At 49.1% G+C, this 114,882-nt stretch carries 117 protein-coding genes, 1 tRNA gene and 1 pseudogene (2 of these 119 only partly in view); 75 read left to right on the top strand and 44 right to left on the bottom strand.

What is annotated here, in order from left to right; all coding sequences use genetic code 11:
• The 4 genes from rpoB to K7B67_RS18530 form a co-directional block, all read left to right on the top strand.
• Positions 1-1,948 carry the end of a DNA-directed RNA polymerase subunit beta gene (rpoB, locus tag K7B67_RS18545; RefSeq protein WP_252177353.1) on the top strand. 2,129 nt of this gene lie to the left of the window's left edge, so only the last 1,948 of its 4,077 coding nucleotides appear in the window; the start codon falls outside the window, past its left edge; its stop codon occupies positions 1,946-1,948.
• A gap of 64 nt (positions 1,949-2,012) precedes the next feature.
• Positions 2,013-6,224: a DNA-directed RNA polymerase subunit beta' gene (gene rpoC / locus K7B67_RS18540; protein WP_252177352.1), complete on the top strand. Its 4,212-nt coding sequence runs from the start codon at positions 2,013-2,015 to the stop codon at positions 6,222-6,224.
• A 133-nt stretch (positions 6,225-6,357) separates the two neighbouring features.
• Positions 6,358-6,579: a UPF0175 family protein gene (locus K7B67_RS18535; RefSeq protein ID WP_252177351.1), complete on the top strand. Its 222-nt coding sequence runs from the start codon at positions 6,358-6,360 to the stop codon at positions 6,577-6,579.
• 176 nt (positions 6,580-6,755) lie between these two features.
• Positions 6,756-8,057 (top strand): serpin family protein, encoded by a 1,302-nt coding sequence (locus K7B67_RS18530; protein WP_252177350.1) that lies wholly within the window; start codon positions 6,756-6,758, stop codon positions 8,055-8,057.
• A 12-nt stretch (positions 8,058-8,069) separates the two neighbouring features.
• Here the strand turns inward: K7B67_RS18530 and K7B67_RS18525 are convergent, their stop codons facing one another.
• The 3 genes from K7B67_RS18525 to K7B67_RS18515 all read right to left on the bottom strand — a co-directional run bounded on the left by K7B67_RS18525 (position 8,070) and on the right by K7B67_RS18515 (position 11,796).
• Complete coding sequence (locus K7B67_RS18525) at positions 8,070-9,437, bottom strand: Fic family protein (protein WP_252177349.1); 1,368 nt, start codon at positions 9,435-9,437, stop codon at positions 8,070-8,072.
• A 266-nt stretch (positions 9,438-9,703) separates the two neighbouring features.
• Positions 9,704-10,396, bottom strand: a complete 693-nt coding sequence (locus K7B67_RS18520) for a retron system putative HNH endonuclease (RefSeq protein WP_252177348.1) — start codon at positions 10,394-10,396, stop codon at positions 9,704-9,706.
• Positions 10,393-11,796 (bottom strand): AAA family ATPase, encoded by a 1,404-nt coding sequence (locus K7B67_RS18515; protein ID WP_252177347.1) that lies wholly within the window; start codon positions 11,794-11,796, stop codon positions 10,393-10,395. The genes K7B67_RS18520 and K7B67_RS18515 overlap by 4 nt, the downstream gene beginning before the upstream one ends.
• A 199-nt stretch (positions 11,797-11,995) precedes the next feature.
• On the opposite strand from K7B67_RS18515, the gene nhaA reads away from it, so the two are divergent.
• Positions 11,996-13,399, top strand: coding sequence for a Na+/H+ antiporter NhaA (nhaA, locus tag K7B67_RS18510; protein ID WP_252177346.1), 1,404 nt, complete (start codon positions 11,996-11,998; stop codon positions 13,397-13,399).
• Positions 13,400-13,471: 72 nt separating this feature from the next.
• On the opposite strand, the gene K7B67_RS18505 is transcribed toward nhaA, so the two are convergent.
• Complete coding sequence (locus K7B67_RS18505) at positions 13,472-13,873, bottom strand: helix-turn-helix domain-containing protein (protein WP_252177345.1); 402 nt, start codon at positions 13,871-13,873, stop codon at positions 13,472-13,474.
• Positions 13,874-14,094: 221 nt separating this feature from the next.
• Between K7B67_RS18505 and K7B67_RS18500 the strand changes: the two genes are divergently transcribed.
• Positions 14,095-14,280: a hypothetical protein gene (locus K7B67_RS18500; RefSeq protein ID WP_252177344.1), complete on the top strand. Its 186-nt coding sequence runs from the start codon at positions 14,095-14,097 to the stop codon at positions 14,278-14,280.
• Between the two features lie 345 nt (positions 14,281-14,625).
• Positions 14,626-15,804 (top strand): transposase, encoded by a 1,179-nt coding sequence (locus K7B67_RS18495; protein ID WP_252177343.1) that lies wholly within the window; start codon positions 14,626-14,628, stop codon positions 15,802-15,804.
• A 36-nt stretch (positions 15,805-15,840) separates the two neighbouring features.
• Here the strand turns inward: K7B67_RS18495 and K7B67_RS18490 are convergent, their stop codons facing one another.
• A complete protein-coding gene (locus K7B67_RS18490) occupies positions 15,841-16,197 on the bottom strand; it encodes a NirD/YgiW/YdeI family stress tolerance protein (protein ID WP_252177342.1) in 357 nt (118 codons plus the stop codon).
• 203 nt (positions 16,198-16,400) lie between these two features.
• Here K7B67_RS18490 and K7B67_RS18485 point away from each other — a divergent pair, with 203 nt between their 5' ends.
• Entirely contained in the window at positions 16,401-16,997 is a 597-nt protein-coding gene (locus K7B67_RS18485; RefSeq protein WP_252177341.1) for a hypothetical protein, read from the top strand.
• 29 nt (positions 16,998-17,026) lie between these two features.
• Here the strand turns inward: K7B67_RS18485 and K7B67_RS18480 are convergent, their stop codons facing one another.
• The 3 genes from K7B67_RS18480 to glpX are packed head-to-tail and all read right to left on the bottom strand — an operon-like array spanning position 17,027 to position 18,729.
• Positions 17,027-17,398: a hypothetical protein gene (locus tag K7B67_RS18480; RefSeq protein WP_252177340.1), complete on the bottom strand. Its 372-nt coding sequence runs from the start codon at positions 17,396-17,398 to the stop codon at positions 17,027-17,029.
• Positions 17,399-17,458: 60 nt separating this feature from the next.
• The gene (locus tag K7B67_RS18475; RefSeq protein ID WP_252177339.1) at positions 17,459-17,722 is read right to left on the bottom strand and encodes a YihD family protein; all 264 of its coding nucleotides are present in this window, start codon (positions 17,720-17,722) and stop codon (positions 17,459-17,461) included.
• Complete coding sequence (gene glpX, locus K7B67_RS18470; RefSeq protein WP_252177338.1) at positions 17,719-18,729, bottom strand: class II fructose-bisphosphatase; 1,011 nt, start codon at positions 18,727-18,729, stop codon at positions 17,719-17,721. Before glpX ends, K7B67_RS18475 begins: the two co-directional genes overlap by 4 nt.
• A gap of 309 nt (positions 18,730-19,038) precedes the next feature.
• On the opposite strand from glpX, the gene rpsL reads away from it, so the two are divergent.
• From rpsL to K7B67_RS18440, 6 genes are all read left to right on the top strand, one after another.
• Positions 19,039-19,413, top strand: coding sequence for a 30S ribosomal protein S12 (gene rpsL, locus K7B67_RS18465; RefSeq protein WP_034841716.1), 375 nt, complete (start codon positions 19,039-19,041; stop codon positions 19,411-19,413).
• 137 nt (positions 19,414-19,550) lie between these two features.
• Positions 19,551-20,021, top strand: a complete 471-nt coding sequence (gene rpsG / locus K7B67_RS18460) for a 30S ribosomal protein S7 (RefSeq protein ID WP_252177337.1) — start codon at positions 19,551-19,553, stop codon at positions 20,019-20,021.
• A gap of 18 nt (positions 20,022-20,039) precedes the next feature.
• Positions 20,040-22,142, top strand: coding sequence for an elongation factor G (fusA, locus tag K7B67_RS18455; RefSeq protein ID WP_252177336.1), 2,103 nt, complete (start codon positions 20,040-20,042; stop codon positions 22,140-22,142).
• A 101-nt stretch (positions 22,143-22,243) separates the two neighbouring features.
• The gene (tuf, locus tag K7B67_RS18450; protein ID WP_252177335.1) at positions 22,244-23,437 is read left to right on the top strand and encodes an elongation factor Tu; all 1,194 of its coding nucleotides are present in this window, start codon (positions 22,244-22,246) and stop codon (positions 23,435-23,437) included.
• 358 nt (positions 23,438-23,795) lie between these two features.
• Complete coding sequence (locus K7B67_RS18445; RefSeq protein ID WP_252177334.1) at positions 23,796-24,086, top strand: helix-turn-helix transcriptional regulator; 291 nt, start codon at positions 23,796-23,798, stop codon at positions 24,084-24,086.
• 384 nt (positions 24,087-24,470) lie between these two features.
• Complete coding sequence (locus tag K7B67_RS18440) at positions 24,471-25,004, top strand: hypothetical protein (RefSeq protein ID WP_252177333.1); 534 nt, start codon at positions 24,471-24,473, stop codon at positions 25,002-25,004.
• A 109-nt stretch (positions 25,005-25,113) separates the two neighbouring features.
• Here K7B67_RS18440 and K7B67_RS18435 read toward each other — a convergent pair whose 3' ends face one another.
• Positions 25,114-25,503 carry a DUF2306 domain-containing protein gene (locus K7B67_RS18435; RefSeq protein WP_252177332.1) on the bottom strand — a complete coding sequence of 130 codons (390 nt, stop codon included), beginning with the start codon at positions 25,501-25,503 and terminating at the stop codon, positions 25,114-25,116.
• A gap of 360 nt (positions 25,504-25,863) precedes the next feature.
• On the opposite strand from K7B67_RS18435, the gene rpsJ reads away from it, so the two are divergent.
• The 29 genes from rpsJ to K7B67_RS18290 all read left to right on the top strand — a co-directional run bounded on the left by rpsJ (position 25,864) and on the right by K7B67_RS18290 (position 41,335).
• Positions 25,864-26,178 carry a 30S ribosomal protein S10 gene (rpsJ, locus tag K7B67_RS18430; RefSeq protein ID WP_034841731.1) on the top strand — a complete coding sequence of 105 codons (315 nt, stop codon included), beginning with the start codon at positions 25,864-25,866 and terminating at the stop codon, positions 26,176-26,178.
• Between the two features lie 101 nt (positions 26,179-26,279).
• Positions 26,280-26,918 carry a 50S ribosomal protein L3 gene (gene rplC / locus K7B67_RS18425; RefSeq protein ID WP_252177331.1) on the top strand — a complete coding sequence of 213 codons (639 nt, stop codon included), beginning with the start codon at positions 26,280-26,282 and terminating at the stop codon, positions 26,916-26,918.
• A 12-nt stretch (positions 26,919-26,930) separates the two neighbouring features.
• Positions 26,931-27,533 carry a 50S ribosomal protein L4 gene (gene rplD, locus K7B67_RS18420; RefSeq protein ID WP_252177330.1) on the top strand — a complete coding sequence of 201 codons (603 nt, stop codon included), beginning with the start codon at positions 26,931-26,933 and terminating at the stop codon, positions 27,531-27,533.
• Positions 27,530-27,826 carry a 50S ribosomal protein L23 gene (gene rplW / locus K7B67_RS18415; protein WP_252177329.1) on the top strand — a complete coding sequence of 99 codons (297 nt, stop codon included), beginning with the start codon at positions 27,530-27,532 and terminating at the stop codon, positions 27,824-27,826. The genes rplD and rplW overlap by 4 nt, the downstream gene beginning before the upstream one ends.
• A gap of 11 nt (positions 27,827-27,837) precedes the next feature.
• Entirely contained in the window at positions 27,838-28,665 is an 828-nt protein-coding gene (gene rplB, locus K7B67_RS18410; RefSeq protein WP_252177328.1) for a 50S ribosomal protein L2, read from the top strand.
• Positions 28,666-28,686: 21 nt separating this feature from the next.
• Entirely contained in the window at positions 28,687-28,965 is a 279-nt protein-coding gene (gene rpsS, locus K7B67_RS18405) for a 30S ribosomal protein S19 (RefSeq protein ID WP_252177327.1), read from the top strand.
• A gap of 11 nt (positions 28,966-28,976) precedes the next feature.
• Positions 28,977-29,312, top strand: a complete 336-nt coding sequence (rplV, locus tag K7B67_RS18400; protein WP_252177326.1) for a 50S ribosomal protein L22 — start codon at positions 28,977-28,979, stop codon at positions 29,310-29,312.
• 11 nt (positions 29,313-29,323) lie between these two features.
• Positions 29,324-30,025, top strand: coding sequence for a 30S ribosomal protein S3 (rpsC, locus tag K7B67_RS18395; RefSeq protein ID WP_252177325.1), 702 nt, complete (start codon positions 29,324-29,326; stop codon positions 30,023-30,025).
• An 11-nt stretch (positions 30,026-30,036) separates the two neighbouring features.
• Positions 30,037-30,450, top strand: a complete 414-nt coding sequence (rplP, locus tag K7B67_RS18390) for a 50S ribosomal protein L16 (RefSeq protein ID WP_034841748.1) — start codon at positions 30,037-30,039, stop codon at positions 30,448-30,450.
• Positions 30,450-30,641, top strand: a complete 192-nt coding sequence (gene rpmC, locus K7B67_RS18385) for a 50S ribosomal protein L29 (protein WP_252177324.1) — start codon at positions 30,450-30,452, stop codon at positions 30,639-30,641. Before rplP ends, rpmC begins: the two co-directional genes overlap by 1 nt.
• Positions 30,642-30,643: 2 nt before the next feature.
• Positions 30,644-30,907 carry a 30S ribosomal protein S17 gene (gene rpsQ, locus K7B67_RS18380; RefSeq protein ID WP_252177323.1) on the top strand — a complete coding sequence of 88 codons (264 nt, stop codon included), beginning with the start codon at positions 30,644-30,646 and terminating at the stop codon, positions 30,905-30,907.
• 104 nt (positions 30,908-31,011) lie between these two features.
• Entirely contained in the window at positions 31,012-31,380 is a 369-nt protein-coding gene (rplN, locus tag K7B67_RS18375) for a 50S ribosomal protein L14 (protein WP_062268071.1), read from the top strand.
• Between the two features lie 11 nt (positions 31,381-31,391).
• The gene (rplX, locus tag K7B67_RS18370; protein ID WP_252177322.1) at positions 31,392-31,709 is read left to right on the top strand and encodes a 50S ribosomal protein L24; all 318 of its coding nucleotides are present in this window, start codon (positions 31,392-31,394) and stop codon (positions 31,707-31,709) included.
• An 11-nt stretch (positions 31,710-31,720) separates the two neighbouring features.
• Positions 31,721-32,260 (top strand): 50S ribosomal protein L5, encoded by a 540-nt coding sequence (gene rplE, locus K7B67_RS18365; protein ID WP_252177321.1) that lies wholly within the window; start codon positions 31,721-31,723, stop codon positions 32,258-32,260.
• Between the two features lie 15 nt (positions 32,261-32,275).
• Positions 32,276-32,581 carry a 30S ribosomal protein S14 gene (gene rpsN / locus K7B67_RS18360; RefSeq protein WP_252177320.1) on the top strand — a complete coding sequence of 102 codons (306 nt, stop codon included), beginning with the start codon at positions 32,276-32,278 and terminating at the stop codon, positions 32,579-32,581.
• 29 nt (positions 32,582-32,610) lie between these two features.
• Positions 32,611-33,003 (top strand): 30S ribosomal protein S8, encoded by a 393-nt coding sequence (gene rpsH / locus K7B67_RS18355; protein WP_252177319.1) that lies wholly within the window; start codon positions 32,611-32,613, stop codon positions 33,001-33,003.
• Positions 33,004-33,015: 12 nt separating this feature from the next.
• Positions 33,016-33,549, top strand: a complete 534-nt coding sequence (gene rplF, locus K7B67_RS18350; RefSeq protein ID WP_252177318.1) for a 50S ribosomal protein L6 — start codon at positions 33,016-33,018, stop codon at positions 33,547-33,549.
• A 12-nt stretch (positions 33,550-33,561) separates the two neighbouring features.
• Positions 33,562-33,912, top strand: coding sequence for a 50S ribosomal protein L18 (rplR, locus tag K7B67_RS18345; protein ID WP_252177317.1), 351 nt, complete (start codon positions 33,562-33,564; stop codon positions 33,910-33,912).
• An 11-nt stretch (positions 33,913-33,923) separates the two neighbouring features.
• Positions 33,924-34,436 (top strand): 30S ribosomal protein S5, encoded by a 513-nt coding sequence (rpsE, locus tag K7B67_RS18340; protein WP_252177316.1) that lies wholly within the window; start codon positions 33,924-33,926, stop codon positions 34,434-34,436.
• 3 nt (positions 34,437-34,439) lie between these two features.
• The gene (rpmD, locus tag K7B67_RS18335; protein ID WP_252177315.1) at positions 34,440-34,622 is read left to right on the top strand and encodes a 50S ribosomal protein L30; all 183 of its coding nucleotides are present in this window, start codon (positions 34,440-34,442) and stop codon (positions 34,620-34,622) included.
• 1 nt (position 34,623) lies between these two features.
• Entirely contained in the window at positions 34,624-35,058 is a 435-nt protein-coding gene (gene rplO, locus K7B67_RS18330; protein WP_252177314.1) for a 50S ribosomal protein L15, read from the top strand.
• Entirely contained in the window at positions 35,059-36,384 is a 1,326-nt protein-coding gene (secY, locus tag K7B67_RS18325; protein WP_252177313.1) for a preprotein translocase subunit SecY, read from the top strand.
• Positions 36,385-36,437: 53 nt separating this feature from the next.
• The gene (gene rpmJ / locus K7B67_RS18320) at positions 36,438-36,551 is read left to right on the top strand and encodes a 50S ribosomal protein L36 (RefSeq protein WP_079253874.1); all 114 of its coding nucleotides are present in this window, start codon (positions 36,438-36,440) and stop codon (positions 36,549-36,551) included.
• A 383-nt stretch (positions 36,552-36,934) separates the two neighbouring features.
• Complete coding sequence (rpsM, locus tag K7B67_RS18315; RefSeq protein ID WP_252177312.1) at positions 36,935-37,291, top strand: 30S ribosomal protein S13; 357 nt, start codon at positions 36,935-36,937, stop codon at positions 37,289-37,291.
• A gap of 52 nt (positions 37,292-37,343) precedes the next feature.
• A complete protein-coding gene (gene rpsK, locus K7B67_RS18310) occupies positions 37,344-37,733 on the top strand; it encodes a 30S ribosomal protein S11 (RefSeq protein ID WP_034841784.1) in 390 nt (129 codons plus the stop codon).
• A gap of 16 nt (positions 37,734-37,749) precedes the next feature.
• Positions 37,750-38,370 carry a 30S ribosomal protein S4 gene (rpsD, locus tag K7B67_RS18305; protein ID WP_252177311.1) on the top strand — a complete coding sequence of 207 codons (621 nt, stop codon included), beginning with the start codon at positions 37,750-37,752 and terminating at the stop codon, positions 38,368-38,370.
• Between the two features lie 31 nt (positions 38,371-38,401).
• Positions 38,402-39,403 carry a DNA-directed RNA polymerase subunit alpha gene (gene rpoA, locus K7B67_RS18300; protein WP_252177310.1) on the top strand — a complete coding sequence of 334 codons (1,002 nt, stop codon included), beginning with the start codon at positions 38,402-38,404 and terminating at the stop codon, positions 39,401-39,403.
• A gap of 73 nt (positions 39,404-39,476) precedes the next feature.
• Positions 39,477-39,863: a 50S ribosomal protein L17 gene (rplQ, locus tag K7B67_RS18295; RefSeq protein WP_252177309.1), complete on the top strand. Its 387-nt coding sequence runs from the start codon at positions 39,477-39,479 to the stop codon at positions 39,861-39,863.
• Between the two features lie 173 nt (positions 39,864-40,036).
• A complete protein-coding gene (locus K7B67_RS18290) occupies positions 40,037-41,335 on the top strand; it encodes an aromatic amino acid transport family protein (RefSeq protein ID WP_252177308.1) in 1,299 nt (432 codons plus the stop codon).
• 328 nt (positions 41,336-41,663) lie between these two features.
• On the opposite strand, the gene K7B67_RS18285 is transcribed toward K7B67_RS18290, so the two are convergent.
• The 4 genes from K7B67_RS18285 to galT all read right to left on the bottom strand — a co-directional run bounded on the left by K7B67_RS18285 (position 41,664) and on the right by galT (position 47,427).
• Positions 41,664-42,107: a polymer-forming cytoskeletal protein gene (locus K7B67_RS18285; RefSeq protein ID WP_252177307.1), complete on the bottom strand. Its 444-nt coding sequence runs from the start codon at positions 42,105-42,107 to the stop codon at positions 41,664-41,666.
• Positions 42,108-42,285: 178 nt separating this feature from the next.
• Positions 42,286-45,108: an excinuclease ABC subunit UvrA gene (gene uvrA / locus K7B67_RS18280; protein ID WP_252177306.1), complete on the bottom strand. Its 2,823-nt coding sequence runs from the start codon at positions 45,106-45,108 to the stop codon at positions 42,286-42,288.
• Between the two features lie 118 nt (positions 45,109-45,226).
• Entirely contained in the window at positions 45,227-46,378 is a 1,152-nt protein-coding gene (galK, locus tag K7B67_RS18275; RefSeq protein ID WP_252177305.1) for a galactokinase, read from the bottom strand.
• A 14-nt stretch (positions 46,379-46,392) separates the two neighbouring features.
• Positions 46,393-47,427, bottom strand: a complete 1,035-nt coding sequence (gene galT / locus K7B67_RS18270) for a galactose-1-phosphate uridylyltransferase (protein ID WP_252177304.1) — start codon at positions 47,425-47,427, stop codon at positions 46,393-46,395.
• A 230-nt stretch (positions 47,428-47,657) separates the two neighbouring features.
• On the opposite strand from galT, the gene K7B67_RS18265 reads away from it, so the two are divergent.
• From K7B67_RS18265 to K7B67_RS18255, 3 genes are all read left to right on the top strand, one after another.
• Positions 47,658-48,410, top strand: a complete 753-nt coding sequence (locus tag K7B67_RS18265; RefSeq protein WP_252177303.1) for a riboflavin synthase subunit alpha — start codon at positions 47,658-47,660, stop codon at positions 48,408-48,410.
• Positions 48,411-48,504: 94 nt separating this feature from the next.
• Positions 48,505-48,789 carry a type II toxin-antitoxin system Phd/YefM family antitoxin gene (locus K7B67_RS18260; RefSeq protein ID WP_252177302.1) on the top strand — a complete coding sequence of 95 codons (285 nt, stop codon included), beginning with the start codon at positions 48,505-48,507 and terminating at the stop codon, positions 48,787-48,789.
• Positions 48,786-49,355, top strand: a complete 570-nt coding sequence (locus K7B67_RS18255; RefSeq protein WP_252177301.1) for a hypothetical protein — start codon at positions 48,786-48,788, stop codon at positions 49,353-49,355. Before K7B67_RS18260 ends, K7B67_RS18255 begins: the two co-directional genes overlap by 4 nt.
• An 88-nt stretch (positions 49,356-49,443) precedes the next feature.
• Here K7B67_RS18255 and K7B67_RS18250 read toward each other — a convergent pair whose 3' ends face one another.
• Entirely contained in the window at positions 49,444-50,382 is a 939-nt protein-coding gene (locus K7B67_RS18250; protein ID WP_252177300.1) for a hypothetical protein, read from the bottom strand.
• Between the two features lie 204 nt (positions 50,383-50,586).
• On the opposite strand from K7B67_RS18250, the gene K7B67_RS18245 reads away from it, so the two are divergent.
• The 4 genes from K7B67_RS18245 to K7B67_RS18230 all read left to right on the top strand — a co-directional run bounded on the left by K7B67_RS18245 (position 50,587) and on the right by K7B67_RS18230 (position 54,509).
• Positions 50,587-51,927 (top strand): MFS transporter, encoded by a 1,341-nt coding sequence (locus K7B67_RS18245; RefSeq protein WP_252177299.1) that lies wholly within the window; start codon positions 50,587-50,589, stop codon positions 51,925-51,927.
• A gap of 88 nt (positions 51,928-52,015) precedes the next feature.
• Positions 52,016-52,627: a single-stranded DNA-binding protein gene (gene ssb, locus K7B67_RS18240; RefSeq protein ID WP_276576708.1), complete on the top strand. Its 612-nt coding sequence runs from the start codon at positions 52,016-52,018 to the stop codon at positions 52,625-52,627.
• A 675-nt stretch (positions 52,628-53,302) separates the two neighbouring features.
• On the top strand, positions 53,303-53,887 hold the full coding sequence (locus K7B67_RS18235; RefSeq protein ID WP_252177298.1) for a 5-formyltetrahydrofolate cyclo-ligase: 585 nt from the start codon (positions 53,303-53,305) through the stop codon (positions 53,885-53,887).
• Between the two features lie 4 nt (positions 53,888-53,891).
• A complete protein-coding gene (locus K7B67_RS18230; protein ID WP_252177297.1) occupies positions 53,892-54,509 on the top strand; it encodes a LysE/ArgO family amino acid transporter in 618 nt (205 codons plus the stop codon).
• A 6-nt stretch (positions 54,510-54,515) separates the two neighbouring features.
• On the opposite strand, the gene K7B67_RS18225 is transcribed toward K7B67_RS18230, so the two are convergent.
• The gene (locus K7B67_RS18225; RefSeq protein WP_252177296.1) at positions 54,516-55,907 is read right to left on the bottom strand and encodes a hypothetical protein; all 1,392 of its coding nucleotides are present in this window, start codon (positions 55,905-55,907) and stop codon (positions 54,516-54,518) included.
• Between the two features lie 64 nt (positions 55,908-55,971).
• Between K7B67_RS18225 and K7B67_RS18220 the strand changes: the two genes are divergently transcribed.
• The gene (locus tag K7B67_RS18220) at positions 55,972-57,042 is read left to right on the top strand and encodes a hypothetical protein (protein WP_252177295.1); all 1,071 of its coding nucleotides are present in this window, start codon (positions 55,972-55,974) and stop codon (positions 57,040-57,042) included.
• A 374-nt stretch (positions 57,043-57,416) separates the two neighbouring features.
• Positions 57,417-57,614: a hypothetical protein gene (locus tag K7B67_RS18215; RefSeq protein WP_252177294.1), complete on the top strand. Its 198-nt coding sequence runs from the start codon at positions 57,417-57,419 to the stop codon at positions 57,612-57,614.
• Between the two features lie 1,137 nt (positions 57,615-58,751).
• Here K7B67_RS18215 and K7B67_RS18210 read toward each other — a convergent pair.
• From K7B67_RS18210 to rhuM, 6 genes are all read right to left on the bottom strand, one after another.
• Positions 58,752-61,514 (bottom strand): hypothetical protein, encoded by a 2,763-nt coding sequence (locus K7B67_RS18210; protein ID WP_252177293.1) that lies wholly within the window; start codon positions 61,512-61,514, stop codon positions 58,752-58,754.
• Between the two features lie 96 nt (positions 61,515-61,610).
• On the bottom strand, positions 61,611-64,673 hold the full coding sequence (locus K7B67_RS18205) for a hypothetical protein (RefSeq protein WP_252177292.1): 3,063 nt from the start codon (positions 64,671-64,673) through the stop codon (positions 61,611-61,613).
• 133 nt (positions 64,674-64,806) lie between these two features.
• The gene (locus tag K7B67_RS18200) at positions 64,807-68,469 is read right to left on the bottom strand and encodes a hypothetical protein (protein ID WP_252177291.1); all 3,663 of its coding nucleotides are present in this window, start codon (positions 68,467-68,469) and stop codon (positions 64,807-64,809) included.
• Between the two features lie 146 nt (positions 68,470-68,615).
• A complete protein-coding gene (gene rep / locus K7B67_RS18195) occupies positions 68,616-70,628 on the bottom strand; it encodes a DNA helicase Rep (RefSeq protein ID WP_252177290.1) in 2,013 nt (670 codons plus the stop codon).
• A 342-nt stretch (positions 70,629-70,970) separates the two neighbouring features.
• Positions 70,971-71,462 (bottom strand): hypothetical protein, encoded by a 492-nt coding sequence (locus K7B67_RS18190; RefSeq protein ID WP_252177289.1) that lies wholly within the window; start codon positions 71,460-71,462, stop codon positions 70,971-70,973.
• 291 nt (positions 71,463-71,753) lie between these two features.
• Entirely contained in the window at positions 71,754-72,749 is a 996-nt protein-coding gene (rhuM, locus tag K7B67_RS18185; protein WP_252177288.1) for a RhuM family protein, read from the bottom strand.
• Between the two features lie 316 nt (positions 72,750-73,065).
• Between rhuM and K7B67_RS18180 the strand changes: the two genes are divergently transcribed.
• Complete coding sequence (locus K7B67_RS18180) at positions 73,066-73,836, top strand: DUF1028 domain-containing protein (RefSeq protein WP_346658237.1); 771 nt, start codon at positions 73,066-73,068, stop codon at positions 73,834-73,836.
• 122 nt (positions 73,837-73,958) lie between these two features.
• Here the strand turns inward: K7B67_RS18180 and K7B67_RS18175 are convergent, their stop codons facing one another.
• The 6 genes from K7B67_RS18175 to phnR form a co-directional block, all read right to left on the bottom strand.
• Positions 73,959-75,722 carry a putative 2-aminoethylphosphonate ABC transporter permease subunit gene (locus tag K7B67_RS18175; RefSeq protein ID WP_252177286.1) on the bottom strand — a complete coding sequence of 588 codons (1,764 nt, stop codon included), beginning with the start codon at positions 75,720-75,722 and terminating at the stop codon, positions 73,959-73,961.
• The gene (locus K7B67_RS18170) at positions 75,703-76,761 is read right to left on the bottom strand and encodes a putative 2-aminoethylphosphonate ABC transporter ATP-binding protein (RefSeq protein ID WP_252177285.1); all 1,059 of its coding nucleotides are present in this window, start codon (positions 76,759-76,761) and stop codon (positions 75,703-75,705) included. Before K7B67_RS18170 ends, K7B67_RS18175 begins: the two co-directional genes overlap by 20 nt.
• A 95-nt stretch (positions 76,762-76,856) precedes the next feature.
• Positions 76,857-77,879: a putative 2-aminoethylphosphonate ABC transporter substrate-binding protein gene (locus K7B67_RS18165; protein ID WP_252177284.1), complete on the bottom strand. Its 1,023-nt coding sequence runs from the start codon at positions 77,877-77,879 to the stop codon at positions 76,857-76,859.
• Positions 77,880-78,056: 177 nt separating this feature from the next.
• Positions 78,057-79,190, bottom strand: coding sequence for a TIGR03364 family FAD-dependent oxidoreductase (locus K7B67_RS18160; protein WP_252177283.1), 1,134 nt, complete (start codon positions 79,188-79,190; stop codon positions 78,057-78,059).
• 16 nt (positions 79,191-79,206) lie between these two features.
• A complete protein-coding gene (locus K7B67_RS18155; protein WP_252177282.1) occupies positions 79,207-79,875 on the bottom strand; it encodes a phosphonatase-like hydrolase in 669 nt (222 codons plus the stop codon).
• Between the two features lie 43 nt (positions 79,876-79,918).
• Positions 79,919-80,659: a phosphonate utilization transcriptional regulator PhnR gene (phnR, locus tag K7B67_RS18150; RefSeq protein ID WP_252177281.1), complete on the bottom strand. Its 741-nt coding sequence runs from the start codon at positions 80,657-80,659 to the stop codon at positions 79,919-79,921.
• Between the two features lie 282 nt (positions 80,660-80,941).
• On the opposite strand from phnR, the gene phnW reads away from it, so the two are divergent.
• Complete coding sequence (gene phnW, locus K7B67_RS18145) at positions 80,942-82,045, top strand: 2-aminoethylphosphonate--pyruvate transaminase (RefSeq protein WP_252177280.1); 1,104 nt, start codon at positions 80,942-80,944, stop codon at positions 82,043-82,045.
• A gap of 96 nt (positions 82,046-82,141) precedes the next feature.
• Positions 82,142-82,588: pseudogene (locus K7B67_RS18140) on the top strand (redoxin domain-containing protein); the annotation flags it as partial.
• Here K7B67_RS18140 and K7B67_RS18135 read toward each other — a convergent pair.
• Both K7B67_RS18135 and K7B67_RS18130 read right to left on the bottom strand, forming a co-directional pair.
• Complete coding sequence (locus K7B67_RS18135; RefSeq protein ID WP_252177279.1) at positions 82,576-83,613, bottom strand: transposase; 1,038 nt, start codon at positions 83,611-83,613, stop codon at positions 82,576-82,578. The pseudogene K7B67_RS18140 and the gene K7B67_RS18135 sit on opposite strands and share 13 nt — an antisense overlap.
• Positions 83,614-83,741: 128 nt before the next feature.
• Positions 83,742-85,253 (bottom strand): YifB family Mg chelatase-like AAA ATPase, encoded by a 1,512-nt coding sequence (locus tag K7B67_RS18130; protein ID WP_252177278.1) that lies wholly within the window; start codon positions 85,251-85,253, stop codon positions 83,742-83,744.
• 525 nt (positions 85,254-85,778) lie between these two features.
• Here K7B67_RS18130 and K7B67_RS18125 point away from each other — a divergent pair.
• Complete coding sequence (locus tag K7B67_RS18125) at positions 85,779-86,153, top strand: ASCH domain-containing protein (RefSeq protein ID WP_252177277.1); 375 nt, start codon at positions 85,779-85,781, stop codon at positions 86,151-86,153.
• Between the two features lie 109 nt (positions 86,154-86,262).
• Here K7B67_RS18125 and K7B67_RS18120 read toward each other — a convergent pair whose 3' ends face one another.
• The 3 genes from K7B67_RS18120 to K7B67_RS18110 all read right to left on the bottom strand — a co-directional run bounded on the left by K7B67_RS18120 (position 86,263) and on the right by K7B67_RS18110 (position 88,066).
• On the bottom strand, positions 86,263-87,117 hold the full coding sequence (locus tag K7B67_RS18120; protein WP_252177276.1) for a hypothetical protein: 855 nt from the start codon (positions 87,115-87,117) through the stop codon (positions 86,263-86,265).
• Complete coding sequence (locus K7B67_RS18115; protein ID WP_252177275.1) at positions 87,114-87,515, bottom strand: hypothetical protein; 402 nt, start codon at positions 87,513-87,515, stop codon at positions 87,114-87,116. The genes K7B67_RS18120 and K7B67_RS18115 overlap by 4 nt, the downstream gene beginning before the upstream one ends.
• 287 nt (positions 87,516-87,802) lie before the next feature.
• The gene (locus tag K7B67_RS18110) at positions 87,803-88,066 is read right to left on the bottom strand and encodes an accessory factor UbiK family protein (RefSeq protein WP_252177274.1); all 264 of its coding nucleotides are present in this window, start codon (positions 88,064-88,066) and stop codon (positions 87,803-87,805) included.
• Positions 88,067-88,408: 342 nt separating this feature from the next.
• Here K7B67_RS18110 and glnK point away from each other — a divergent pair, with 342 nt between their 5' ends.
• From glnK to K7B67_RS18080, 6 genes are all read left to right on the top strand, one after another.
• Positions 88,409-88,747 carry a P-II family nitrogen regulator gene (gene glnK, locus K7B67_RS18105; protein ID WP_252177273.1) on the top strand — a complete coding sequence of 113 codons (339 nt, stop codon included), beginning with the start codon at positions 88,409-88,411 and terminating at the stop codon, positions 88,745-88,747.
• A 121-nt stretch (positions 88,748-88,868) separates the two neighbouring features.
• A complete protein-coding gene (locus K7B67_RS18100; protein WP_252177272.1) occupies positions 88,869-90,119 on the top strand; it encodes an ammonium transporter in 1,251 nt (416 codons plus the stop codon).
• A 287-nt stretch (positions 90,120-90,406) separates the two neighbouring features.
• Positions 90,407-90,751, top strand: a complete 345-nt coding sequence (locus K7B67_RS18095; RefSeq protein ID WP_346658278.1) for a type I restriction-modification system subunit M N-terminal domain-containing protein — start codon at positions 90,407-90,409, stop codon at positions 90,749-90,751.
• On the top strand, positions 90,727-90,906 hold the full coding sequence (locus tag K7B67_RS18090) for a hypothetical protein (protein WP_252177271.1): 180 nt from the start codon (positions 90,727-90,729) through the stop codon (positions 90,904-90,906). The genes K7B67_RS18095 and K7B67_RS18090 overlap by 25 nt, the downstream gene beginning before the upstream one ends.
• A 306-nt stretch (positions 90,907-91,212) precedes the next feature.
• On the top strand, positions 91,213-92,328 hold the full coding sequence (locus tag K7B67_RS18085; protein WP_252177270.1) for an AAA family ATPase: 1,116 nt from the start codon (positions 91,213-91,215) through the stop codon (positions 92,326-92,328).
• A gap of 79 nt (positions 92,329-92,407) precedes the next feature.
• Positions 92,408-94,549, top strand: coding sequence for a S8 family peptidase (locus K7B67_RS18080; protein WP_252177269.1), 2,142 nt, complete (start codon positions 92,408-92,410; stop codon positions 94,547-94,549).
• A 101-nt stretch (positions 94,550-94,650) separates the two neighbouring features.
• On the opposite strand, the gene K7B67_RS18075 is transcribed toward K7B67_RS18080, so the two are convergent.
• Positions 94,651-95,973: a transposase gene (locus K7B67_RS18075; protein WP_252177268.1), complete on the bottom strand. Its 1,323-nt coding sequence runs from the start codon at positions 95,971-95,973 to the stop codon at positions 94,651-94,653.
• Positions 95,974-96,196: 223 nt separating this feature from the next.
• Between K7B67_RS18075 and K7B67_RS18070 the strand changes: the two genes are divergently transcribed.
• Together K7B67_RS18070 and cas6f are read left to right on the top strand one after the other, a co-directional pair.
• A complete protein-coding gene (locus K7B67_RS18070; protein ID WP_252177267.1) occupies positions 96,197-97,036 on the top strand; it encodes a type I-F CRISPR-associated protein Cas7f/Csy3 in 840 nt (279 codons plus the stop codon).
• A complete protein-coding gene (cas6f, locus tag K7B67_RS18065; RefSeq protein WP_252177266.1) occupies positions 97,033-97,644 on the top strand; it encodes a type I-F CRISPR-associated endoribonuclease Cas6/Csy4 in 612 nt (203 codons plus the stop codon). The genes K7B67_RS18070 and cas6f overlap by 4 nt, the downstream gene beginning before the upstream one ends.
• Positions 97,645-97,974: 330 nt before the next feature.
• Here the strand turns inward: cas6f and K7B67_RS18060 are convergent, their stop codons facing one another.
• The 3 genes from K7B67_RS18060 to K7B67_RS18050 form a co-directional block, all read right to left on the bottom strand.
• A complete protein-coding gene (locus K7B67_RS18060; RefSeq protein ID WP_252177265.1) occupies positions 97,975-98,151 on the bottom strand; it encodes a type II toxin-antitoxin system RelE/ParE family toxin in 177 nt (58 codons plus the stop codon).
• Positions 98,144-98,365, bottom strand: coding sequence for a ParD-like family protein (locus K7B67_RS18055; protein ID WP_252177264.1), 222 nt, complete (start codon positions 98,363-98,365; stop codon positions 98,144-98,146). The genes K7B67_RS18060 and K7B67_RS18055 overlap by 8 nt, the downstream gene beginning before the upstream one ends.
• Before the next feature lie 239 nt (positions 98,366-98,604).
• Positions 98,605-100,629: a hypothetical protein gene (locus K7B67_RS18050; RefSeq protein WP_252177263.1), complete on the bottom strand. Its 2,025-nt coding sequence runs from the start codon at positions 100,627-100,629 to the stop codon at positions 98,605-98,607.
• Between the two features lie 395 nt (positions 100,630-101,024).
• Here K7B67_RS18050 and K7B67_RS18045 point away from each other — a divergent pair, with 395 nt between their 5' ends.
• A complete protein-coding gene (locus K7B67_RS18045) occupies positions 101,025-101,270 on the top strand; it encodes a hypothetical protein (protein WP_252177262.1) in 246 nt (81 codons plus the stop codon).
• 83 nt (positions 101,271-101,353) lie between these two features.
• Here K7B67_RS18045 and K7B67_RS18040 read toward each other — a convergent pair whose 3' ends face one another.
• The 3 genes from K7B67_RS18040 to K7B67_RS18030 all read right to left on the bottom strand — a co-directional run bounded on the left by K7B67_RS18040 (position 101,354) and on the right by K7B67_RS18030 (position 102,884).
• The gene (locus K7B67_RS18040; protein WP_252177261.1) at positions 101,354-101,680 is read right to left on the bottom strand and encodes a hypothetical protein; all 327 of its coding nucleotides are present in this window, start codon (positions 101,678-101,680) and stop codon (positions 101,354-101,356) included.
• Between the two features lie 76 nt (positions 101,681-101,756).
• Positions 101,757-102,242 (bottom strand): hypothetical protein, encoded by a 486-nt coding sequence (locus K7B67_RS18035; protein WP_252177260.1) that lies wholly within the window; start codon positions 102,240-102,242, stop codon positions 101,757-101,759.
• A gap of 117 nt (positions 102,243-102,359) precedes the next feature.
• Positions 102,360-102,884, bottom strand: a complete 525-nt coding sequence (locus tag K7B67_RS18030; RefSeq protein WP_252177259.1) for a DUF2878 domain-containing protein — start codon at positions 102,882-102,884, stop codon at positions 102,360-102,362.
• A gap of 399 nt (positions 102,885-103,283) precedes the next feature.
• Here K7B67_RS18030 and K7B67_RS18025 point away from each other — a divergent pair, with 399 nt between their 5' ends.
• Genes K7B67_RS18025 through K7B67_RS18010 form a run of 4 tightly spaced genes read left to right on the top strand, consistent with a single transcriptional unit; the run spans position 103,284 to position 105,670 of the window.
• The gene (locus K7B67_RS18025; protein ID WP_252177258.1) at positions 103,284-103,526 is read left to right on the top strand and encodes a hypothetical protein; all 243 of its coding nucleotides are present in this window, start codon (positions 103,284-103,286) and stop codon (positions 103,524-103,526) included.
• Positions 103,527-103,535: 9 nt separating this feature from the next.
• The gene (locus K7B67_RS18020) at positions 103,536-104,021 is read left to right on the top strand and encodes a hypothetical protein (RefSeq protein WP_252177257.1); all 486 of its coding nucleotides are present in this window, start codon (positions 103,536-103,538) and stop codon (positions 104,019-104,021) included.
• 37 nt (positions 104,022-104,058) lie between these two features.
• Positions 104,059-104,721 (top strand): LysE family translocator, encoded by a 663-nt coding sequence (locus K7B67_RS18015; RefSeq protein ID WP_252177256.1) that lies wholly within the window; start codon positions 104,059-104,061, stop codon positions 104,719-104,721.
• Positions 104,722-104,731: 10 nt separating this feature from the next.
• Positions 104,732-105,670 carry a universal stress protein gene (locus K7B67_RS18010; protein ID WP_252177255.1) on the top strand — a complete coding sequence of 313 codons (939 nt, stop codon included), beginning with the start codon at positions 104,732-104,734 and terminating at the stop codon, positions 105,668-105,670.
• 27 nt (positions 105,671-105,697) lie between these two features.
• On the opposite strand, the gene K7B67_RS18005 is transcribed toward K7B67_RS18010, so the two are convergent.
• Positions 105,698-106,147 (bottom strand): c-type cytochrome, encoded by a 450-nt coding sequence (locus K7B67_RS18005; protein ID WP_252177254.1) that lies wholly within the window; start codon positions 106,145-106,147, stop codon positions 105,698-105,700.
• 337 nt (positions 106,148-106,484) lie between these two features.
• Between K7B67_RS18005 and K7B67_RS18000 the strand changes: the two genes are divergently transcribed.
• Positions 106,485-106,559: transfer RNA gene (locus K7B67_RS18000), tRNA-Arg, on the top strand.
• Between the two features lie 45 nt (positions 106,560-106,604).
• Here K7B67_RS18000 and K7B67_RS17995 read toward each other — a convergent pair.
• Complete coding sequence (locus K7B67_RS17995; protein WP_252177253.1) at positions 106,605-106,895, bottom strand: HigA family addiction module antitoxin; 291 nt, start codon at positions 106,893-106,895, stop codon at positions 106,605-106,607.
• Between the two features lie 248 nt (positions 106,896-107,143).
• Here K7B67_RS17995 and K7B67_RS17990 point away from each other — a divergent pair, with 248 nt between their 5' ends.
• Genes K7B67_RS17990 through K7B67_RS17980 form a run of 3 tightly spaced genes read left to right on the top strand, consistent with a single transcriptional unit; the run spans position 107,144 to position 108,150 of the window.
• Positions 107,144-107,383: a glutaredoxin gene (locus K7B67_RS17990; RefSeq protein WP_252177252.1), complete on the top strand. Its 240-nt coding sequence runs from the start codon at positions 107,144-107,146 to the stop codon at positions 107,381-107,383.
• Between the two features lie 36 nt (positions 107,384-107,419).
• Positions 107,420-107,590: a hypothetical protein gene (locus K7B67_RS17985; protein WP_252177251.1), complete on the top strand. Its 171-nt coding sequence runs from the start codon at positions 107,420-107,422 to the stop codon at positions 107,588-107,590.
• Complete coding sequence (locus tag K7B67_RS17980; protein ID WP_252177250.1) at positions 107,587-108,150, top strand: hypothetical protein; 564 nt, start codon at positions 107,587-107,589, stop codon at positions 108,148-108,150. The genes K7B67_RS17985 and K7B67_RS17980 overlap by 4 nt, the downstream gene beginning before the upstream one ends.
• 326 nt (positions 108,151-108,476) lie before the next feature.
• On the opposite strand, the gene iscB is transcribed toward K7B67_RS17980, so the two are convergent.
• Together iscB and K7B67_RS17970 are read right to left on the bottom strand one after the other, a co-directional pair.
• The gene (gene iscB, locus K7B67_RS17975) at positions 108,477-109,817 is read right to left on the bottom strand and encodes an RNA-guided endonuclease IscB (RefSeq protein WP_252177249.1); all 1,341 of its coding nucleotides are present in this window, start codon (positions 109,815-109,817) and stop codon (positions 108,477-108,479) included.
• 245 nt (positions 109,818-110,062) lie between these two features.
• Positions 110,063-111,265, bottom strand: coding sequence for a hypothetical protein (locus K7B67_RS17970; RefSeq protein WP_252177248.1), 1,203 nt, complete (start codon positions 111,263-111,265; stop codon positions 110,063-110,065).
• Between the two features lie 207 nt (positions 111,266-111,472).
• Between K7B67_RS17970 and pssA the strand changes: the two genes are divergently transcribed.
• Positions 111,473-112,300, top strand: coding sequence for a CDP-diacylglycerol--serine O-phosphatidyltransferase (gene pssA, locus K7B67_RS17965; RefSeq protein ID WP_252177247.1), 828 nt, complete (start codon positions 111,473-111,475; stop codon positions 112,298-112,300).
• A 25-nt stretch (positions 112,301-112,325) separates the two neighbouring features.
• Here the strand turns inward: pssA and betA are convergent, their stop codons facing one another.
• Positions 112,326-113,996: a choline dehydrogenase gene (betA, locus tag K7B67_RS17960; protein WP_252177246.1), complete on the bottom strand. Its 1,671-nt coding sequence runs from the start codon at positions 113,994-113,996 to the stop codon at positions 112,326-112,328.
• Between the two features lie 276 nt (positions 113,997-114,272).
• On the opposite strand from betA, the gene msrP reads away from it, so the two are divergent.
• Positions 114,273-114,882, top strand: partial view of a protein-methionine-sulfoxide reductase catalytic subunit MsrP gene (gene msrP, locus K7B67_RS17955; RefSeq protein WP_252177245.1) — the 5' portion only. Its footprint extends 434 nt past the window's final position; only the first 610 of its 1,044 coding nucleotides appear in the window; it begins with the start codon at positions 114,273-114,275; its stop codon lies off the right edge, out of view.

Raw genomic sequence — 114,882 nt, 5'->3', positions numbered from 1 at the left:
GCGTAACGTAGCGTCTGACTCCGGTGTTTGTGTTGTTGCTCAGCGTGGTGGTGTAATTGATACCGTTGATGCCGCCAAGATTGTTGTTCGTGTCAATAACGACGAACTGCAACCTGGTGAAGCCGGGGTCGATATCTACAACCTGACCAAGTACACCCGCTCTAACCAGAACACCTGTATCAACCAGCGTTCCCTGGTTCGCGCCGGTGAGATCATTGCCCGTGGCGATATCCTGGCTGACGGCCCGTCCGTAGATATGGGTGAACTGGCCCTGGGTCAGAACATGCGCGTAGCGTTCATGCCCTGGAACGGTTACAACTTTGAGGACTCCATCCTCATCTCCGAACGCGTTGTACAGGAAGACCGCTTCACCACGATTCACATTCAGGAACTGACCTGTGTGGCTCGTGACACCAAGCTGGGGCCAGAAGAAATCACTTCTGACATTCCTAACGTCGGTGAGTCGGCACTGAACAAACTGGATGAAGCCGGTATTGTTCATGTCGGTGCTGAAGTCGGTGCTGGCGACATTCTGGTGGGTAAGGTCACCCCGAAAGGTGAAACCCAGCTGACTCCGGAAGAAAAACTGCTGCGTGCGATCTTTGGTGAGAAGGCGTCCGACGTTAAGGATACTTCGCTGCGGGTACCGACTTCTGTCAAGGGTACCGTCATCGACGTACAGGTATTCACCCGCGACGGCGTCGAAAAAGACAGCCGTGCCCAGAGCATCGAAAAGGCGGCTCTGGACGAATACCGTAAGGACTTGAACGAAGAGTTCCGTATCGTTGAGGAAGATACCTTCGACCGTCTGCGCGTAGCTCTGCGTGGTCAGCCTGTTGACCGTGGTCCTGGCCTGAGCAAGGGCAACACCATCACTGACGAGTTCCTCAATGGTCTGGAACACGAACAGTGGTTCCGTCTGTCCATGTCTGACGAAGCTCTGAACGAACAGCTGGACCTGGCTAAAGAACAGCTGAAAGAACGTCGTGCACAGCTCGACGAGCGCTTCGAAGACAAGAAGAAAAAGCTGCAGACCGGTGACGACATGGCGCCTGGCGTCCTGAAAATCGTCAAGGTTTACCTGGCGATCAAACGTCGTATCCAGCCCGGTGACAAGATGGCGGGTCGTCACGGTAACAAAGGTGTTATCTCCATCATTATGCCTGTCGAAGACATGCCCTACGATGAAGAAGGTAACCCCGTTGACATCGTACTGAACCCCCTGGGTGTACCGTCCCGGATGAACGTCGGTCAGGTGCTGGAAACTCACCTGGGTGCTGCGGCACGGGGTCTGGGTCACAAGATCAACCGTATGATCGAGTCCCAGAAAAAAGTCGCTGAAATCCGTGGATTCCTGGATCAGGTCTACAACGGAGTCGGTGGCGGACGTGTTGAGGAACTGGACAAGTTCACTGACGAAGAAGTCATGGAACTGGCCCACAACCTGCGCGGCGGTGTACCTATGGCGACTTCGGTATTCGATGGCGCCAAAGAATCTGAAGTGAAGGAGCTGCTGCGTCTGGCAGACCTGAGCGACACTGGTCAGGTAAGACTGCACGATGGCCGTACTGGCGATGCCTTCGACCGTCCTGTGACTGTGGGCTACATGTACATGCTGAAGCTCAACCACTTGGTTGATGATAAAATGCACGCGCGTTCCACAGGCTCTTACTCTCTGGTTACCCAGCAGCCGCTGGGTGGTAAGGCCCAGTTCGGTGGTCAGCGTTTCGGTGAGATGGAGGTATGGGCACTGGAAGCTTATGGTGCTGCCTACACCCTGCAGGAAATGCTGACGGTTAAGTCTGATGATGTAACCGGCCGTACCAAGATGTATAAGAACATTGTCGATGGTGATCATCGAATGGAAGCCGGGATGCCCGAATCCTTCAACGTACTGTTGAAAGAGATTCGCTCTCTGGGTATCGACATTGAGCTGGACACCGAATAACGAATACGTGAAATCCAATGGTCGGGTATAACCCGGCCAGCGGATGGATCGAGGAGATGCGATCTTGAAAGACTTATTGAATCTACTCAAGACTCAGGGCCAGACCGAAGAGTTTGACTCGATTCGTATCGGTCTGGCTTCCCCAGAAATGGTACGTTCCTGGTCTTACGGTGAAGTTAAAAAGCCGGAAACAATCAACTACCGTACGTTCAAGCCTGAGCGTGACGGCCTTTTCTGTGCCAAGATCTTTGGCCCGGTGAAGGACTACGAGTGCCTGTGCGGTAAGTACAAGCGTCTCAAGCACCGCGGTGTTATCTGTGAAAAATGTGGCGTAGAAGTCGCCCTGGCGAAAGTTCGTCGTGACCGCATGGGTCACATTGAGCTGGCCAGCCCGGTTGCTCACATCTGGTTCCTGAAATCCCTGCCATCCCGTATCGGTCTGTTACTGGACATGACCCTGCGTGATATCGAGCGGGTACTGTACTTTGAGTCTTACGTCGTCATTGATCCGGGTATGACGACCCTGGACAAAAACCAGCTGCTCAACGATGAGCAGTACTACGAAGCCCTGGAAGAGTTTGGTGACGACTTTGATGCCCGTATGGGTGCTGAAGCCATCAAGGCTCTGCTGGCAGACATCGAGCTGGGTGAAGAAGTGGACATGCTGCGTGAAGAAATTCCGCAGACCAATTCTGAAACCAAGCTGAAAAAACTAAGCAAGCGTCTGAAACTGCTGGAAGCATTCCACAAGTCAGGGAACAACCCTGAGTGGATGATTCTGACTGTTCTGCCGGTTCTGCCGCCCGACCTGCGTCCCCTGGTACCGCTGGACGGTGGTCGTTTTGCGACCTCTGACCTGAATGACCTGTACCGTCGTGTCATCAACCGTAACAACCGTCTGAAGCGTCTGCTTGACCTGAACGCTCCAGACATCATTGTTCGCAATGAAAAGCGTATGCTGCAAGAATCGGTAGACGCACTGCTGGATAACGGTCGTCGCGGTCGTGCTATCACCGGTTCCAACAAACGTCCTCTGAAATCCCTGGCCGACATGATCAAGGGTAAACAGGGTCGTTTCCGTCAGAACCTGCTGGGTAAGCGTGTTGACTACTCTGGCCGTTCTGTTATTACCGTAGGTCCTACCCTGCGTCTGCATCAGTGCGGTCTGCCCAAGAAAATGGCTCTGGAACTGTTCAAGCCATTTATCTTCGGCAAGCTGGAAGCCAAAGGTCTGGCGACCACCATCAAAGCTGCCAAGAAAATGGTAGAACGTGAGACCCCTGAGGTTTGGGACGTTCTGGCTGATGTTATCCGTGAGCACCCGGTGATGCTGAACCGTGCACCGACCCTGCACCGTCTTGGTATCCAGGCGTTTGAACCGGTTCTGATCGAAGGTAAGGCGATTCAACTGCACCCACTAGTGTGTGCGGCTTATAACGCTGACTTCGACGGTGACCAGATGGCGGTACACGTACCTCTGACCCTGGAAGCCCAGCTCGAAGCCCGTGCTCTGATGATGTCCACCAACAACATCCTGGCACCGGCCAGTGGCGAACCTATTATCGTACCTTCCCAGGACGTGGTACTGGGTCTGTACTACATCACCCGTGACCGTATTAACGCCAAGGGTGAAGGCATGGCTTTTGTTGACGTCAACGAAGCCCTGCGTGCCTATCGTACCGGTCATGCTGACCTTCATGCCCGCATCAAGGTACGTGTTGCTGAAAAATACAAAGACGACGATGGCGTAGAACACAGCAATGCGTTCCTCGCCGATACCACCATTGGTCGTATCCTGCTTTGGGAAATCGTGCCGGAAGGCCTGCCTTTCGAACTGGTCAACCAGACCATGAAGAAAAAGGCGATCTCCCGTCTGCTGAATACCTGCTACCGCAACGTGGGTCTGAAAGAAACCGTTGTCTTTGCTGACCAGATGCTGTACATGGGCTTCCATTACGCGACCATCTCCGGTTCTTCCATCGGTGTTAACGACTTCGTTATTCCGGGCGACAAGAGCCGTATTATTGATGACGCTAACGAAGAAGTGCGTGAAATTGAAAACCAGTTTGCTTCCGGTCTGGTGACCCAGGGTGAGAAGTACAACAAGGTGATCGATATCTGGTCTCGTGCTAACGAGCTGCTGGCCAAGCGCATGATGGACAACCTGAAGTCCGACACCGTGACCAACCGTCAGGGTAAAGAGGAAGAGCAGGAATCCTTCAACAGCGTTTACATGATGGCCGACTCCGGTGCCCGTGGTAGTGCCGCACAGATTCGTCAGCTGGCCGGTATGCGTGGTCTGATGGCCAAGCCAGACGGCTCCATCATCGAAACGCCTATTACTGCGAACTTCCGTGAAGGTCTGAACGTACTGCAGTACTTCATTTCCACTCACGGTGCTCGTAAAGGTCTGGCGGATACCGCTTTGAAAACAGCGAACTCCGGTTACCTGACCCGTCGTCTGGTAGACGTTGCCCAGGACCTGGTGGTGACTGAAGACGACTGTGGCACAGTACGTGGCCTGCAGATGACCCCGCACATTGAAGGGGGTGAAGTGGTTGAACCTCTGGGTGAGCGTATCCTGGGTCGTGTGGTGGCTGAAGACGTACTCAAACCGGGTGCCGAGAATGAAATTGCGGTACCTGCCGGTACCCTGATCGACGAAGCCTGGGTTAAGCGTCTGGAAATCTTGAACGTTGACGAAGTCAAGGTTCGTTCTCCGATCACCTGTGAAACCCGCTACGGTATTTGTGCCAAGTGTTACGGTCGTGACCTGGGTCGCGGACACCTGGTTAACAAAGGTGAAGCCGTGGGGGTTATTGCTGCTCAGTCTATCGGTGAGCCCGGTACCCAGCTGACCATGCGTACCTTCCACATCGGTGGTGCTGCCTCCCGTGCTTCTGCACAGGACAATATCTCCGTTAAGAACAAGGGTACTGCCCGTCTGCTGAACCTGAAACACGTTGAACGTAAAGACGGCTCTTTGGTAGCGGTCAGTCGTTCCGGCCAGTTGGCTATTGCTGACGAATTCGGTCGTGAGCGTGAGCGTTACAAGCTGCCCTACGGTGCGGTGCTGTCGGTTAAGGACGGTGTTGACGTAGAAGCCGGTCAGATCGTGGCCAAGTGGGATCCCCACACTCACCCCATCGTGACCGAACTGTCGGGCACGGTTAAGTTCCTGGGTATGGAAGAAGGCATTACCGTCAAGACTCAGACCGATGAGCTGACGGGTCTGTCCAACATCGAAGTTCTTGATCCGAAGGATCGTCCTTCTGCTGGTAAGGATATTCGTCCTGCGATCCAGCTGCTGGATGCCAACGGCAAGGAACTGAAGCTGCCTAATACCGACGTAGCGGCCCAGTACTTCCTGCCTGCCAACGCGCTGGTGAACCTGGCCGACGGCACTACCGTAGAAATCGGTGACGTCGTTGCCCGTATTCCGCAGCAGTCCGGCGGTAACAAGGACATCACCGGTGGTCTGCCACGGGTGGCTGACCTGTTTGAAGCCCGTAAGCCTAAAGAGCATTCTATTCTTGCGGAAATCACCGGTACCATCGGCTTCGGTAAAGAGACCAAGGGCAAGAAGCGTCTGGTTATCACCCCGAACGATGGCAGCGATCCATATGAAGAGCTGATTCCGAAGTGGCGTCACCTGAACGTGTTCGAAGGTGAACAGGTTACCAAGGGTGAAGTTATTTCTGACGGTCCTACTAACCCCCACGACATTCTGCGTCTGCTGGGTGTCGGTGAGCTGGCCCGTTACATCGTTAACGAAATCCAGGACGTATACCGTCTGCAGGGCGTTAAGATTAACGACAAGCACATCGAAACCATCTTGCGTCAGATGCTGCGTAAGGTGGAAGTGACCGACACCGGTGATTCTTCACTGATCCGTGGTGACCAGTTGGAACTGACTACGGTTCTGGAAGAGAACGAGAAGCTCAGCGATCAGGATCAGATCCTTGCCAAGTACGATCGCGTACTGCTGGGTATCACCAAGGCTTCCCTGGCTACTGAGTCCTTTATCTCTGCGGCTTCCTTCCAGGAAACCACAAGAGTACTGACCGAAGCAGCCGTGACCGGTAAGCGTGATTACCTGCGTGGTCTGAAGGAGAACGTGGTTGTAGGTCGCCTGATTCCTGCGGGTACCGGTCTGACTTATCACGAAGAACGTCGTAAGGGTCGTGAAGAGCCAGAGTTTGAAGTACCGAGCAAGGTATCTGCTTCTGAAGTTGAAGCGGCTCTGTCTGAAGCTCTTAATTTCGGCGAGGTGTAACGATAGGCTGATGCCTGTTTTTATACAGTGAGCTAAATGAGAAAGGCTGCCTTCGGGTGGCCTTTTTTACTTTTTCACCTTTGCGCTATCTTTTGTAGACACAAAATGACTGCACGCAAAGAGGATTTCTTTCATGGTTAGCATTCCTTCCACTAAGAAGCTCTTGGAGCAGGAGATTGATCTCAATCTGGCTATCCACCTGTTCCAGAACCGATTGATCACTCTGGCAAAAGCAGCACGTATTGCCAACAAACCACTCACGGAATTCATACAGGTGCTGGGAAGTATGGGTATTGATGTTGTTGATTATGATCCTGATGAACTTAACCGCGACTTGGACTCTCTGAGTTCATAGTTATGTCTGGACACACTTAAAACCCAACATTTAGTTTTTTCAGGCGCTAACCTGCAAACCATTCTATATTGAGTTCCTGATTGGAGATTCGGCTGACCATTCTGCAGGATAGCGGTTCATAAGATAGGGAGGATATTCCGAGACAAAGCCAAAGATTAAGACAGCAAGGTGCACACATGGCTTCACCAGTTAAGGCTTTTGATATGGGTAGGCAGTACAGGTTCGTTGTAGTGTTATTCTGTCTGCTCTGTTTCCTATTCGTACCCTCACAACTTCGGGCAGTGAACTGTACAAAATGCGGTCGAGAGTGCAGTTTAAATCCCTGTGCGCAGGCAGATGAATCACAGGGGACTCTGAGCCTTGCCATAGATATATTCAGGCGTGCCGCACAGGCAACTCCTGAAAATTTTGTCCTGTCCCCTGATGGGCTTTTTCAGACACTGTCACTGTTACTGATGGGGGCTACTGATGAAACCCGGGAATTGCTTCAAAAGTGTCTGAGAGAGGATTATTCTGAGCCAACCGGTGCCACAGCACCAGGCGCGACAGCCTGTGGACAAGACCAATACTGTATTGCCAATTGTCTGCTTCTCTCCAATATGCATACTCTTCAGGAAACCTATAAACAGAGGCTTGAACAAATAAACGCCGATATTCGCGATAACGTCAACTTCTCCGACCGTGCATCATTACAAAGCCTTGCCAAGGAACTCAATCATCTATTTTGCCAATTAACCCATGGATTGGTTCGAGAGTTTTGCAAGGACGACGATTGGCATTCCGGTACAGTCATGGCACTTATAAATTCTGTTTACTTCAAAGGACTCTGGGAAAAGCCTTTCAGGAAACGAATTGGAGGAGGCGTATTTACTTTACCCGATAATCAAAAAGTTGTTTTAGACGGGTTTATGGATGGAGTAATTAATGGTTCCCAACAGGCTGAATACAATGGTTGGATTGCAGTTAGCGTCCCCTACCAGGGAGATCATGAAATGATTCTGATTCTACCCCCCCAAGGGATAATGCCCCACGAGGTATCGCCAGAAATAATAATGGCACTGTTTTCATCGTTAGGGTCCGAGGAGCTACCTGTATTCAGCCCAACAGCGCCTATTGGAGTCCCGACTTTTAGCGTTGATTCGGACACGAACTTGATAAACGTATTAGCCCAAACAACTTTACAGCCTCTTTTTACAGGCGCACTCAGCTTAGGGTCGATGCTTTCCAATCCAGTACCTCTTTTTATTGATGTGTTTAATCAACACAGCGTCATAGAAGTTGATGAACAAGGAACCGAGGCCGCAGCTGTAACAAACGTCGGTTTTCTTACGTCAACGGGTGGTCCGAAGCCTGTTGATTTTACACGACCATTTATTTATATATTGCGCAATAAAGAAACAGGAAGAATCCCCTTCATTGGACAGGTACTTGATCCCCGGAGCTCAGGGGCAGGTGCTTCAGGATCGGGTGGCCATTAAATCAACGGTGCGCTATTTTCCTGCCTGCCAGGTATAGAATTGGCTTTCTGATATTCCAAGGCCAATAATGGCTCCGGCATGGAGATTATCGAGGTCGGTCATTGTCATAGCCGTAAATTTTTCAACCTCTCTAATGGCATTGTTCAGGCAGAATTGTTCGATAAGTTGAGCCGCCTCTTCACGGTGTAAATTATCACGGATAACCTGCCCCATGACCTGTTTTCTCAATTGTCGGTGCTGGATTCGGAAGGCATCGATCCCTCCCAGGGACTCTTTGACAACGTCGTATTGATTGCAGGAGCGAAGATAAGCCCAGGCAAATAGATCCAGCATAGGGTTGACGTCATTTAACTCATAAATTGCCAGCAGTGCCGGAATATAGTCATCGCGGGGAACATCGGTAAAGCTTAAAGGACATAAATTCTGTTTGATAAAAGGGATATTGCAAGTCAGGCGAGAGGTTCGTTTATTGACATCTTCAAATGCCTGCAAGTACGAAAGGTGTACCAGAAGAAAGAAGCTCTGTTCGAATGGGTCTTCTATTTTATTGGCTTTGACCAGTATCAGTTCCAACATTTCTCTCAGGATATGGGGGTTTTCCAAAGGTAGGTAACTTGATTTTCCTATCTCGACCGTAACGGTTCGGATGTTACCGCAGCTCTGTGGATTTGCCAGTAAGTCCTGGGATAGGAGGTTGTGCAGGTTGAACAGGGTAAAACAGTCGAGTTTGATCAGTTCTGCATTTTCTATGAGAAACAGAATCGCTTCTTTGTGATTCATAATCATCGTGGTTTCTTCATCAATTTTTCCATCTGCCATAATGCCTTTTTCTATCAGCTTCTGAGTGTCAAGTCTGGAGTAGGTGTTTCCCTCAAGTCGACTTGAGTTATAAGACAGATCGATCAGAAGTCTTTGAGATATCTGACGGGCGTAGGTGCCAGCGGCTAACTGTTGATCAAAGCGTTTACCTTCCAGAAGCAGTTGTCTGCGAATGTCATAAGGGACATAACGTGTTTCGTTAGGGACATAATTTTCGATAAACTCCCTGTTATAGGACACTTTCGCGCGGGCATGGAGCGGTTTTTCCAGTAAATAAAGGACATTCTGGCTATCCGGACTGAAAATCAGGCTCGATTTGTCCTTAATTTGTCCCTTGTCATCGGTTTCAGAAAGGTGAGTCGGGTAGTATTTTGTTGCTCTTCTGTTTCCTTCTTTGACAATAACTCCGTCAGCGCAAAGGCTGTTCAGACGCCTCTGTAATGTCTTGTTATTTATAGAAAAAGCAAGTAGATCTGAGATCTCTCCCCGGGCTAGCCCGCTTGAATTTAGCTCAATAATTTTAATGATTTCATTAAGCTGCTGGTCATTATTTAATGCCATCACTGTCCCTTAGAAGTGTCTCTTAAAACCATATTGGGACAATTATAGGACAAATAAAGGACAAATAAAGGACAAATAAAGGACATTCTGAGGCGCTTAAAGGACAAACTGGGTTTGGACTGCAATTATGACTCTGGATGTGGGAAGTGGATAGAGCAAAACGTGCTAAACCACCACCAATCTCAAAACCGGGATCATTCACCATCTGGGCAAAGATCACTGCCAGAGCCGCAGCCAGAGGCCGACGCGCCCACCACAAATGCAGTTTACGCTAAATCCTGGAAAAACTGGCATCTTGTCGTATGAAAGGCAAACAGCTTGTTGGTCGCTATTTCATTGAGCTCAAGATGAAGAAAGCACTTCAGGGCACAGTCGTCATCAGCAAGATCACTGATGATTTCCAAACCCTCCCTGATCATATCGCCACGATCACGCTGCAAGCGCAGGCAATTCAGATTGAGTACCTCAATGGTATGATCTGCACGGGCTGCTTCTGTTTCGTTCAGGTCTGGATGGGGTACTACCCGACCATCAAGCTCATAGAAAAAGTACCTCTGACAATCCTGCTCAGTCGGTTTGATGAATAATGAAGCATCATACTGGTTATTGCGCTTGAGTTCAGAATGTCCACAGCTGACTGGGTTGAGGTCTTCATTACTTTGTTCGGCTTCGTTGCCTGTTTTGAAGCAAGAGAGCATGAGATTATGAAACTCAAAGGTCAGTAGCGGGTTGCCCGACTTCGATTCTATATGCTCGATGTGATAGCCAAGAGCTTCTTCCCGGTTATCCAACTCTACTTCGCAGTACGCACAGAGATGCCTTTGAGCAGGTAGCAATGCATCGTAAATTTCCGCCTTGCCCCGAAATCGTTGCCAGGCTGTGCGAGGGTCATCAACGGCTTGTTGCTGTCGTCTTTGAAGCTGTCTTGGAACCGCCAGAGGATGAGTTAACTGCTTCACCCTTCCCCCTTGCTCTGTTGTTGTTTGGCAGCATTGACCGATTTCCAGCGATTGATTGCCATATTCGCAAGGCGTAGCTGGCTGTGGTTAGGGCCATAATGCGCTTCGAGCTCTTTGCGCTGTACCTGAATAGCTTCGCTGTTAATATCGCCCCGGTTGATGCGCTCAAGGTAGGTTTTCAACTTTTCTGACATGGCATCTTTCGGGCGTGAAGGCACATGCATCAGGTCTTCAAGGATTATTTTGCTTTCTTCACCACGAGTATTGATAGCCGGTTGAACGACTTTGCCTTCGCTGATGATTCGAATACTCTCTTTAGCGACAGTACTCAATACCTGTGGACTGTGAGTGGTAACAATGAACTGAATGTTTGGGAAGGCACGGGTTAGCCCTTCAATCACTGTTTGCTGCCATTTCGGGTGCAGGTGCATATCAACTTCATCGATCAATACGATACCTTTGCTGAGCTTTGCTGCGTCCTTACCAAAATGTGAGTTCAGATGGCTACACCTGTAAGCAATGTCTGCCACCATTGCCAGCATGTTCTTGATACCGTCACTGAGTTGATCGACCTTAAGAATGCCTTTGTCTTTGTGGCGCAGTACCAGAGATTTGTCGTGTTGTTGACTGTATGCAACATTGTGCCAACCGGTTTCTTTAAGGACTTCATTGGTTGCACGCTGAATGACTTCAATAGGGTTTTGCAGATGTTCTTCTGCATCAACATTCGTTGCCCCAGCCTGAATTTTTTCGATTTGCGATTCCAGCATTTTCAAAAATTTGGATGAGTACCAGTCTTCAAACTGTTTATAGCTGGATGCAGGGTCCAGGCAGTCACGATAGGCAAAGGTGTTGATCTGCTCATCGGTTTGCTCTCTTTTGGTTTTGTTTTTTTCTGCCTTGCTAGCGGTTAGTCTCTTCTCATTCCAAAGGCGTCCTGTGCCGTAGTATCCAAAAACTGGCAGGTTCTGATTATGGTTTGAGCTTCGGATCAGTTCCTGAAGCTCTTTACCATCTCGTTTCAGCTGCTTTGTACCAGGGTCATCTTTGGTCTGAGAGCGTCTTGCTTCGCTGTCCCGAAGGCGCAACCATTTTGCTTTGCCCCTACCGTAACTCCCCGTCACTTCTACAACACTGGGGAGGTTTCTATGCATCCCGGTTTCATCTGCCTTTGAGAGCATAACGTCATCAATTGTTATGGTATTCGCTGGGTCTGCATAAGCTGTTTTTGCCAGATCAAAGCTGCTTACATAGGGCCATAGAGCAATACGTATCGCATCCAGCAATGTTGTTTTACCCTGCCCGTTTTCTGCAACCAGCATAGTTACCTGTGGATGCAGGTTTACATCTAGTTCTTGGTAGCAACGAAAATTGATCAGTTTGATACGTTCTAACTTCATAGCCTCTGCTCCGGTAGCATGGACCGGGATAGTAAATCTTTCAAATCATAGTTAACGCTATTTACAGCAAAATCTGGCTCTGTAGTAAAGAGGTTGTGTTTACCCCGAACAACCAAAAGACTCACCGAACATTCACAAGACATCAACAACCGCATGATGTAGTCTACGATGTCAAGCTTGACACTCTCAAGGAGTCGCTGTGGCGGGAAACAATTTCAAAAAGTTTATTGGTCGAAAAGGCAAGGTTTATAACGCTCGCTGGGAAGAGGCGTTTGACCGTATCCTCACGCCTTTTGAAGAATTTATCCATCGGCAGACGACCAGCGGTGTCCTGTTGATGATCTGTGCTGTCATCGCACTGGTGGTGGCCAACAGTCAGTTTTACCCTGTTTATGAGCATATTCTGAAAACCTATGCCGGCATTTCCATCGGTGACGGCGGTCTGAAGATGTCTATTCACCATTGGGTTAATGATGGCCTGATGGCTTTTTTCTTTTTCCATGTGGGTCTTGAACTCAAACGTGAATTCCTTGTCGGTGAGCTTTCCGACCTTAAACATGCGGTATTGCCGATCATGGCTGCCATAGGTGGTATGGTGGTGCCTGCGCTGATCTATGCCAGCATCAACCCGACGGGGGGCGCGGCAGACGGCTGGGGCATTCCGATGGCGACGGATATTGCCTTTGCTGTCGGTACCTGTGCGCTTCTGGGTGGTCGTGTTCCCAAGAGTCTGATTACCTTCTTGGTGGCTTTAGCCATTGTCGATGACCTGGGAGCGATTGCGATCATTGCCGTTTTCTACACCAACGAAATCAATCAGATCGCTTTGCTATGGGCTGCTGGATTTACTGTATTTTTATGGGTTCTGAATGCTTCTGGTATTCGTAATCCACTGCCTTATTTGTTGGTCGGTGCCGGCCTCTGGCTGCAGTTATACGAGGCCGGTATTCATGCGACACTGGCCGGTGTTATTACCGCCTTTGCGATACCGGCAAAACCCAAATACGATCCTGTGGCATTCAGCGACCAGATAAAAAATCTGATCCGGCGGTTTGATGGCAGTTACCGCCCCGGTGAGGATGTTCTGCGTAATGAAAGAATGCGTGCTTACGTTCGTGCCCTGGGAAATGGTACCCGTCTGGCAGAGGCGCCATTGCAGAGAATCGAAACCGGCCTGCACCTGCCCGTTACCTATATCGTCATTCCCATTTTTGCCCTGGCTAACGCCGGTATTCCCTTCAATGTCTTCTCCGGGGATACCGAGATCTTCAACAATATCACGCTGGGTGTCACGCTGGGTCTGGTGTTAGGCAAGCTGATTGGTATTGCAGGGGCTACCTGGGCAGGCTGGAAGCTGGGATGGGGTGAGCTGCCTCATGGCTGTAACTTCCTGCATATTATCGGCGTTGGTTTCCTGGGCGGTATTGGCTTCACCATGTCGATCTTTATATCAGAACTGGCCTTTGCTGGCAGTCCCAATGATCTGGTGCTGGCCAAAGCAGGGGTTCTGGTGGCCTCTTTGATAGCGGGTATTGCAGGCTTTATCTGTTTGACTAAGGCTTCGCCCAAGGTTGTAGAAGGGAGCGATCCCGGGCAGGCTTAAAGCCGGATTCTTTGTCCGTTCCCATGCTTTTAGGTTCTGTAGGCCCCTGCGTGGGAACGAGACAATTCTCGATCAGGCTCCCAGCATGGCGACAATCTGTTTGGGTTCTCTGGCGAGCAAGTTCAACAATACACGAGCAGGGCCGTTCGGTTTGCGGTCGCCCCGTTCCCAGTGGCGAAGGGTGGGCAGTTTTACACCGACGGCCTGGGCAAACTCTTCCTGAGTCATGTCTAGTTGCTGGCGAATGCCTTTGATGTCCAGAGGGGTCACCTCATGGACTATTGCCCCTGTATTCTCACCTTTTGTGTAGGCTAAGGCCTCTTCAAGGCCCTGGATAATGCTTTTCGCTACGCTTTTCATTTTTTCCATCCTCATTTCTAACAGAGAGACCAATTGTTTCATGGCATTACGGTCTGCCTTCGACAGGTTTTCCTGTTGGCTTTTCCCGTAAACCGTGAGCAGGAAAAGAGGCATTGATTTGTTCTTGTAGAAGTGGATAACCCGTACTCCTCAATTCTTCCATTGGATTGGTTCGAGCAAAGCATAGTGGCTTGTGAGAAAGGTACAAACCGGTGTTTTTTTCGCACCAAAATAACAACATCAGGACAGCCCTTCATGTGCCAGCGTATGCGCGACAGGTAGGCGCACAGTTCCATGGTCTATGCTGTCCTTTCAAGAAATGAAAGGTGAAATCAATGAATAAAAATCAGCGTGATAGTTTGTCTAAGATGTGGTTTGATCTGGTCAAGGTGCCGCTGGCTTTGTGTATGCTGGGTCCTGTGGTATCAGAAAGTGACCTGTTCTGGGAAATAGAACTATTCGGTGCCGCACTGGTTGTTTTCTTTATTTATGCTGGTTTGGTAACAGGAGAAAAGTTATGACACCTGGCGATATGTATCTACTAATGACTGTTTTTGTGGTCATTATTGCCATACCTGTGATCCTTTGGATCAAGCATGAGAACAAGAAACATTAGTTCGGGCAAAGCATAGTGGCTTGTGAGAAAGCTGCAAACGCGTGTTATTTCCGCACTAAAAAATAACTGCTTGCTGAGAGGTTGGCTACTGGAGGGGATTGGATTAAGGGCTGCCAAAGAAACCCCGGCAACCCTTTTTCAAAACAAGAACCTGTTTAGCAAAATCGTCGTAAACCCTCGCCCAATCGGGCGGGGATATAAGGCGGGAGTCCGTAAGGACTCCTGAAAAACTTTCAGGTAAAATATCCATATGCTTAAAGCCACTAAAGTACGCATCTACCCAACACCAGAACAGGAGGATTTTTTAAACTTCCAGTTTGGTGCTGTGCGCTTGGTGTGGAATAAGGCGTTGGCTATCAAAACTCATTACTACAAAGTGCGCGAGCAAAACCTTCGCCCTAAAAAAGATTTGAAACCATTGCTGGTCAACGCCAAGAAAAGCCGCAAATACTCATGGTTGGCAGAAGCTGATTCGATTTCTTTGCAGCAGTCCGTTATCAATCTGGACAAGGCATTTAAGAACTTTTTTAATGAGAAACTGGACGCACGATTTCCTCGTTTCAAGTCGAAGCATGGAAAGCAGAGCAGCTACCACTGCACGTCTGTTTCTGTGGGTGAAAACTGGGTAAAGATTCCCAAGTGCAAGCCTATCAAGGCAAGGATTCATAGGGAGATCGTCGGTAAAATAAAGTCTATTACTATCACCAAAACGCCAACAGGTAAGTTTTATGCCTCGATATTGGTTGAAAATGGCAAATCTGAGCCGAAGTCAATAACGAACCTGAAAAGCGATGACATAGTGGGTGTTGATGTTGGCCTGACTGACATTGCGATTACCAGTGACGGAGTAAAAACCGGAAATCCCCGATTCATAAAAAACGCCCAACGGAACTTAAAGCGAAAGCAGAAAAAGCTATCCCGATGCAAGAAAGGCTCTAAAGGCAGAGCCAAAGCCCGATTACACGTAGCGAAGGCGCATGAGCGTGTAGTCTTCGCCCGTAATGATTTTCAGCACAAACTTTCCAGACAGCTCATTGACGAAAACCAAGCGGTGATTGTGGAAACGCTGAAAATAAAAAACATGCTCAAGAACCATTGTCTTGCCCGATCCATTGCTGATGCAGGCTGGCATTCCCTCATAACTAAGCTCGAATACAAGGCAAAGCAGGAAGGTAAACATCTGGTGAAAATCGACCAGTGGTTTGCTTCCTCTAAAACCTGTTCTTGCTGCGGTCACAAGCAAGAGGAAATGCCGCTGAATATCCGTCGCTGGGACTGCCCTAACTGTGGGATGACTGGCATTGATCGGGATATAAACGCTGCTCGAAATATCAAGCAGCAAGGCATTTTGAAATTAAAGGCGGAAGGGCTGTCCGTCTCTGCTGATGGAGGCAAGCGTAAATCCGGCACATTGCCGGTCGCTGCCTGAGAAATCAGAAGCCTCGACCGTTAGGGCGGGGAGCAGTCACATCACAGACATTCTTTCAACTTCAATTTCGGTGGTTTCAAAAGCACCACCTTCAACTTCACCAAAGATTTTAACCTTGGTCTTTTCATTGATTGCTACTTTAGGCATTTCTTTAGCATCAATCTCAACCTGAATGCTGTCTTTGCCGTCTGAGAAGGTGTAGGTCTCATTGTCGATTTTGTTGGTCAGGTAGCCGGTCAGTTCTACCCGGGTGTCATCCGTTGGATTTTCGATGATGGAAGCAACATCGTTGATCGTCGGTGTGCTGCTAGGACCTGTGTACTCAGCAAATGCGTTACCAGCAGTCAGTGCGATGGTTGAAGCAGCGAGGATGGCAGTCAGTGTCTTTTTCATGGTTTAAGTCTCCGGTTTGTCTTTCGTTTTAAGTGTGTCTTTAAAAGATGGGCATAGAATAACCCGGAGTGGGTAACCGGAAGATGAGTGAAGCATTAAACTTTTTTCATTAAAGAAATTTTGCCAAGTATTCACAGGGAACTAAAACAAAAAACAAATATCTAAAGCAGTCATGAGCAAAAATATAATGGGAGCGCTTTGATATGGAAATTAGATACCCTGTTGAAGAGTATAAATGCGCAGCATGTCGTGATACAGAAAAGTGTAATGATAGCTTAACTCTATCATGCGGACATGCTTTTGGCAGAAAATGCAAGCGGGAATGGATGGAAGCCACTAACCAAAAAGCCTGCCTTCTATGTGCAAAATCATTTACTGATAATGACATAGCAGAGATAAAAAGAATCCCATTGCGGGAGCGCATGGTGACTATTTCGAAAAAGACGATTAGATGCTTTTGCCGGGCTATTTCGACGCTTGCTCCCTCCGTTGCTACTCCGGTTGCTGTCGGTTACGCTGTCGGGGCCGCTGCTTTCGGGGCTGCTTTCGGGTCTACTGGTGTCGTGGGGCCTGCCGTACCTATCGCCAGAGCCTGGGCTGCGTTTGTTATCTCGGTCGTCTGGGCTGCCAAGGGGGGTGAAAGGGTTGTTAATGTTGCTTCCGGTATTGCCACCGGTGTTGCTGCTGGTTTTGCTACCAGTGCTACTGTAGGGACTGCCGGGGCTTTCGGTGCAGCTACCGTGGTGCCTATTGGAAAGGCTGCCAAGGTTGTTGATAATTATGTTGCAAGAAATTTTTAAACTTTTTTATTAAAGAAAACACTGCGGTTTCAGGGCCCTAGTTTCCAGGTAGTGATCGGAAGTTGATAGTGCTCCAGAAACTGCTGCAAGCGTTCCCAGTATTGATAGTCCGACGGTTTTCTCAGAATCAACACAATCCCCGCCTGTTTTTTGGTCAGCATCCCATAGTCAAGAGACTGGCCGATGGCTTCGTGCCATTTGTTGGCGAAATCCATTTCAATGGCATGGCTTTCAGTGATGCAATCAACACGTCTACCGTCGTCCAGTCTGGCTTCCACTTCTCCGCCTCTGCCTTCGCACCAGACCTTTTGATACCAGAGTTCGGGTTCCGACGCCCAGGTTGGTTGCATGAGCAGATAGGATAAAAGCATCGCAAGGAGGCGAGGCAGTGTTGGTAACATGGGCTCAATCCTTTGAGTTGATGTTTCAACGCTACCTCTCACAACCGCTCAGTGCAACGCTTACTTGATGCCTCGGGCCCTGAGCATCGCCTCTTTAAAATCAGGAACGACATCCTTGGCAATGCCGGGAATCATGGCGTCTTTTGCTTCACCCTTCATTTTAAGGTGATAAATCAGAGTGTCGTCGCTCAGCGTGGCAAGGCCGCCCTGATGTCCCGCTTCATCAGCCAGCTTTTGCAGGATTTCCACCAGATTCAAATGGGCTTCCTTATTCCACTCAGGGCCCAGGAGTTCAAACAGTTCGTTGATTTTATGACAGCTCATAAGATGGTGCCTTTAATGTCGTCGTCTTTACGATCCAGATAGTGGATAGACTTGATGCGGCGGATCGTACGGGATTTACCCCGAATCACCAGTGTCTCCGTTTCGGCAATATTGCCCTTGCGGGAAATACCTTCCAGCAGATCGCCCTTGGTAATACCCGTGGCCGAGAACACCACATTATCAGAGCTGGCCATATCATCCAGACGCAGCAGGGTGCCGGGTTCAATGCCCATTTCTTCACAGCGGCTGCGCTCAATATCGCCAGCAGCCTTGTTTTCAGGGGTATTGCCCTTGGCTTCATCGCGGGTCATCAGGCGGCCCTGCATATCGCCACCCAGTGCCCGAATGACCGCCGCTGATACCACGCCTTCAGGGGCTCCGCCGATGCAGTACATCATGTCGACTTCGCTGTCGGGCATACAGGTCAGAATCGAAGCGGCTACGTCACCATCGGGAATGGCAAACACTTTCACGCCCATTTTTTGCATCATCTCAATGGCACTGTCGTGACGAGGTTTGGCCAGCGTGATCACGGTCAGGTTTTCAATGGGCTTGTGCAGCGCTTTGGCAACATTATGGATGTTTTCTTTAAGGCCCAGGTTCAGGTCGATGGCGTTTTTTGCACCGGGACCGACAACCAGCTTTTCCATATACATGTCGGGGGCTTTCAGGAACGAACCTTTTTCTCCGGCAGCCAGAACGGCCACGGCATTATTCTGTCCCATGGCGGTCATGCGGGTACCTTCTATCGGGTCAACCGCAATATCAATGCTCTCGCCCTGGCCTTTGCCCACTTTTTCTCCGATGAAGAGCATGGGCGCTTCGTCGATTTCGCCTTCGCCAATAACAATCTCGCCATCCATCTCAACCTTGTTGAGCATGGCTCTCATGGCTTCAACCGCTGCGCCGTCCGCGGCATTCTTGTCGCCTCTGCCAAGCCATTTATAGCCAGCCAGGGCGGCCGCTTCGGTCACACGTGAGAATTCAATCGCCAGTTCGCGTTTCATGATAATCCTGAGCTGATCTAGGGTATGGGCGGGACTTTAGCACAAGTTGGTGGCCCGCAGTGAATCATAAAAGGCAAGATTTGACCGCTCGTGAACTGCCCTTTTGTCTGAATTGCGTTATCCACAGTCTTGACGCCATTTCCTGCATTCCGTAAAATTTCGCCGCTTTATATTGCCCCGAGCTCTATTTGCAAGGGGCGGGTAGATGCCGGTTTTCGCGCCGGCTTTTGCTGCTGAAGCAAAGAATCTTCTGTGCATTCCTCTGACGCAGTGGATTCTTACTCACTTAGAAACGACTGGAGTTCGCCAATGGCAACAATTAACCAGCTGGTTCGCAAGCCTCGTAAGCGTAAGGTCAAAAAGACCGACGTTCCTGCGCTGCAGGCCTGCCCACAGCGTCGCGGTGTATGCACCCGTGTTTACACCACTACCCCCAAGAAGCCAAACTCTGCGCTGCGTAAAGTATGTCGTGTGCGTTTGACCAATGGCTTCGAAGTGACTTCCTACATCGGTGGTGAAGGTCACAACCTGCAAGAGCACAGTGTTGTTCTGATCCGTGGCGGTCGGGTAAAAGACTTGCCAGGTGTTCGTTACCACACCGTTCGCGGTAGCCTGGATACCCAGGGTGTTAACGACCGTAAGCAGGGCCGTTCCAAATACGGTACTAAAAAGCCTAAGTCTTGAACTAGTAGCTTGAAACTAGTGTCTAGAGACTAGACTTGAGAACGCTCAGTAGAGCAAGCATTTAAACAGTAGGTTGATAAGAGTAAGGTCAGGAGTTTTTTCCTGAGCTACCTGAAGGCCGAAAAGAGGGCTTATCAATGCCAAGAAGACGCGTAGTCGCCAAGCGCGAAGTACTGCCAGATCCAAAGTTTCATAACAAGACGCTGGCAAAATTCATTAACCATGTGATGGTTTCCGGTAAGAAATCTGTTGCCGAGAAAATCGTCTATGGCGCACTGGACAAAGTTCAGGAGCGTACCAGCAAGGACCCTCTGGAGCAGTTTGAAAAAGCGCTCGAGTCCATCGCTCCTGTGGTAGAAGTAAAATCCCGCCGTGTTGGTGGTGCTACCTACCAGGTACCCGTAGAAGTTCGTCCAAGCCGTCGTACCGCCCTGGCGATGCGCTGGCTGGTAGATGCTGCGCGTAAGCGTGGTGAAAAATCCATGGATCTGCGCCTGGCCGGCGAGCTGATGGATGCTGCCGAGAACAAGGGTGCTGCTGTCAAGAAGCGTGAAGACGTGCATCGCATGGCTGAAGCTAACAAAGCGTTCTCTCACTACCGTTTCTAAGTATCAGAGGATTGAGTCGTGGCCCGTAAAACCCCTATTGACCGCTATCGCAATATTGGTATTTGTGCCCATGTTGACGCGGGTAAGACAACGACCACTGAGCGTGTACTGTTCTACACCGGTCTGAGCCACAAAATTGGTGAGGTGCACGACGGTGCAGCCACCATGGACTGGATGGAGCAGGAGCAGGAGCGTGGTATTACCATCACTTCTGCGGCTACTACCTGCTTCTGGCGTGGTATGGATGCTCAGTTTGATGAGCATCGTGTCAACATCATCGACACCCCCGGACACGTTGACTTCACCATTGAAGTTGAGCGTTCCCTGCGGGTGCTGGACGGCGCTGTTGTTGTTCTGTGTGGTTCCTCCGGTGTTCAGCCACAGACTGAAACCGTATGGCGTCAGGCTGACAAATATGAAGTACCTCGTATGGTCTTCGTCAACAAGATGGACCGTACCGGTGCTAACTACCAGATGGTGGTGGACCAGCTGCGTGACCGTCTGAACGCCAATGCCGTTCCCATGCAGATGACCATTGGCTCTGAAGACGAGTTCAAGGGTGTTGTCGATCTGGTTAAGATGAAGGCGATCATCTGGAACGAAGCGGACCAGGGCATGACCTTCGCTTACGAAGACATTCCTGCTGAGATGGCTGATGTTTGTGCAGAAATGCACGAGTACATGGTCGAAGCCGCTGCCGAGGCGACTGAAGAGCTGATGGAGAAGTACCTGGAAGAAGGTGAACTCTCCGAGGAAGAAATCAAGGCCGGTATCCGTGCTCGCACCCTGGCTAACGAAATTATTCCGGTATTCGGCGGTTCTGCATTCAAGAACAAAGGCGTACAGGCCGTTCTGGATGCGGTTATCGAATACATGCCTTCTCCGAAAGAAGTTAAGGCCATCGAAGGTATCCTGGACGACGGTAAAGACACGGTTGAAACCCGTGAAGCAGACGACAATGCTCCGTTTTCTGCACTGGCGTTCAAAATTGCTACCGACCCATTCGTGGGCACCCTGACCTTCGTTCGTAGCTACTCCGGTACCCTGAATTCCGGCGACACCGTTTACAACCCTGTTAAGGGCAAGCGTGAGCGTGTGGGTCGTATGGTTCAGATGCACTCTAACAACCGTGAAGAGCTCAAAGAGTGTCTGGCGGGTGATATCGTTGCTCTGATCGGTATGAAAGACGTGACCACCGGTGACACCCTGTGCGCCATGAACAGCGTGATTACCCTGGAGCGTATGGAATTCCCCGAGCCTGTTATCTCTGTTGCGGTTGAGCCGAAAACCAAGGCTGACCAGGAGAAAATGGGTATCGCGCTGGGTAAGCTGGCTCAGGAAGATCCTTCTTTCCGTGTTCACACCGACGAAGAAAGTGGCCAGACCATTATCTCCGGTATGGGTGAGCTGCACCTGGACATCATCGTTGACCGTATGCGTCGCGAGTTCAAGGTTGAAGCGAACATTGGTAAGCCTCAGGTCGCTTACCGTGAGAAGCTGAAGGCAACCGTTGACGCTAACCACAAGTTTGCCAAGCAGTCTGGTGGTCGCGGTCAGTACGGTCACGTTGTGATCGAATTCTCTCCGGCTGAAGACGGTGAAGAAGGTCTTCAGTTCGTCAACGAGATTGTTGGTGGTGTTATTCCCAAGGAATACATCCCGGCTGTTCAGAAGGGTCTGGAAGAACAAATGCAGAACGGTGTTATCGCCGGCTACCCTCTGCTGGGTCTGAAAGCTCGTCTGTATGATGGTTCTTACCACGATGTTGACTCCAACGAAATGGCGTTTAAAATCGCTGCTTCTCAATGCCTGAAGAAATACGCGCCACAGGCCAGCCCCGTTCTGATGGAGCCCATGATGAAAGTTGAGGTGGTCACACCAGAAGACTACATGGGTGACGTTATGGGTGACCTGAACCGTCGTCGCGGTATCGTTCAGGGCATGGAAGATACACCTTCCGGTAAGGTTATTAACGCTCAGGTGCCACTGGGTGAAATGTTCGGCTACGCCACAGATCTGCGTTCAGCAACTCAGGGGCGTGCAACATACTCGATGGAATTCAGCGAGTATGCCGAAGCTCCCGCCAGCATTGCTGAAGCGGTCATTAAAAATCAGGGTTAATAGTGCAGCTGCGGTGTTCTAACAGGCGTAAAGGGCTGTTAGAATGCTGCGTCGAGAATCACTACCCCGAACCATTGATATCTATCTAAGGGTCAAGAGAAATGGCTAAGGAAAAATTTGAACGTTCGAAGCCGCACGTAAACGTCGGCACCATCGGTCACGTTGACCACGGTAAGACTACTCTGACTGCTGCACTGACTCGCGTATGTGCAGAAGTATGGGGCGGTGAAGCGAAAGACTTCTCCCAGATCGATAACGCTCCTGAAGAGCGTGAGCGTGGTATTACCATCTCTACTGCTCACGTAGAGTACGACTCCCCGAGCCGTCACTACGCGCACGTAGACTGCCCAGGACACGCCGACTACGTTAAGAACATGATCACCGGTGCTGCCCAGATGGACGGCGCTATCCTGGTATGTTCCGCTGCTGACGGCCCCATGCCTCAGACTCGTGAGCACATCCTGCTGTCTCGTCAGGTTGGCGTACCGTACATCGTGGTATTCCTGAACAAAGCTGACATGGTAGACGACGAAGAGCTGCTGGAACTGGTTGAAATGGAAGTTCGTGAACTGCTGGATACTTACGAGTTCCCAGGTGACGACACTCCAATCATCACCGGTTCTGCCCTGATGGCTCTGGAAGGTAAAGACGACAACGAAATGGGTACTTCCGCTGTTAAGAAGCTGGTTGAAACCCTGGATGAGTACATCCCTGAGCCAGAGCGTGCTATCGATCAGCCGTTCCTGATGCCTATCGAGGATGTATTCTCCATCGCTGGTCGTGGTACCGTAGTAACCGGTCGTGTTGAGCGTGGTATCATCACCGTTGGTGAAGAAGTGGAAATCATTGGTATCAAAGAGACTACCAAGACCACTGTTACCGGTGTTGAGATGTTCCGTAAACTGCTGGACGAAGGTCGTGCAGGTGAGAACATTGGTGCCCTGCTGCGTGGTACCAAGCGTGAAGACGTTGAGCGTGGTCAGTGCCTGATCAAGCCAGGAACCGTGACTCCTCACACCAAGTTCGAAGCAGAAGTTTACATTCTGTCCAAGGACGAAGGTGGTCGTCATACTCCATTCTTCAAGGGCTACCGTCCTCAGTTCTACTTCCGTACCACTGACGTGACCGGTGCTGTAGAACTGCCAGAAGGCGTTGAAATGGTAATGCCTGGTGACAACATCAACTTCGTAGCTACCCTGATCGCTCCAGTAGCGATGGAAGACGGCCTGCGCTTCGCTATCCGTGAAGGTGGTCGTACTGTAGGTGCTGGTGTTGTTGCTAAGATCATCGAGTGATATTGAGTCGCTGGTAATCTAGACCACCCTATAAAAACCCCGGATTTCTCCGGGGTTTTTTTGTGCCTTCAAGCCGCTGGCTTCCCTGGTGGATGGATGACAACCATCTCAACGAAATTTCATTGATCTTCTTGATCAGGTTGAAGTCCACGGTCCAAACCTTGGTGAACCTCATACCAAACCAATGGGGCGTGGGTTATATGAACTAAGGGCTAATGGATCTGAAGGAATAGGCAGGGGTCTTTTTTGCAGTGTGAAAGGAACCATGTTGTTATTTTGCATGTATTTCAGAAAAAAACTCAAAAAACATCTAAAAAAGACTTAGATCTTGGATATAAGCGAATGAAGGAGGTGCAGCATGGCAAACTTAAGTTATAAGGCATTTCGCAAGAAGGCGCTTGAGCGTGAAGATGTTCAAGCTGCGATGGAAGAAAAAGCAGAGTTCTTTGCACTCCGCCGTGAACTGATTCGAATGCGGCAGGAAGCTGGAATGACCCAGGAAGACATTGCCCGGGCAATAGGTATACAGAAAACCAGTATCTGCCGACTTGAAAGTGCCAACAGCAAAACGCTCCCCAGCCTGGGCATGCTGAAAAAATATGCGGAAGCTACCGGACACAAGCTCAGCATCACTTTTTCTCCCGCGTGACACTCCCTGTCTTGCCTGCAAGGTGGAGAGTGCCTCCCGACTCTGTTTCACGAGCCTCCCAGGTGATTACCATGCGACTGCCTCTCGCTATCCGTGAAGGTGGCCGTACTGTAGGTGCTGGTGTTATTGCCAAGATCATCGAGTGATATTGAATCGCTGGTAATTTAGATCACCCTATAAAAACCCCGGACTTGTCCGGGGGTTTTTGTATCGTGCGCCTGAGTTTCAGCCTGATTCCATATTGCACCTGTCAAATGTTAGTAAAGCTAACTTTTATGTAATTGAGTAGATTGATATCGATCAATATTATTCGGTACTAAGTTCATCGACGAAGGAACTATCGCAGAAAAACCACAAATAAATCTACACACATGGAGGTGTAATATGATTCATCAAGGATTGCCTGAAACTGCTGCAGTGGGCCAATTTCCATCATCTCAATTCGCTCCTTCAGAACAAGGTGGAGCAAGTCTTTCTGGTAAAGGAGTGGCCATCGCTGAATACTCCAACGAAGGCTCCCATATACCTCAAGAGTACAACAGTTATGAGTCTCGGCCACTGAAAGCCCGGAAGGCCAGTCGTGCCCTTGCCACATTGTCAGCGATCGCAATGGGCGTTGCATCAGCGTTCTACGTTATACCGACTGGCATTTCCGTTGGGGCTTTGGCTGCGGGTTCCGTTGGTGCGATGATTGGATCGATAGCGGGAGCGCAAGGCTTTCTTGCTGGTGCCGTTGCTGGTGCTACTGTTGGGTCTTTCATGGGATTAGGCGTGACGGCCTACTATACCCCCTACTTGATGGCAAAGACTTACAATGCGATTCTGGCGGCAACGAATGACAATGGCTTTGAGCGGTCAAAGCTTGCTGACAGGATTGTGTCTTATTATGAGGGAGCGGCTCCAACATCAAAGGCATAAACCTGACGCGATCTAAACCATAAGCAAAAAATCACTGCGACCACCGCAGTGATTTTTTTGTGTGTCGAGTATGGTAGTTATTCTCGGTCAGGCTCTCAGGCTAGCAGTGTCATCCAAACAGCACTTGGTTCATTATCCTTCCTGGTAGCAGGGTGAAAAGTCCTGTAAGGATAAGGGCGAGGCCATATAAAGCGATCATTATCTGCTTATGACGTTCGATATTACCAGCTCGCACATAGTAAATAGCAAGACCAGCAGAAAAAATTGTCCAGAGGCTTAAAAGGTGGATAGGACTATAGCGCCCCCATAATTCGATTTTGTGGATAAAAAAGGATGAAAAGGAAACCAGTAGCATCAGTCCAACCCAAATACGGCCAAGGGTTTTGTGGGTGCTCCCTCCTTTTTTCATATAAAGCTGAACAGTACCAATAATAATTGCAATTATTGCTGCAATAGCGTGGACTGGAATGGGTTGTGGTTCATTCAGTAAGGCATCCATGTTTTTTCCATCAGATCCATTGGCGTCACTCTACTTTATTTTGATGTTATTACTATGGTCTATGATTTTACGTCTTTTGTTTTAGTTAGAACTGTCGTACATTTTTTAACCTGATTACAAAGGCTAAACGGGCAATCTGCTCAACACTCCTTAGCAGTTTTCCTTATCACATTACTGGCTTTATTGCTGTATCATACCGCCCTCACTACGCGTGCGGTGGCTGAAACAAGTGTCGTAAATATTTTACATCCGGCGCTTGTGTTGACTTTAAGTTTTGTGCTTAGTAGAATTCCGCGTCCTTTTGTCCTGGTGGCATTGTTCACCGGACTTAGTTCTTTATTGATAGATGGTTACAACAAGATGAGTCAAGCTCAGCAGATTCGCATTCGTTTGAAGGCTTTTGATCATCGTCTGATTGACCAGTCCACGCAGGAAATCGTTGATACTGCGAAGCGTACTGGTGCTCAGGTGCGTGGTCCAATCCCTCTGCCAACCCGAAAAGAACGTTTTACAGTTCTGATCTCTCCGCACGTCAACAAAGACGCGCGTGACCAGTATGAGATCCGTACCCATAAGCGTCTTCTCGACATTATCGAGCCCACCGAAAAGACCGTTGACGCACTGATGAAGCTGGACCTGGCAGCTGGCGTTGAAGTGCAAATCAGTCTCGGTTAATAGCGGCACGGGCAGCCATTCAGTGTGCACAAAACTTTTGTGTAACGCTCTGGAATGAGCGGCCATAGTGGGTGAAAGCCCCGTACACGAGAGAGGTTGAAATGACTATTGGATTAGTCGGTAAGAAGTGCGGTATGACCCGTATCTTCACAGAAGACGGTGCTTCTGTACCAGTCACTGTGATTGAGGTTGATCCTAACCGCATCACTCAGGTTAAAAGCCTGGATGTTGACGGTTACAACGCAGTTCAGGTGACTACTGGTGCTAAAAAAAGCAGCCGTGTTCGCAAGCCAGAGGCTGGCCACTTTGCGAAAGCAAAGGTAGAAGCCGGTCGTGGTCTTTGGGAGTTCCGTGTTGACGATTCTGCTTCTTACGAGCTGGGTCAGTTGATCGGAGTTGACCTGTTCGAGCAGGGTCAGAAAGTAGACGTAACTGGTCAGTCCAAAGGTAAGGGCTTCCAGGGTGGCGTAAAGCGTTGGAACTTCCATATGCAGGACGCTACACACGGTAACTCTCTGTCTCACCGTGCTCCTGGTTCCATCGGTCAGTGTCAGACCCCGGGTCGTGTCTTCAAGGGTAAGAAGATGGCTGGACATATGGGTGCTGAGAAAGTGACTGTTCAGTCCCTGGAAATCGTTCGCGTTGACGCTGAACGTAACCTGCTGCTGGTAAAGGGTGCGGTACCGGGTGCTACCGGTGCTGACGTTATCGTTAAAGCTGCGGTTAAAGCGCGCGCCTGAGGGGATTAGACGATGGAATTGAATGTAACAGGTGCTGGTACGGTTCAAGTCTCTGACGTGACCTTCGGTACTGAATTCAACGAAAGCCTGGTACACCAGACTGTAGTTGCTTTCATGGCCGGTGCCCGTCAAGGTACCCGTGCTCAGAAAACCCGCAGCGAAGTAAGCGGCGGTGGACGCAAGCCCTGGCGTCAAAAAGGTACTGGTCGTGCACGCGCTGGTACCATCCGTAGCCCACTGTGGCGCGGGGGCGGCAAATCGTTTGCTGCCAAACCACAGGATCATGCTCAAAAGCTGAACAAGAAAATGTATCGTGGTGCTCTGCGTTCTATCTTGTCTGAGCTGGTTCGTCAGGAACGTCTGGTGGTAGTTGAAAGCCTCGGTGCTGAAACACCAAAGACCAAACTGATGGTAGCCAGGCTGAAAGAGCTGAATGTTGAGCGCGGTCTGATTGTTTCTGATGAAGTCGATCAGAACCTGTATCTGGCGACCCGCAACATTCCCCATGTGGACACACGTGACGTACAAGGCGTTGACCCTGTCAGCCTGATCGCTCATGAGAAAGTCGTGATGACTGTTGCAGCCATCAAGAAATTCGAGGAGATGCTGGGATGAACCAGGAACGTATTTATAAAGTTCTGCTTGGTCCACACATTTCCGAGAAGGCGACAGTGGTGGCTGAAGAGCATGGCCAGTACGTCTTCAAGGTAGTCAAGGACGCAACCAAGCCTGAAATCAAAAAAGCGGTAGAGCAACTGTTCGACGTCAACGTTGAATCTGTTCGTACAGCCGTTGTTAAAGGTAAGACCAAACGTACCCGTTTCGGTATGGGCAAACGCTCAGACTGGAAAAAAGCGTACGTCAGTCTGGCGCAGGGTCAAGAGATTGACTTTGCCGACGCGGAATAAGGAGTTACAGGATGGCCGTAATCAAGTGCAAGCCGACTTCTCCGGGTCGTCGCTTTGTCGTCAAGGTAGTAAACCCTGACCTCCACAAGGGTCGCCCTCACGCGCCTCTGGTGGAAAAGAAAAGCAAGTCTGGTGGTCGTAACAACGCTGGTCGTATCACTACCCGTCATCGTGGTGGTGGTCACAAACAGCACTACCGTATCGTAGACTTCCGTCGCAACAAGGATGGCATCCCAGCTATCGTTGAGCGTCTGGAATACGATCCGAATCGTACCGCTCACATCGCCCTGCTGAAGTACATGGACGGTGAGCGTCGTTACATTATCGCACCTAAGGGTGTAAAAGCCGGTGACGAGCTGTACTCTGGTGTTGATGCTCCTATCAAGCCAGGCAACACACTGCCTCTGCGTAATATTCCGCAGGGTTCTGTAGTTCACTGTGTTGAGCTCAAGCCAGGTAAAGGTGCGCAGATGATGCGCAGTGCCGGTACTTCTGCTCAGGTCGTAGCCCGTGATGGTGCTTACGTAACCCTGCGTCTGCGTTCCGGTGAAATGCGTAAAGTTCTGGCTGACTGTCGTGCAACTCTGGGCGAAGCCTCTAACAGCGAGCACAACCTGCGCTCCCTGGGTAAGGCCGGTGCCAAGCGTTGGAGAGGCGTGCGTCCAACCGTTCGTGGTGTTGCCATGAACCCGGTTGATCACCCACACGGTGGTGGTGAAGGTCGTACTTCCGGTGGTCGTCACCCAGTGACACCATGGGGTGTTCCGACCAAGGGTCGTAAGACTCGTTCCAACAAGCGTACGGATAAAATGATCGTACGTCGTCGCAGCGCGAAGTAAGCCTAGAGAGAGGATACGACAGTGCCACGTTCTTTGAAAAAAGGCCCATTTATCGACCTTCACCTGCTGAAGAAAGTCGAAGATGCGGTTGAAAGCGGCAACAAGCGTCCGATCAAGACCTGGTCACGCCGCTCAATGATCCTGCCAAACATGGTAGGTCTGACCATCGCCGTTCATAACGGTCGCCAGCATGTGCCTGTTTTCGTCAGCGAAGACATGGTAGGCCTCAAGCTGGGTGAATTTGCTGCTACCCGCACCTACCGCGGTCATGCTGCAGATAAGAAGGCCAAGAAGCGCTAAGAGGGTAAGAAATGAAAGAAGTAGCTGCTATACATAAAGGCGCTCGCATTTCTGCCCAGAAAGCGCGCCTGGTTGCTGACCAGATCCGAGGCAAAGCTGTTGGTGAAGCCCTGGACCTGCTGGCATTCAGCCCTAAAAAGGCTGCAGAGCTGGTCAAGAAAGTGTTGGAATCTGCGATTGCCAACGCAGAGCACAACGACGGCATGGATATTGATGAGCTGAAAGTGTCTGCTATCTTCGTTGACGAAGGTATGACCATGAAGCGCATTCGTCCACGTGCCAAGGGCCGTGCTGATCGCATTCTGAAGCGGTCTTGCCATATCACGGTTAAGGTTGCAGAGGTCTAAGGAGCGATCACATGGGTCAGAAAGTACATCCAAATGGGATCCGACTGGGCATCGTAAAGCCCCACAGATCTGTATGGTTTGCTGAAGGTCAGCAATACGCTGACAAGCTGATTACCGATCTGGAAGTTCGTGATTTCCTGCAGAAGAAGCTGAAAAATGCTTCCGTAAGCCGCATCGACATCCAGCGTCCGGCTCAAAGCGCCCGCGTTACCATCTTCACTGCCCGTCCAGGCATTGTGATCGGTAAGAAAGGCGAAGACGTTGAGAAGCTGCGTCAGGCTGTTACCAAGATGATGGGCGTACCTGTTCACATCAACATTGAAGAAGTTCGCAAGCCCGAACTGGACGCAATGCTGGTTGCACAGTCCATCGCTGGTCAGCTGGAGCGTCGTGTTATGTTCCGTCGTGCCATGAAGCGTTCTGTACAGAATGCTATGCGTCTGGGCGCGAAGGGCATCAAAGTGCAAATCAGTGGTCGTCTTGGCGGCGCTGAAATTGCCCGTACCGAATGGTACCGTGAGGGTCGCGTACCTCTGCACACCCTGCGTGCAGACATCGATTACGCAACTTATGAAGCTCTGACTACCTACGGTATCCTGGGCGTTAAAGTATGGATCTTCAAAGGCGAAGTGATTGGCGGAATGGCAGCTGAAGCAGAAAAGCAGCCTAAAGAGCCAGCCAAACGTCCTAAGAAGAGACAGGCTAAGAAGTAAGGAGCGCGGTAATGTTACAGCCAAAGCGTACGAAATTTCGTAAGCAGCAAAAGGGTCGCAACCGCGGCCTGGCACACCGCGGCTCCACTGTTAGCTTCGGTGAATACGCATTGAAAGCAACAGGCCGTGGGCGCATAACTGCTCGTCAGATCGAAGCAGCTCGTCGTGCCATGACCCGTCACATCAAGCGTGGTGGTAAAATCTGGATTCGCGTCTTCCCTGACAAGCCGATCTCCAAAAAACCTCTCGAGGTTCGTATGGGTAAAGGTAAGGGTAGTGTTGAGTACTGGGTAGCACAGATCCAGCCGGGTCGTGTCCTGTACGAAATGGAAGGTGTATCCGAAGAGCTGGCTCGCGAGGCATTTGCCCTGGCTGCCGCCAAGCTGCCAGTGGAAACGGCCTTCGTTAAGCGGAGCGTGATGTGATGAAAGCTGCTGAATTGCGTGAAAAAACGGTTGAACAGCTCAACGAAGAGCTGGTCACACTGCTGCGGGACCAGTTTAACTACCGCATGCAGAAAGCGACGGGCCAGCTGAGCCAGACTCATCTGCTGAAGCAGACCCGACGCGACATCGCCCGTATTAAGACGGCGTTGAATGAGAAGGCAGGTATTTAACAATGGCTGAAGACAAGAAAGTCCGTACTCTGACCGGTAAGGTTGTGAGTGACAAGATGGACAAGACCGTCACTGTTCTTATTGAGCGCCGTGTTAAACATCCGCTCTACGGTAAGATCGTTAAGCGGTCCACCAAGTTGCACGCTCACGACGAAAACAATGACTGCCGTATGGGCGACATTGTCACAATCAAGGAAACACGTCCTGTGTCTAAGTCCAAGACATTTGAACTGGTTTCCATTGATGAGCGTGCTACTCAAATATAAGGCCACGGTGCCCCGGGTCTGAGTAGAGGTGGCTGGCCTTGCGGTCAGCCTGTTGTACAACGACTGACGGGTACCCGTCTGCAGTTTGGGCTTGGAGAATAAGCATGATCCAGACAGAATCTCAACTCGAAGTAGCCGATAACTCCGGCGCTCGTCGAGTACAGTGTATCAAGGTGTTGGGTGGGTCCCATCGCCGCTACGCCCACATTGGCGACATCATCAAAGTGACCGTCAAGGAAGCGATTCCTCGCGGTAAGGTCAAAAAAGGCCAGGTGATGAACGCCGTTGTTGTGCGTACCAAAAAAGGCGTTCGTCGTCCAGACGGTTCCGTAATCCGCTTCGATGGCAATGCTGCCGTTCTGCTGAACGCAAGCAATCAGCCAATCGGCACCCGTATCTTTGGGCCAGTGACTCGTGAACTGCGTGGTGAGCAGTTTATGAAGATCATTTCCCTGGCACCAGAAGTACTGTAAGGGAGCAGGAAATGAAAAAGATCCGTCGTGACGACGAAGTTATCGTCATTGCTGGCAAGGACAAAGGTAAGCGCGGCAAAGTGCAAACCGTTCGTGCCGATGGCAAGTTGATCGTTTCTGGCATCAATATGATCAAGAAACATCAGAAGCCTAACCCAATGCTGGGCGCCCCTGGTGGCATCGTTGAGAAAGAAGCACCTATTCAGGCTTCCAACGTTGCAATCCTGAACACAGAAACCGACAAGGCTGATCGTGTTGGCATTGCTATCTCTGAAGATGGCAAGAAACAGCGCGTGTTCAAGTCTACCGGTCAACCGGTTGACGCGTAAGGGGTGGCATAATGGCAAACTTCAAGACTAAATATCGTGAAGAGATTCTGCCCAAGCTCAAAGAAGAGCTGGGTGTGAGCAACATTCACGAAGTTCCCCGCATCACCAAAATCACCCTGAACATGGGTGTGGGTGGAGCGGTCGGTGACAAGAAAGTCATCGAAAACGCTGTTGCTGACATGGAAAAAATCGCCGGTCAGAAAGCAGTTGTTACCAAGGCACGTAAATCCGTTGCAGGCTTCAAGGTTCGTGAAGGCTGGCCAATCGGTGTCAAAGTGACCCTGCGTGACGAACGTATGTACGAATTCCTGGAGCGTCTGGTTGACATCGCTCTGCCTCGTGTTCGTGACTTCCGTGGCATCAGCCCGAAGTCGTTTGACGGCCGTGGCAACTACAGCATGGGTGTCAAAGAGCAGATCATTTTCCCGGAAATCGATTATGATAAAGTCGACGCTCTGCGTGGTCTGGATATTACCCTGACTACCACAGCGAAGACTGACGACGAAGGCCGTGCACTGCTGAAAGCCTTCAACTTCCCATTCCGTAACTGATTAAGGTACGAGCCCATGGCAAAAGTATCCATGAAGCAGCGGGAGTTGAAGCGTCAGCGCACCGTTGCCAAATTTGCAGAGAAGCGCGCTGCGCTGAAGGCGATCATCGTCAGCCCTCACAGCTCCGACGACGAGAAGTGGGACGCTCAGATAGCACTGCAGAAGCAGCCACGTGATGCCAGTTCATCTCGTCTGCGTAACCGCTGTCGTGTAACAGGTCGCCCTCACGGCTACCTGCGTAAATTCGGCCTGAGCCGCATCAAGCTGCGTGAAGCAGCCATGCGTGGTGATGTTCCGGGTCTGGTTAAGGCCAGCTGGTAAGCGCGATTGATCTTCTGGAGAGATAGATAATGAGTATGCAGGACCCGTTAGCAGATATGCTAACTCGTATCCGTAATGCCCAAATGGCAGAACATGCATCTGTCGAAATGCCATCTTCCAAGGTAAAGGCTGCTGTAGCCAAAGTCCTGAAGGAAGAAGGCTATATTACCGATGCGCGTGTTGAAGGCGAAGTTCAGAAAACTCTGGTCATCGACCTGAAATACTATGAAGGCAAGCCTGTTATCGAAAACCTGAAGCGCGCTAGCCGCCCGGGTCTTCGTTCCTACGCAGGCAAAGAAGGCCTGCCTAAAGTGAAAGGCGGTCTCGGTATTGCCATCGTTTCTACCAACAAAGGTGTAATGACCGATCGTGCTGCCCGTGCAGCCGGTGTTGGTGGCGAAATTCTTTGCACCGTATTCTAAGGGAGGGGTGAAATGTCTCGAGTAGCAAAAAGCCCTGTAGAAATCCCTGCCGGTGTTGAGATCAAGTTGAAGGGTCAACACATTTCTGTCAAGGGTGGCAAGGGTCAACTGGAGCTGAACATTCACTCCAACGTTGAAGTAAAGCAGGAAGAAAACGTCCTGACTTTCGAAGCCCGTGACGGTGCCAAGCACTCCCGTGCGCTGGCTGGTACGACCCGTGCGCTGGTAAACAACATGGTGACCGGTGTCACTGCGGGTTTCGAAAAGAAACTGCAGCTGGTAGGTGTCGGTTATCGTGCACAGGCCAAGGGCAAGAGCCTGAATCTGAACCTTGGTTTCTCTCATCCGGTCGACTACAGTCTGCCGGAAGGCGTGACTGCGGAAACCCCAAGCCAGACTGAGATCCTGATCAAGGGTATCGACAAGCAGCTGGTTGGACAGGTTGCAGCGGAAATCCGCGAATTCCGTCGCCCAGAGCCATACAAAGGCAAGGGTGTCCGCTACGCTGACGAACACGTTCGTCGCAAAGAAGCCAAGAAAAAGTAAGGTAAGGTGATCATGATTGATAAAAATTCTGCTCGCCTGCGTCGTGCCCGCCGTGCACGGATGAAGATGCGTGAACTGGGCGCTAACCGTCTGAGCGTTCATCGCACACCGCGTCATATCTATGCGCAGGTGGTTGCCCCTGAGGGTGACAAGGTGCTGGCCTCTGCCTCCACCGTCGAGAAGGAGCTGCGTGGCGAAGCTACCGGTAATGTTGAAGCTGCTAAGAAAGTGGGTGCCCTGGTTGCAGAGCGCGCTAAAGCAGCAGGCGTTGCCAAGGTCGCTTTCGACCGCTCCGGTTACAAATATCACGGTCGTGTTAAGGCTCTCGCCGATGCAGCCCGTGAAGCCGGTCTGGAATTCTGAGGGTAGGCATCATGGCGAAAGATGAGCGTAAACCGCAAAACAATGACGAAGGCCTGATCGAAAAGCTGGTACAGGTTAACCGTGTAGCCAAAGTGGTGAAAGGTGGCCGTATCTTCGGTTTCACAGCCCTGACAGTTGTTGGTGATGGTAAAGGTAAAGTAGGCTTCGGTCGTGGCAAGGCGCGTGAAGTGCCGGTCGCTATCCAGAAGGCTATGGAAGCTGCCCGTCGCAACATGATCCAGGTTGACCTGAACGGTGACACCCTGCAGTACCCTGTTAAAGCCCGTCACGGTGCTTCCAAGGTTTACATGCAGCCTGCTTCTGCGGGTACCGGTGTTATTGCCGGTGGTGCTATGCGTGCTGTTCTGGAAGTAGCCGGTGTACACAACGTACTGGCCAAGTGCTACGGTTCCACCAACCCTGTGAACGTTGTTAACGCAACCTTCAAGGGTCTGCGCGACATGCGTTCTCCTGATGACATTGCTGCCAAGCGTGGCAAGTCTGTTGAAGACATTCTGGGGTAAGTCATGGCTGAGAAGATCAAAGTGACGCTCGTAAAGAGCACTAACGGTCGCCTCGAAAGCCACAAGGCTTGCGTCCGTGGCCTGGGTCTGCGTCGCATCAACCACACGGTTGAAGTGGAAGATACTCCTTCCGTTCGCGGCATGATCAACAAGGTATCTTACCTCGTTAAGGTCGAAGGAGAATAACATGCGTCTGAATACTCTGAGTCCTGCTGAAGGCAGTCGTAAAGAGCGTAAGCGCGTTGGCCGTGGTATCGGTTCCGGTCTGGGTAAGACCGGTGGCCGTGGCCACAAAGGTCAGAAGTCACGTTCCGGTGGTTCAGTAAGACCAGGCTTTGAAGGCGGTCAGCAGCCACTGCAACGTCGTCTGCCGAAGTATGGTTTTACTTCTCGCAAGGGGCGCTTCACCGCTGAAATCCGTCTGCACGAGCTGGCCAAGGTTGAATCCGATGTGATCGACCTGGCTGCCCTGAAAGCGGCAGACCTTATCAACGGTAGCATCCTGCGTGCGAAAGTGATACTGTCCGGCGAACTGAATAAGGCCGTAACACTGAAAGGTGTGGCAGCTACCAAGGGCGCTCGCGCCGCGATCGAAGCTGCTGGTGGTAAGATCGAGGACTAAATGGCTAAGACACTACCTGTTGGGAATCAAAGCGGTTTGGGCGAGTTAATTTCTCGCCTCAAATTCGTATTTCTGGCGATCCTGGTATATCGGATCGGTGCTCATATTCCTGTGCCTGGCATCAACCCTGATGCCCTGGCCCGGATGTTTCAACAAAATGAAGGGACCATTCTCGGCCTGTTCAACATGTTCTCCGGTGGTGCACTGGAACGCATGTCGGTACTGGCGCTGGGAATCATGCCCTACATATCGGCGTCCATCATCATTCAGTTGATGACCGTGGTCAGCCCCCAGTTGGAACAACTCAAGAAGGAAGGTGAATCGGGTCGACGCAAGATCAGTCAGTATACCCGCTACCTGACAGTGATGTTGGCGTTCGTTCAGGGTACTGGCATGACCGTAGGTCTTGCCAACCAGGGCGTCGCATTCAATCCTGATATCAGCTTCTATGTAGTGGCTGTGGTCACCTTCGTAACCGGTGCCGTCTTTATGATGTGGCTGGGTGAGCAGGTGACTGAACGCGGGATTGGTAACGGCATCTCTATCCTGATTTTTGCAGGTATTGTCGCTGGTCTGCCTAGCGCAATTGGGCGGTCTTTCGAGTCCGCCCGTCAGGGTGACATCAATATCCTGGCATTGCTCGCAATTGCCCTGTTGGCTATTGCCATTATCGCGTTCGTTGTGTTCATTGAACGAGGCCAACGCCGTATAACTGTCAATTACGCCAAGCGACAGCAAGGTCGTAAAGTATTTGCGGCACAGAGCAGTCATTTGCCTCTGAAAGTAAACATGGCTGGTGTTATTCCTGCTATCTTTGCTTCCAGCCTTCTGCTGTTCCCTGCCTCCATTGCCCAATGGTTTGGTCAGGGTGAAGGATGGGAATGGCTTCAGGATATCGCACTGGCGCTGGGTCCGGGTCAGCCGCTGAACATAGTTCTGTTCTCGGCAGGGATCATCTTTTTCTGCTTCTTCTACACTGCACTGGTTTTCAATCCGAAAGATGTTGCAGACAACCTGAAGAAGTCAGGGGCATTCATTCCGGGTATTCGTCCTGGTGAACAGTCTGCCCGTTACATTGATGGTGTCCTGACTCGTTTGACCATGTTTGGCGCTATCTATATGACAGCAGTATGTCTGCTGCCACAGTTCCTGGTAGTTTCGGCTAACGTGCCTTTCTACCTCGGTGGTACCAGTCTGCTGATCGTAGTAGTGGTCGTCATGGATACCATGGCTCAGGTGCAGTCTCACCTGATGTCACATCAGTACGAGTCACTGCTGAAGAAATCCAATCTTAAGGGCTACGGTGGTGGTGGCCTGATCCGCTAACACCGGTTCAGCAACGAGTGCCGTTGGCTCTGAAATGGTGGAGTGAATGAATAATGAAAGTACGTGCATCGGTTAAGAAAATCTGCCGTAACTGCAAGATTATCAAGCGCAAGGGCACTGTTCGTGTCATCTGCGTTGAGCCACGTCACAAACAGCGTCAAGGCTGATTGTGTCATGAGGTCTTTCGGGTTTGCCCCGAACCACTTTGGTGGTACCTCACAAGGCTACAGATAAATACAACCGCTTATGGTGATCATGAGCGGTTGTATTTTGTCGTAGGTAGGATTAAAATTTCCGCCTTTCGACCTGTTAGTTGTGCAAGCATCTAACAACGGACTGGATGGTTATGTTTCATCGCATCCAGACAGTATCTTCAGGTGCTGGTCCGGTCCGCGTTATCTGCCTTTAGATAGCGAAGTAGATAAACATCGCACGACCGGCTGCATAGCTGGTTGAATAAGTCTACAGGCGAAAATAACCGTGAACTCAAAATGTCCCTGTCTGTCCAGGCAAGGATGAACTCACGGAGAAAACAAACGGAGACGATTGAATGGCCCGTATTGCTGGCGTCAACATTCCGGATAACAAACATGCTGTTATCTCGTTGACCTACATATTCGGCATCGGCAAGACCACAGCCAAAAAGCTGTGCGAAACCACTGGTGTCAAGCCAGAAGCCAAAGTCGCTGATCTGAGCGAAGATCAACTGGAGTCCCTGCGTGGCGAAATTGCCAAGCTGGACGTTGAAGGTGATCTGCGTCGTGAGATCAGCATGAACATCAAACGCCTCATGGACCTGGGTTGCTACCGTGGTATTCGCCACCGTCGCAGTCTGCCGGTTCGTGGTCAGCGTTCCAAGACGAATGCTCGCACCCGTAAGGGTCCTCGCAAGCCTATTCGTAAGTAAGTATCAATTAAGAATGGTTATACCGTTCTTATGAAACAGGATTTATTCTGATATGGCAAAGCCAGGTACTCGTTCACGTAAAAAGGTTAAAAAGCAGGTTGTTGACGGTGTCGCTCACATCCACGCTTCTTTTAACAACACCATCGTGACCATTACCGATCGTCAGGGCAATGCTCTGGCCTGGGCCACAGCCGGCGGTTCCGGTTTCCGTGGTTCTCGTAAGAGCACGCCGTTTGCAGCCCAGGTTGCTGCTGAGCGTGCAGGTCAGGCGGCCGCTGAATACGGTCTGAAGAATCTGGATGTCTGCGTGAAAGGACCTGGTCCTGGCCGCGAATCCGCTGTACGCGCACTGAATGCTTGTGGTTACAAGATCACTAACATCACTGATGTTACCCCGATCCCCCACAACGGTTGTCGTCCGCCTAAAAAGCGTCGTGTATAAGCAGGAGTCGGTATAAATGGCTAGATATATTGGTCCAAAGTGCAAACTGTCTCGTCGTGAAGGCACTGATCTCTTTCTGAAGAGTGGTGTTCGTGCACTCGAGTCAAAGTGCAAGGCAGAAATTGCTCCAGGTCAGCACGGTCAGCGTCGTGGCCGTCTTTCTGACTACGGTGTACAGCTTCGTGAAAAGCAGAAAGTTCGTCGTATCTACGGCGTACTGGAGAAGCAGTTCCGTAACTACTACAAGGCCGCTGATCGCAAGAAAGGCGCAACCGGTGCAAACCTCTTGCAACTGCTTGAGGCTCGCCTTGATAATGTAGTTTACCGCATGGGATTCGGTTCCACCCGTGCCGAAGCACGTCAGCTGGTAAGCCACAAAGCCATCCTGGTGAATGGAAAGACTGTCAACATTCCTTCCTACCAGGTTCAGCCTGGCGACGTTGTCGCCATCCGCGAAAAGGCTAAAAACCAGCTGCGTATCAATGCAGCCCTTGAACTGGCCGCTCAACGTGGGTTCTCTACCTGGGTTGAAGTTGACGCCAGCAAAAAGGAAGGTACCTTCAAGGTGCTGCCCGAGCGGAGTGACCTGTCAGCCGACATCAACGAAAACTTGATCGTCGAGCTGTACTCCAAGTAAGGGATAGACAGTTAGGTGGGGTGTAACATCCATGCAGAATTCGGTTACTGAATTTCTTACTCCTAGACACATTGATGTCGAGGAAATTAGCCTGACGCGCGCTAAGGTAACTCTGGAACCGCTTGAGCGTGGTTTTGGACATACCTTGGGCAATGCTCTGCGTCGTATCCTTCTTTCTTCCATGCCCGGCTGTGCCGTGACAGAAGTTGAGATCGATGGTGTGCAGCATGAATACAGCGCGATTGAAGGTGTTCAGGAAGATGTTATTGACATCCTGCTGAACCTCAAAGGTCTTGCCATTCGCATGACCGGCCGTGACGAAGCAACACTGAGCCTGACCAAAAAAGGTTCTGGCCCTGTGACTGCTGCGGATATCCAGTTAGATCACGATGTTGAAATCGTTAACCCCGATCATGTGATCGCCAATCTTAATGAGAAAGGCGAGCTGAATATGCAGCTGAGAATAGCGCGTGGCCGTGGTTATGAGTCTGCTGACAGCCGTCATCAGGATGAAGACGAGACCCGTGCTATTGGCCGTCTGCAACTGGATGCCACCTATAGCCCTGTTTACCGCGTCTCCTATGTCGTTGAAAGTGCCCGTGTTGAGCAGCGTACTGACCTGGACAAGCTGGTTCTTGATTTGGAAACCGACGGTACCCTGGATCCGGATGAAGCCATCCGTCGTGCTGCAACTATTCTGCAGCAGCAGCTGGCTGTATTCGTTGATCTGGAAGGTGAGCCTGAACCAGAGCCCGTTAAGGAAGAGGATGAAGTTGATCCTATCCTGCTGCGCCCTGTGGATGATCTCGAACTGACCGTACGTAGTGCGAACTGCCTGAAGGCAGAAAACATCTACTACATCGGTGACCTGATCCAGCGCACCGAGGTTGAACTGCTCAAGACCCCGAACCTGGGTAAGAAGTCCCTGACCGAGATCAAGGACGTTCTGGCCTCCCGTGGTCTGAGCCTGGGTATGCGTCTCGACAACTGGCCACCGGCCAGCCTGAAGGGCGACGACAAGATTTCTGCTTAAGCAGCCATTAGCATTTGCACTCGCTCCAAAAGAGTGAGTGCAAGGCAAATGGTAGAATGAGGAAGTTTGTGCCATGCGTCATCGTAAGAGTGGCCGCAAGCTCAACCGGAACAGTTCACATCGCAAGGCGATGTTCAAGAACATGACTGCTTCCCTGGTAGAGCACGAAGTAATTAAAACAACACTGCCGAAGGCTAAAGAGCTGCGCCGTGTTGCTGAACCGCTGATCACCCTGGCTAAGGAAGACAGCGTAGCCAACCGTCGTCTGGCGTTTGATCGTCTCCGTAACAAAGAGACTGTTGGCAAGCTGTTCTCCGAACTGGGCCCACGCTTCAAAGAGCGTCCAGGCGGTTACATCCGTATCCTGAAGTGCGGATTCCGTAAAGGTGACAATGCGCCTATGGCTATCGTTGAGCTGCTGGATCGTCCAGTTGCTGAAGCGGAAGCTGTTGAAGAGTAAGTTTTACTCCTTCAAAAAAAACCGGACCTTGTGTCCGGTTTTTTTTTGGAAGTTTTAAGTGTGATCAGACATTGCTGGCCCAAATCGATTCAGCTGGTAATGACAGTGGAACCCGAATCACCTTTTCACTGTCTATAATGCACAGGTGTTGTTGTTCTGCTGTTCGAGGGTCTATGTCAAATCAAGGCGTCGAAGTCAAAGTTTCCATCGAAAAATACACCAAATCAGAATGGACGGCCAGGGATACAGGCTGGATGTTCAGTCACGTAGGTACAGGTATTGGTGCGGGGTTGCTTTACCTTCCCATTGCAGCCGGTAGTGGTGGTATATGGCCTCTGCTCTTTATGGCTCTGGTCAGTGGCCCCATGATATTTCTCACCCACAGAGGATTAACCCGCTTCTGTCTGTCTTCCCGGAAACCTGACAGTGATATCGGCACTATTGTTAGAGAGAGCTTCGGCGATAAAGTCGGTCACTGGTTAATGTTGATCTGTTTTTTGTCGATGTTTCCTGTCTTGTTGCTTTATACCATTGGCATTGCAAACGTTGCCGAGAGCTTTTTGATCAATCAGCTTGAATGGTCCGACGAGATCAACAGACCTTTGCTCGTGCTTGTTCTGGTCATTGGCATGATCTCATTGTTTTGTGGCTCAGAACAAAAGCTTTTGAAGCTTATCAGTCGTCTGGTTTTTCCTCTGGCAGTCGTACTTTTGTGCGTGGGTTTGTATTTGATACCGCAATGGCGACTGGACTTTCTCCGGCAGGAAGTGCCGATTACAGATATCGTCAAAACCTTTCTTCTGACTTTGCCTGCGCTGGTATTTTCCTTCTATCATGCACCGGTTTGTTCATCCTTCGCTCAATCATACCGGCGTCAAATGCCTGAGCTTCACCAGTGCATCGCCAAGACTGACCGGATTCATTTCAAAAGCTCTCTGCTTCTACTGCTTATAACACTGTTTTTCGTACTTTCGTGTATATTGGCTTTGACGCCGGAGCAGATAGAGCTTGCCAAGGCACAAAACCTTCCGACTCTTTCCATTCTGGCTAATCAACCCGGTAACCGTTTTTTTTCGAGTCTGGCACCTGTTATTGCCTTTGTGGCAATTTTAACGTCTTTCTTTGGTTTTTTTCTTGGCACCATTGAAGTCATGAATGGCTTTATTGGCGTAGGTCTGGAAAAGTTCAGGCCCGGTCAATTAACAACCCCTTCTGCCAGACCCAGACGCTTGAGTCTTTTTCTGGTGGCCCTGGGGTGCTGGGTTGCCGGTATAAGTGACTGGAGTATCCTGATGATTATGGATGCCGTAGTGGCTCCCATGATGGCGGTTATCCTGTTTTTTGTTCCGGTTATAGGGCTTTACCGGTCTGAAAGGCTCAAGCAATACCGAAAGCTCAGGAACGATGCATTTGTGGTAATTATTGGTGTGGTCGTAGTGGCAGGATTTCTGTTTTCACGGGTAATAAAATAAAAAGCCAGGTCCCCTCAAACCTGGCTTTTTATTAGTTGGCTACATCAAGTGTTATGCTTTTTGTGCTTGATTCCCTGTATCATTTTTTATTGTGAAGTTGTTCTTATTGTGCATTTGCCCTCGCTCCTGTGGTTTCTACTATACGTAGTAACGCTTACTGATTAATTGATCTATATCAATATTTTTGTGATCAGGTAGGTGTTTTTGCATAAAAGTCTGCGTTGTCTTCGTTTGTTTTCGATGATGTTCGTTTGTTGTCTTCAGGGGTTCGGATTTCAGTAAAAGAGGGAGTACATTCAAAAAGAGTAAACCCTTTCCTCCAAGAGGATCAGGTGGATTCGAGCTGCCTGACCTCGGCTTCATTTTCTTCTTCAGAAGTATTGAGCAAAAGTTCACCGTCTTTGTGCATGCGTTCTATCTTGCCATTGATGGCAGCCCCAGCCACCATTTCCATGACATCGTAGTAGACATTGCCTTCTATCTGGGCCTTGTCCGATAGCTCCAGTTTATCAGTGGCATAAACGTCGCCAGTCACACAACCATTGATGACTACATGGGCAGCGTGAATATTACCGTCTACACGGCTACCGGCAATCAGTTGCAGTTTGCCATCATTGGAGCTGACATTACCTATGATTTTGCCTTCAACATGAACAGTGCCACGGAAACGAATATCTCCTTCAACTTCAGTGCCGGTAGCAATCAGGGTGATGGTGTCATCGTTTCTGGTGCTGCCGACCAGGCTGTTTTCTAAGCCGTTCTTGCCCCACATAGTGAACTCCTTAAAGTGCTTAAGCCGAGATGCCTGTCATGAAAGAAAATCAAGGCAAAATGTTAAAAAGAGAATCATGCTTTATCGGTACTATAGCTTCAATCGATAAACGTTAATACTGAGGTTTGAGCATGGGTAATGGCTCTGTTTGTATCACAGAGCCGGGTCATTAATCAGGTTACACCAGCATTGGCCTCAGAAATCGACCGGTATGAGACACTTTGCTGTCGGCCACCACTTCAGGTGTACCCTCGGCAATGATTTGACCGCCTCCATCACCGCCCTCAGGTCCCAGGTCAACGATCCAGTCTGCTGTTTTGATCACATCCAGGTTGTGCTCAATCACAACCACGGTATTACCGCGATCCCTAAGCCTGTGCAGCACTGCCAAAAGCTGTTCAATATCGTGAAAGTGTAGACCTGTTGTTGGCTCATCAAGAATGTAAAGAGTCTTGCCGGTATCCCGCTTGGAAAGTTCCTTGGCCAGCTTCACCCGTTGTGCCTCACCTCCGGAGAGTGTGGTAGCGTTTTGCCCCAGGTGGATATACGACAGACCAACATCCATCAGGGTTTGCAGCTTCCGTTTAACGGCAGGAATCGGTTCAAAATATTCCAGGGCCTCCTCGACGGTCATCTCCAGAACTTCATGAATATTCTTGCCTTTGTATTTAACGTCCAGAGTCTCACGATTGTAGCGCTTGCCCTTACAGACGTCACAGGGCACGTAAATATCCGGCAGGAAATGCATCTCGACCTTGATGACCCCATCCCCCTGACAGGCTTCACAGCGCCCCCCCTTCACGTTAAAACTGAAACGACCGGGTTTGTAACCACGGGAGCGGGCTTCCTGGGTTCCGGCAAACAGTTCACGAATGGCGGTGAAAATGCCCGTGTAGGTGGCAGGGTTGGACCTTGGAGTACGACCAATAGGACTCTGGTCAATATCGATGCATTTATCGAAGTGATCCAGACCGCTGATCTTCTTGTGCTTTGCGGCGGTTAAAGTGGTTGCACCGTTCAGGGCCTGGGCAGCGACAGGGTATAGAGTGCTGTTGATGAGGGTAGACTTTCCTGAGCCGGAAACGCCAGTGACACAGGTCATCAACCCCACCGGGATTTCCAGAGTGACATTTTTCAGATTGTTGCCGGTACAGCCGGTGAGTTTAAGCCGCTTCTTTTTATCCACGGGGGTACGCTGCTCAGGTATCGCAATGTTTTTAGTGCCATTCAGGTATTGGCCGGTGACCGACTTTTTATTGTCCATAATCTGGGCAGGCGTACCCTGGGCAATAATTTCACCACCATGAACCCCGGCACCGGGACCGATATCAATCACGTGGTCGGCAGTGCGAATGGCATCTTCGTCATGTTCTACGACAATCACGGTATTACCCAGGTCGCGAAGACGGGTCAGGGTATTCAGGAGTCGTTCATTATCCCGCTGGTGCAAACCAATACTGGGCTCATCCAGAATGTACATGACGCCCACCAGACCTGCGCCAATCTGACTGGCCAGTCGGATGCGCTGGGCTTCACCCCCTGACAGGGTATCCGCACTTCGATCAAGCGTCAGGTAGTTAAGACCCACATTTACCAGAAAGCTCAGACGATCGCAGATCTCTTTCAGGATTTTTTCAGCAATCTCCCCTTTCTGACCGGGCAGACTCAGTTGTTCGAAATAAGCAAGTGCACGCTCTACCGGCAGTTTCACCAGGTTGGGCAGTGTCTCATCTTCGATAAAGACATGTCTTGATTCCTGACGAAGACGCGTGCCTTTACAGCTTGGGCAATGCTGGGTGCTCAGGTATTTGGAAAGCTCTTCGCGCACCGACTGAGACTCTGTCTCACGGAAACGGCGTTCAAAGTTAGGGATAATGCCTTCAAAGCGATGACGCTTTTTGTAAACATCACCTCTGTCGTTCACATAACTGAAATCAATCTGTTCCTCACCAGAGCCATGAAGAATAATAGTCTGTTGCTCAGCCGTGAGATCATCAAAAGCGGTATCAATATCAAAGCCGAAGTGCGCAGCCAGTGACTTCAGCAAGTGAAAGTAATAGACGCTGCGGCGATCCCAGCCACGAATAGCCCCTTCCGCCAGGGTTAATTCCGGGTGCTGAACAATACGGTCTTCATCAAAAAACTGCTTGACCCCCAGACCATCACAGGTGGGACAGGCTCCCGCCGGATTGTTAAACGAGAACATGCGCGGTTCCAGCTCATTGATGCTGTAGCCACAGGACGGGCAGGCAAAGCGAGCAGAATAGACAATGTCCTGCTGCTCACCCTCCATAAAACTGATCGCTGCCAGTCCATCGGTCAGCTCCAGGGCGGTTTCAAAAGATTCTGCCAGACGCAATTGCAGGTCAGCCCTCACCTTGAAGCGGTCAACCACCACTTCAATGGTGTGCTTTTTCTTTTTATCCAGCTCAGGTGGGTTGTCGAGGTCGGTGACAATGCCATCAATGCGGGCACGAATGAACCCCTGAGCTCTCAGTTCACTGAAAACATGGAGGTGTTCGCCTTTGCGATCCCTGACTACCGGTGCCAGCAGCATCAGTTTGGTGCCTTCGGGCAGTGCCAGCACCTGGTCTACCATCTGGCTGACGGTCTGAGCTTCCAGCGGCAAGTGATGTTTTGGACAACGGGGTGTGCCGGTTCTGGCAAACAGCAAACGAAGATAGTCGTATATTTCGGTAATAGTGCCGACTGTCGAGCGAGGGTTATGGCTGGTGGACTTCTGTTCAATGGAGATGGCAGGTGACAAACCTTCAATGTGGTCAACATCCGGCTTTTCCATCATCGAAAGAAACTGTCGTGCATAAGCAGATAATGATTCTACATAGCGGCGCTGACCCTCTGCGTACAGGGTATCAAAGGCCAGGGACGACTTTCCTGATCCGGACAGACCGGTAATGACAATCAGGCTGTCCCGGGGCATATCCAGATTGATATTCTTCAGGTTGTGGGTTCTTGCACCCCGTACAGTGATTGTGTCCAAAGCCAGTCCCTCAATACCATCTGTCAGGCAAAGGAGCAATTATATAGGCTTTGCTCCTCTAAACCCACGTTAATGGCTGTTCATTATAAGAGAAAGCAGGGACAATGGATCAACTACGTCAGGTAATGCTGGATGCGCCCTGGCTGGCTTTGCAGACATAAATATCGGCTTTCAGGCCCGTTTGCTTTTCGTAGTCACTTGCTATTGCCTGTTTGATAGCAGTGACTTTGTCCGCTGGTGTCAGAGAGACTACGCAGCCACCAAAACCGCCACCGGTCATACGAACACCGCCGTCTTCACCGATGACGCCTTTAACCAACTCCACAATAGTATCAATGGCGGGGACGGTAATTTCGAAATCATCTCGCATGGAAGCATGAGATTCAGCCATCAGAACCCCCATTCGTTTCAGGTTCCCTTCAGGCATGACTTTAGCGGCTTCGAGTGTGCGGCTATTTTCTGTAATAACATGACGGGCACGGCAATAAGATACTTCGTCCAGTTCATCCCTGTGAGCCTCAAGCATCTCAACAGAAACATCCCGCAGGGCTTTGACATCAAAATGCCGGGCAACCGCTTCACACTGCTGACGACGGGTGTTGTATTCAGAATCAACCAGTCCACGCTTTTTGTTGGAATTGATAATAACGATGGCTGCGCCTTCGGGTATTTTTACCGAGCGGGTTTCCAGGCTGCGACAATCCAGCAACATGGCATGACCGTCTTCACCGCAGGCTGACACCATCTGGTCCATGATGCCGCAGTTGACGCCGACGTAGTTGTTTTCTGCTTCCTGGCCGATCAGGGCCAGATCCTTCAGACTGACATCCACCCCCGCCAAACGACTGAGGGCCAATCCCGTGCAGACTTCCAGGCAGGCGGAAGACGACAGGCCGGCACCCTGAGGAACGTTACCGATAATGGCGATATTGGCACCACGCAGAGGCTTGCTACGTTCCAGTAGCACAGTGGCTACGCCACGGATATAGTTACTCCAGCTAGCTTCAGTGCTGGACTGAATGGGCAGCTCCAGATCAAATTCTGTGATCTGACCGTCAAAGTTGGCCGTAGTCACTACCAGTTTTTGATCATCACGAGGTGTGGCGGCAATCATTGTCTGGTGATTGATGGCGCATGGCAGTACAAACCCATCATTGTAATCGGTATGTTCGCCAATCAGGTTGACACGACCGGGAGCCTGATAAAAGTGTTCCGGCTTTGCCCCCCATTTGCTTTCAAACAGGTGTGTCAGCTGTTGTTTTATATCCATATCAATACACTTCCTCAGGCTTCCAGGTAGTGGGTTTCAGACAGGCTACGCAGGCGCTCAGCGGCCTGCTCGGCAGTGAGATCACGCTGGGTTTCAGCCAACATTTCAAAGCCCACCATAAATTTACGAACGGTAGCCGAGCGCAGCAAGGGTGGGTAGAAGTGTGCGTGCAGTTGCCAGTGGCGGGTTTCGTCTTCGTGAAGTGGTGCACCGTGCCAGCCCATAGAGTACGGGAAAGAGGTTTGAAAAAGGTTGTCGTATTTCGTAGTCAGCCTTTTCAGAATATCAGCCAGCGTCAGACGTTGTTCTGCATTCAGTTCAGTCATGCGGGAAATGTGTTGCCTGGGCAGCAGAAGGGTTTCAAACGGCCAGGCTGCCCAGTAGGGGACAACGGTAATCCAGTGGTCATTTTCAACCACAGTCCGTTCGCCGGATTCGGATTCCCTGAGGGCGTACTCAACCAGCATATTGGTGTTTTTTTCTGACTGCCATTGACGCTGGTTGTCGTCTTCCTTGCGGATTTCGTCAGGCAGGAAACTGCTGGCCCAGATCTGTCCGTGTGGGTGTGGGTTGGAGCAGCCCATGGCAGCACCTTTATTTTCAAACAGCTGCACCCAGGGGTAGTGTTTACCCAGCTCTTCCGTTTGTTCTATCCAGACATCCACCACATCACGAATTTCCTCCCTGGACAGCTGCGGTAAGGTTTTACTGTGGTCCGGCGAGAAGCAAACGACACGAGCCTCACCACGGGCACCGGAGCTTTTAAACAGGTCGGAGCTGTCGTCTGCATCAGGGGTATCAGTCAGTAGCGCCGGAAAGTCATTTTTGAAGACAAATGGTTTGCTGTAATCCGGGTTCTGGTCGCCTGTGACCCGGGTATTGCCCGGACAAAGATAGCACTCAGGATCGTGTACCTGACGCTCAACGGGCGCTGTTTTTTCCACCTGACCCTGCCACGGGCGCTTGGCCCGGTGCGGTGATACCAGGACCCAGTCGCCTGTAAGAGGATTATAGCGGCGATGAGGGTGGTCAATCGGGTTAAATTTCATCGTTTAAGGTATTTTCTCTGGGTATTAAAACAGGATCGGATCGAAAAACAGGCCGATCCTGTAAGAGTTGACACAAGTTAAGCGAGAAAAGGGTTTCAATATTTTCAGAATATGGCGCTCGTTGCAGTAGCCTGAAAGAATTAAAGCACTTTGAGACAAATTCGCATGATATTTATGCTGCAGGCATTAAAATACTCAACCAATGACACGAGAGTAATGGAGTAAATAGTATGTTTACAGGCATTGTTCAAGGTACGGCTAACATTAGCCGTGTAGATGATCACGATGGTATCCGAACCTTTGGTATTGAGTTTCCGGAAGGTTTTTGCCAGGGGTTGAATATAGGCGCCAGTGTTGCAGTAGACGGCGTTTGTCTGACAGTCACAGAGATTGTCAGCCCAACTCGTGCCACCTTTGATGTCATTCTACAAAGCCTGCGGGTAACGACGTTGGGGCATCATGTCAGTGGTCAGACAGTGAATGTCGAACGCGCAGCAATGGACGGAGCGGAAATTGGGGGACACCCTTTGTCTGGACATGTCGACTTCAGGGCGCAAATTCTTGAAGTAGAAGAGACCGGGGGAAACTGTCGGATGCGGTTTTCCCACAGCAAGGAGTGGGGGCAATACATTTTCCCTAAAGGGTATATAGCGATTAATGGTTGCAGCTTAACCTTATCGGACGTCGACAAGAAGAACGATTATTTTGAGATCTGGCTGATTCCCGAGACCCGAAGAGTCACGACTTTTAACGATAAAAAAGCGGGTGATTGGGTCAACATTGAAATTGAGCGAGGCACACAGGTTGTCGTCGACACCATTAAAGATACCCTCGAAGAGAAGCTGGGTGCTCTTTATCCGGTACTGGAAGCACTTCTGGAAGAAAAGAACATCAACTTAACAGAGTCGCTCACCTCGAGCGTTGCATTGCTTGAAGACAGAGGTGATCTGCAAGATGAGACCGGCATAGTAAAGGCCGGATAATCGGCCTGATGAATTCAGAAGGATGATGAATTGTCTTTTCAAAGTTAGCTTACTACAGTGTATGGTGAATCCGTACATTAGAATTGGACAGTTTATGGAGTGGTTTACGGAGAGCGTCAGCGTCAATCAGTTCAGGGATAACCTGAAAAGCTTTATAGAGAGAGTGGTGGGCAATCGCACTCCGCTTAAAGTCACACGGCGCAATGGTGAAGACTTTGTGGTGATCAGTGCCGACGACTGGGAGCGGGAACAAGAAACTATTTATGTATTGAAGAATAATAGTTTAATGCAGCAAGTTGCTGACTCGCTGGGCACTCACAGTCAAGGTAAAGGCTACCAGCCAGAAAAAGAGGAAGTCAGTGAGATCACTGCTCTTTGAATTCAACCCGCTGGATTTTTTTATTCTGCTATTCTTCAGCCTTTGCGCTTAAGGCTCAAAGTATGAATAAAATAATGGCATTTCCTTTATTTATATTCCTTTTCTCATCCAAAACCCATTCTGATGCTTGTTTGTTTTGCGGCACCGAGCTTCAACAAATGGCAGCTTCAGAAATTCAATGCCTATGCTCAAACTGTTCCCTCGCGATTCAAGATCGAATGCAATATTTAAAAAAATTATGCAATGGCTACATCCTGTGCGGTTTGCCAGTAGATAAAAAAGAGCAATATGACTCCACAATGGCAAGAATTCGTAAAAGTTTGAGCACTCTATTTTCCAAACCCGAGGTCAAACAACTTTTAGAAAACGTTATGGTTGTCGAATTTTTGAGAAATCTTTTACAAATGTCAGTAGGCGAACTCAGAACTTACCTATTTCAACCTGCAACACTTCAGTTATTAGGTGAATCCAAGCTGCGGGAACTTCTGTTACATCCTGCGGTAAGAACATTGTTGTACCTTTCAGGAATAGACACTCTTGAGATGACAGCTTCGTGTACAAGATAGGGTTGCATCCACTGCAACCCGAGAGTGCACTCCTGATAAAAATGACAGCCGTTTGATGGGTGGTTGCGGCAGAGTTGATGCCACCGGACTACTCATGATCAAGCACGTGAACAGGCAGAACTTCACCGGATGCCGATGTTAATCTGACCGGTATAGGCAGTGGCGGCCAGGGAGAGCCCAGCTTCCAGGCGAAGGCGACATTGCTCCGGTTGCCGGATGGGTGGGTTGCGATAAAGTACTCGGCATGCCCGTCGTGGTGCAGGTGGGTGACACCCTGTTTTGGCAGTTTAAAAACCAGTTCGCCATTGGAGTCCATCATAGGAGGATTCATCCCGGCATTTCTTGGATAGTGATAACAGGTTTTAAAGTACCCGTTAGGCTCGAAACCGCTCATCGCTACGTTGAAGTAACTCATATCTTCTTCGACCAGTTTTTTATGCTTGGGGTTGAGAGATACCTGATAGGGGGAGAGAGTCAGAACATTGGCTCTGTAAACCAGTTCAGGAAGCACCACATTAAAGGCTTCTGCCAAATCAAAACCACTGATCTCATGGGGAAATGTCATTCTGTTCCTGCTGAACCAGGCGTGGCATTGGTCGTGAATGTCTTTTAAAACGGTTTTGTTCACGCCTCTGACCTCTGTGATGGGGTCACAGATAGCTATTTCTGTGCTGCCTTTCAGTTGCGAACGGGTGCCTTTAAATTCGAGTATTTTGCTTTTCGGGTCTATCGAAGGGGCAAGCCTGACATCTACGGAGTGATGGTTTTTTAAGGCGGCCTCTTTTTTGTAAGTGATGACGGGTAATTGCAGCGTGTGTTCCTGGTTATCAAGATCCGAACCCACTGAAGACGAGGTTTGGCTGTACCAGAGTGTGCTTCCCACAATAGCCAACACAGCGAAAACGGATATGGCGCGATAAACCCTTTCACTGCTGGCTTGGGATGGCTCGGGATTGATCAGTGTGAAAGCAAGCACCGCCACTATGAAAAGCTTTAAATGAGTGGCGGGTCTGGCAGGATAAGTCATCTTTATCAACCCTCTGTTTTTATCACTATGGTACTTATTTGTTTGAGTCAGTGTCGGGCCAAGCAGGCGGATGCACTATGACTACTCTGGGACAAATAAAGATAGCTGACTGACGGGAAAGTGTAATGACTTTTCACGGCTCCTTACTTCAAGTGCTTTTCCTGATAAAATACGCCGCTTGCCATTTTAGATAAGAAGTCAGGAATGTCTCCGCAGGAACTGAAATCAACGGTCTCATTGTCACTGGTATTTGTATTCAGGATGTTTGGCCTGTTTATGGTACTGCCTGTTCTGGTCCTTTATTCGGAGGACCTGCAGGGAGCCACCCCGGCCCTGGCCGGTTTTGCTATTGGTGCTTATGGGCTAACCCAGGCGGCACTGCAAATTCCCTTTGGCTGGATGTCCGACCGGTTCGGGCGCAAGCCAGTGATCATTGTCGGGATGATGATCTTTATGCTGGGCAGTCTGGTGGCCGCCCAGGCGGACTCTATGTACGGCGTTATTTTTGGCCGGATTCTTCAGGGAGCCGGTGCCGTAGCCGGAGCCATCACGGCACTTTTGGCGGATTTGACCCGTGAGCAATACCGTACCCGGGCCATGGCGGTATTTGGTATCAGTATTGGGTTCTCATTCTGCATTGCCATGTTGCTGGGTCCTCTTTTCGCTAGCTGGTGGGGGCTTGAGGGGCTGTTTGGCAGTAATGCGGTGATGGCGGGGCTGGGTATTCTGATTCTGCTGTTTATGGTGCCAACCCCGGTGGTAACCCGTACCGATCTGAACACCAAAGTCAGGATCAAAGACGTGGGTAATGTTATAAGCAATCCACAAATGCTCAGGTTGATGGCCGGTATCTTTACCCTGCATTTCACCCTGATGGCCCTGTTCGTGTTTCTGCCGCAAATGCTGGAAGATACCCTTGGGATGGCCCGGGAAAAGCACGGCTGGGTTTATATAGTGGCTCTCTCGGTCTCCTTTGTGATGATTGTGCCGGTGATTATTTTCAGTGAGGCCAAACGTCGCTTGAAGCAGTGTTTTGTAGGGGCTGTTACTGTGTTGCTGGCAGCCATTGCCGGAATGTGGCGTGTCGACAGTGTCCTGCTGGGAATATTCCTGTTTTTTGCGGCATTCAATTTTCTGGAAGCTACACTGCCTTCCCTGGTCAGTAAATTATCGTCGGCAGGCACCCGTGGCACCTCCATGGGTGTATACTCAACCAGCCAGTTTCTGGGAGCGGCCCTGGGTGGCAGCCTCGGCGGACTGGCTTTTCAGTACTGGGGTGCGACCGGTGTCATGATGGTTTGTGCAATCCCCACTGCACTCTGGTGGTTATTGTCTGTTACCATGAAACAGCCTCCTTACGTCAGCAGTATGGTGATGGCCCTCGACTCATCCATGAGCCTGGATGCCCGTGCCATTGGCAGGGAGCTGGCCATTATTCCGGGGGTCGAGGAAGTCACTGTCCTGGATAGCGAGAGAACCGCCTATCTGAAAGTGGACAGAAAAATTGTGGATATGACGGCGTTGCGCCAATATGGCGAGTGCTGACATACATAAATGAGAAAGCTTCATCTATACCGTTTTCATTCCTGACCGGAGTGGCAGCGGTGCCTGTTAAAAATTATTGGAGAAACTGATGGCACGAGGTGTTAACAAGGTCATTCTGATCGGCAACCTGGGCAATGATCCGGATGTCCGTTTTACCCCAAATGGCAGCGCGGTAGCCAATCTGAGCCTGGCCACCAGTGAGTCCTGGAAAGATCGTAACACCGGCCAGCCTCAGGAAAAAACCGAATGGCACCGGGTGGTCATTTTCGGCAAACTGGCTGAAGTTGCTCAGCAGTACCTGCGCAAGGGCTCCAAGATTTACATTGAAGGTAAATTGCAGACCCGTAAGTGGCAGGATCAGTCCGGTCAGGATAAGTACACGACAGAAGTTGTTGTTGATGCCTTCAATGGTCAGCTGCAAATGCTGGATAGCCGTCAGGACGGAATGGGTATGCCAGCCGGTGGTGGTGAGTTCCAGCCAAGAGCAGCACAGCAGCCTGCTCCACAGCAGCCTGCTCCACAGCAGCAGTACGGTGCACCCCAGCAGCCAATGCAACAGCAGGCGCCTGCCGCCGCACCACAACCGCCGCATCAGCCGCAACAGCAGCAGCGTCCTGCACCACAACAACAGCCTCAGCAACAGGCTCAGGCTGCGCCAGCAGGCGGCTTTGATGACTTTGATGATGATATTCCGTTCTAGTACGTCACTTCAATGAGTTTGATGTGAACAATCTACGTTCATCCTGAGCGCCCTTCGTCCGCTCAGGGTGAACGGAGTTTGGGGGCCATTGATAGAGGAAACCCATCAATTACATTGAAAGCGTGTACTAGTGCAACCAAGCCTTGATATGCATACAACCCCCTCATTCCCACGCTTCGCGTGGGAATGCATACCTCACCTAACAAACTGGTACATCATTTCAATGAGTTTGATGTGAACAATCCACGTTCATCCTGAGCGGAGTCGAAGGATGTGGACTCAGAACCAACAATAAAGACCGTGCCCGGCACCCTTCGACTCCGCTCAGGGTGAACGGAGTTTGGGTGCCATTAATAATCTGGAGCGTGAGAACGAGGGGTGTACGGATATCAGAGCTTGGCTGCACTAGTGTGCTTGCGTGATGTCAAACATTCTGCAAAAATGGACGCGTAAGCGCTTGGAGCGTTAACTTTTTGGGTCGCCTACCTCCTTGGCTCAAAAGGGCTCTGAGACGCAACGACACTCTATCAAAAAAGGCTGCATTCGCGGCTTTTTTTGCCTTTTTGGCAAGAGAATCCGCGATGACTAAAAGTCGTCGTCCATTTCACTCATTGTTTATTCCCCTCCGACAGTAGACAATGTTCGTCGAACAGAACAAAGTCGGGTGTTTCTCAGATGGATCGAGCCAGCCTGCGCAAGCAGTTACGTCACAATCGTCAATCCCTGTCGGCTGAACAGCAACTTGCTGCTGCAAAGAAACTGTCTTCTGTCGTGTGTGGCAGCGAGGCTTTTCGACAAAGTCAGCATATCGCTCTGTATCTGGCCAGTGATGGTGAAATTGATCCTGGATTTATTGCCGAAGCGATCTGGAGACAGGATAAATTCTGCTACCTTCCGGTTCTGGATCAAGAGCAGCCTGACAGGATGTACTTTCAGATTTACAGACCCGATAGCCGGATGGTAGAAAACCGCTACGGAATTGCTGAGCCGGAACTGGATCTTGAAAAAACCGTTAAGCCGGAGGCCCTGGATCTGGTACTTATGCCGCTCACCGGGTTTGATGAGCAGGGCAATCGCCTTGGTATGGGAGGGGGTTATTACGACCGGACTTTTGCATTTCTGGCAAAAAGCAGTAAACCGATATTGATAGGGCTGGCCCACGAGTGTCAGAAAGTCAGTTCAATTCCGGTGGCGGACTGGGATATTCCCATGAACGGCGTGGCAACAGAAAAACAGTTATACGGCGCGCAGGGTCAGTAAGCCAATGCTGGAAATTTATCTGAATGGATTGTTATTAAGCGGTGCTTTGATCATAGCCATTGGCAGTCAGAATGCTTTTTTGCTGGCTCAGGGCTTACGTCGAGAGTCTCCTATTCTGGTAGCCACTGTCTGTGCGGTTTGTGATGCCTTATTGATAATAGCCGGTGTTATGGGCCTTGGTACGCTTATCCAAAGTAATAACACACTGCTTGAAGTAACCCGATGGGCAGGTGTCGTTTATTTGGCTGGCTTTGGCCTGATGTCACTGCGGCGCAGTTTCAAAACCGAGAGGCTCAAGGCTGAAGGGCAGGGGCAAAAGTCGATTCGGGCGATTGTGCTTTCTACGCTTGCGGTTACCCTGCTGAATCCCCATGTTTATCTTGATACGGTTATTTTATTAGGCAGTATTGGTGCTCAATACGGTGATCAGCGTGGTTATTTTGTATTAGGGGCTGTCACTGCATCACTGGTCTGGTTCTATGGGCTTGGGTTCGGTGCTGTGAAACTGGCTCCCCTGTTATCTCGCCCAATGGCATGGAAAATTATTGATCTGGTGATTTGCCTGATCATGCTCAGCATGGCCTACAGTCTGGTGCAAATGGATCTGACACATACTTTATGACGTGAATCATGGGGCTTTTGGTGGAGCCTTTAACGTTTGTTTTCTGGATGCTATTTGTTTTTTTGAATAGCAGTACACTGAAACTGTTACAACCAATGCAACCACCACCAGGGTGGCGCTCCCTGAGAGAAATGCAAGTCCCCAATCAGGAATTATCCTGGATGATAGAGCAAGGGCCTTCCTGTTCGATAGCGTTGCAGTGGGTTTTGTATGATTGTAATGTTCAAGATTAAGTGAGACTTCTTGCATCTGCACCTGTCGACGATGTTCCCCTATATCAGGATTTGTAAAGGCCAGATAGAGGTTATTACCTGCAAAAACAGGCCGCATAGATTTTGCTGTCGCAGCTGTAAAGGTGGCGTCGAAACGGTTGATATTGACTTGATCGTCATAAGTAAACACTGACAGTTGCCCGGCACGGTTGTAAATGATGGCGTGCAAATAATCTCCTGTTTTCATCAGTCTGATGGTTGCAAATGAGTCTGGTGTTTGGGAGGGCAAGTTAATCTTTTCGTCAATAATAAAAGTACTATCCATCAGTCTATTGCCAGTGGCGAACCGACGAATAGAAAGCATCTCATCCGTAGGGTTGAATAGGGCAACATAGACCTGATCTGTTTGCGCCAGGATGTCTTGCTGGTTGTTGAGGGTGTCAAGATCATCGGCATAAGAGCTGCCAAAAGAGGCCATGAGGCTGAGTTGTCGACTGTCGTACTGTCGAATAAATGAAGGGTAAAGTGCATCAGCACCACTTTTGCTGGTCACATAAAAGTGTTTACCATCTGGGGAGAGTCTTAGAATAACGCCTTGTTGTTTTTCACCGGAGGCACTGTTTTCAGGATGCTCCTTAGTAAGAAAGAGACCTCGCTGGTGGTAACGGCCAATAAATAGACTGTTATCGATAGCTCCGGTTAAATACATGGCACCTTGATGATGAGCGGTACCATTAATTTGAATATTTTCAGGGAATGCATTGTTGTGTACGCTGAATTCTGCCCGATCTATTTGAGTAGCTGTTAACGGAAACGCGAACAGAGTCGTTTTTCCTGAAGGGGTTGTGACAATAATGTCAAGGTGAGAACCTGTTGTTTCATGAACAACCTGCCCCACCAGAGACTGATAGGCATCTAATATACCGTTATAAATGACAGAGTATTTGTATATTACAATGCCGCACCTCCCAAATTCTTTATCCAGTTCAGAGCCTTTATAACGTGCCAGAATAATTGTTTTAGACGGTTTTTTATTATGTGACTCAGGCTGAATGAGAACGTATATCCGCTGATTTTTCGAGTCATATGCCTGAAACAGAGGTGTGCCTTCTGGTGGTGGGCAGTTATCTGACAAGTCGGCGGTGGAGACTGTACTGTAAGCTAAGGAGGTATGAGACGATGACACCGGGGCTGCTGATGAAGCTTCTGACGACGACTCCGAATCCGTTGCAGAGGTAAGAGGTTTAGAAGTGGTGCTCAGTTCGCTGGTTAACGGCTGTGTTGATGAAGCTTCTGACGGCAGCTCTGAACCCGTTGTAGAGGCACGGGGTTTAGAAGTAGTACTCAGTTTGCTGGTTGACGGCTGTGTTGATGAAGCTTCTGACGGTAGCTCTGAACCCGTTGTAGATGCACGGGGTTTAGAAGTAGTACTCAGTTTGCTGGTTGACGGCTGTGTTGATGAAGCTTCTGACGGTAGCTCTGAACCCGTTGTAGAGGCACGGGGTTTAGAAGTAGTACTCAGTTTGCTGGTTGATGGCTGTGTTGATGAAAATAAGGCAGTGGATGAGGCTTCTGACGATAACTCTGAACCTGTTGTAGAGGCGCGGGGCTTGGAAGTAATGCTCAGTTCGCTGGTTGACGGTTGTGTTGATGACGACAAGACAGTGGATGAAGCTTCTGATGATGACTCCGAACCTGTTGTAGAAGCACGGGCTTTGGAAGTAGTACTCAGTTCGCTGGCTGACGACTGTATTGATGACGATAAGACAGTGGATGAAGCTTCTGACGTTAACTCCGAACCTGTTGTAGAGGCACGAGGTTTGGAAGTAGTGCTCAGTTCGTTGGTTGACGGTTGTGTTGATGATGACAAGACAGTGGATGAAGCTTCTGAAGGTAACTCCGAACCTGTTGTAGAGGTACGGGGTTTGGAAGTACTGCTCAGTTCGCTGGTTGACGACTGTGTTGATGACGACAAGACAGTGGATGAAGCTTCTGACGGTAACTCCGAACCTGTTGTAGAAGCACGGGCTTTGGAAGTAGTACTCAGTTCGCTGGTTGACGACTGTGTTGATGAAGATAAGACAGTAGATGAAGCTTCTGACGTTAACTCCGAACCTGTTGTAGAGGCACGAGGCTTAGAAGTGGTGCTCGGCTCGCGGGTTGATGACTGTGCAGACGACGACGGTGCAGACGATGACGATTGTATTGTCGACGGAGTTCGCATATCCCTTTCCTTGCTGCAGTCAAATTCCCCTTGTGTGCAATGTATTCCGGCCAGCAATGTTTGTGGTTCGGAAAAAACTTTTGGAAACGGTAAATAGCCATCCCGACTGTTCCAGACAGTACGATCAAAAGAGGTGGCATTTAAGTCACCACCGGGGTCTGCAAACTCATTGAGGATTCTGGGAAACTGGTTGTTTGCCTGCTGGGTGCCGTCTATTCGGGTAAGTTCACGGTAGGGAGTGTTAATGCCTTTGAGCATAGGCAGTTGCGATGTACTACCGGCATTCCATAGTGTGCTGTTCAGACCGTTCAGGTTTGATTTGAGATCACTTTTCAATAGCCATTTGAAACCTTCATTACGTCCATTATCAGAACCATTGACTCGTAGATATTTTGTGAAAGTATCCAGGTTTTTCTCAATGCGATTCCCCTTCGAAACTTTTGCCACGGCTCCGCTGATGTAACCACGGTATTGGTATTTCACGGTTTCAATCGACCCAGTATTCACATTGTTGTAGACCTTGGCACGGTGGGCAGTTCCGGAAATACCACCACGGTAATGGTAGTGATCACCCTTTGTCACTATCGAAGTGATCGTTCCGGCATTAAGGTTATCACGGATCCTTCCACCCTCGACACCTCCGGCAATACCGCCAGCAAAGGCGTTTGAACCGTTTATACTGACCCTTCCGACATTGACATTTTGAAAAATAGGTGAGTTGATTGCCTGCCCTGCTATTCCCCCTGCATGGGTGGTACGCTCATGTTTTGTAAAAATACTGCCTGTGTTGAGATTTTTGCTGACCCGGGTTTGACTGGAGGCTCGCCCTACTATTCCTCCTCTGCTTCCTCCCCATTCACCTGAGATTTTGCCGATATTCAGGTTATTTAGTACTTTGGCTGCATCTGCTTCTCCTGCAATCCCCCCGGCATATTTACTGCTGCTGGTAATGACTTTTCCGGTGTTCATATTATTATTAGCATTGCTGCCGCTTTTCAGTGTTCCGACAATACCGCCTATAGACAAGGAGTATGATTTCTTGGAAGTTATTCTTCCGGTATTCAGGTCATTTGAAATAGAAGATGCCTGATCGGCCAATCCGGCGATACCGCCTATTCTGCTGCCCAAGCTCAAGGTTGTGATAACTCTGCCGGTGTTGACACTATCGTGTATAACGCTGCCGACAACACGGCCCGCCAGACCTCCGCCGTAACTGCGCAACCCCGTGGTTCTAACGGTTCCGGAATAATTGACCACCTCTTCAATTCTGCTGCCTTTCAACTCTCCTGCAAGTGCACCGGTCGGGCTCGAATCTCCGGTACTGATCACTTCCGGCTGGTTAAGCAGAAGCTGCCTGACGATACTGTTCTGTAATGACCCGAACAAGCCCGTAGCCATTCTATTTGCTGATGTTGAAACATTTAGGCCGGAAATAAGACGACCGTTGCCATCCAGCGTGAGAGAGAACGGGACGGAGATATTGCCGACGGGTTTCCAGTGAAATCCGCTTAGGTCAATATTACTGATTAACTGATAATGGCCTTTGACCGGGTGGTCAGCATTCAGATAGTGATTGAAATTATTATTGTCCAGCTCAATGATGCTGGCCCAACTGCTTCCGTTTTGAAAACAGACGACAAGTGACACTAATAGTACAGAGAGATTTTTTTTGGTGGCCAGACTTTGCCGATCTTGATCTTTTATCAGGCTTTTATCCATTACGGCACTACCATAAGAATAATGATAATAAGTACGTATATAGACTACTGAGAGCCATCATGCCGACCACGCCATTTGCCAATTTCCTCAGGGGCGCAATTTACTGGTTTTTTTAAATTTGTTAATGACCAGAATGACTGCAACCGCCAATGTAGGCACTACAGCAGCCCCTGCAATAAGCTCAATTCGCCAGTCAGACATTACTGAAGACAATTCCGAAGACGATAACGCGACAGAGGGTTTTTGACGATTGTCGTTTTCAAGGCCCAGAGAGATTTTTTGCATCCGTACCTGTCGACTGCCCTCCTCAATATCAGAGTTTGCAATGGCCAGGTAGGCTTTATTACCTACCAATACCAGTCGCATAGACTTTGCTGGGGCAGGTTTGAATGTGGTGTCAAAACGACGGATATTTATCTGATCTTTATAAGTAAACACAGACAGTTGTCCATCGCTGTTGTAAAGAATGGCGTGCAGATAACCTTCCGTTGCCATCAGCCTGACGGTGGTGTATGAGTCCGGGGTGTGGGAAGAAAAATCAATCCATTCGTTGATAACAAAAGAACTGTCCATTTCTGCATTGTCAGTGGCATAACGACGAATAGAAAGTTTGCCTTCCCCGAGACTGAATGTGGCAATGTAGGTCTGGTCGTTTTGTATCAGAATGTCCGGCTGACTCTTGAGCGTGTCAATGTTATTGAGGATCATTAACTTTTCATCATCGTTTTCAGAAGTCGCAGCGGGACTGAGTTTTACGTTGAGTTGCGCTGGGTCTCTTTGGTTAGCGGTTAACGGAAACTCGAAAAGAGTCGTTTTTCCTGACCTTGTCAGTGCAACAATATTGAGGGAAGAGCCTGTGGTTTTGTGAATAACCTGTGCTAACAGAGACGGGTACGAACTCAGTATTCTGGCGTGGTAGGTGGAGGTTGTGTAGGTCGCAATGCCGCACAAACCAAATTGTTGATCCAGCTCAGTGCCTTTATAGCGTGCCAGAATTATTTTTTCATGCGCCCATTCAGAAGACGGTTCAGCTTGAATAACAACGTATATCTGCTGGTTTTCCCGGTCATAGGCTTGAAAGAGTGGTGTGCCTTCTGGTGGCGGGCAGTGACTTGACAGGCCGGGCGAATCGGGTGGCTGTATGGCTGGTGGAGTCGGCGAGATGTCACTGTCTGTGTTGCAGGCAAACCCTTTTTGTGTGCAGTCAATCCCGGCTAATAAGGTTTGTGATTTGGAGAAAATCAGTAGAAAGGGTAAATAGCCACTCCGGGCACTCCAGACAGTACGATTAAAAGAGGTGGCATTTGCAAAACCACCAGGGTCTGCAAACTCATTCAGGGCTGTTGGGAACGGACGGTTTGTTTTGGCACCACTGATTCGGGCAAGTTCATGGTAGGGGATATTAATACCTTTGAGCATTGGCAGCTGCGATGCATCGCCAGCATTCCAGAGCGTGCTGTTCAATCCGGTCAGGTTTGATTTAAGAGCACTTTCCGATAACCTTACGACACCTTTATTACGTCCACTGCCCCTCTCACTGGTCCATTGGTACTTTGTGAAAGTATCCAGATTATGCTCAACACGATCTGCCAGGTACACTCTTGCGGCTGCCGGACTGACATAGCTCACTGCTCCCCGGGCCTTAACCTGCCCGGTATTAACATTATCGTAAACTGAGGCTGAACGGGCGGCAGCCCCGGTAATACCACCGACATGGCCATTAACACCTTTCGTTATGACGGCTCCGGCATTCAGGTTGTTCTGAACACTTGTTTCTTCCGTCTCCCCGGTAATACCCCCGGCAGATGCCTGAGGACCGGAAGTAGTGACAGTTCCGACATTGACATTTTCAACAACGGGCGCGTTGACCACGTCTCCGGCTATTCCGCCAGCATAGGTACGCCAGCGTTTTGTGGAAATGCTACCCGTATTGAGATTGTTGCTGACCAGGGTTTGCCCTGAGGCATGTCCCACTATTCCGCCACTGCTGCCACCTAACCTGCAGAAGGCTCTCGAATGATCGGAAGAAATTTTTCCAGTGTTGAGGTTATGCAATACTTTCGCTGCTTCTGCTTGTCCTGCAATCCCCCCGGAATATTCGGTAAAGCCAACATTAACGTCACCGGTATTAACATTGTTGTTAGCAATGCTGTTGTTTCTCAGGGTTCCGACAATGCCACCGGCAGGCGAGGAATATACATTTCTGGTGGTTATTTTTCCGGTATTCAGGTTATTTGACAGGGACGATGTTTGCACTGCTAATCCGGCGATGCCACCTGCGCTGGCATCTGCGGTCGTGATAACGGTGCCGGTGTTTATGCTGTCGTGTATAACGCTGTCAGAAACGCTGCCCGCTATACCTCCGGCATGACTGAGAGAACCGATGGTTCTGACGGCTCCGTCATAATTAACCACTTCTTCAATCCTGCTGCCTTGCAACTCTCCCACAAGCGCACCTGCCGGGCTGGTAAATCCGGAACTGGTCACTTTTGGCTGCTTGAGCAGAACCTGCCTGATGGTGCTGTTCTGCAATGAACCGAACAAGCCTGAGGCGGTGTTATGGGTTGAGGTTGACACCTTGAGGCCGGAAATAACGTAGCCGTTGCCACGGAGGGTGAGAGAAAACGGAGCGGAGGTGTTGCCAACGGGTTTCCAGAGAAACTGGCTCAGGTCAATATGACTGATTAACTGATAGTCACCTTTGACCGGGTGATCGGCGTTCAGATATTGATTGAAATTATTATTGTCCAGCTCGATAGTGGCAGCCCGACTGTTCCAGTCTGGAAAACAAACGGCAAGCGACAATAATAGTGCAGACGATTTTTTGTTGATAGTCAGGATTTTATTCACCAGGACACTACCATAGAAATAATGATGATAACTACGTGTGCCCACATTTATAGACCATGGAGCGTTATCATGCTGAAATATGCATATCTGAGGGACTTATTCGTCGTCTCCAAAAGGTAGCAATTCGTGGGTGTCTGTTTCTGATCCAAATGGCTTTCTCTTGAACTTCTTAATAGCTACCACAACGGCAACCGTTACAACCACCACAGTGGCTGCTGTAATAAAGCCAATTCCCCAACTATGAATAGCCTCAGGCGATTTCACAGACGATAAAACGGCAGGGGATATTGGATGGTTGTAGTTTTCGGGGCCCAGGGAAATTTCCTGCATCCGTACACGCCGACCATCTTCTCCAATATCAGCGTTTGCAGTTGCCAGATAGACGTTATTGCCGACAAAAACCGGATGTACAGACTGCACTGTCGCAGCTTTAAAGGCGGTATCGAAACGATGAATATTGACCTGATCTTCATAAGTGATAACAGACAGCTGTCCATCACTTTTGTAAATAATGGCGTGCAGGTAACCTTCCGTTGCCATGAGCCTGACGGTGGCGAACGAAGCCGGTGTAGGGGAAGAAAAATCGATTCTGTCGTCAATAGTAAAAGCACTGTCCATCTGCCCGTGGTCAGTGGCGAACCGGCGAATGAAAAGTTCATTCCCCTCAGGGTTGAATACGGCAACGTAGACCTGATCTTTTTGTATCAGGATGTCCTGCTGACTGATGACTGGGTCAATGTCATTGGTGACCAATGTCTCTTTACCCTTGTTGCCAAAAGCAGCCGCAGGTTTTAGTTGCTTACTGTCGTACTGTCTGAGGAACAGAGGATAGTCTGTATCTTCATCGCTTTTGCCCGCTACATAAAGGCGCTTGCCATCCGGAGAGAGCTTTAAATGAAGTCCTTGTTCCTTGTTTTCAGGATACTTTTCATGAAAATAGAGGCGTCGCTGGAGGTAACGGCCAACAAACAGGTTGTTATCAAGGGTTCCTGTTAGATACATGACACCCTGATGATAAGCGGTATCATTAATTTGAACATTTTCAGGGAATACATGGTTGCGAACGGTGAATCGTGCCCGGTGTCTCTGAGCAGCACTTAACGGGAACTCGAGCAGAGACACTTTTCCTGACGTTGTCGTTACAACAATATCAAAGTGAGAACCTGTGGTTTCATGGATAACCTGCCCCGTCAGAGACTGAAAGGATTCCAGTATTTTGGCATGGTCGATAGAGGTTCTGTATGTCACAGTGCCGCATAAACCAAATTGTTTATCCAGTTCAGAGCCTTTATAGCGTGCCAGAATAATCCCTTCAGAAGACGACTCAGGCTGAATCACCACGTATATGCGCTGGCTCTGGGGGTCATACGTCTGAAAGAGCGGGGTGCCTTCCGGTGGCGGGCAGTTATCCGAAAAGCTAATCTCCGGTGACGATGATGTTGTTAAAGGGGTTGTTTTGATGTTTTTTTCCTGGTTGCAGTCAACCCCCCCGGGTGTGCAATCAATTCCGGCCAGTAATGTTTGTGATCCGGAAAAAGCTTTTAGAATCGGTAAATAGCCATCCTGACTGTTCCAGATAGTACGACTGAAAAAGGTAGCATTTGCCTTACCAGCAGGGTCTGCAAACTCATTCAGGGTTCTGGGAAACTGATTGTTTGTCTGCCTGGTACCGTTTATTCGAGCAAGTTCACGGTAGGGGGTATTAATGCCTTTGAGCATTGGCAGCTGGAATGCGTCACCGGCATTCCAGAGCTCGCTGCTCAACCCGCTGAGGTTTGATTTGAGAGCGGCTTTCGATACTCTAACGACACCTGTATTATATCCATCAAATGCGGAAATAGACTCCGAGTGATTCTTTGTGAAAGTATCCAGGTTATTATTAATATCTCCAACTCTGGCTTTGTAAGTGTTTGCGACTGCCGCACTTATTCGGTTGTCATAATAGGTTTCAATCAACCCTGTGTTTACATTATTGTAAACCCTGGCCCGGCGGGCTGTTCCTGAAATACCAGCGACCGGGCTGCTGGGACCTTTTCCTGTGACCGCTCCAGCATTAAGGTTGTCATGAATGCTTCCACTTCTGGTTTTTCCGGCAATACCTCCTCCGTAGGTAAACTTGCCGTCGGTAGTGATAGGCCCGACATTGACGTTTTGAACGACAGAAGTATTGACTGCTCGCCCAGTTATGCCACCTACGTGGGCGCCATACTTTCCAGAAATACTACCGGTATTGAGGTTGTTGCTGATGAGGTTGTGGCTCGAGGCTTCCCCTACTATTCCACCAACATTACCACCCCCCCGGCGGGAAGTGCCGTCCAAATAATCGGAAGCAATTTTTCCGGTGTTCAGGTTATTTATGACTCTGGCTGCTTCGGCTTCTCCTGCAATCCCTCCGGAGTTTTCGGTATGGCCGGCATTAACCTCACCGGTATTCAGATTGTTATAAGCAACGCTTATGATTTTAAGCCTGCCGACAATGCCGCCGGCAGGTGAGTCATGTAAGTTTCTGGGCGTTATTTTTCCGGTATTCAGGTTGTTTGAAATGGCCGATGCCTGCTCGGCGAGTCCAGTAATGCCGCCGGCGCTGGCCATTCCGATTGTGATGACGGTTCCGGTGTTCAGGCTATTGCGTAGGGTGCTGTTATCAGAAACACTGCCCGCTATCCCGCCGGCATGACTGTTGGAACCGCTTGTTTTGATGACTCCGGCAGAACTGGCCACTTCTTCAATCTGGCTCCGTTTCATCTCTCCCACAAGCGCACCAGCCGGGCTTGCATCTCCGGAGCTGGTAACTTTTGGCTGGTTAAGCAGGATCTGTCTTATAGTGCTGTTCTGTAATGAACCGAACAAGCCTGAGGGCTGGTTATTTGCTGAGGTTGAAACGTCAAGGCCGGAAATAACGTGGCCGTCGCCATACAGGGTGAGAGAATACGGAACGGATTTATTGCCGATGGGCCTCCAGGGCTTGAACCGTCTCAGATCAATATTATCGATTAACTGATAGTCACCTTTGACCGGATGGTCGGCGTTCAGATATTGATTGAAATTATTATTGTCCAGCTCGATAGTGTCAGCCCGGCTGTTCCAGTTTGGAAAACAAACGACAAGTGACAATAACAGTGCAGATGGTTTTTTGTTGATAGCCAGGATTTTATTCACCGTTTTACCTCAACTGGATACCGTGTACTGGCGTTTGTATATATAGACTATGGGGCGTCATCACGCAGAAATGTGCAGATAATCAGGAAAAGGCTCGAGTTTGTGCAGGCTCCTAACCTGCCGCCTGACTTTTTTATTCGCCGTATCCTAAAGTGAGTAATTCGTGGGTTTCCATCCCTGATCTAAATAGTCGCCTTTTGAATTTCTTAATGGCTACGATGACTGCAATCGTTGCAACCGTCACACTGCTAACTGCAATAAGCCCGATTTCCAGACCACTCATTCCTTCAGACGATCTTGCAGACGATAAAGCGACAGGGGACTCTTGGTAGTTGTAGTTTTCAAGCTCCAGAGAAATTTCTTGCATACGCACAAGCCGACTGCCCTCCTCAAGATCGGCATTTTCAACGGCCAGATAGGCGTTGTTACCCACAAAAACCGGGCGCATAGAGTTTGCTACTGCAGGTGCAAATGTGGTGTCGAAACGATGCACGTTAATCTGATTTTGATAAGTAACTACGTTCACATGTCCATCACTGTTGTAAATAATGGCGTGCAAAAAATCATCCTTTGTTATCAGCCTGACGGTTGTTGCCGAACCCTTTGTACGGGAAGAAAAATCAATCCTGTCGTTAATAATAAAGGCACTATCCATCTGTCCGTTGTCGGTGGCGAACCGGCGAATAGCAAGTTTTTCTTCCTCAGGGCTGAATACGGCAACGTAGGACTGGTCTTTTTGCATCAGGATGTCCTGGTGACTGTTGAGCGTGTCAATGTCACTGGTGGTCATTATCATTTTGCCATTGTTGCCAAAAGAGGCCGCAGGTTTCAGTTGTTCACTGTAGTACTGTCTTAAGAACAGAGAATAGGACGCATCTTCATCACTTTTGCCTGATACAAAAAGGTGTTTGCCATCCGGGGAGAGTTTTAAATGAAGTCCTTGTTCCTTATCTTCAGGATACTTTTCACGAAAATAGAGCCGTCCCTGGCGGTAGCGGCCAACAAACAGGCTGTTATCGATGGTTCCTGTTAAATACATGACACCCTGATGATAAGCGGTATCACTAATTTGAACATTTTCAGGAAATACATTGTTGCGAACGGTGAATCGTGCCCGGTATCTCTCAGTACTTAACGGGAACTCGAGCAGAGACACTTTTCCTGACGTTGTTGTTGCAACAATGTCAAGATGAGAGCCAGCGGTTTCATGAATAACCTGTCCTGTCAGAGACTGTAAGGAATCCAGTATTATCGCGTGGTCGACAGTGGTTGTGTATTTCACAACACCGCATAAACCAAATTGTTTATCCAGTTCAGTGCCTTTATAGCGTGCCAGAAGAATCCCTTTAGAAGACGACTCAGGCTGAATGACGACGTATATGCGCTGGTTCTCCTGGTCATACGTCTGAAAGAGAGGTGTGCCTTCTGGCAGTGGGCAGTTACCCGAAAGGCTGGGTGAATAGGTTGTGGAGGATGTGTTGTCAGCTAGGTCTGTATACGACGATAAACCCTTATCCCGTAATAAAGTTTCTGATGGTGACTCAGGAATCGGTGAAGTAAGAGTTGCGGACGTCGTAGTCAGTTCGCTGGTTGTTGGCTGTGCCGATGACGATGGGACAGCGGATGAAACTTCTGACGGTGACTCAGGAGTCGGTGAAGTAAGAGTTACAGAAGCCGTAGTCAATTCGCCGGTTGTTGGCTGTGCGGTCTGTGCGGTTGACGGTGGAACAGTGGACGAAGCTTTTTCTGATGGTGACTCAGAAGTAGGTGAAGTCTGAGCTACAGAAGCCGTAGTCAACTCTCCGGTTGTTGGCTGTGCGGTTGACGGTGGAACAGTGGATGAAGCTTCTTCTGATGGTGACTCAGAAGCAGGTGAAGCACGAGCTACAGAGGTCGTGGTCAATTCGACGGTTGTTGACTGCGCCGCTGACGATGGGACAGTGGATGAAGCTTCTGATGGTGACTCAGAAGCAGGTGAAGTGCGAGCGACAGAATCCGTGGTCAGTTCGTCGGTTGATGTTTGTACCGTTGACGACAAAGTTGTCATGATGTCCTTTACCCCGCTGCAGTCAAATCCCCCTTGCGTGCAATCAACTCCGGCCAGTAATGTTTGCGCTTCAAAGAAAGCGTTTGGAAACGGTAAATAGCCATCCTGACCGTTCCAGACAGTGCGATTGAAAGAGGTCGCATTGGCGGCACCACCAGGGTCGGCAAACTCATTCAGGACGGTAGGAAACTGGTTGTTTGCCTGTCGGGAACCATTGATTCGGGCAAGGTCACGGTAGGGGGTGTTAACGCCTTTGAGCATCGGCAGTTGTGTTGCATCACCGGCATTCCAGAGCTCGCTGCTCAAACCGTTTAAGCCTGATTTGAGCTTGGTTTTCGATAGTCTTTTGACACCTTTATTGTATCCACGCCATGCAGGGTTGGGGTAACTTTTACGCCGCGTGAAAGTATCCAGGTTGTTATCAATACGACCTTCATGGAAAAGTCTTGCGGCTGCGGCGCTTTCATAGCTGGCTAATCTATCTGGCTGAACTGACCCCGTATTGACGTTGTCATAAACGGAGGCCGAATGGAAGGCGGACCCGGAAATACCACCGACGGCTCCTCTCGCGCCATTCTCTTTGATTGCTCCGGCATTCAGGTTGTCATGAATGCTGCTACTATCGGAAGTATCCCCGGCAATACCGCCAGAAAATGCCATACTGCCATCAGTAGTGACCGTTCCGACATTTACATTTTGAACAATATCCGTGTTGGATGCCTGCCCGGCTATTCCACCCGCATGTGCACTTGAATACTTTGAAGCAATGCTACCTGTATTAAGGTTCTGTTTGATCTGGGTGTGTCTGAAGCTTTTCCCCACTATTCCGCCACTGCTGCCGCCTTCGCTGTATTGATATCGGAACCCTATCAAATAATCCGAGGCAATTTTACCCGTATTCAGGTTATACGATACCTCGGCTGTTTCTGCTTCTCCTGCAATTCCCCCGGAATGTTCGGTATGGCTGACACTCACTTCACCGGTATTCATATTATTGTTAGCGATACTGTTGCTTTTCAGTGTTCCAACAACGCCGCCGGCAGGCGAGGAGAGTGGATACCTGGAGATGATTTTTCCGGTATTCAGGTCATTTGAAACAGAAGATGATTGATCGGCCAATCCGGCAATACCGCCTGCGCTGGCGCTTCTGGTTGTGGTCACAGCGCCGGTGTTCACACAATTACGTATGGTGCTATCAGAAACACTGCCCGCCAGACCTCCGCCATGACTGTGAAAACCGCCCGTTCGGATACCGCCCGTTCGGATGGTTCCGGCATAATTAACCACCTCTTCAACCCTGCTGCCTCTCAACTCACCCACGAGTGCCCCCGCCGGACTGGTATTTCCAGAACTGGTTACTTTTGGCTGTTTAAGCAGGATCTGTCTGATAGTGCTGTTGTGCAGCGACCCGAACAAGCCTGAGGCAGTGTTATCTGCTGAGGTTGAAACTTCAAGGCCGGAAATCACGTGGCCATCGCCATCCAGGGTGAGAGAAAACGGAACGGAAGCATTACCGACGGGCTTCCAGAGAAACCGGCTCAGGTCAATATCACTGATCAACCGATAGCGGCCTTTGACCGGATGGTCGGCATTCAGATATTGATTGAAATTATTATTGTCCAGCTCAATCGTGTTGGCCAAACTGCTCCGGTTAGGAAAAAAGACGACAAGTGACAGTAACAAGACAGGCAGTTTTTTATGAATGGTCAGGTTTTGCCAGCTTTGACGTTTTATCAGGCTTATATTCATGACTGAATACCATGAAAAAATGATGAGAATTACTCGTATTCGTATTCGTGTATATAGACCATAAGAAGCCATCGTGCAGGAACATGTCGGCAGATTTTGTTATCGAATTTACAGGGCAACCCGTCAGCAACTGGAGGGATGGCTATTCAGTCACTCAGTCGGCTGCGTAACATCGCCAGGGCTGCGTTACCGGTCAGGGCATTTTGTTCCTGACTGGCTTTCTCGCCAAAGCCCATATATTCCAGGTCTTCCTGTGGCAGTTCGTCCAGAAAGCGACTGGGGGTGGTGTCGATGATTTCACCGTACTGCTTGCGCTGACCTGCCAGTGTCATGGTCAAGGTCTTTCTGGCACGGGTGATGCCAACGTAAGTCAGTCGTCGTTCTTCTTCGATATTGTCTTCTTCAATGCTGGTACGGTGGGGCAGAAGGTCCTCTTCCATACCCATCATAAAGACATAAGGGTACTCAAGCCCCTTGGAGGCATGAAGTGTTAATAACTGTACCTTGTCGTTATCTTCTTCCTCTTCCTGCCGTTCCATCATATCTCTGAGGATCAGACGGGCGATGGCGTCTGCTACTGTAGCGTCTTCGTCGCCTCGTTCCAGAGTCTGTTGCAGCGAATCGATCAGGAACCAGACATTGCCCATGCGTTTCTCTGCACCTGCGGGCGTTGCTGTGGTCTGCATCAGCCAGCTTTCGTAGTCGCAGTCGGCGATCATTTCCCGGATCGCAGCAATGGGATCTTCATCGGTCTGGCAGCGACGGGAGACCGAATCCAGCCACTGGGTAAAGTTGCGCAGTTTCTCCACATACTTGGCAGAGAGCGCTTCCTGAAGGCCCATTTCCTGTGAAGCGGCAAAAAGGCTCATGTTGTGAGTACCGGCGTAATTGCCCAGTTTTTCCAAAGTAGCCGGGCCTATTTCACGACGGGGGACGTTAACCACTCGCAGGAAGGCGTTGTCGTCATCCTGATTCACCAGCAGCCTGAGATAAGCCATCATATCTTTGACTTCAGCCCGGGCGAAGAATGAGGTGCCGCCATTGATATGGTAAGGAATCTGATGATGCTGAAGCTTCATTTCCAGCAGTCGGGACTGGAAGTTGCCCCGATACAGCACCGCATAATCTTTCCAGTTGGTACCATTTTTTAATTTCTGGGTCAGTATCTCGGTAGCGATGCGTTCACATTCCATCTCATCGTTACGGCAGCGAATGACTCGAATCATGTCGCCCATGCCCAGCTCACTCCACAGTGTTTTTTCAAACACGTGGGGGTTATTGGCAATCAAAGTATTGGCAGCTTTCAGGATACGGCTGGTGGAGCGGTAATTCTGCTCAAGCTTGATGACTCTCAGGGCAGGGTAATCGTCCTTGAGCAGGGCCAGGTTTTCAGGGCGGGCACCGCGCCAGGCGTAGATCGACTGATCGTCGTCCCCCACCACGGTGAGTTTGCCCCGGTCTCCTACCAGTCGGCTGATTAATTCATACTGAGCGCCATTGGTATCCTGGTATTCGTCCACTAGTACATAGTGCGTTTTATTTTGCCAGCGCGCCAGAACCTCCGGATGCTCACGAAACAGCATGACCGGCTGCAAAATCAGGTCATCAAAGTCTACCGCATTAAAGGCTTTTAACGTGCGGTTATAGTGCTCATAAACTCTGGCGGCGAGTTGCTCGTTGGGTTGGCGGGCATTGGCCAGAGCCTGCGGCGGCAGAATCAGGTCATTTTTCCAGTTGGAGATGGTGTGCTGGACGGCATCGACACTTTCTTCGTCCGATCCCATTTCCCGCTGCATCAGCTCGCCTATCAGGGCATGGGCATCCTGGGCATCAAAAATGGAAAATCCCGGTTTGTAACCCAGCGTCTTGTACTCTTTGCGAATCAGGTTAAGCCCCAGGTTGTGAAAGGTTGAAACCGTTAAACCGTGGGAGGCTCTGCCTTTGACCTGTTTGCCGACACGCTCTTTCATTTCCCGTGCGGCCTTGTTGGTAAAGGTCACGGCAATGATATTGCGGGCATTGATACCGCATTTCTGAATCAGGTAAGCAATTTTGGTGGTGATGACACTGGTCTTGCCACTGCCGGCACCGGCCAGAACCAGCAGGGGGGTATCAATGTATTTGACGGCTTCGGCCTGTCGATCGTTGAGTCTGTGCACGGGTCGCTTTGGTGTCGTTTCTATGGTTTGAGCTGAGTGAGGGAGTATATCAGGAATCCGGCTGTGCCGTTGACTGATTCTAGGACGTCACTTCAATGAGTTTGATATCGGAACACCCCCTCGTTCCCAGGCTCCAGCGTGGGAATGCATACCTCACCCAACAAATTAGTACACGCTTTCAATGTAATTGATGGGTTCCCTCTATTAATGGCACCCAAGCTCCGTTCACCCTGAGCGGAGTCGAAGGGTGGTTGGCACAGACTTTACAGGGCAGTTTGGCTGATAAACCTATGGCTGCCGTGCAGGGGACTAATTTTGCGAGTGCAGATCACCACTGTTCTTCTAAATTCTGCTCAGCTCAAAGTTGATTTTTTTTGCTATGTCTTCAACCTTCACAAGCTGACCCTTTATTTCAGAAGTTGATGGTATTGCTAATAGCACATCACTCTCAAGCGAAACATGTTCTAGTTGATCGTGCACAGAGGTGTGAAGATTTAATAGTGTTACGGCTTGTTTACACCCTGGATAGCTTTCTGCAAAAAAATTTATATGCCTTAAAGCCTTTGTGATATAGGCTATAGCTTCATTTAACTCACCTCCTGCTTCCGGGTGCATTTGCGAGGTAGGATAAAACATGAAGCCAAAGCCTGCTGAAGCCGCTAAAGGGTCAGACACTCGAAGCTGTGTCATGCTTAATCTAATTTTTGTCTTTTCTATTTTTTCGTTGGCTAACTCCATGCTTTTTTTTATTTCTTCAAGATCTTGTTCCATGTCGGCATGACATATATTTGAAATTATTACGAAGAAAAGCACCAATACATGTTTAATTGTCATAAAGTCTCTCATAATACAATTTTCGAAAAGTTCGCACTATTTATAGACACGAAGTGTTCAGTTGTCTAACTCTGCGTATACCAGTCATCTGGCTGATAAACTTATGGCCGCTATGCAGGGGGCTTATTTTGCGGGTGCAGACCGCCGCTGTTCTTCTAAAGCGGTTTCCTTATTATTTTCTTTTTTGGTGGTGGCCTACTGGATCCAATCAATGAGCTTGAGGTTCAGTTTGATGAGTAGAAAGCCTCTGTTTCCGGGAAGCTGATGCATTAGCCTGTAAACTTTGTATGGTCAGGCTGCCTCAGGAGTCAGCATATTCATAATCAAGCGAATAAGAGTGTCTTTCTGTTTTGGGTCTGATTCTGCAACCAGCAGAGTTAATGCTGCAAGACCTGTGTCGTTGATAACCGGCTGTTCATCCTCATTCATCAGACGACCATTGCGATATAAAAAGTCGACAAATAGAAAAGCACCACTGCGCTTGTTGCCATCCACAAATGGATGGTTTTTGACTACAAAATACAGCAAGTGTGCCGCTTTGCTCTCTATAGTGGGATAGGCAGGTTCTCCAAAAGCCGTCTGATCCAGGTTTCCCAGTAATGCAGCTAAACCATCATTCCGGGGTTTTGCAAACAGCTCTGTGGCCTCCCCTCGTTGAATTAACTGCTTTTTCAGTTCGCTTAATGATGTCATAGCCCGATGCTCATCAATCAGGGTGCCGCCGGGCTGACCTGCTGGTTCGATCAACAAGCCTTCATCGTAACGTTGCAGCCAGAGAAAGGTCTGAGTGTACCGACTGACGATTTCAACCAGCCCCCGACCTGCTTCTGCTTTCAGTTCCGGCGTCGCTGCCGCTTTGCGAACAAGAGCTAAAGCGGCTTCGAGCTCTTTGGCATTTTCTTCAAACCGTTGCTGGTTGATGGAGAAGCCGTGGGTAAGGTGGTCGTTCAGAATACCTGTTGCCCATCGACGGAATTGAACTGCCCTTTTTGAATTGACTCGATAACCAACAGAAATAATGGCATCAAGATCGTAATGTTTTAAGTTTCGGCGTACCTGCCGCTTGCCTTCTTTTTGAACAACTAAGAAATCTTTAGAAGTTGAGAACTCTTCAATCTCTTGATTTTTATAGATATTTTTCAGGTGTATCAGAATATTTTCTGCTGTTGTTCCAAACAATTCACCCATTTGACGTTGGGTTAACCAGACGTTTTGTTGGGCAAGCTGAACATGGATGCTTCCTGAGTCAGTAGTAAAGATCTGAACCTCGTTAGAGTCTGAATGCATTGATTACTCTCTGTTCTGATTGTTAGGTGATAAACATCGTACAAAAAGACTGACTCGTATAGGTGTGACTCTAAACTAACAGGCTTTCCCGTTTGGTTAGTTGTTTGGGAAGGCTTTGTGAAACTGCAAGGCCGTCTCCACACCTACCGGACTCCCAAATACAATTTTCGAAAAGCTCACGCCATTTATAGACACGAAGTGTTCAGTTGTCTAACTCTGCGTATACCAGTCATCTGGCTGTGCCGTTACCTGTTTTAAAATTGACATCAAAGGTTCTCTGGTCTCATTCTAGTTACAGGTCTCTGTACTAATTCAAATGGTTTTTAAGATTATGAACTTTCGTTTTATTTTCGGTGTACTGTCACTGCTGTCAGTCTCTTTAGCTGCTCAGGGTACTTTTTCTATCGCTGCCGTTGATCCTGTTACCCGAGAAGTCGGGGCTGCCGGGGCATCCTGTACTAATCTAAGCGAGAACCCAGGTCTGGAGGCCGATTCCATGTTATGGCTGCATCCGGGTAGAGGTGTCATTATGACCCAGGCTTTTTATCATTCAACCAATCAGGAAAATGCCAGCAAAAAGATGGACGAGGGTATGAGTCCTGACCAAATCATTCGTTGGCTATTGGCCAATGACGTGAGCAATGACCCATCTACCCGGCAGTACGGTATTGTTGATTTTGATGCCGCCAATCATCCACGCTCTTCTGTTTTTACGGGAGACAATTCCGGCGATATGAAAGGACATCGTAGGGGAAGCTATTATGTGATCCAGGGAAATACTCTATTGAATGAAATGGTACTTGATAATATGGAGAATAACTTTAACAGTACCCAGGGCAGTCTGGCTGATAAACTCATGGCCGCTATGCAGGGGGCTCATTTTGCGGGTGCAGACCGCCGCTGTTCTTCTAAAGGGGTTTCCTCATTATTTTCTTTTTTGGTGGTGGCTCGACCTGATGACACCGAAGAGTACTATCATGTTGATTTAGTCATAGAGTCCGTTCCCGCAGGTGTCGATCCGATCAATGAGCTTCAGGTTCAGTTTGATGGCTGGAAATCCTCCGTTTTTGGGAAGCAGATGCATTAAGGCCTATAAATCCTGATCGACGAAACCTTTCATCCCGTTCCCACGGGCCACAGGTTGTTGAAAAACCGGCCAGCAATCTGACCGGATTCAGGGAAGGGGATTAAACGTTCCTCAAAGCAGCTTCAGGATTGCTTCCACTTCTGGGTCCTGTTCAACAGCAACTTACCCAACGTCATATGAGCTATCTTAACGCTGGCAGCTGTGACCAGAATCAACACCGCCATGGCCGCAGCCGGGCCGGTTTGTCCGGCATCTTCCATGTTCAGTACTGAAACGGAAGCCAGCATGGTATCGGTAGAGTAAAGGAAAACGACAGCCGACGTAGTAGTCAGGGCGTTAACAAAAAGATAGATCGCTATATCCAGCAAAGCAGGTGTGCAGACCGGCAGGGAGACTTTCAGGAAGGCTTTGTATTGCGGGATCTTCAGTGATGCCGCTACCTGCTCAATCTCAGCGGGCAACTTCTTCAGGGCCGTCAATGCTGTCAGGTGCCCCACCGTGAAGTAGTGAGCCACCGTATTGATGACCAGAATCGTCATGGTTCCATAAAGTATCCCCAACGGATTACCGGCCTGGTTAAAGAAGAAGATATAACCCAGACCCAGCACCATACCCGGTACCGCCATCGGCAACATGGCCATGATGTGGATAAAGTTCCTCAAAATGGGAGGCAACTTACTTTTTTCCACATTGTAAGCCGTAACGAAAATAATCAGGGTTCCGGCAATCGCTGTGTAGAACGCCATTTTCAGAGAGTTGAAGTAGGGCTCCCAGCCATTGGCACTGAACTTTTCAAACTGATAGTTGCTTAAAGACAGCTCCATGTTCCAGGGCCAGAAAGTGACCAGCGAGCCATAAATCGCCATACCCACCACGGCCAGAATGGCCAGACAGATCAGGCTGCAAATCAGGAAGAAAATACCATCCTTCACAGGATTTCGCTCAGGCACAAAGTTGACGGAGCGAGCGCCAAACAATTCTTTCTGTTTTTTCTGAACTCTGTGATCAATCACAAACGCCAACAGGGCGGGGATCAGCAACAGCACACTGATGACAGCACCCATGGCAAAGTTCTGTTGACCGGCCACCTGTTTGTAGATGTCGGTAGCCAGTACGTTGTACTGGGCCCCAATCACTTTTGGGACACCAAAGTCGGTCACCACCAGGGTGAAAACGACAGTGACCGTACTGATCAGACCAAACTTGGCCGCTGGCAGCGTGACAGTCATAAAGGTTTTAAACGGAGACGTACCCATGGAGCGTGCTGCTTCATAGAGTCTGGCGTCGGAGGTGGACAGCGCCGTGGTAAGAATCAACAGGGCATGGGGAAAGGTCCAGAAAGCCAGACCCATAACAATACCGGGCAGGCCATAAATCGAGTGACCGAATAGCAAGTCTACAGCGACACCCTGGTTGCCAAACAGATAAATCATACTAATGGCAGGCAGCAGCGAGGGTGCCAGGATGGGTAACATGCCCAATACTTTGAAGACGGGTTTGAAGGGCATTTGGGTGCGTGTCAGTCCGTAGGCAAACAGGAATGACAAACTAACGACGATTGTCGTAACAATAATACCGGCTTTCAGCGTATTGCCAATGGACTGGCTCAGGGCCGGGTTGCCAAGATACTCAGCAAAGTAACTCAGACCAACAAAAGCGCCATCGCTGTCCTGCACACTTCTTGCCAGCATGGACAGAAGTGGCAGCAGCAGGGAAATAATCAGATAAAGAGCAACCGCTCCGATCACCAGCCCAAGAATCCATTGATCCTTGCCGATGGCTGGCAGCAGAGGTTTCCGGCTCTGTACTGGAGCGTTTGCGCCCGCTGGTGTGTGTGTGGAGATACTCATAGTCAAAGCGGACTCGTCATGCGGCAGGGAAGACATGGATATGTTTTTCACTCAGGGACAGCCGACTCAGGCTCCCCGCTTCCAGCTCCAGACCGGCCAGCTGGTGGATAGGTACATCGACCTTGATCAGTCGTTCACTGCTCCAGCCCACCGGGCTGCACTCGGCACGAACAAAAGAACCCTGGAACTCCAGGCTTTCAACACTGACCGGCAGTGCCGACGGGCCTTCAGTAAAACTAAAGTCTTCCGGACGAATCCCCAGAGTGACTTTTCTTGCTGTTGATTCAGCCACTGGCAGAGACAGTGTCTGGTTGGCCAGCATGACCTGATTCTGGTTGTTGGTGTTGCCTTCCAGAAAGTTCATGGCACCGACAAATTCAGCCACGAAGCGAGAGGCCGGGTGCTTATAAATTTCTTCCGGTGTGCCGATCTGTTCAATATGTCCGTGATTCATGACCACAATGCGATCCGCCATGGCCATGGCTTCTTCCTGGTCATGGGTCACCATAATGGTGGTGATGCCCAGTTTTCTTTGCAGTTTACAGATGGTTTCCCGCAATTTAATTCTGACCTTGGCATCCAGGGCAGAGAGTGGTTCATCGAGCAATAACAATCCCGGAGAGAGTGCCAGAGCCCTTGCCAGTGCGACACGTTGTTGCTGGCCGCCGGAAAGCTGGGACGGAAATTTGGGGCCGGAATCCGGCAGACCGATAATGTCCAGCCATTCGTTAACAGTCTTCTCAACGTCCTGCCTGGACTGACCCTGGTTTTTCAAACCAAAACCAATATTCTCTGCGACGCTCAGGTTGGGGAACAGGGCATAGGATTGAAAGACAATACCGAAGTCTCTTTGTTCAGGTGGGAGCGCGGTGATGTTAGTGCCATCCTGCCAGATCTCTCCCTGTTGGCAGGCTTCCAGTCCGGCAATCATTCTCAACAGTGTCGTCTTTCCGCAGCCAGAAGGGCCGAGAAAACAGATGAATTCACCTTTGTTAACGGACAGGGAAATCTCTTCGAGGGCGGTGAAATCGCCAAAGCGTTTCCCCAGGTTTTCGATAGTGAGAAAGGGTTGCATAGCGTAAACTTCCTAAAGCTCCAAACCTGAAAAGCCGTTTATTCCCGTTAAGGAGTAAACGGCGCTTTCTATATAACTAGATAACTAGTGAGACTTCACGACTTAGGTTCAGACATGTGGTCGAAACGCTTGGACCATTCTGCGAGCACCGCCTCACGATCATTGGCCATTTCACCAAAGTCCAGATCCACCATAGCGCTTTCTACATCCGGGTAGTTGGCGACTTCTTTCTTGACGTCTTCATGACCGACAACGGCATAAGCTTCAGCGTATTCCACATTGGCTTCTTTGCTCAGCGACCAGTCGATCAGTTTTTTCGCAGCTTCAGCCTGATCGGTGCCTGCCACCAGACCGACGGATTCCACATCCCAGCCAATACCACCTTCAGGCAGAATCAGATCCAGTGGTGCGCCCTGGTTTTTCAGTTGAGCGCCACGAATGGCCTGGGAAATACCGATGGCTACTTCACCCATGGCCGCCTGGACACAGGGCTTGGAACCGGAGTGAGTGTACTGGGCAATGTTGCTGTTCAGCTTATCCATATAAGCCCAGCCCTTGTCGTCGCCCATGCTTTGCAGCCAGGCGGAAACCTGCATATAGCCAGTGCCGGAAGAGGCCGGGTTAGGCATGGCAATCTGACCTTGATAGACCGGATCCAGCAGGTCCTGCCAGGAGTCAGGCTTAGGCAGGTTTTTGGCTTCGGCGACTGCTTCGTTGTAGCAAATAACGTTGAAGTAAGCCTGATTACCAAACCAGGCTTTACCCGTTTCAGGGTCCACCAGCTCAGCCTTGATGTCACCCAGACCTTTGGGTTTGTAGCTGTCCAGCACGCCTTCATCCTTCAGCAATGCCATGCTGGAACCGGCCAGGCCCCATACGACATCTGCCCGGCTGTTTTCTTTTTCTGCCAGCAGTTTGGCAGTCATGATACCGGTGGAGTCCCGTACCCATTTGATGCTGATATCGGGGTTTTCCTGCTCAAAGGCTTTCTTATAGCGATCCAGAAGGTCGGATTCGAAAGCCGTGTAAACCGTCAGCTCCACAGGGGACGCGGCAAAAGATGAGGCGCTGAAAATCGACGTTGCTGCAAGGGCCAGGGCCGTTATACGCTTTTTCATGGGGCTCTCTCCAGTCAGGCAATGGTTTGATGCTGGTTTAGACCAAAAGTGATGAGAGGATTCTACGAGAGAGAAATGACTAAAATATTACAGATCTTTTTCGGCTTTGTTACATTGTGAGAAATAAGGGAAGGAGGGGAATCACCCACCTGGTAATAAAAGGTGGGTGACGTATTTTTAGAAAATACCGGCAATATTCTTTTCTGCAATGCCAGGAGCCAGGGTCATGCCCTTGCCGCCGATAGCCGTGAGAAAATGAATTTTGTCGTCTATATCGTCCTGATAATAATGATCGGTTTTACTCTGGCAGTAATAGCCTGCCCAGTATTGTGCGATATCCCAGCAAGGCAGCTCAACAATGTTTCTGGCTTCTGTCAGCATCCGTTCGTTGAGGGATTGATTCAGTGTGAAGGAAAGCTTTTCTGCCTCACGGGCATCGGCGTACTCGTGTGAATCACCAATGATGATCGACCCGTCCAGCTCCTGTTTAAACAGAATATGAACCCCGTATTTATCCAGCTCTGAATCCGCTTCTCCGGCACGCCAGGAAGGCAGGTTGCGAAAGCTCTCATAGCGCCTGATACTTCTGCCAGAGAGCAAATTGCCCTTGAGACTGACGCTCTGCAGGGGTTTGGTACGCATCATTTGCAGCTTCACCAGCTCAATATCGCTGTTCAGGAAACGCGATGGAAACAGGGTTTTGAAGTCATGCCCGTTACAGACCATTGCTTTTGCAGCCCGGTATTGATCGCCTGCTGAATCCCGACTGATGACTTCGTCCTGCCCGGTTTCCATGGCAATGATCCGGGTGTTGGGTCGGTATTCAACCCCGTATTCCTGCTGAATAAACTCAATAATTCGGTAAACCAGTTGCAGAGGATTAACGCTGAATTCTTCCGGAAAGAACAGGGCTCCTTTGACATAACTTTTCCTGACGGCAGGGTTGGCACGGATCACCTCATCACGGCTAAGCAGCGATGATGGATAGCCAGTTTGCTGGTGTTGTTGATGCAGCTCTTGCAGCATCGCCAGCTCCTGCTCATCGGAGGCCATATAGCAACTGCCATTTCTCCGGGCTGAAATATCAAACTGATCCTGCAGGGTTTGATAAATGTCAAGAGAGTTCAGTGCTGTTGGCAACAGGTCTGCGGTCATGCCCGACGGGATCACCTGACCAAAGTTTCTGACAGTGGCCTGAACCGGTTGACTGTCTTTTTCAACCAGCAGGACTTTATAGCCCCGCTTCGCCGCTGCGTAGGCATGAAAAGCACCGAGAATACCGGCACCGACCACCATTAAATCGTATTTCAAAGGAGTCTCCCGGCGTTTAAATGTGCTTCAGGATGTCGGCTAAGTGATCAAGCACCAGAGTTGGAGAGGCCGCAGCCAGTTGCTCGCGAGTCTGGGCGCCCGTGGTCACACCAACGGTGAAACCGCAGTGGGCGTTTTTTCCTTCCTCAATATCAATGGCCGAATCGCCTGCTTTAAGTACCTTTGAACTGTCGTGGATACCGGTTTTTTCCATAGCCAGCTCAATCATGTCGGGTGCCGGTCTGCCGTTTGTGACATCATCCGCTGTGATCAGGGCATCAAATTCGACACCGGGCAGCCAGTTCATCTTTTCTAGCAGCCCTGTTGCCACCTGGCGGCTGTAGCCGGTGTTGAGTGCGACCTTGATGTCTCGGGCGCGCAGCTCTTTCAACAGTTCGGGGACGCCGTCGAAGGAGGTTACTGCCAGTTCTTCATAAGCCTGGGTCAGTTGTTGCTTAAAAGACTGGAAGATTTGCTCTGACTCGGAATGGTCGAAGCCTTTGGAAGACAGAGTGTCTTTTATGGCCTGATGTTTCTCTTTGCCGGCACCGTGCTCAAGAACTTCATCCAGGGTGAAGTCATAACCAGCATCGACAAGACTTTTTTGAACCGTTTTGTAAACGACGTTGTCTTCATTAACGGTAGTGCCAGCCATATCAAAAACGGCGAGTTGAATTTTGCTCATGTTGACCTCTTTTCAGTTGTCAGGGTTAAAAGGTGATGGACGTTTAGTTCGAATTGTTTGAAATGTTCGAATTGACAGTGGTGTCAGCGGCAATCACCACTGCATCCTGTCGCCAATATTCAAAGTCACAGTCAATCAGGACACCGGACTGGTCGTAGTTGGTTCGCTCAATCAGCAATCCGGAGCTGCCTGTGGTGACTTTGAGGTGAGAAGACGCCTCGGCATTCAGGCCCACCGGGTACAATCTGAAACGAACCCGGGTGTAGTGGCGGTTGTAATGTTCCCGATAGATATCAGACAGCGATTGGGACAGATCGTGTTCCAGCAGGCCCGGGAAGTAGGCAGGATTCATGTAATTTTCAATGTACAGGACATTTCGGCCATCCACTGAACGAAGGCGTTGCAGTCGATACACCGAGGTCAGAGGTGTCACCTCAAGCAATTTTTGCACTCGGGCAGGGGCCGGTATCCGATCGGCATGGAGCATCCGGGTGCCCGGTACTCTGCCCTGGTGGCTGACCATGGTATGAAAGTTAGTATTCACCGTGGGATCATAGGTCACTCTTTCCGGAGAGACAAACCAGCCTATGCGATCTTCGCGATAGACCAGTCCGTCGGCTTCCATAGACGACAGAGATTCCCTGAGCGTAACGCGGGTGGTGCTGAATTGTTCACTCAACAATCGCTCCGAGGGCAGTTTGCTCCCCGGCTTTAATACACCACTTTCGATCTGCTCGTTCAGGGCAGTACGGATGATTTGATACTGACTTTTTCCCTGTCCCATGAATACGGTTCTCTTGAGGGTCAATGGATTCTCATCTGGTATATACCATTTTAAACCGCTTTTATGACAATTAAATGATTGTTTTTATGAAAATGAAGGGTTTTTGATGGGGGAAATATGAAGTTTTTATGAAACGTGCCTGTTGGGTATTTACAGGAAAAAGTCTCGCCGTCATGATTTTACGCAAATTGGTATATACCAGATGATTGAAGTTTCTGTTTCTATGGGTGTCCTATGAAAGCCGTATCCACAAAAGACGTGCCAGCTGTGCAAGAAAAGAGTTTGGAAAATCCCTATCTCCTGTTAACTCCGGGGCCTCTCTCGACGTCAACCAGTGTCCGCGAAGCGATGCTGCGTGACTGGTGCACCTGGGATGACGATTACAATCTTGGTGTCGTTGAAGAAATCCGCAGTCAACTGATTAAACTGGCCTCGGATACTGAAGACTACACCGCTGTGCTTATGCAGGGCAGCGGCACCGCTTCGGTCGAAGCAACGATTGGCTCGGTGATTCCTGATGAAGGTAAGTTGCTGGTCATTAATAATGGCGCTTACGGTGCCCGCATTGCCCAGATTGCTGAGTATCTGAAGATTCCTCACAGCGTGCTGAATTGTGGTGAGATTAATCCGCCAACGCCTGAAGAAGTTGAACAGATACTGTCTGAAGACCAGGCAATCACCCATGTCGCTGTCGTTCATTGTGAAACCACTACCGGGATGTTGAACCCTATTGAAGCCGTGGCACCCGTGGTTAAGAAACACGACCGGGTTCTGATTGTTGATGCCATGAGCAGCTTTGGTGGTGTCCCCATTGATCTGGCCGGACTGGGCATTGATTTTCTGATCAGCTCTGCCAACAAGTGCATTCAGGGTGTTCCCGGTTTTGGCTTTGTTATTGCCCGTCGTTCTCTGTTGTCTCAGTGTGAAGGGCGAGCCCGCTCCCTGTCTCTGGATCTCTACGATCAGTGGCAATGCATGGAAAAAAATAATGGCAAGTGGCGCTTTACCTCTCCCACTCATACCGTCAGGGCTTTCCATCAGGCATTGGCTGAGCTGAATGAAGAGGGTGGCATTGCGGCTCGTCACCAGCGTTACTCCAGCAATCAGAGCTTGCTGGTTCAGGGTATGAATGAGCTGGGCTTCAAGTGCCTGTTAGACAATAAACTGCACTCGCCGTTTATTACTTCTTTCTACTCGCCGGAGCATCCGGATTATGACTTCTTGCGCTTTTATGAACAGCTGAAAGCGAAAGGTTTTGTTATTTATCCCGGTAAAGTGTCGGATGCCGACTGTTTCAGAATTGGTAATATCGGTGAAGTGTATCCAGAAGACATCAGTCGACTGATTAAAGCCGTTTCCGAAAGCATGTACTGGCAGGAGCGTTGATGTTGTCGAGGATATCAGTTCGGAATTAAGCGCGGACTGATTCATTTTCTGCTAAACCTTACAGGGTGTAAAAACATCTTCGCCCTGTGAGGTGTTATGAAGTACATCCCTCTTTTTATTGCAGCCCTGATTCCCGCTTTAGTCAGTGCTGTGCCTCTGCCAGAAACCATGGCACCTGATTTTGAAACCACCGCAGTCCTGCCGGTTAAAGGTAAGCCTGAAGGGCGGGTTGTGGATAACTTTAAGTTATCCAGTCTGTTCGGGAAGAAGCGCATTTTGCTGCTCAGTTATCCACAACACTGCACCTATATTTGTGCCACTGAGCTGATCGCGATCAAAGATAAACTGGATCGGTTTCGGGAACTGGGTTTTGAGGTGCTGGTGCTTGCCACCGATGGAGCACCCATGTTCAAAAGCAAGCCCACCGAAATCGGTAAAGCAGGTTTTATTAAGCTCCTGGATCCAGAGGCTAAAATTCTGAAACAGTACGGTTTGCAAAGCGAGGATGGACTGTCCTTCAGAGCCACTTTTTACATGGGCATCGACGGTAAAGTCAGAATCACCGAGGTTCTGGGCAATACCATTGGCCGGGATGTTGATGACATGCTGAGAAAGGCTGCCACCATCAAATTTGTTGAAGAAGACGGAGGCCTTCTGACACTCCCCGCCCAATCAGCCTTGTATTTCAACTGACGGACAAACTCTCCCCAGTTTGCATCGGCTATATGCTTTGCCAGCTTTGGATTTTTGATCATGCCCTTCACGTTCAGAGACTCTACGCAAACAACTTGGTTCTCGTTAATGAGTTTGCGTGATGCCTGGTGGGTGGCATCCATCCGACAATCGGCAACCTTGGCATGAAGTCGTGCAACCTTGAGCTTTGCTTTGGCTCTGTTGCTACTGCCTTTTTGCTTTTTTGACATCTGACGCTGAAGATAGGCGAGCTTTATCTCGTAGCGCCTGGTGTGCCTTGGGTTACCGGATTTTTCACCCTCTGAAGTGATGAACAGATCATTCAAACCTAAATCAATGCCTACTGTTTTGTTACTAATAGGCATTGGTTTAGCTTCAAACTCACACAGCATGGACACAAAGTACCGGCCTGCCCGATCCTTGCTGATGGTAATACTGGAAGGCTCAGAAGCCAGTGGTCGGCTCCATCGGATATTCAGCGGATCTTTGCTTTTGGCAATGAAAAGCTGACCATCTTTGTATCTGAAAGCGGCCTTTGTTAGCCGGATACTTTGTCTTGAGTGTCTTTTCTTGAATTTAGGGTATTTGGCTTTTCCATTACAAAATTTCTTGAAAGCCTCTTGCTGATCTCTAAGCTTTTGTTGAAGAATCACGCTGGATACATCAGCCAGAAATGGAAACTCTGTCTTGAGCGAGACAAGCCTTTTTTCTACCTCAGAGTGGGATATGGATTTCCCGTCTTTGTAGTAGGCATCAGTGCGAAAACGAAGCGTATTGTTATAAACAAATCGAGCACAACCAAACGACTGAGCAAGTAGCTGAGTTTGCCCAGGTGTTGGGTAGAATCGTTCTTTGTAGGCTCGCTTAGTCTTCATGCGAAATATTTTACAGAAAGCATTGCCTTTCGTAAACCTTGATGTTTATTATCAGTCCTGCGGACTGACCGCTTGTATCACCGCCCGATTGGGCGATGCTTTACGCGGGAATTGGTAAAACCGGAAGGTTAACCCGGTTCACGATCCAGTTTTCGGTAATGCACAGCTTCAGCCAGGTGTTTTTGCTGAATGTCTTTTTGCTCATCAATATCCGCCAGCGTTCTGGCCACTCTCAGTATTCGGTGTACGGCTCTGGCTGAATAACCCAGTTTGTCACACAGCCGGGTCATAAAGTCCTGCTCTTTTTTATTCAGTGGACAGTATTCACCCATTTCACTGGCAGACAATCGGGCGTTGGGTTTGCCCTGCCTGCGCTGTTGGATAGACCTTGCCTGAATCACCTGCTGACGGATTTTTTCCGTTGACAGGTTTTCATCTTCGGGCGGGTTTTCAAAGAGTCGCTCGGTCTTCTGGCTGGAGACTTCTATCTGCAAGTCAATGCGGTCTAACAAAGGGCCTGACAGTTTCCGTTTATAGCGCCTGACCTGCTCCGCAGAACACTGGCAGGGTTTTTGTGGATCGCCAAGATATCCACAGGGGCAGGGATTCATGGCTGCAATAAGCTGAAAGCCAGCCGGAAAACTAGCCTGACCTTTGGCGCGGGAAATAACCACTTCCCGGGTTTCCAGAGGCTCTCTCAGTACTTCCAGAGCCACTTTTTGGAACTCCGGCAGTTCATCCAAAAACAGGACGCCGTTGTGGGCAAAGGAAATCTCTCCCGGTCGGGGGTGACTGCCACCACCCACCAGAGCGACGGCAGAAGCCGTATGATGGGGGTTACGAAAGGGGCGCTGCTTCCATGACGGCGGCTGACTGTAAGAAGACAAGGTATGTATGGCTGCCACTTCCAGGGCTTCCTGATCATTCAGCTCGGGAAGAATACCGGGCAGGCGACTGGCCAGCATGGTTTTACCGGTGCCCGGAGGGCCGTAGAAAATCAGATGATGTGCGCCAGCGGCTGCCGTCATCAGACCTCGTTTAGCCTGTTGTTGCCCCTTTACATCCAGCAGATCGGGATACACGACAGGGCTCTCATTTCTGTTGCAGACTGTTTCTGATAGATGCCCATTACCGGTGAGATGAGCATAAACTCTAAGCAGGCTTTCTGCTCCCAATACTTTTGCATCGGGACAAAGGGCGGCGGCCTGGGCATTCATTTGGGGAAGCAACAGTGTGTGGGCCGACTGACAGCAGGCAATGGCGGCTGGCAGTGAGCCTGTGATCGGTCTCAGCTCACCTGACAGGGCCAGTTCCCCCAAAAACTCATAGTCTGCCAGAGATTCAGGTTTAAGCTGACCCGATGCAGCAAGGATGCCCAGAGCGATGGGCAGGTCGAATCGACCACCCTCTTTAGGAAGATCAGCGGGTGCCAGATTGACAGTAATACGAGACACCGGAAACTCAAAACCACTGTTGAGAATGGCGCTTCTGACCCTGTCCTTGCTCTCACGAACAGCGGCTTCCGGAAGACCCACCATATTCAGGGCTGGCAAACCTGCCGACAAATGGACTTCAACCGAGACAGCGGGTGCATCCAGTCCGGTTTTGGCGCGGGTTTGAACAACGGCTAACCGCGACATAGAACTTCCTTCTTTTTGTATTTGGGTTTTTATTGTTTGGCACTTCGCTATGGAATGCCTGTGCAAAACTGAAGGTTTGAGAATAGCAGTGATTCAGAGGTTTGTTGGCAGAAGTGTCTGGTGAGGGTTTTACTGAAAATTCAGACTACTCCATTGAGTATCTGCATCCAAAGCCCTTTTTTGAGTCTTTACGGTTGAAGTTTCTGGTGCCATTTTACCAAAGACATCACTCCTTAGGCTTTTCGCTGATGAAAGTTATTCTTGCCAATATCGATATCAAGTACTTAAATAGTGCTGGGTGGTTCGCTCCGGTTAATCCTGTTTAAATGGTTAACTCCATTTTGGTTCATTTGAAGCCGCTTAGGAGGGGCGGACCATCCCATTAGTCCAGTGTTACGTTATTTAAAAGAGTAGCCCGTGGTTAGGTCTGAAGGACGAGGCTTGTAAAATCCTCTAATTCAGGGATGCAAGTGACCAGACTAAGCCTCTTCGAGTGAGCACGGGGTATTCAGTTGAGATAAAACGATGAAAGTCTTATTATCAATAAAGCCTGAATACGCCAGAAAAATTTTAGATGGTGAAAAAAGGTATGAATTTAGAAAGGCTATTTTCAAAGACAAACGAGTCAGTAAAGTTGTCATTTATGCAACAAAGCCTGTTGGTAAAGTTGTTGGTGAATTTGAAATTGATGATATTTTACAAGATAAACCAACATCTCTTTGGAAAGCTACCAAAGAATATTCAGGCATTACTCACAAGTTCTTTTCTGAATATTTCAGCGGAAGAAATAAAGCCTTTGCTATTAAAGTTAAAAACCCATCTAAATATCAAGAGCCTTTAGAATTATCATCTATTATTGCTCATGGTGTTCCTCCCCAGTCTTTTTGTTACCTGCGCTGAACCTGACATATATGAGCCCTAACACTGTCAAGGGCAAGGCAATAAGGGTGCCTGAAGTCGTTTGCTGGTTGAAGTGCCCGGCCAGCGAAGGAACTGGCCGGTGCAGGGCTTAGTCAACGATTTGCCAGGAACCGTCTTCCTGCAGGCAGGCCTGTCCCCAGGCGTCCTCAGTTCGACCGCCCACCGTAATGGACTGTTGGAATTCCCGGCAAACCAGACCGCTGGAGGCACTCTTGCCTTCTTTGGTGGTCACCACATAGCCGGAAGCATCGCCATCATTCCAGATGATCCTTTCGCCAACGGGAGCGGTAGTGGCCTTAATCTGAGCCGCTTCGTGAGCACGCTGGGCAGATTCATTGAGGTTATCAAGAATTTTCAACGTGATGGCGGTAAACGCCAACCATTTGTAGGCGTCATTGTCGTCACGATAATGGCCGTAGCCGTAGTAAGAGTTACCGTAGTTTCTCACCACGACAACATTGTTTCTGATCACCCTTTTTCTTGGGGCTACCACGACCCGGTGCTTCTTGATGACGTTTGGGCCGTCCCAGCGGTCATCACGGCGGTCATTCCAGCCATCATCACGGCGATCTTGACGATCGTCTCTTCTGTCTTCCCTATTGTCTTGCCGATCGTCTCTTCTGTCTTCTCTATTGTCATGACGATCTTCACGATTGTCCTGACGGTCGTCACGGCGTTCTTCGCGATTGTCCCGACGGTCATCCCGTTGCTCTTCACGGTTATCCTGACGGTCGTCGCGACGCTCTTCACGATGGTCCTGACGGTTGTCACGGTTGTCCCGACGGTCATCGCGTTGTTCTTCGCGATTATCCTGGCGGTCGTCACGACGCTCTTCACGGACTTCTTCCCGGTCATTATCTAACAAGCCCGCATGGACCAGTGTCGAGACCGGTGAAAAAGTAGTGAGTGCCAATAAAAACGTAAACAGTCGTTTTTTCATCATGCCGATTTACCCAGGAGCAGAACACTGGCCTGAGCGCGTCCTGTGCCTTCGGTGTCGTAGTAGAATTTTACTTTTTCAATGGCCCTTGCTTTACCAGGCAGGTCAATAACACGGGAGCTACCGCCTTTTTTCACTTTGCTGCGAATGGCTACTTCACGGTTTTGACCGTTCTCGTAATGAACAATCACTTTGTCGAAATCCACGTCAGCGCCCTTGACCTTGAATTGCAGGCGCTTGAAAGCACCATCTCTCAGACCAACGCGGATGGTGTCGGCTTCTGCACGACGGCTGACTTTTTTCTCACCCAGCAGTTCCCAACCACCGGCAAAAGCGGTCTGTGTAAAAACAGACATCATCATGGTGATCAGCAGGGTAAAGATTGAAAGTGAGCGTTTCATAGTGATAGTTCTCCTGAGATGTTCACTATTTGTCCTTGGGGCCAGCCCATGTTGAAAAGACTTGGCCAGTGACACTGCACATAATTGAGACAAGTGTCTTAATTTGAAGCGCAATGCTATAGGCAAGCAAGGGGTATCTCTATAGGGAAAACTACGAGGGGTTTAACGATTGTTATTGTTTAACTTGTTGATTTTATTGAATTATTTATATTACGAAATTGTAATAAAAGGGTAAAGTCTGAGAGGATATGGGTTAGCCGTCCTAAAAATAAGAACGGCTAATGACGTCAGCAGCAGGCGTCAGACTGCTCATCTTTTTCCAAATCGGCCACTTTTTTTTCAAGGGCTTCCAGCCTTTCACGGGTATGCTTCAGTACTGCCACCTGGGCATCAAACTCATCACGAGTAACCAGTTCAAATTTGGCCAGGGCACCGCCCACCAGGGCCTTGATGTTGTGCTCAATATCTTCCCGGGTCTGGCTTTTCTTCCCACCCAGAACCTGACCTGCTTTGCCGGCAATATTACCGATAAGAGAGGCTTTATCGATCATCGATGATTCCTGCAATTCTTGTCATTAAAAACCAGCGGTGATCATACCACAGACAATTAATGATCCATTGCACAAAAAGGAGTGCACAATGTTTGTGCGACAACTGAAATAAGTGTGTCTTATTGGTGCGTGAGAGTTAATGAGTGAGCGAGATTCCAGTTCTTTCCTCCTATGAGTCTTATTAACAGGCGATTTTCAGAATTTGGCACAGTGCCTGCATAAACAGCCATCAAGCTCAGTTGGACATGGATCCGCTGAATATTCAAGGCTGGGAGCGCCGATCGCAATAACAATGTCCGGACATTCCCTGCAGGCCAACAGGCAACACTCAGGAGCGCTTTTATGAAGTTGGTATCAGCCATCATCAAGCCATTTAAACTGGACGACGTGCGAGAAGCTCTGTCCGAGATTGGTGTTCAGGGCATCACGGTCACTGAAGTCAAGGGATTTGGTCGTCAAAAGGGGCATACCGAACTCTACCGTGGTGCTGAGTATGTGGTTGACTTTCTACCCAAGGTCAAGCTGGAGATCGCCATTGGCGATGATCTTCTGGATCAGGTGATTGAAGCCATTTCCAAGGCGGCCAATACCGGAAAGATTGGTGACGGAAAGATCTTCGTCACCCCTCTGGAGCAGGCGATTCGGATCAGAACCAGCGAAACCGGCGAAGATGCCATCTGATGTGCTGAGCGACAAGAGATCCTGGTTAGGAAGTTGATGGTTCCCAGAGTGTGCGAATGACAATAAATAATACCAATAGCAAAAGACGACTTATCTGCTGAACTTTCTTTGGAGAAGCCCTGTGGAAAATCTGGCTCAAGTGTCGTATGCACTCGACACTTTTTACTTTCTGATGTCCGGTGCGCTGGTAATGTGGATGGCAGCCGGTTTTGCCATGCTCGAAGCGGGTCTGGTTCGTTCTAAAAACACGGTCGAGATTTTGACTAAAAATGTCGCCTTGTTTGCCATTGCCTGCACCATGTATCTGCTTTGTGGTTACGCCATTATGTATCCGGGCGCTAACGAAGGGGGTATCCTGCCTGTTCCTGGTTTTTTGATTGGTACTGAAAACCCGGTTGAGGCGGTGACTGCCGGTGGTGCTGATGCGCCCTATCATTCTGCACGCTCAGACTTTTTCTTTCAGGTCGTTTTTGTTGCAACAGCAATGTCCATCGTTTCCGGTGCGGTTGCGGAGCGCATGAAGCTTTGGTCTTTTCTGCTGTTTGCCGTTTTTATGACGGGCTTTATCTATCCGGTACAGGGTTTCTGGAAATGGGGCGGTGGTTTTCTGGACGCGGCTAACTTTCAGGACTTTGCCGGTTCCGGTGTCGTTCACCTGACCGGTGCTGCTGCCGCACTGGCCGGTGTTCTGCTGCTGGGTGCCCGCAAAGGTAAATACGGGAAAGACGGCGCTGTTAATGCAATCCCCGGAGCCAACCTGCCGCTCGCTACCTTGGGCACGTTTATCCTGTGGCTGGGCTGGTTTGGCTTCAACGGAGGTTCTCAGCTGAAACTGGCAGACGTTGAAAATGCCAACGCTGTCGCCCAGATCTTTGTTAACACCAATGCTGGCGCTGCAGGTGGTGTTATTGCTGCCCTGATTGTCGCTCGTATTCTGTTTGGCAAAGCCGATCTGACCATGGCCCTGAATGGTGCTCTGGCAGGTCTGGTAGCCATCACAGCAGAGCCTCTGGCACCAGATGCACTCTCTGCCACTCTGATCGGTGGTGTCGGTGGTGCTTTGGTCGTGTTCGCTATCCTGACTTTGGACAAGCTGCGGATTGACGACCCGGTGGGTGCGATCTCGGTACATGGTGTTGCAGGGCTCTGGGGTCTGCTGGCAGTTCCTCTGACCAACAATGGTGCAACCTTCGGTGCGCAGTTGTTGGGCATCGCCACCATTTTTGGCTGGGTGTTTTTTACTTCCCTGATTGTCTGGGGAGTTATCAAGCTAATCCTTGGGCTGCGTATCACGGAAGAAGAAGAGTACCAGGGGGCTGATCTGACTGAGTGTGGTATGGAGGCTTATCCGGAGTTTATGGGGAAGCAGTGATTGAGTCAGTGCTTGGATTTTATGGCTGTATCAAGATGTGGGTACAGCCATAAAGCGGTTGTTCCGACAGCTTCACAATGACTGTAGATGGTTGAGCCTTTGCCAGTTCTGTACCTGCCAAAGCCTTCAGAATCTTTTTAACTGTCTGGATTATAGAGATACTGAACCGTTTGTGATCGCTATCAGATCAATCTGAACGCGCTACATACACGACTTGAGCCCACCCTCTATATCCTCCACAATAACGACTAACGCCGTAAGACAAGCGTTTTGCCAGTCTAACTGCTCTGGGCTCCAGATCACCAACCGCCATAAATTCAGAACGCTTTATATCTCAATCCCATAACAATCTCGCTGCCTTTATCTGGTCTGTTGCTGACCTTCTCTGGGGAGGTTTCAAACAGTCCCAGTATGGTCGGATCATCCTGCCATTTACCCTGTTGCGCCTTCTGGAGTGCGTACTTGCACCGTCGAAAGCATCGGTGCAGGCTAAGTACGGACAGGTGAAAAGCATGAACCTGCCCACTGATGGCAAGGAGAAAATGCTGCTGCCTGCCAACCGTACAACTGAGAATCCGCAGGGACTGACTTTTTTAATACTTCGCAGATGGATCTTTCCAAACTGGGGTTGACCGGGATAAACGACAACCTGGCAAGCTACATCCAGTCCTTCTCCAAAGATGCCCGGGAGATTTTTGAACATTTCCGTTTTGATGAATTTGTTGATGTCCTGAGCGCCAGCAACCTGCTGTTCAAAAGTCTGATGACGCACGCCACAAGGCAGTAATTGAATTACGAGTACCGGATAAAAGTATTTCAGAAATTATGCGCTTGACAGGTTGCAGTAATGAACAAGTTTGCCAGATTTGGGGGGCAAAGCTGAATGCTGCGCAAGCAAAGCGGTGATTGATGACTAATTTGTCGATTGAGTCAGAATAAGTCCTTCAAATAGATTACATGAAACTCTTGATAAAACTGGTGACAAGTCACGTCTGTGACTATATTATATATTAAATTCAGTTTTAGTCACTCATAGCAATTTTGAATAAGTTATAATAATCAGTATGTTATGAGTCCTGTGTGAGTGGTGCTTATGGCAAATGAAGAATTAGTCAGTATTTCAAGGCTGGCGCTATCAGGAAAAGAGGCTGATCTTCGCATGTATCTTGCGAAGCAGGTGAGAAAGCTCCGAAAAAAAGATCCAGAAACTGCTGGGAAGCTAGAAGAACTCTTAAAAAGTCATCCTGCCAGATCAAATGGAGTATTACGAAAAGCCTCCTCTTTTTCAGGGCGGCAGAGTGACTCTGAGCCTCTCAATGAGGTTGGAGGGGTATCACTATTAAAGTCTTTTGGTATTTCAGAAGTCTTCGACTCTCCGCTCTTACAATCACAAGTCGCTTACAGTCTAGAGCAGGTTCTACAAGAGAGAAGCTCTTTAAAACTCTTGACCGCCAATGGCCTTCAGCCAACCAGCTCTCTTATTTTTCAAGGTCCTCCTGGTGTCGGAAAAACAATGACTGCTCAATGGCTCGCTGCGCAGCTGAAACTACCATTTTATATTTTGGATCTTACAGCGGTCATGAGCAGCTATTTAGGCAAAACAGGTAGTAATTTAAGAAGCGCGATAGAGTTTGCTAAAACTCATCCATGTGTACTTCTTTTGGATGAAATTGACGCCATTGCTAAAAAGAGAAGTGATGAGGCTGATGTTGGAGAGCTTAAACGGCTTGTCACCGTTATGCTACAAGAGCTTGAGCAATGGCCATCTGAAGGCTTGTTGATTGCTGCTACAAATCACCCAGAGCTAGTTGACCCCGCTTTATGGCGAAGGTTTGATATGGAAGTGACGTTCACAATTCCTACGAAAGAGCATGTAAAAAAAGCGATCCTCAGATATCTAGGGCAGGATCAGGATAGTTTTAAGCCTTGGATGGAGCTACTGGTCGATAGTCTGAAAGGTAAATCATATAGCCATATTAAGAGAGTTATTTTCCAACTTCGCAGACTAAAGCTTATTGATCCTAATCGTTTCGAATCAGAGGCGATTACCTACATGAAGCCAAGTTTGGGTGAGCTCAGTAGTAAGGAGAGGATCAATTTTGCTGTCAGACTTGTGCGCGAGTTCGGTCTAACCCAACAAAAGGCTGCAAAAGTGTCGCATGTCAGCAGGGACACTATCAGAAAAAGAATCCAAGAATTCAAATCTTGAGGTAGAAAGTAATGTCACGCAAGGTTAATTATTTGATTGGGAAGGCTGAAGAGTTGACTGCGCTCACGGCACCTCAAAAATGAGTCCTCCGGGGGCGGCACTGTACACGCTACCAGAAGTAGTGCAGAGACTGAAACCACAATTTGACGATGTGGTTGAAAGGCAATCTTTGCTTATAGAGGAGGTTTGTCCTAGGGATTACAGTGTTAGCAAGCTCACTTTGCACCCATCATATATTTCAAAGAGTCACTTTCCTCGCACTCTGCTCAGAGAGATGGGGGTGCATTCAATTGGTAGCAAAGCGGATGAAGTATTGCCAGATAAGTGGACCAGGAAGGGAAAGCCTAAAAGTACTCCTTCTACGAGCCTGTTTATCGCAGGGAAAAGGCATCAGCTTGCAGAATTTTCAAACAAATTATACCAGATCAACATGGATACACCTGGCGCTAGTGATTTGTTAAAAGTATGGAGTGTTGAGTCGATTCCAGAGTCTACCAAAGTAAAAAAATCGGATATAGATTCTGAAGGATACTTTGAAGCTGGGCTGCAACTTATGCCTGAAGGGTCTTCTGAATTCATTAAGCATTCATTCATAGAATACGCTGGATCCCTTGGGTTTAGTGTCGAGAAAGAATGGGCTATAGGTGTCTCCAGCTTATGGTTCATTCCACTGATCGGAGAGCCTGATAGGGTGGGACAGTTGGCTCAACACTCTTTTGTTCGGGTCGTCAGACCATTGCCCATGCTCAGATCTTTTCGCCCCATAATTAGGTCTATGCCTATTAGTGCAGAAGCCAATTTGCCTAGTTCAGAACCGTATTCATCTGATGTCCGGGTTGCAATTTTGGATGGAGGTTTGCCACAAAAGCATGCTCTCACTCCTTGGGTCAATAATTACATAATCTCAGATTCGTCTGCGCAAGATTGTGCTGACGGCCCCGCGCATGGGGTGGCTGTGACATCAGCATTTTTGTTTGGGCCACTGTCGCCAGATGTTGAAGCCCAACGCCCATTTTCATATGTTGATCACCATAGGGTTTTAGACAGTGGCGCTAGTCACGAAAATCGTCTTGAGCTTTACCGGACATTAACTCATATCGAAGATATTTTGATGTCTAGGCAATATGAATTTATCAATATAAGCCTTGGCCCAGACCTGCCCGTTGATGATGATGAAGTTCATCCATGGACATCGCTTTTAGATACCTATCTTGCTGAAGGGGATACCTTTTTGACGATAGCTGCCGGAAATAATGGTGAAATGGATGAACAAGAAGGGTTATGCAGAATACAAGTGCCTTCTGATTGTGTAAATGCAGTCGCAGTTGGTGCAGCTGATAAGACTATCTCTGATTGGCAGAGAGCTTCATACAGTGCGAAAGGGCCTGGTCGCGCGCCTGGGCGTGTTAAGCCTGACCTACTGGCATTTGGCGGATCTATAAATGAATATTTCCATGTTACCAGTGATGATGGATTAGCAAGGCTAACCCCAACCTGTGGAACAAGTTTTGCCTCTCCATATTTATTGAGAAAAGCTGTTGGGGTGCGGGCAATACTGGGCCATTCAGTCTCTCCATTGGCAATTAAGGCGCTGTTGGTGCATTCTGCTGAGCAGGGTGGTCATGACCCTCATCATGTTGGTTGGGGGAAGGCTCCTGAGAGCATTAATCAAATTATTGAATCACCTGACGGAGTGGCTCGCATACTTTATCAAGGTGAGCTTTTTCCTGGAAAGTATTTGAAAGTTCCACTTCCTATTCCTAAAGAAGGCATAAAAGGGAAAGTAAAAATTAAGGCTACCTGCTGTTTTTCAACACCCGTTGACCCTCAAGATACCTCTATGTACACCAAGGCTGGAGTTGAGATCACTTGGAGACCGAAACCTAAACCGATCAAATCAGAATCATTTTTTAAACAAAAAAAGGTAGCAACGGAGGCAGAGCTAAGATCTGATGCTGGCAAATGGGAATCTGTTCTGCATGCAGAGAAAACCAAATTCGGCTCATCACTACAAGACCCCGCGTTTGAAATACATTATATGGCGCGAGACGGTGGTGACAGTATTTCGGGAGCGAAAGCCCCAACAATCAATTACGCCTTTATTGTGTCGCTTGAAGCACCAAAGCACTCGGAGATTTTTAACGATATTCTCAGAGCTTACTCAAATGTTTTGACTGAAATTCAACCACGCATATCTACTCCAATCCCCGTACAGTTGTAGATTTTTGTGTCCGTCAGGCGTTTTTAGCGATTACGCTACCTGACACTCGATAACGTAGTTTTTAATCCTTGACCACGACTTTGATTTCTGCCTGCCTTCCTCTATGCAGCTTTAGCATGGTAAACCAGAGACTGAGTGTACTTCTGACGCCCCAAGTCACGCTCGGCCATATGTTTGCTGGAGGTTCGGGTAGGTAAGGCTTCTCGCAGTGACGTTGTTAATGCTTTCAATGCCTGTTCAGGGCAGTCTGCCATGACGACATCCTTGATCGTTTCAGTCAGTGACTCCATCTTGAGATGCTCGATCAGGCAGCCTGCGGGCATCCCGGGCTGTTTGTTTTTAAGCAGGGCGACCTGTTCCGGATGCAGCAACAGGAGATGATCGCACAACAGGCTCATGATCAGGCCCCGCTCTGATCCTTCAACGCCCTGCTGTTTGCTCAGCCGGTTCCAGCCTCCGCACTTTTTCAAGTCCTGAATGAAAACCTCGACCAACCACCTCAACGAGTACTGTCTGGCAATATCGGTATGACGCCATGACAAATCAGAAGCCACCAGGTAGCGGTAGTCGGCTTCTCCTTCGTATTTCAACGCTACAGCAAAACGACGTTTATCGTGGGCTTTGACATGCAATCGGGCGGCCAGCATGGTGACAGGCTTTTCTTGTCCACCACGGATGATTAACCGTGTATCCACACCAGGCTGACGGGCAAAATAGGTATCCAGATCTGTTGTAGAGTTACGGCTTGAAACAATCTGGTTAGAACGCAGCTGGCTGATTACCTGCACACCACCTGCAAGGGCCGAAGCTTTATCCATGAAGTCGCCCGTGCCATAAAGAGCATCTGCCAGAATGCTGTGTATCTTCAAAGCCGGGAAAGCGGATGTGAAATCATTAATCATATCCAGTGCCAGAGCCTGCCTGGTGGGAAAGCGGTCATGGTCTGGTTTTGGTTGCCTGGGACGTTGGCAAGTGGGTACTCCCTGCTCTTTAAGTGTCTTGTTTTTCTTGCGCCAGGCGACCAGCTGAGGGTCAGGTTGGTAAAAGCGGAAACCTACGGGTATCGTAGCTGTGTCAGTCACCAGTACCATGAACACCAATTCCTGACCGTTATAGTATCCCCCTGTCGCCTTGTCCTTGATCTTGTGGGTTCCCGGTATTCTCGATGTTTTCTTTGCTCGCTTCTTTCCGGTGTCGTCAACCACCAAAGTTCCGCTTTTGATTTGGTATGTGGTCAATATCTGGCTGACGCTGGCTTGCAGCAAGAGTTCCCAGGCAATCTTGGCTCTGTAGAAAACCCACCGTAGCTGGCTGGGCTTGGCCGATCCGAGAGAGCTTCGCCCAAAGGCCGCCCAGTTAAGTGCACCGGTAACAATAATGCCTGTCATGATGAGCCCAAGTCCTGCTTTCTGGCTACAGGTCAATCGAGCTCCCGGTTTTATGGCCTGTAATGACTGGTCGAGGGCTTGGAGAAAGTCAGTAATAACAGATAAAGGGCGAACCAGCACAGATACAACACTTGAAAAGTAGGGAAACGGAGTGCAATCTTACCAAGCCTGCCTGCTGTTGTGGTGTTGAAAGTATCTCGCAGGGCTTGATACCGAGCTGCAGCAGCAGTCTGGCACTGCTATTCAAAAAACTCTCCCCATGTCAACTGCTAAAAACTACGCTATCGAGATTCAGGAAGTTTATATGCCACCTGAGTCTGAGGCATTGGTGGTTCGTTTTTCAATAAGCATTAAGGCGCATTCTGGGCAGTTGTATCAATGTGATCGCCCGGAAATGAAGGAGGCCGTGTCGAGGCTAAGTGACGCTTACAAAGAAGTGGGTGGTTATCGAGTGTTAGCCCGAAGGTATCTGGAGAACCTGTTGTTGGGTAACTGGCTATGGGAAAACCAATACACCCTTGGAACAGAAATTCGCCTACATGATTGCAGGACCAAAGATCAAATGGTCATTGATCATGTGGAAACAAGGCGGTGGAACAGAGACTTGGATGATCTTGAGGAATCCATCGAAAAATGGGTAGATCGATTTGAAGGGGCACTGACATCCTTGAGCGATTCCTGCTCGTTACTGGTTGAGGCAAAGTTGATTTTACCGCTCTGTTCAGAGGTATTTCCAAGTCAGACATTTTCCGATGGTGAATCACGTAGTAAGTTACTGGCCACTTGTGCAAACAATGGTGAAGAGCAAGTAGTATTCAGTCGCCATAAGCTTGGGGCAGCCTTGCACCAGATTGATGACTGGTTTCCGGGGGCAATATCTCGGAAAAAAGTCAGTGCATATTGTGCAGATAGACAAGAGCTGACAGCACACCGACACCCAAGTACAGGAAAAGATTATTTTTCCTTGTTAAAGAATATAGAGCGATATATTGAGTTTCTGGTAGCGAAACCGGATGTGAATGATCCAGCAATGGATGATATCCACTTCCTTATGGCCTGCCATGTGTGCGGTGGTATGAGGCCGGAGAAAAAAGAATGAAACGCTTTACCTTCGGTATCCAGTTTCAGCCGGGATCCAATAATGAACTGTTGGTTGGCAGGTGCTTGAAAATCCTCCATGGGTTCCAGTGTAGGCATGGCATCAACAGTGTGGGGGTCACATTTCCGAAATTCTGCGATAAAACCATCGGTGACATCATTGCTTGTGTTTCAGTAGACCGGCTCTGCTTACAGCAGCTAATGTCACAGCCGTACTTTCTGGAGATGCAAAGACTTCAGAAGTTTTTCTTTCATGAGATCATCACAGTTCCTGATAACGTTAAAGAAGTTCGATACGGAAAAGAATTAAAAAGCGATAAATATTGTGAGGGAGGCAGGCAGCGGCGCATAAGGCGTGGGCAGCGAATAGCTGAAAAAAAAGGCTATAAATATCTACCGAGGCAGGACTCATCAAGTCGTGTTCGCAATATTCAGTTGTTTCATAACATTCCAATGACCAGCTCTGAGGATCCCACGCAAGTGTTTTACTTTAGGCTCCAGAAGCACGCGGCTAAAAATATATGCTGCGATGGGTATACCAGTTATGGGTTAGCAAACCAGGAGTGTGCATGCGGAACGGTGCCTGATCTGACTTTTACCAAAAAATAATCAGGGCTTTTAGCTGGTTGTTTTTTTAGAAATTTTTTGAGCGAGCTAAAAAAGAGTGTTTTGTGGATTGTTGGCCTATCCTCTTGAGCTGTAAGGGTTACATGCATTTTCCCTCCCGTGACCTGCCGAGCAGACAGTTGGAAATTTGTAAAAACTGGATCTGATTTCAGCCTGGCTGTGACCTGCCGTGTAGGCAGTTGGTAAAGAATGAGGTATCGAAGCTTACCCTGATTTCACCTAACCTACCGTGCAGGTAGATCGCTATCGAGGTAAGAAATTGTCATGTTATGACTGTAAAGTGAATTATTTGTCATGAAATGATTGTTTTATTTATGACAAATGAAGTTGCAAGGCTGCTACAGCCCTTGGTAATTCATGACTGAAATTGTCACGATATGGTAGTGCCGACATGATGGCTGTATCAAGATCCGCTTTCTGGTTCGGCTTGAGTTTTTTCACGGCTCTTGCAAACCGGGCTGTCTGGAGTATCGTCTTTGCTTTAGCCAAAACGGTACTCCGAGACCAGACCCTGTTTGCGCTCTTCTTCGGCTTCCAGAATATCTTCAATGAAAGTAATGGGCAGGTCAGGGTTTTCCTTGGCTACTTTGCCAAGGCTGACCCAGTATTCCACCTGTTTTGCCGCCGAGCGTTTTTTGAACTTGCCAACAAGGGTTGCAGCGGTCACCAGTTCTCCATCCAGTCGTAAGGGTCTGCTTGACATGTTTCAAATCCTGTTTTTTGTATCAGATTGCTACAAATATGGTTATGTGTATCATGCCTGCCAAAAGCCCCTTGAATGGACAGCTGCGGGGTAAAGAAGCAACTCACTGCCGCTTTTGGCAAGGGCTGGAGTGAGAAGCAGCTGCTCCATTGTTGCCGTTTCGCAGAAGCCTTCCCTTCTTTGGAAAAACTCTCCGCACTGCGGAGACAATTGAGCTGGACCCATCTTAAATCGCTGATTTACGTCGTCGGCAAGCCCAGCTTGTCAAAGAACGCCTTATTTCGCTCTTTGGCAGATTGCACCAGCCGGTTGTAGGAAATTACTTCGATAAAGGCGCCGTAGCTTTTGTTATAGCCAAAGTACCCCATATGATCAGTAGACGCTGTTAAATCCCAGTTTTTGCACCTTTTGAGCATGGTGGAAGTCAGGTCACACACTATATAGCAGAAGCCGGGTACGTCTCTGGAGTTCGGGATCAGTAATCCATTTGCGGTTTTTGCCTGACCTTCACGAATACGATCCAGGTAAGTAAGAGCCTGGTCAATAGGGTCTTTTTCTTCTCCCTGGGCGGCATCGTTCCGCATTGGCCTTTTTATCTCAACCACTGTGATAGAGGCCAGTGGTAAGTTCTTTTTATCGGATACCAAAATTGGATTGTCACACACATTCAAGGCGCATAGATCCGGTTTTTTCCCGGAAGAGTCACCGGTAATCGGCATCGAGCTTAATGGTTTGTCAGAGGCAAGGTAGTCATGGAATGACAACCTTTCATTAATGAGCCAGAGATTGCACGCATCCAGTGGGGTCTGAGTTGAGTCCTTATGCATGGGCATAATCAATTGATGAATCATATTCTCACGAACGTATTTCCCGCTGTCCAGTTGAGCAACATGCTTTTCCAATAAGTCAATAATTGTACGACGATGGCTAACGTAGTTTGCCAAGTCTGATTGTTTAAAGTCATTGGCTTTTTGCAGGTAGTTACTCAGCCGGTTTTGATACTCTTCGAAGTTGCTCTCAACGACGGGGTTCATGACTTCATGCCCTTCCTCCAAAAGAGCACTTTCCGCCTCGAAGTATTGTCTGTGCAGGTGTAACTCAAGGTCTTTGTCAGATATTTTGGGGTCAACCGTGAGTTCACTCTCATTCATATAGCTGATAATGGATCGGTATCGAGGAGACTTATGCGCTACAAATTCTTCCACTCGCTCTCTGCCTGCTTTCAGGTTTTCCTGAAGATAATCTGAGAGGTACTCCCTGGTTTTGTTTGCAACGGTATCCCTGATTTCACTGAGGGAAACGTCTAAATCACTGGTCAGGTCGTCAATAGTTTCTGCAATGTTGAAGGCGGTTCTCTCGGAGCGCACATGTTCATCAAGATAGAGTGAGGTCAGGTAGCAGGCGTAGGTGAATTTACCAACATCGTCGGATATTGTGCCAAAGAGACCCGGTATTTTTTTACTGATGGATTCTTCTTTTACAACCCTGCTGGCAGCGCAAAGAAACATTGAATGATTTTTGTGCACTCCTGCCCGAAACTTGATGTGGGTGAGTTCGAAACGGTGTTCCTTAATGTTGACGTGCTCGGTGGTTGCTTTTGAGTGCATGCACTGGTCGAAAATAGTACTGAGGGAGATTGTCTCAGAACCATCCTTGACAAGGATGCATGGTACAGCCGGATTCCTTACGAAGTACCACAGGCAGTGCTCAAGTAGCGCTTCTGCAATGGCTGATGCGGTTTTGCGGCAGCTTGAGTAATAGGTTTTATCAAAACCGTCCAGCGTTAATACGGTACGTGCTGTTTTATCATGAATATCAACAAGAGGGTCTGACTGAACACCTTTCTGTGCTGAAAATGAAAATCGGCGTTGATAAACGTTTCCATCCTGATGAAAAATACTGTCGACCTTAGCGAGATCAAACGCTTTCAACCACATCAGACGACCAATACCCCGACAGCCTTTAGCGATTTTGTGGTCGGAATCCAGCGTTTCAAACGATGCCATATTGGCCTCGTTAAAGCCAACACCATCATCTGTAATGATGAAGCCCTTAATGCTTTCTTGCTCTGCCTCTTTCTCTGAGTGCATTTGCTGCTGAGGGTTACGGATGATCTCAAGGGTAATCTGGCCAGTTGTTAGCCGGTCAGCTTCTTCAAGGGACTGGATTGAGTTAACAACCGCTTCAAAAACGGGCAACAGGCCGTGAGACTTGGGTAAATGGGTGTTGCGCAATCTTCCGGCAAGATTGGTATAAAGGCTCATTCGTGCTCCTCTGGAAACAGCCTGCATCGTTGTTTCACTTATCAGACAGAATAATTTATGCCCAAAGAGAATAGACCGTCTGGCCAGCTATGCACGGTGCGAAAAGGCTAAATGGATGTTCGCCACGATATGAAAAAATTTTTCTTCAAGCTATTCCCAATCATGCCGACTACTAACGCCATATTCCCGGAGGGGTCTATTGAGGCTTTACAAGGTGATCTATATGGGTAATTATAATTTTATTGTTTTTTGATGGCGGAATAAGAATGGAGGAGTCACACCGACTGGCGTTTTAAGAACGCTGGACTATAACTAAAACAAATCGGAACAAAAGTCATAAAAAATGGGTTGAAGCAAAGGTTGCTTCATTGACCAGTATCCAAGAGGAAAGAGCTATGGCACGGAAAACGCCGAAAAAAGCTGCTGCTGGTTTTGACGGGGTTGATATCAGTTTCCTGGGTAGTCGAGACGAGCCCGCTGATCAACGCACGGTGGAGTCCCGGAAAAAACTCAGAGAAAGTCTCAACGCCCAAGTGGAGGCTTTTCTTAAATCCGGTGGCGAAATAGAAGAAGTCCCATCAAACGTTACTGCCGATCCGCCCAAAAAGCCGTCGAGCGAATACGGTAACCGTTCAATCTAATGCGTTTTTTAAGCCCGACACTGTCGGGCTTTTTAATGGGCTGGAGAAGTGACGGCATCGTCCTTGCCGGAATGTCAGATGTGTTAATCGATAGGAGGCATTACCGGCAGGGGCTGGTTAAGGCCATCAGGCTCTATATATCGAATGGCTGAGTCCTGCTGGAGCAGGCTTTCAACATCCAACAGTGCGTCGGACAGAAAAATAATGCCGCAGGAACCAAAGGGGCGTACCAGTGACAGCCTTGCCTCTGAAGAAAGATTGCCCAGCTGTTCAAGAAGTAGCCCGGCATCGCAGCTGTTAACCCGGTCCGCATCAAAGACAGCAATCCAGCGATGAGTTAAAGAACTGAGCTCGGCGTATGAGCACAGTGACAGTGACGCAGTGAAGAAAAGCAGAAGCAGGCGAGGCATATTTTTTTCCTTCTAAAAAGACAGGAGCCTTTTATATCAGGCCCCGGTTTAGCGTCACGATCATTGAAGGGGTTCTTCAATCATCAAGCTCAGACGAGATCAGTTGTTTGTAGGCAAAGACGATTTTGATTGAAGGTCTTTTCAGAATTTTCTGAATCCAGAAGCTGAACCACTGTGGTGCACTCATATCCTCTTCTTCGTACTCAAACACTGTCGGCAGGTATTCAATAGGGTGGGCAGTGTCTTCATCATCAATGACTGAGAAAAGTAAACCGGGCGGATTGGCGATACCGTCATTGCTTAACCAGGGCTGACAGAAAAAACTCATTTCAAGGTTTATTGACCAGAGCTTAAAATTCTTACTGACGATCAGTTTGAAGCGAGCCTTGTTTTTGGCTTTTTCCCGGCTGGGTATATATTCCAGAGGCTCTACCCGAGCTGGCATCTTGCGAACGTTCAGGCCTTCGATAGGTTGGGTGCCGGACTTGAACCAGGACTGGATATCAGCTGCCTTATGGTTCAGAAAGTCGCTGGCGTTAACAGGGGATGTTGAGACGGTCATTAAATACCTTCCTTTATTATTGTTTGTACACTTCTATCCGGAAATGGTGTCAGGCTACACAGAAATGACGGCATCTTGCAATAATTTATTGGAGAATGGACTCCTATCGTGACTCGATCATCCCGTATTCTGGCGGCGATATCTCTCCATCCAGATATCAGAGAATGTCAGAATAATATTGATGATGATGGTTGCGGATATTGAAAGAATGGCCACTGCCTGCCATTCTGGCAGACAGGAAGAAACGTAAGTGAACTGCAACAACAGGCAGTAATGTCCTGCGGTCAAAATAATAAGAAACAGGTTACCTGTCAGTCTGTTGTTACCGATCCAGTTCAGGCTATGACGAATGGTTAGCCCCAGCATAATCCAGACACAGGCCAGCCATGACGGAAGAATCCGATTCTCACTGGAAAACTGAAGAACACTGATATTGCCCATCACACTGTCCAGGGCGCTACCCAGGATCAAGGTAATAGCCAGAATCTCCCGCTCTTTTTTCCAGGAGCCGACGGCGGCGAAATGCACCATCAGAATGACGACTGCGGCAGCAACCGCCCAGGATGACTGAGTTGTTATGCCGATCAGCCAGCCCGCCAGAGCCAGGGCTCCGTTAAACCAGGAAGTGTTCAGTCGTTTCATTCAAAAAACCATATAGAAGACGATGGATCTCAATGTCCCAATGGTGACACCATACCATGCCAGCCAGGGAAAAGGGCAGCTACAATACCAATGGGTTGGGGACAGGGTTTTGCTGCGAGGAACCGCTGTAATCTATCTGAAAGGCCAGATAACCCTGTCTGGAGACTGATTGTCACTGAACCTGCCCTTGAAGAGGGTGTCGCAAAACTCCGGCTCTCGCACTCCTGCATCGGAACGAGGTCTGTTGTAACCAGTGACTGAGAACAAACAGTAAAGGTTGCAAACTTAGCTATCTTTGAGTATACAGACGCTTTCTGATCGAGTTGAAAGATGATACTTATTTTTAAGTGGATTCTTCGCTAGTCAGCTCAACATTAATAAACTATTGGAAAAAATATAATGGCTATTAGTGCAAAAGAAGCCGCTCAGGCGGCAGCAAAGTATTTTGAAGATGTGTCTTCAGAGAAAGCAAGGCTGTCAATTGAAGAAGTTGAACTGGAAAATGGTTTTTGGTTGATTACTCTTGGTTTGTCTGATTCTTATGCACTTGGAAGCTTAGGGAATAGGGTAATAAGCTATAAAATATTTAAAGTCAATGCTGATACTGGCGAAGTGATGTCTATGAAAATTCGTAAAGTCTAGAGTTTCACAATGCTCACCGATTTATTAATACAGTACAGGGATGGTGGTGCATTCTTAGATACAAATTTACTGATTCTATATCTGGTTGGTAAATATGAACCTGCGTACGTGCCAAAATTCAAACGTACCACAATGTATACTGAGCAGGATTACCATTGGCTTAATGGTTATGTATCTCAGTTTTCAAAAATTGTCGTTACTCCTCAGGTTTTGGCTGAAGCCTGGAATTTTCTGGAAAAAATACCTGAACATAAATTCAGGAAATTTCTGAATTCAATTCTCCCAACACTCTACCTGGTGAATGAACAATATATTCATAAAGATGAAGTAATGAGTACAGATGGTTTTAATCATATTGGGATCACTGATATGTCCGTAATATTGGCAGCAAAAAGTTTGGGATGTTTAATTTTAACGGATGATCTCAGAGCTTATAACAACTTTGCATATCACGAAGTCATGGCTATAAATATTAACCACCTGAGGCAACTGTAGCCGTTAGTGAACTGCCCCCCCATTTCAGGGGGTGGAAGTGACCAGACTCAGCCGCCGCAAGGTGGCTTTAAGGGCGAATATAATGGGTGATGAACTTAGTGCCGTTTTGTGGCCCCTGATGGCTTTCGCTTTTTCCAGTTCGGTGACCCCGGGTCCCAATAATGTCATGATCATGACCTCGGGCATGAACTATGGCATCCGGCAGAGTATGCCCCATTTTTTAGGCATCTGCCTGGGCTTCCCTTTAATGGTGCTGTTTGTGGGGTTGGGGCTGGGAGCGGTATTTGACCTTTTCCCGGTGCTTCACGATATTCTCAAGGTTCTCGGTGTCGCTTATCTTCTGTACCTTGCCTGGCTTATCGCCAAGTCTGCTCCTGCTGATTTAAATGAAGGAAAAGCCAGACCATTGACGTTTATACAGTCAGCCCTGTTCCAATGGGTCAATCCGAAAGGATGGGTTATGGCTACCGGTGCGGTGGCTGCTTATACGACAGTATCTGGAGATGTGTTTCTGCAGGTGCTGGTCATTGCCCTGGCCTTCCTGATTGTTTTGTTTCCCTGCGTAGGCGTCTGGCTGTTTTTCGGTGTTCGTCTGAAAAAGGTGTTGCAACAGCCGTCTCATCAAAGAGCGTTTAACATTACTATGGCGCTTTTGCTGGTGCTGTCTATTATTCCGGTCATTGGTGAAATGATCCGATAAGGGGTTGACTATGCACGCTTTCAAGACCGTTATGGTAGCCATCACCAGAAGCCATACCAGCGAACTCGAATTGCGACAGGCTTTCACACTGGTGGCGAATAACAACGCCAGACTGATCATGGTTTTTTTTGATCAAAGTCTGGAAGTTATGCACAAGCTTCAGTTTATTCCCCTGGAAAGCAAGCTGGAGGCAGCCATGAGAAAGCAGCTGGAACAGGATGCCGAACAGCTCAGGCAGCTGGCATGGGAAGAAGGCATTGAGGCTGAAGTTCATATTGTTGCAGGCAAGCCCAGGCAGCTCATAGCGGGTTTAATTGCAGAGTTTGGGGTAGACCTGGTCATCAAGCTTGCGGACCCTTCCGGGGCATTGGCCCGTCATCAGTTAACGGGTAATGACCTGGCACTGCTGAGAAAATGCCCGGTTCCGTTATTGATGATGGCCTGCCGGGATCAGTTGCCTGATTTCACTGGCAGGATCCTGGTCGCGGTGGATGCCGGTGACCCGGACGATGATGCCGTGGCCCTGAATAGAAACCTGCTGCTTTACGGTGATTATCTCAGCAGTCAGGAAGAAGCTGAGCTGCACGTAGTGACAGTCTGGAATTTACCAGTAAACCAGCCTGCATTAAGGATGTTGGGTGATGAAGAGATCTATGACCTACAGGAGAGTACCCATCAGCGTTATCGGCAAAGACTGGATAAAGCGCTGATCGATGCAGGCATTGACCCTGAATCCGACAAGCTAAAAGTGCATCTGTTGAAAGGCAGTGTTGCCGGTGAAGTTCAAAATCTGGCCAATGAAATTAATGTAGACCTGATCGTGATGGGAACTCTGAGCCGTCATGCCCGGGGAGTGCTGATGGGCAATACAGCTGAGAATATTCTGAACAATATTTACTGTTCTATTCTGGCCGTGAAGCCGGAGGGTTTTGTCAGCCCACTGGCCTGAGCCAGCGGACTTGATCGTTAAAAACTATCAGGGCTTGAGGCCACTCATAAATTCAATGGCGTGGCTGATCTCTTCATCAGAGCAGTCCGCGCAGGTTCCTTTTGGGGGCATACTGCCGACACCCTTGATGGCGCTACCCAGCAGGTTGTTGAAACCACCGGCTGCAGACAGTTTGGCTTCCCAGGTGGCTGTGTCACCTTTCTTGGGTGCGCCAAGTACGCCGCTGGTATGACAGGCCGTACAGAACTGGTTGTAGACCTGCTCACCGGAGCGAGGGCCGCTGGCGGCACTGGCAACAGCGCCGGCATTGGCGGCACACTCTTCACCTTGTTCACACACTGAGCCAACAGGAGCGATTCGCTCGGCCACCTCTTTACGGGAAATTTCATCCAGCTCAACAGGCTTGGCGAATGCCAGGATGGAAAACAGGCCACCGACCAGGGCCATTAATGTACGTATTTGAGTTACCCGAGACACTCACTTATCCCCTATATCGACAAAGGCCTGCGGCACCTCGCAATCAGCCAGTACAGCAGACACCCTAACGCTTCGAATTGTTGTTAAGCATCGTGGATTATAGAGCAATTGAAGGTGGTAAAACAGCGCTTTCCTTGCAGAGTCTTTACGGTGGCAATGAGCTGTAAAACAAAACCGCAATACCTGCTGCCAAAAGCTATTGGGTTGGAGATACCAGCGCCTAAAACCGTATTTGTGACAAAAAGTCATAGACAGGCAGGCAGCTGATCAGTAATATCAGCCCCGCTGAAAGCCTTGCTGATCCACACTTCAGCCCTCGCAAACTATGTTAGTCAATGCTCTCGTGGTGTAACGGATAACACGCGGCCCTCCGGAGGCTGAGATTGGGGTTCGATTCCCTACGAGAGCGCCATTCTGAAATGCCCGTCAAGTGAACTTAATCAAGGTAGCCTGAGCATCAGGCGGCATCCGGCTGGTAAGGGGTAACGTCCAGTTCTTTCTGCTTCAGGTGCCACAGGTCGTAGTCGTTTTGCATCGCCAGCCAGACCCCGGCAGAGGGGTTGTGAAATACCTTTTCCAGCCGGAGTGCCATCTCTGAGGTGATGGCTCCTCGACCATTAACCACTTTGGATAGGGTTTTGCGGCTGACGTTCAACAGCTCTGCGGCTTTGGTGATGCTGACACCCAAAGGCTTGAGAATGTCTTCTCCCAGTATTTCAACGGGGTGCGGTGGGTTGTGCATGTCCATCAGTGGTAATCCTCGTAGTTTACGGACGGGTAGTTGGCCGAAGCTTACGGATGGCTTGATAGTTTCGTTGCTGAATTTGTTGTTTTTTGGGGCGCTTGGTCATCTCTCGCAGTGCGGCAGTTTGTTCTAACGTAAGGCCATGGTTTTCCTGCCAGTCCGAGATGGATAGAATGGCTTCTATCATCACAATCCAGCCATTTTGTTACTAGTCAACTTCTATAGGAAACGTGTCCCGTAAGGTGTTCATCGTGCCAAACAAAGTAAAAATATACGGGAAGCCGGATTGTCCATACTGTGAAAATGCTAAAATGTGGGCAAAAACAAAATCAATGGATATCGAGTATTTGACGATAAACAAAGATTACACTGTGGAAGAACTTCAAGAAGCTGTCGAATCTACTGGTAATCGGTTTACTCGGTCGGTTCCTAAAATATTTGTAAACGGTGAATTCATTGGAGGATTCACTGAGTTTCGAGATCGTTTCTAAAAAATTGGTCATAAATACCTAAAACTGGAGGGATTTATGACCAAGATTACCAAAGATTCAATCAAATGTGACTTCTGTCACACAAAATACGTTCTTTGTTTTGAAACATCTTCAGAGAAAGAACCGTCACATTGCCCGTTTTGCGGTCACAACTATTCCAACGAACATGATTTCAATGAGGACGACGATAGCGGTGATCAGGAATGATCGTTGCCGCAATCGATTACTCTTATACATCCCCGTCAATAACCGTATTTGATACCACCAAAGAATTATGTTTTGATAATGTCCACTCCTTTTTTCTGACTGACAAAAAGCGGTATTCTGGCGAATTTGGTAATGTATTTGGTCATTTTTATAAGGGTTGGAAAAATAATCAGGAACGGTTTGAATTTATTTCCGAATGGGCAATCCAGATATTGAAAAAATATGAAGTTCAGAAAGTCTTTATCGAAGACTATGCGTTTGCAGCTAAGGGACAAGTTTTTACGATTGGAGAAAATACTGGACTGCTGAAAAATAAATTATGGAAGTCTGGAATTCCATTTGAAGTGGTGGCATCTGGGACATGGAAGAAAGGCTATATGGGTGCGGGTAAAGGTGCGGCTGGGAAAGATGTCATCTGCCAATTTTTTGTGGATACTGAAGGGGTAAACCTTGCAGATCGTTTGGGTACAACAAAACTGTATTCAACTCCGGTCAATGACATAGTGGATTCGTTTGGAATCTTGAAAAATTCGATAAAAACGTTGACAAAAATCGCCTAATATCTCATAAAATAAATGTAAGGGATATTGTTGATAAGGTTGAATAGGGGGGGTTGTTATGGAGAGCTTGTTTCTGTTTTCTAGTGTAGTCGGGGCAACCCTCGCTGAATGGTCTTACAAAAACCATAAGAAAGGGAATAAGGCCAGAACGTACCTGTGGGGTATGCTAGGCTTAGTGAATTTAGCTGCTGCGGGTTATGCCGCGACTTACGTTTTCGTTTAGTCGGGGGGGGGTTGTGATGGCTTATTCAAATCTTGAAATCATCGTTTTTCCTCAACTGGATACCCCGTACTTCTAGTGCGGGGAGGAATGTTGACTTGCCCGATTAGGGCAAGCTATACCCGTACCCATCCACAAACTGAATTTTCTGACAGTTTCTCCATGAAATTCCTTGGATGGTGTCACTTTCAGTCTTGATGTTGAATGAGCCTGTCGTTCTCACTGCAACCCGTCCTGTATACGTTCTTTGTCGTTTACCGGCTGGAACGATAGCCTTGACGATATCTCCAGTCTGAAACCCTTTCACTTGTTTGGAGCCTTTAGCCTTTGTACGGGGAAATCCGTACTTGTCCACTCTACACATCTGCCTCGATCCACGACCCATAGCCTTAATGATTAAGGGCTTTGTGCTTTCTGGTATGTATATGCTGGCTCCTGACTCCCCTACGCAAGCGGCATCGATCCAGTGCTCTTTCTTGTACCCTTGCTGAGTGCGGTTGAACTTTGTTCTGCCACCAGTAGCAAAGGTGGTAGGAAGACCGATAGCCTGGACACGTATTGCGGTTTCGTTTCTTGTGGCATTGACAGCAGCAGCATCTTTCAGACAATTGACCTTCTTTCCTTTCAGGATGTTGGTCACATTTCTGATTCTTGCTGTATCCAGCTTGTTCTTGTTCTTTTTCTTTGAAATAGATTCAAGCCACTGCTTAGGGTGGATAGCGCCTTTCTCTTCATTGCATGTACGACATGCAATATACAAATTACCGATCCGGCTTGAGCCTCCCAGGGCTCTGGATATGAAATGTTCGATGTTGAGGATTGGGTCGTTACTCACTCCCTTACAGTAAGAACATTTGTGTCCATCCCTGTAGAGTAAGTACTGTCTCAACTCAGTACCAAACAACGTACCTCGTTGGTACTCAACCCCCGAGATATCGGGGTTCTCCATCAACTGCATATCGAACTTAACACGCTCAACAGCCACATCACTGATGGGTGCTTTGAGACAAAATCTCTTTGCCCAAGTCTCGGTATTGAAAACCCGACTCATAAGGCTGGGCGGTAGCCAACCTTTAGGCTTAGCTCTGTTCATGAAACGGGCTTTTCTGTAGCGAGTTTTCCGGTTCCTTCTGGATCGGCGTGTTGCACGTCGAGACTCAAGAGAATCCTTAACTCTCTGGCCTCTATGTTGGAGTTCAGCAGCAAAGAAGACTTTCTTTCCACGATCACAGTCAGCAACAACGGCCATGCCTGTTGTTTTGCTTCCAACGTCGAATTTGAGTTCCAGTGGCTGTACATCGCCACCTTCTCTTTCCTTCAGGATGATTGTGAAAGGATAGCGTCTGAAGACAGCTGCTTTACCCTTGTCTAACAGCTTTCTTGCCCTTGCCGGATGGCAAGGCATAAGAGGCTTTTTGTTTTTGTCTAATACGAACACTCGGTTCATACATCGTTGTCCTTAGATTTGGTGCTTACGCACCGTTCTAGCCTTGCGGCAGTAAAGTTCACCTCGACAATGTTAATAGGCGGTTTCTTGATAGCAGCACTGTGATTAACCCTCAATACACTGTTTAACCACTATCCTTAGAGCGTGGGACTGGTGAAGCATCCCACGGTAACTATGCATTCGCCTTTAACGTAGCCACTCGAAGTGGCTTAGTCTGGTCACTTACATCCGTGAATTAGAGGCTTTTACAAGCCCCGTCCTTCAGGGCGGGGTTCAGTGACTCTGAAGGATTTAACCAGTGCCCAGATCAGGGCGTGTTTAGTGCTAAAGTCCTCAGGGTAGATCTCCACCAGAGTTTTCAAATAAGTAATAGCTTCATCCTGTTTGCCTGCCATTTCCAGGGCGCTAACGATATCTCTCCAGTCTTCTCTTATATCGCAGCCATTTTGATGGTCATAAAGAAGCTGTTCCCGGATCCTTTCTTCTGGCATGGCGGCGATGGAGTCTTCAGTAACTGTTTTCGGTGGCTGTTCCTGTGTCGGTTCGGCATCAGCTGTTCTGGAAGTCTGTTGGGGCTGTTCATCGGCAAGTGGAGAGGGGTTTCCTTCGGCAGTAGACTCGGAGGAAGGAGACTCCGGTGTTAAGGGAATGGTTTTACCCGTTTTATCATGACGCCTTTGGGTGCGTTTCAGTAATTGACCTCGCATAAAGCGGATGTTTGTGAAGCGATCAACTTTAACGACTGCTTCTTCAGTTCGGGAAAAGTCGTCGGTTTCACAGGAATTCCCGGTTAACTGGAACCCAAGTCGTCTATTAAATGCAACACAGTCCGGTGTGGTGATGAACGACACATTACTGTATTCCTTGAGTTCCTCAAACAACTCCTGAGCTTCGTTGGAAGTGACGTGAAGATGAGCTTTGACCTGCCTGACCTGGTATCCGTCTGCGGTTAACTCAACGATAAACAGGATAACAAAACCATTGTCGTCAATATTGATCAGTATTGGCAAAGCGACAGGGGGTAAAAGCTTTTCGGCTGAGGCTTCGGCAGTGGTTCGGTGAGTTTTGCTGTCAGCCTTGGTCAGATCAAGTGGTTGAGGTGTGAGAGCCAAGGGTAGATGAGGCTCCTGCGGAAAACATGGCAGGCCGTTATCCGATGCAACAAACAGGAAAGAAAACGGATCGTTCAGAAACGATAAAATCGACAGGGCAGACAACATAACGAACCAGCTTTGGTTCTCAGTACTTATGGCTGTCGAGCTGAAGGTAACGCCCGGTGAGTGGGTACTGTCGATCAGCCAGGCACCTGTCCAGCTTGCCGGGATGACCACGGCAGAAGAGGCTGTCACTTTGGTTGAATAAAGGCTGCTGCAAGTAAGTAAGCCGATGAACAGAGGAATTATGACAGGTCGTATTAAGAATCTTTTACCGCTTGTTTTCGATCGCATGGAGTTGCCCTGGTGCATTTGGTCAGTGCAGTCGCTAGCGCTACTTGTGAAATAGTCTAATCACTATAGATGCAAGCAGAAGCAGTGTCAGATTGGCTGGATGATTCAGCAAGATGCTGTTGTACGGATGAGTGATCCTATGCAGTATCCGGGTCTTTCATGGTAGAGTGTGTTTTTTTACCTTTATGTCGATGAGCAGATGTTGAAATGACCGATAAACCGGAACGACCCGAACATAAAAAAGATGCTGTGGACGGCCTGTTTCCCGTCGATGAGCACTTTGAAGAAGAAGTGGTCGAAGGCGGGGAGACAGTTCGCCACAAGGGTATCTATGTACTGCCCAACCTGTTTACCACAGGTAACCTGTTTTGTGGCTTTTACGCCATTATCAGCGCTCAGGCGGGTTTTTTTACCCAGGCCTGCATTTCAGTCTTTGTTGCCATGATTCTGGATGGGCTGGATGGTCGTGTTGCCCGAATGACTAATACTCAGAGCAAATTTGGTGCTGAGTACGACAGTCTGGCAGATATGGTAACTTTTGGTGTAGCACCGGCCATGGTTGCCTACAGTTGGGCACTGCGTGACTTGGGTAAAGTGGGCTGGATGGTCGCCTTTATTTATGCAGCCTGTGCCGCTTTGCGTCTGGCCCGTTTTAATACTCAGCTGGAAGTAACAGACAGCCGTTATTTCACCGGTTTAGCCAGCCCCGCTGCCGCAGCGCTGGTGATCGGTATGGTCTGGGCGCTGAGTGATTTTGGTATTGATGGCGATATGTTGGGTATTGCTCTGCTGGGGGCGCTGATCACAGGTCTGGCCGGTGTGTTGATGGTCAGCAACTTTCAGTACAACAGTTTTAAGAAACTGGATCTGAAAGGTCGGGTGCCTTTCATTTTCATGATTGCCATCGTTCTGGCCTTTGCCATTATCTTTACCGATCCGCCCAGGGTGCTTATGTTGATTTTCCTGAGCTATGCCTGCTCCGGACCCATTTTTTTCCTGATAGAAAAAACCAGAAAGCACCCGGCTTCTGAATAACGTAACAAGCGCAGGAGTGAGTCGATCAGCGCAGAGTGCTTCCTGCTCTCTGTCTTTCCTGCCACTGAGCGTCCATATCGACTTGTGCGGAAGACGGCGGCAGGGTATCCAGCCCTCGAATCAGGTCGGCAGCCCTCTCTGCCACCATGATAGTGGAAGCATTCAGGTTGCCATTGGGAATGGTTGGGAATAAGGATGCGTCCACTACCCGCAACCCTGCCAGCCCTCTAACCTTTGTTTTTGGATCGACCACGGCCATGTCATCGGTTCCCATCTTGCAGGAGCAAGATGGATGATAGGCACTCTCTGCGGATGCTCGGATAAAGGCATCAATCTGTTCATCGGTTTGAACGTTTTCGCCCGGTTGTATTTCTGAATCCCGGTACTCATCGAACGCCGGTTGGTTGATGATTTCCCGGGTCAGACGAACGCACTGCCTGAAGCCTTTCCGGTCGTCTTCGTGGGACAAATAGTTGAACTGAATACCGGGGTGGTCCTCTGGATTGGCTGACATGGCTCTTACCCAGCCACGGCTTTTGGGTTTGTTATGGCCGATATGAACCTGGAAGCCATGCCCGTCAAAAGCGCTTCTGCCGTCGTAGCGCATGGCGGCTGGCAGAAAGTGGTACTGCATATCAGGCCACTGGACGCCTGCCTTTGAACGAATGAAACCGCAAGATTCAAAATGATTGGTTGCACCCAATCCGTCTTTCATGAAAAGCCAGCGGGCACCAATGAGTAATTTACTGAGCGGGTCCAGTTTGCCATTAAGAGTAATGGGTTTTTTGCAACGAAACTGAAAGTAGAACTCCAGATGGTCCTGCAAATTGTTACCCACACCCGGTAGTTCATGTCGAACGGCTATCCCTGCGTCTTCCAGTACTTTGCGCGGGCCTATTCCTGATAATTGAAGAATGTGTGGCGAGCCAATAGAGCCTGCCGAAAGAATCACCTCTTTACTGACCAGCGCTTTTTTGACGATCCCTTTATGTTTATATTCGACACCCGTTGCCTTTTTGCCTTCCAGCAAAACCTGATGTACCTGGGCATGGGTCACTACCGTCAGATGATTTCGCTTCATTGCCGGTCGAAGATAGGCGTTGGCCGTGGACCAGCGGATGCCGTTCTTAACGGTCATGTGCATGGGGCCAAAACCTTCCTGTCGACTGCCGTTGTAGTCTGCGGTTTCCATATAGCCTGCTTCTACCCCAGCCTTTATAAAGGTGGAATAGAGAGGGTTTTTCATTTCATTGCCATTATTAACGGCTAACGGACCACTGTCGCCGCGATAGTCATCTGCCCCAAAAGCCCAGGTTTCTGCCTTACGAAAATACGGCAGGCAGTGACGGTAATCCCAGTCAGTGGCTCCATGGTGGTGCCATTCATCAAAGTCTTTTGCATGGCCCCGAACATAGACCATGCCATTGATCGATGAAGAGCCGCCCAGCACCTTACCCCGGGGGCAGTGCATACGACGGTTGTCGAGAAAGGGCTCTGGCTGGGTGGTAAACTGCCAGGCGTACTTTTCGGTGTTCATAGGAAGGGATAGCGCTGCTGGCATTTGAATAACAACACTCTTGTCACTTCCGCCGGTTTCAATCAGCAGAACCCGGCTGTTGCCATCTTCTGTCAGACGATTAGCCAGAACGCACCCGGCAGAACCGGCTCCGACAATAACATAGTCATATCTGGTCATGGTCAGCCTTCTGTTTTGAATACCAGTGAACATGGGAGACCTGAAAAACAACAGGGTAATTCTAGGTGGAGTGGGATAACCTGCAAGTATCTATGGGTGCTGATAAGAAAAAATGTGGTTGTGCGATCTGTCTTCGATTGGGGGATTGCAGCTCAATAGCGGGTGGGATGGAATATTTATAGTCGACATGACGTCTTTAGTTTTGACGTTTGAATGAATCTGTTCAATTGAGATAAGCGTAAAAGGTAAATAAGACCATTGCAGGGGAGTGCATCAATGCTGATTAAGACTGGAAAGTCAGGAAACATCCGCAGTAGTGAAATAACCTCAGAAAGTGTTTACAACGATCGTCGCCGCTTTTTGAAAACCGGTGGGCACTTTGCCTTTGCCGGGATGGGACTGGCTTTGGCAGGTTGCAGTGATGCGGCCGACCCCCGTTCAACCAGGAAAACGGCGGGTTCCGGCTACGACAATGTTCCACAGCTGACTGCCCCTGAGTGGTTGAAAAAGAAAGTAGCCAGCTATCAATCTGGTCGCTACACAACGGATGAAGCGTTAACCCCTTATGCCAGCGTGGCGAGCTATAACAACTTTTATGAATTCGGTTATGCAAAAGGCGATCCTGCGAAATACGCCAAAACTATGAAAACAGACCCTTGGTCGTTAGTAATTGAAGGAGAGGTTGAGAAACCCGGAAAATACACTCTGGAAGATATACTCAAACCCCATGATGTTGAAGAGCGAATCTACCGTCTTCGCTGTGTAGAAGCCTGGTCTATGGTTGTTCCCTGGCTCGGCGTGTCACTGGCCGACCTATTGAAGCGTTTTCAGCCCACTTCCAAGGCCCGGTATGTTCAGTTTGAAACCCTCTACGATCCTGAGCGGA

Source organism: Endozoicomonas sp. 4G (assembly GCF_023822025.1).
Classification (GTDB): Bacteria; Pseudomonadota; Gammaproteobacteria; order Pseudomonadales; family Endozoicomonadaceae; genus Endozoicomonas_A.
The sequence above is the reverse complement of the archived record's forward strand: the minus strand, read 5'-3'. Positions and strand labels throughout refer to the sequence as shown.

Coding starts and splice junctions, on each gene's coding strand:
- K7B67_RS18535 (WP_252177351.1), top strand. CDS start 6,358: ATGGTTAGCATTCCTTCCACTAAGAAGCTCTTGGAGCAGGAGATTGAT.
- K7B67_RS18530 (WP_252177350.1), top strand. CDS start 6,756: ATGGCTTCACCAGTTAAGGCTTTTGATATGGGTAGGCAGTACAGGTTC.
- K7B67_RS18525 (WP_252177349.1), bottom strand. CDS start 9,437: ATGGCATTAAATAATGACCAGCAGCTTAATGAAATCATTAAAATTATT.
- K7B67_RS18515 (WP_252177347.1), bottom strand. CDS start 11,796: ATGAAGTTAGAACGTATCAAACTGATCAATTTTCGTTGCTACCAAGAA.
- K7B67_RS18505 (WP_252177345.1), bottom strand. CDS start 13,873: ATGCCTCTTTTCCTGCTCACGGTTTACGGGAAAAGCCAACAGGAAAAC.
- K7B67_RS18500 (WP_252177344.1), top strand. CDS start 14,095: ATGAATAAAAATCAGCGTGATAGTTTGTCTAAGATGTGGTTTGATCTG.
- K7B67_RS18495 (WP_252177343.1), top strand. CDS start 14,626: ATGCTTAAAGCCACTAAAGTACGCATCTACCCAACACCAGAACAGGAG.
- K7B67_RS18490 (WP_252177342.1), bottom strand. CDS start 16,197: ATGAAAAAGACACTGACTGCCATCCTCGCTGCTTCAACCATCGCACTG.
- K7B67_RS18485 (WP_252177341.1), top strand. CDS start 16,401: ATGGAAATTAGATACCCTGTTGAAGAGTATAAATGCGCAGCATGTCGT.
- K7B67_RS18480 (WP_252177340.1), bottom strand. CDS start 17,398: ATGTTACCAACACTGCCTCGCCTCCTTGCGATGCTTTTATCCTATCTG.
- K7B67_RS18475 (WP_252177339.1), bottom strand. CDS start 17,722: ATGAGCTGTCATAAAATCAACGAACTGTTTGAACTCCTGGGCCCTGAG.
- glpX (WP_252177338.1), bottom strand. CDS start 18,729: ATGAAACGCGAACTGGCGATTGAATTCTCACGTGTGACCGAAGCGGCC.
- rpsL (WP_034841716.1), top strand. CDS start 19,039: ATGGCAACAATTAACCAGCTGGTTCGCAAGCCTCGTAAGCGTAAGGTC.
- rpsG (WP_252177337.1), top strand. CDS start 19,551: ATGCCAAGAAGACGCGTAGTCGCCAAGCGCGAAGTACTGCCAGATCCA.
- tuf (WP_252177335.1), top strand. CDS start 22,244: ATGGCTAAGGAAAAATTTGAACGTTCGAAGCCGCACGTAAACGTCGGC.
- K7B67_RS18445 (WP_252177334.1), top strand. CDS start 23,796: ATGGCAAACTTAAGTTATAAGGCATTTCGCAAGAAGGCGCTTGAGCGT.
- K7B67_RS18440 (WP_252177333.1), top strand. CDS start 24,471: ATGATTCATCAAGGATTGCCTGAAACTGCTGCAGTGGGCCAATTTCCA.
- K7B67_RS18435 (WP_252177332.1), bottom strand. CDS start 25,503: ATGGATGCCTTACTGAATGAACCACAACCCATTCCAGTCCACGCTATT.
- rpsJ (WP_034841731.1), top strand. CDS start 25,864: ATGAGTCAAGCTCAGCAGATTCGCATTCGTTTGAAGGCTTTTGATCAT.
- rplC (WP_252177331.1), top strand. CDS start 26,280: ATGACTATTGGATTAGTCGGTAAGAAGTGCGGTATGACCCGTATCTTC.
- rplD (WP_252177330.1), top strand. CDS start 26,931: ATGGAATTGAATGTAACAGGTGCTGGTACGGTTCAAGTCTCTGACGTG.
- rplW (WP_252177329.1), top strand. CDS start 27,530: ATGAACCAGGAACGTATTTATAAAGTTCTGCTTGGTCCACACATTTCC.
- rplB (WP_252177328.1), top strand. CDS start 27,838: ATGGCCGTAATCAAGTGCAAGCCGACTTCTCCGGGTCGTCGCTTTGTC.
- rplV (WP_252177326.1), top strand. CDS start 28,977: ATGAAAGAAGTAGCTGCTATACATAAAGGCGCTCGCATTTCTGCCCAG.
- rpsC (WP_252177325.1), top strand. CDS start 29,324: ATGGGTCAGAAAGTACATCCAAATGGGATCCGACTGGGCATCGTAAAG.
- rplP (WP_034841748.1), top strand. CDS start 30,037: ATGTTACAGCCAAAGCGTACGAAATTTCGTAAGCAGCAAAAGGGTCGC.
- rpmC (WP_252177324.1), top strand. CDS start 30,450: ATGAAAGCTGCTGAATTGCGTGAAAAAACGGTTGAACAGCTCAACGAA.
- rpsQ (WP_252177323.1), top strand. CDS start 30,644: ATGGCTGAAGACAAGAAAGTCCGTACTCTGACCGGTAAGGTTGTGAGT.
- rplN (WP_062268071.1), top strand. CDS start 31,012: ATGATCCAGACAGAATCTCAACTCGAAGTAGCCGATAACTCCGGCGCT.
- rplX (WP_252177322.1), top strand. CDS start 31,392: ATGAAAAAGATCCGTCGTGACGACGAAGTTATCGTCATTGCTGGCAAG.
- rplE (WP_252177321.1), top strand. CDS start 31,721: ATGGCAAACTTCAAGACTAAATATCGTGAAGAGATTCTGCCCAAGCTC.
- rpsN (WP_252177320.1), top strand. CDS start 32,276: ATGGCAAAAGTATCCATGAAGCAGCGGGAGTTGAAGCGTCAGCGCACC.
- rpsH (WP_252177319.1), top strand. CDS start 32,611: ATGAGTATGCAGGACCCGTTAGCAGATATGCTAACTCGTATCCGTAAT.
- rplF (WP_252177318.1), top strand. CDS start 33,016: ATGTCTCGAGTAGCAAAAAGCCCTGTAGAAATCCCTGCCGGTGTTGAG.
- rplR (WP_252177317.1), top strand. CDS start 33,562: ATGATTGATAAAAATTCTGCTCGCCTGCGTCGTGCCCGCCGTGCACGG.
- rpsE (WP_252177316.1), top strand. CDS start 33,924: ATGGCGAAAGATGAGCGTAAACCGCAAAACAATGACGAAGGCCTGATC.
- rpmD (WP_252177315.1), top strand. CDS start 34,440: ATGGCTGAGAAGATCAAAGTGACGCTCGTAAAGAGCACTAACGGTCGC.
- rplO (WP_252177314.1), top strand. CDS start 34,624: ATGCGTCTGAATACTCTGAGTCCTGCTGAAGGCAGTCGTAAAGAGCGT.
- secY (WP_252177313.1), top strand. CDS start 35,059: ATGGCTAAGACACTACCTGTTGGGAATCAAAGCGGTTTGGGCGAGTTA.
- rpmJ (WP_079253874.1), top strand. CDS start 36,438: ATGAAAGTACGTGCATCGGTTAAGAAAATCTGCCGTAACTGCAAGATT.
- rpsM (WP_252177312.1), top strand. CDS start 36,935: ATGGCCCGTATTGCTGGCGTCAACATTCCGGATAACAAACATGCTGTT.
- rpsK (WP_034841784.1), top strand. CDS start 37,344: ATGGCAAAGCCAGGTACTCGTTCACGTAAAAAGGTTAAAAAGCAGGTT.
- rpsD (WP_252177311.1), top strand. CDS start 37,750: ATGGCTAGATATATTGGTCCAAAGTGCAAACTGTCTCGTCGTGAAGGC.
- rpoA (WP_252177310.1), top strand. CDS start 38,402: ATGCAGAATTCGGTTACTGAATTTCTTACTCCTAGACACATTGATGTC.
- rplQ (WP_252177309.1), top strand. CDS start 39,477: ATGCGTCATCGTAAGAGTGGCCGCAAGCTCAACCGGAACAGTTCACAT.
- K7B67_RS18290 (WP_252177308.1), top strand. CDS start 40,037: ATGTCAAATCAAGGCGTCGAAGTCAAAGTTTCCATCGAAAAATACACC.
- K7B67_RS18285 (WP_252177307.1), bottom strand. CDS start 42,107: ATGTGGGGCAAGAACGGCTTAGAAAACAGCCTGGTCGGCAGCACCAGA.
- galK (WP_252177305.1), bottom strand. CDS start 46,378: ATGGATATAAAACAACAGCTGACACACCTGTTTGAAAGCAAATGGGGG.
- galT (WP_252177304.1), bottom strand. CDS start 47,427: ATGAAATTTAACCCGATTGACCACCCTCATCGCCGCTATAATCCTCTT.
- K7B67_RS18265 (WP_252177303.1), top strand. CDS start 47,658: ATGTTTACAGGCATTGTTCAAGGTACGGCTAACATTAGCCGTGTAGAT.
- K7B67_RS18260 (WP_252177302.1), top strand. CDS start 48,505: ATGGAGTGGTTTACGGAGAGCGTCAGCGTCAATCAGTTCAGGGATAAC.
- K7B67_RS18250 (WP_252177300.1), bottom strand. CDS start 50,382: ATGACTTATCCTGCCAGACCCGCCACTCATTTAAAGCTTTTCATAGTG.
- K7B67_RS18245 (WP_252177299.1), top strand. CDS start 50,587: ATGTCTCCGCAGGAACTGAAATCAACGGTCTCATTGTCACTGGTATTT.
- ssb (WP_276576708.1), top strand. CDS start 52,016: ATGGCACGAGGTGTTAACAAGGTCATTCTGATCGGCAACCTGGGCAAT.
- K7B67_RS18235 (WP_252177298.1), top strand. CDS start 53,303: ATGGATCGAGCCAGCCTGCGCAAGCAGTTACGTCACAATCGTCAATCC.
- K7B67_RS18230 (WP_252177297.1), top strand. CDS start 53,892: ATGCTGGAAATTTATCTGAATGGATTGTTATTAAGCGGTGCTTTGATC.
- K7B67_RS18200 (WP_252177291.1), bottom strand. CDS start 68,469: ATGAATATAAGCCTGATAAAACGTCAAAGCTGGCAAAACCTGACCATT.
- K7B67_RS18190 (WP_252177289.1), bottom strand. CDS start 71,462: ATGACAATTAAACATGTATTGGTGCTTTTCTTCGTAATAATTTCAAAT.
- rhuM (WP_252177288.1), bottom strand. CDS start 72,749: ATGCATTCAGACTCTAACGAGGTTCAGATCTTTACTACTGACTCAGGA.
- K7B67_RS18180 (WP_346658237.1), top strand. CDS start 73,066: ATGGTTTTTAAGATTATGAACTTTCGTTTTATTTTCGGTGTACTGTCA.
- K7B67_RS18175 (WP_252177286.1), bottom strand. CDS start 75,722: ATGTCTTCCCTGCCGCATGACGAGTCCGCTTTGACTATGAGTATCTCC.
- K7B67_RS18170 (WP_252177285.1), bottom strand. CDS start 76,761: ATGCAACCCTTTCTCACTATCGAAAACCTGGGGAAACGCTTTGGCGAT.
- K7B67_RS18165 (WP_252177284.1), bottom strand. CDS start 77,879: ATGAAAAAGCGTATAACGGCCCTGGCCCTTGCAGCAACGTCGATTTTC.
- K7B67_RS18155 (WP_252177282.1), bottom strand. CDS start 79,875: ATGAGCAAAATTCAACTCGCCGTTTTTGATATGGCTGGCACTACCGTT.
- phnR (WP_252177281.1), bottom strand. CDS start 80,659: ATGGGACAGGGAAAAAGTCAGTATCAAATCATCCGTACTGCCCTGAAC.
- K7B67_RS18135 (WP_252177279.1), bottom strand. CDS start 83,613: ATGAAGACTAAGCGAGCCTACAAAGAACGATTCTACCCAACACCTGGG.
- K7B67_RS18130 (WP_252177278.1), bottom strand. CDS start 85,253: ATGTCGCGGTTAGCCGTTGTTCAAACCCGCGCCAAAACCGGACTGGAT.
- K7B67_RS18125 (WP_252177277.1), top strand. CDS start 85,779: ATGAAAGTCTTATTATCAATAAAGCCTGAATACGCCAGAAAAATTTTA.
- K7B67_RS18120 (WP_252177276.1), bottom strand. CDS start 87,117: ATGATGAAAAAACGACTGTTTACGTTTTTATTGGCACTCACTACTTTT.
- K7B67_RS18115 (WP_252177275.1), bottom strand. CDS start 87,515: ATGAAACGCTCACTTTCAATCTTTACCCTGCTGATCACCATGATGATG.
- K7B67_RS18110 (WP_252177274.1), bottom strand. CDS start 88,066: ATGATCGATAAAGCCTCTCTTATCGGTAATATTGCCGGCAAAGCAGGT.
- glnK (WP_252177273.1), top strand. CDS start 88,409: ATGAAGTTGGTATCAGCCATCATCAAGCCATTTAAACTGGACGACGTG.
- K7B67_RS18090 (WP_252177271.1), top strand. CDS start 90,727: ATGGATCTTTCCAAACTGGGGTTGACCGGGATAAACGACAACCTGGCA.
- K7B67_RS18085 (WP_252177270.1), top strand. CDS start 91,213: ATGGCAAATGAAGAATTAGTCAGTATTTCAAGGCTGGCGCTATCAGGA.
- K7B67_RS18080 (WP_252177269.1), top strand. CDS start 92,408: ATGAGTCCTCCGGGGGCGGCACTGTACACGCTACCAGAAGTAGTGCAG.
- K7B67_RS18070 (WP_252177267.1), top strand. CDS start 96,197: ATGTCAACTGCTAAAAACTACGCTATCGAGATTCAGGAAGTTTATATG.
- cas6f (WP_252177266.1), top strand. CDS start 97,033: ATGAAACGCTTTACCTTCGGTATCCAGTTTCAGCCGGGATCCAATAAT.
- K7B67_RS18055 (WP_252177264.1), bottom strand. CDS start 98,365: ATGTCAAGCAGACCCTTACGACTGGATGGAGAACTGGTGACCGCTGCA.
- K7B67_RS18050 (WP_252177263.1), bottom strand. CDS start 100,629: ATGAGCCTTTATACCAATCTTGCCGGAAGATTGCGCAACACCCATTTA.
- K7B67_RS18045 (WP_252177262.1), top strand. CDS start 101,025: ATGGCACGGAAAACGCCGAAAAAAGCTGCTGCTGGTTTTGACGGGGTT.
- K7B67_RS18040 (WP_252177261.1), bottom strand. CDS start 101,680: ATGCCTCGCCTGCTTCTGCTTTTCTTCACTGCGTCACTGTCACTGTGC.
- K7B67_RS18035 (WP_252177260.1), bottom strand. CDS start 102,242: ATGACCGTCTCAACATCCCCTGTTAACGCCAGCGACTTTCTGAACCAT.
- K7B67_RS18030 (WP_252177259.1), bottom strand. CDS start 102,884: ATGAAACGACTGAACACTTCCTGGTTTAACGGAGCCCTGGCTCTGGCG.
- K7B67_RS18025 (WP_252177258.1), top strand. CDS start 103,284: ATGGCTATTAGTGCAAAAGAAGCCGCTCAGGCGGCAGCAAAGTATTTT.
- K7B67_RS18020 (WP_252177257.1), top strand. CDS start 103,536: ATGCTCACCGATTTATTAATACAGTACAGGGATGGTGGTGCATTCTTA.
- K7B67_RS18010 (WP_252177255.1), top strand. CDS start 104,732: ATGCACGCTTTCAAGACCGTTATGGTAGCCATCACCAGAAGCCATACC.
- K7B67_RS17995 (WP_252177253.1), bottom strand. CDS start 106,895: ATGGACATGCACAACCCACCGCACCCCGTTGAAATACTGGGAGAAGAC.
- K7B67_RS17985 (WP_252177251.1), top strand. CDS start 107,420: ATGACCAAGATTACCAAAGATTCAATCAAATGTGACTTCTGTCACACA.
- K7B67_RS17980 (WP_252177250.1), top strand. CDS start 107,587: ATGATCGTTGCCGCAATCGATTACTCTTATACATCCCCGTCAATAACC.
- iscB (WP_252177249.1), bottom strand. CDS start 109,817: ATGAACCGAGTGTTCGTATTAGACAAAAACAAAAAGCCTCTTATGCCT.
- K7B67_RS17970 (WP_252177248.1), bottom strand. CDS start 111,265: ATGCGATCGAAAACAAGCGGTAAAAGATTCTTAATACGACCTGTCATA.
- pssA (WP_252177247.1), top strand. CDS start 111,473: ATGACCGATAAACCGGAACGACCCGAACATAAAAAAGATGCTGTGGAC.
- betA (WP_252177246.1), bottom strand. CDS start 113,996: ATGACCAGATATGACTATGTTATTGTCGGAGCCGGTTCTGCCGGGTGC.